Consider the following 111,931-nt stretch of genomic DNA (forward strand, 5'->3'; position numbering starts at 1 on the left):
CGGACCAGGGACATGTTCATCTCGATCAGCGTGTTGCGCGCGTACTGGAACTCGGGCGTGCCCTCTTCCAGCACCGTCAGCTGCTCGAAGAACAGCTTCGACAACTCCCGCGCGTCCTTGGGCGCCACCTTGGACGGGTCCGCGACCTCCGGCATGCCCGTGGTGGTGTGCGCGGTGGTCTGTGCGGTCGTCGTCGCCATGATGTGCCCTCCCAGTCGATCGGCCCCCGTCACCGTCGGCTCACCGGCCGACGACTGACCGCCTACCCCGGGCCATGGCTCTCATGCCTTCCCGGGTGCGGACCGGACCGAGGCGGCATCAGAAACTCCCCGAAAGCAGACATCTCGCGGAAGCGGGTGAGGGACGGCAGAGACCGACAGGGAAAGTTCAGAGACGGACATAGAAGCGGATCGCGGTGCCCTCGTCCCCCGTGTGCGTCCGGACCAGGTCGGCCACGTGGTGCACGAGCAGCAGCCCACGCCCGCCGATCTGCCCCGGTCGCGGGGGGCGGCGCCCGGCGAGCGGATCGGTCAGCCGGCCGGTGTCGCGGACCTCGCACACCACGTGCCCCGCCTCGGCCCACACCGCCAGCGTTCCCCGGCCGCCGCCGTGGACCACACTGTTGGTGGTCAGCTCCGCCACCGCCAGTTCCACGTCCGGCAGCCGCCGCTCGGACAGGCCGAGCGACCTGGCCCGGTCCACGGCGAAGCGGCGCGCCTCGGGCAGTTCCCCGGTACCGAAACCCAGAGCGGCGGCGCCCGGCCCGGGTCCGAGCGGCTCGTTGTACCGGGCGACCACCGCGCGCCAGTCGTAGGCCCCGCTGGCCCGCTCGCCTCCCCGGTCGATGACCGTCGGGTGGGTGACCAGGGCGTCGGCCAGGACGTCCGCGTCCAGCCGGGTCGCGTCGTACGGACACAGGATGGTCGCCGCACGGCCCGAGAACGCCTCGTTGATCAACGCCTCGTGCTCTGCGCACGCCGGGTACTCCGCGGCGCTCCGCCCGGCCCAGACCGGCTCGCCGATGATCCGTACCCGTCCCCGGTCGTGGCCGTCGGCGAACGCCCGCAGCACACCGGGGATGATCCGCCCCGGATTGCGCCCGGCCACGCGCATGTCGAGGAAGGTGACGTCCCGCGCGTCCGCGCCCAGGCCGTTCTTGATCAGCTCGAGATTGGGGGCCGGAACCGCCACCGCCACCGGCTCACCGGCGGCCAGCCCCTCCCGTACGAACGACACCGTCCGGTCGGTGTACTCGCCCTCGGAGCGGTAGAACAGGGCCGGGTGCGAGAAGGTCTCCTCGGTGTCCACGGTGCTCATCGCGGTGCCACCTCGATACGCCGCAGCGACGGCCAGAACAGCTCCAGCACCCGGGGCAGCTGCGGCGGCGGCTGCTCCACGACGACCCGCCCGCCGGGCAGGTTCATGGCCGTGACGGCGAGCGCCGCCACGCCGGCCACGTCGACGAAGCACACGCCGGACAGTTCCACGTAGGAGACGTCCGCGTGCCGCCGGGACAGTTCGGTGAGAGCGTTCTCCCAGGACCGGCGGGTGGTCACGCCGATCTCTCCGCTGGCACGGATGCCGGGACGGCCGGGCAACGGACCCACCTCCAGCACGGCCCCGTCCCGGTACCGGGACGGTCCGCCCGTGGGGCCTGTGGCATCCACACTCGGTCTCCTTCGGAAATCCGCCGGGTGTCCCGTCCCAACCCGGGCGCCCTCTCCGGCCAGGCAGCCTATCGCGGGCTGGGCGCCGTACGCCGGAGAGGCGACAAAACATGCGACGGGCGAGCGAAGCGGGGAACAAGACAGTGAGCGCGTCCTCGGAAGGGAAGACAGACCATGTTCGAAGCCGACAACATCCGTGACTGGCGGGGCCAGGACGTCGTGGACAGCGGCGGCCGCAAGATCGGCACCCTCGAGTCCATCTACTTCGACACCGCCACCGACCGGCCCGCGTTCGCGGCGGTCACCATCGGACTGCCGACCCGTCGGCGGCTGGTGTTCGTCCCGGTCGACAAGGCCACGGTCGGCCCGAGCTACCTGAAGGTCACCTACGACAAGGGCTTGGTCAAGGAAGCGCCCGGCATCGACCCGGACGGCGAGCTCGCGGCCGAGGAGGAGGGCGCGGTCTTCGCCCACTACGACCTGCCGTACGAGCAGGGCAGCCGGGGCGAGCGGCGGCTCGGCCGGCGCTGAACCGTCCGGCGCATTTTCCCGAGGGGAGACGGCCATGAGCCTGTTCCTGCTGCTGTTGCTGGTGGCGCTGGTCCTCGGGGTGATCGGACTGGCCGCCGAAGGGCTGTTCTACCTGTTCGTCGTCGGCGTCGGGGTGCTGGTCGCCGACCTGATCCTCGTCGGGGTGCTCATCGGGCGCCGGGGACGCCCCGGACGCTGAGCACCTGCCCGGCGAACACGGCGCGCACACGGGGGCCGACCGCGCGTACCGCCCGGCGGCCGGCCCCGGTGCCGTTGCGTCGTGAGGCTAGCCGAGTTCCGCCCCACGCTCCGCCGCCTCCGTCTCGGAGGTCGCGGTGCCCGTGGCCAGGGTGCCGCCGGCGTTCTCCAGATGGGCCCGCACGAACCACTGGAACTGCTCCAGGTCCCTGAGCTGGCCGATCAGGAGGTCCTCCGTGGCGGGGTCGATCTTCCCGGCCTCCTCGACCGCCGCGCGCATCCCCTCGACCACGCCGGTGTAGACGACGTCGAGTGCGCCGAGGTGGGCGATGGCGTCGGCCCGCCCGATGGAGTAGTCGTCCCACTTCCGTTCGGAGACCAGGGCTCCGGGCGTGCCCTGCGCCACCCCGCCGAGCGCGGCGATGCGCTCCGCGACGTCGTCGGCCATCTCCCGCACCTGGTCGACCTGGGGATCGATCATCTCGTGCACCGCGATGAAGTGCGGTCCCACGACGTTCCAGTGCACGTGCTTGAGGGTCAGGTGCAGATCGTTGAGGGCGTGCAGACGCATGCGCAGCACGCCGATCAGCTGCCCGGCGGCCTCGCGCTCGATGCCGGGGACCGTGTACTTCGGGGTCAGGTCGTGCGTCATGGCGGACTTCAGCTCCTCATGCGGTTCGTATGTCGTTCCACGTGCACGGATGCCCCGCATCGGCGGCGGCAGACATGCACGGCCGGTGTGTCCGAGGAGCACGGGTCTCCCGCCGGGGGCGAGCCAATCGTCAGGGCTCCTCCCCGCACGGTCAGGACGGCGGGGCGGGCAGCGGCATCGCGCCGAGCGCTCGGGCCGCGTGGACGAGGTTCGACGCCATGGCCCGGCCCGTGGAGGCCGACCAGTCGTGGCCGCGGTCGTCGTCCAGGTAGTCGGGGCCGGGGCCGGGGCCGAGGTGCCAGTAGGTCCACGCCTGGCCGGGGATGGTGTAGCCGATGTCCGTGAGCGCCCCGCTGATCTCGCTGATCACGTGGTGGGCACCGTCCTCGTTCCCGGTGACCAGGACGCCGGCGACGCGGTTGTAGGCGACGGGGCGCTCCTCGGCGTCGGTCTCGGAGAGCATGGCGTCCATGCGTTCGAGGACCCGCTGGGCGACCGAGGACGGGCGGCCGAGCCAGGTCGGTGACGCGATGACCAGGATCTGCGACGAGAGCAGCTTCTCGTGCACACCGGGCCAGTCGTCGCCCTCACCCATGTCGGTCTGTACGCCGGGTTTGAGGTCGAGGTCGACGGCTCGTACGACGTCCACCTCGACGCCGTGGCCCTTGAGAGCCGCGATGACCGTGCCGGCGAGGGCCTCGGTGTTCGAGGGCTGGGGGGAGGGCTTGAGGGTGCAGTTGATGACGAGTGCGCGCATGCCTGTCCCTGTTCCCCGCGAGGCGGCTCGTGACCGTCCCGGCGGGAAGGCGTTCACCCGCCCGGCCGCACGGCGGTCGCGGGCGGGTGTCCGGCGGACCGGTCAGGGCGCCGCGATGCCGTCCAGCCTGCCCCGCTTCGCGTCCTCGACCAGTGACGAGAACTGGTCGGCGCTCATCTGCACGCGCTGGCCGAAGTCGTCGGTCAGGACGATCCGTTGCTCCGCGGGGGCGGCCGGATCGACGAACAGCTGCGGGCAGCCGCAGTCGCAGTTGCCGCAGAACGTCGCGACGGGCTCCAGCCCGTGAGGTTCGGTCATACTCCTGCGCCTTCCGTGGGGAACGAGCGACCGCACCGGCGGCCGCGGGGCTGCCGGGGAGATACCCGGCGCGGCGGCAGCGGACGCGCGGCCCGCGTCCGGTGCGGAGGCACGGCGGACGGCCACCGTGCGCCGGTGCACCCCGCTCCGCCTCCGCCGCTTCGACGACACGGGGACGGCCGGGAACCGGACGGGGCCGCCGTCCGACCGTACGTGCGTGAGGTGCGGCGTGTGAGAGGCCGGGTGCCCAGGGGTATGGCGTGCCTCACACGCGTCGGATTGAGTGGGGAGCCGGACCGGAACCCGTACTCACCGGTGATCACGGAAGCCCGGATGCGAGGATGGGGCCGCGATGAGAGCAGGGTGGTGCTGTCGCACGGTACGGGCCGCGGTGTTCGCGGCCGTCTGTGTGCTGCTCGCCGCCCTGGGCCACCTCCTGATGTCCGGCGCGGCCGTGCCCTGGTGGACCGTGGCGGCGGGCGCGTCGGTGACGGGGGCGGCCGCCTGGTGGCTCGCCGGCCGGGAGCGCGGCTCCGTCGCAGTCGTCCTGCTCGCGGTGGCCGCGCAGACCGTCCTGCACGCCGCCTTCTCGCTCGCCCAGGCGACGGCGCACCCCGGTTCCGCCGGTGACGCGTCCCTCGTACGCCGGTGGCTGGACATCCTGCTGTGCCGGATGCCGTCGCATCCGGGCGCGGAACCGGGCGCCATGCCGATGCCGATGGGCGCCGCGGACCACGGCGTGCACGCCGTGCACGCCACGCACGGCGTGCACGCCGTCGGGCACGGCATGGGCGGCATGTCCCCCTCGGGGATGCTCGCCGCCCACCTGGTGGCCGCGCTGCTGTGCGGGCTGTGGCTCGCCCACGGCGAGCGCGCCGCCTTCCGCATCGTGCGGTCCCTCGCCGCCCGGCTCGTCGCCCCGCTGCGCCTGCCGCTGCGGCCGGCCGCGCCGCCGCACCGGCCCCGGGTCCGTCCCGGCCGGGCGACCTCCGACCGGGCGCCGCGCCGCCTCACCCTCGCCCATGCGATCACCTCCCGGGGTCCGCCCGCCCGGAGCGCTGTCGCCTGACGGCAGCAGGCTCCCCGAGGCCGCCGGCGAACCCGCCGAGCCGTCGAACCGACGGCGTCGCGCCCCGGGCACCGGCCGCGCTTCCGCGCCCGGCCGCAACCCCGTCACCGGTTTCTCCGTGCCGCCTGCACGTCCCGCGCGGGCGAGCCCGCCCGGAGACCGGATTCCTGATCCCGACAAGGACGGACACAGGTGATCACTCCTGCCCTGCCCCCTGCCCGCCGGCAGCCGGACACGGACGCCGAGGAGGCGTCCATCACGGCGTGGGCGCTCGCCGCGGGCACCGGCGACCCCGACGCGGTCGACCACTTCGTACGCGCTCTGCACCGGGACGTCCGCCGCTACGTGACGTTCCTCGGTGCCGACCCCCAGAGCGCCGACGACCTCACCCAGGACACGTTCCTGCGGGCCCTCGGCAGCCTGCACCGCTTCGAGGGGCGGTCCTCGGCCCGTACCTGGCTGCTCTCCATCGCCCGCCGCGCGGTGGTCGACAACATCCGCTACAACGCCGCCCGGCCACGGCCGGCGGCGACGGACGACTGGGAGTCGGCCGCCGAACGCACCCAGCCGCGCGGTCTGCCGGGCTTCGAGGACGGCATCGCCCTCGCCGACCTGCTGGCCACCCTCCCCGACGAGCGGCGCGAGGCCTTCGTCCTCACCCAGATGCTCGGGCTGCCCTACGCGGAGGCGGCCGACGTCAGCGCCTGTCCGATAGGGACGGTGCGGTCACGGGTAGCCCGAGCCCGCAGCTCCCTGATCGAGTGGCTGAACGACGCGGAGCGTCCCTTGCCGGTGACCACCGCCGCGTGACGCGCGAGCCGCGTGACGCACGACGGTGAAGGGCGGTCCGGAGACCGGCAGCCAACAGGGGGCCGACCCTGCCGGACCGCCCCCATGACCCGACGCTCCCGGGCAGCCATGGTGGCCCCATGGCCCGCTTCCAGCACACCGTCACGCTCGTCCCCGTGCCCCGCCACCTGCTGGAGTCGTGCCTCGGCATGCTCCACGACCTCGCCGAAGGCACGGAGGCCGACGGCGCGACGCTGCGGCTGCCCGACGGACGCCCGCTGCCCGACCTGGTCCTGACCGAGGGACGCCACCTGCGGCCCGGCGCCCGCTACCGGGCCACCGGCGGGGCGGACGGACGCCCGGAGACCGAACCGGCCGTCACCGTGCTCGCCTGGGACCGCCGCCGTGAGACGGCACTCGAGATCGTCACGCAGGACGACGATCCGGCCCACCCCGCCCGGCTGGCCTGCGTACTGGGCGTCCGGAGCGCCGACCGGCCGCGCGAGGCGTGGCTGGAGGCGACGGTGCGGACCGGCGGGGGGAAGGGGGCGAAGCACCTCGGCGGCACCGGACGCCTGCGCCTGGATCTCGGCAGATGGTGGTCGTCGGCGGCCGGACGCGGCCGACGGTCCTCCGCCGCGCCGGTGAGCGGGACCGTGACGCACGCGGTCGCCCGCGCCACCGTGACGGCCGTGCCGCGACCGGCTCCGGACGGACGCTGGCGGGTGACCGTGAAGGCGCGGGTCAGGGGCCGTTCCCTCGTGCGTCCCCTGCTCCCCGTCGCCATGGCCGTGGCCGGACGCCGCGCGCACCGGGCCTTCGCCGAGGCGCTGGACGGTGCCGCGGCACAGTGGAACGCACAGGTGCCCGGCCTGGTCCGGAAGGAAGTGGGGCAGCTGCGCGCGGAGTTGACCGGGCACCTGTGCGTCCCCTCGCGTGGATAGAGTGCCCGGATGAACTCCGTATCCGTACGTGGCGCCACGATCGAGTACGACGACTTCGGCCCTTCGTCGGGGCTCCCGCTCCTGCTGATCCACGGCCATCCGTTCGACCGCACCCTGTGGGCGCCCCAGGTGGCACCCCTGACGGCGGCCGGGTACCGGGTGGTCACCCCGGACCTGCGCGGCTACGGCCGCAGCAGTGTGACCGCCGGCAAGGTGCTGCTCGCCGACTTCGCCGACGACCTCGCCGCCCTCCTGGACCACTTGGGCATCGAACGCGCGGTGGTCGGCGGCGTCTCCATGGGCGGACAGATCACCATGGAGTTCCAGTCGCGCCACCCGGAGAGGGTACGGGCACTGGTCCTGTCCGACACCTCGGCACCCGCGGAGACCGCTGAGGGCAAGGCGTTCCGGAACCGGCTGGCCGACCGGCTCCTCGCGGAGGGCATGGACGGCTACGCGCACGAGGTCATCGACAAGATGCTCGCCGCCTACAACGTCACCGCCATGCCGGACGCGGCCGCCCGCGTCCTGAAGATGATGTGCGCCACCGACCCGCGGGGCGCCGCCGCCGCGCTGCGCGGCCGGGCCGAACGCCCCGACTACCGGGACGTCCTGGCCTCGGTCCGGGCACCGGTCCTGATCCTGGTCGGCGCGGACGACGTCTACACCCCCGTGGCGGAGGCCGAGGCCGTCCGGCGGCTCGTCCCGCACGCCGCCCTGGCCGTGATCGAGGGGGCCGGCCACCTCCCCGGCGTCGAGCAACCCGAGCGCTTCAACGCCGCGCTGCTGCGCTTCCTCGCCGAGAGCCTGTGACCGCCGGCCCGCGTTCCGGCGTAGTGCTCCGGCGCGTGAACAGCGCACATCGTGGGTGAGTGAGCCCTGTACGCGCCCCCGTGGCCGAACGGACAATGCGCAGTGGCCGTGATCACGCGGCGGGAGGCGAGACGTCGTCGTACCGCCGCCCGCCGGGAAAGCAGGTCGATCGCCATGCTGTTGCGTCTGCCCACGTCCGTGTCCGAAGCGCAGGAGTGCATGGCGGAGGGAGCGGTGCCCATCGGCGGGGCCACCCTCGTGTGGGCCGCCTGGCAACGGGACGGCTTCCCGGCACTGGCCATGTCGCTGCGCGACCTGCCGGAGGCGAACGTGCTCGAACCCGAGGCACTCGGGAGCGCCGTGGTCCTGCACCGCATCGACGACCGCGTGCCCGAGGTGCTGCGCCGGGCGGCGGGCACGGTGGGCACCGGAGCCGTACGCCGCACGGCCACGGTCGGCGGGAACATAGTCGGCAGCAGCCTGCGCTGCCTGCTGCCCGCCGCCCTCGTCCTGGACGCCCGTCCGACCGTCCTGGGACCGGACCGCGCCTACGAGACCGACCTGGCCGAGGTCCTGGCCAAGCGTCACCTGCTGCTCGGTCTGCGCTGGCGCGCACCGGTGGCCAGCGGCTACCGCAAGCAGCCCGCCGAGGCCGGCGGCCCGCCGCCCCTGGTCGTCGCCACCGCCGTGCACACCGACGACGAGGGACGCCGTCACCTTCGGGTGGCCGTCCGCGACGGCTACGAGGTGCTCAGCGAGAGCGCGCCGTGCGACGACGGGAGCGCCGAGCAGGTGCTCGGCGCCCTGGAACGCACGGACGTCGGCGCCCTGCCCTCCGGCGCCCGGGAGGTCGTGCGTGAACAGGTCGCCGGCATCCTGGAGTCCCTCTCCGGCCACTGACGGGCCGTCCGCCGGCCTCGGTGGGCCGGCGGACGTACTGCGGCGTCAGCCGTTGGCCAGCGCCTTGACGCGGTCGAGCGCTCCGTTGAACCTGTCGTGGTCCCCGACGGTCGGCCCGGTCGAGGTGTACTGCCACATCGTGTGGAAGTCCCAGCCGGCCGGGAGCTCGCCCACGCTCGACGCGTACCGGGCGACCCACAGCGGGTTGGTGTCGCCGAAGCCGCTGTAGTTGCCGGTGCACTGCTTCCACCAGTTGGTGGAGGTGTAGATGGCCGCGTGGCGGCCGGTGCGTTCCTTGTAGCGGTCCAGGAAGTCGCCGATCCAGTCGACCATCTGGCTCGCCGTCCTGCCGTAGCAGGTGGCGCCGTACGGGTTGTACTCGATGTCGAGCACACCCGGCAGGGTCCGGCCGTCCTTGGTCCAGCCGCCGCCGTGGTCGACGAAGTAGTCGGCCTGCGCGGCACCGCCCGCGCCGTCCGGGATCGCGAAGTGGTACGCGCCGCGGATCATGCCGGTGTCGTACGAACCGCCGTACTGCTGCGAGTAGTAGGGGTTCCGGTAGGACGTGCCCTCGGTGGCCTTCACGTAGGCCCACTTCACCCCGCTGTTCCAGAGGGTGGACCAGGCCACGTTGCCCTGATGGCTGGAGACGTCGACGCCCTCGGTCTGGACGGCCCGCGTACCCGCGGGCACACCCTGGACGCCCTCGTGGGCCAGGACGCCCATGCCCATGTGGGCGGTGCCGCGGGCGGGCGTCACACCCGCCCCGTCGGCCGACGCGGGGACCGCGGACAGGGTCAGCAGGAGTGACTGGGAGGCGAGGAGGACGCCCGACGCGAGCAGGCGGCGTGAGTGGCGGGACGCCACGGCTATGGGTTTGCGCATGGCACCCATCCGATCCGCTGTCCCGCCCGGCCGCATCCCACAGTCACCCAGACGGTGTTGGAAGGCCCTAATCCTCCGGCCCGCCGCGCCGCGGCCCCCGCACCCCGCGCACCAGGACGACCAGCGCCCCCACCGCCACGACCAGGGCGAGCACACCCAGCAGCGCACGGTCGGAGACGGTCTCGCCGATCCCGCTCATCCGCTGCTCCCAGGCGAACTCGGTGTCCACACCCAGCAGCGACGGCAGCGCTGAAGTGCCGTCGAACAGCAGGAAGACCGCGCCGAGGACGATGAACATCACCCCGCCCGCCAATGACGTGGAGTGCGTCCGCAGCGGTCCCAGCCGCACCGGCCGTCCGCGCAGCCAGTTCCGCCGCCCGAGGTCGAGCCGGTCCCACAGCGCCGCCAGCACGAACATCGGCACGGCCATGCCCAGGGCGTACACCGCGAGCAGCGCCCCACCGCGCCACGGGTCACCCCCCATGGCGGCAACCGTCAGGACGCTGCCGAGGATGGGCCCGGCGCAGAAGCCGGCCAGCCCGTACACCGCGCCCAGCGCCGCCACGGACAGTGCCGAACCCGACCGGGGTGCCCCGGCCGCCTGCTGCATCCGGCGTGAACCGAAGCCGAGGCCCAGCACCTGTGCCACCCCGAGGGCGACGACCAGCCAGCCGCCCACCGTGACCAGCAGGTCCCGGTGCCCGTAGAAGAGGCGCCCGGCCAGCGACCCCGCCACGCCGAGCGGCACCATGGTCAGACACAGTCCCGCGTAGAACAGCGCGGTCCGCCCCAGCAGCCGGGTGCGGCTGGTGAACGAGTAGGCGAAGAACGCCGGCAGCAGCAGGGCCGAGCAGGGGCTGAGCAGCGCCAGCAGCCCGCCGAGGAAGGCCACCGCGAAGCCCGGGTCACTCATCGGTCCCTCCCTGTGCGCGCGCTTTTCCGGCGGCGGCCTCGGCCGTCTTGATCGCCTCGGCGAACACGTCCGTGGGCTGGGCGCCCAGGATCGGCCGTCCGTTGACGAGGAAGGCGGGGGTGCTGCTGACGCCGAGCGCGTAGCCCTCCTCGATGTCCCGGTTCACGGCCTCGTCCGCCGCGGCGGAGGCCATGTCCGCGCGGAAGCGGCCGAGGTCCTCAACGCCCGCCTCCTCGGCCATGGTGATCAGTTCCTTCTCCGCGAAGTCGCCCTTGTTGCGCTCGCGCGGCTGCCCGTAGGCGGTGTCGTGGAACTCCCAGAAACGGCCCTGCCGCCCCGCCGCCCACGAGGCCCGGGCCGCCTGCTCCGACTCCGCGCCGAAGATCGGGAAGTGGCGCCATTCGATCCGCAGGACGCCCTCGTCGACGTAGTCGCGCAGCAGTTCGGGCTTGGTCTCGCGGGCGAACCGGCCGCAGTAGGGGCACTGGAAGTCCGAGTACTCGATCAGTACGACCGGTGCGTCCGGCTTCCCCAGGGCGTACGGGTCGTCGGCGTCCCGGCGGGCCAGCGCGAGCAGCGCGGGATCGGCGGGCGGGGCGGTTGAGGCGGGGCCGGAGGACGACGCGGTGGCCGGACGGCCGGCGGACGTGCCGCCACCGCCCAGGGAGAGGGCGGCGACGGTGACGGCGGCCACGAGGACCAGGGCGGCCAGGACCACCCGCAGCCGGCGGCGCGGCGCCGGACGGGACTTGCCGGGCAGGCGTGATGCAGCGTTCATGGGTCGACTCCACGGAAGGAGGAAGGAGGGAAGAAGCGGGAAGGGCCGTGGCCGGCGCTCAGACGCGGGTCCGCACCGGGCAGGCCTCGGCCGTCGACAGCCTGCGCAGCGCCGCCTCGGCGAGCAGCGCCAGGGAGGCGACGGCGACGACCGGCTGGAGCGGGGCCCAGTAGGCCAGCGCGCCGGAGCTGCCGAGGAGCAGCAGGACCACCTTGTTGCAGACGGGACAGCCCACGGCGAGGACGGAGAGCACACCGCCGAGGGGGCCCAGCCTGCTGCCGGGACCGTCGGGCCGCGGCGCGGCCAAGGCTCCGGGCGGGCGCACGAAGGTGGCCAGCACCAGGCCCGCGAGCACGGCGGTGGCCGCGAGCACCGGATGGTTCCACCACTGGACGGGGACCGTCCGGGAGAAGAAGGGCGAGGGGACGACCGCGGTGGGGACACCCACGACGACAGCGGTCAGGACGGCACCGGTCCCGGCGGCGGCCCACTGAGCGGGCCGCCAGGACACGAGGGCCGCTCCCGCCCGGCGCGGCGACCGGGAGGAGGGCATGGGATTGCTCCGTTCGAGAGGATGCGGCGGACGCGGCACGGACGGGCCGGTCTAGATCCTCAGAACGGTGGTCGAGGCAGCACTGGCACAACTCGCGGGCGGCGCGGGCCCGGCGGTCGCACGGACGGCCGGCGACGGGGCCGTCCCGCGCTGGGCGGCCGAGTCCGCGGTGCCGGGGGCCGGCGTCTCCGGAACGCGGAGGTCCCCGCGCGTCGACGACTGCTCGGCCAGGCCCTTCTTCTCGCAGGGACGCGGCGCCGCGGGCGACACCTCGTCCCCCGGGGCACGGTCGACGGCGAGTGCGGCGACGGCGGCCGAAGAGCCGGCCACGGCGAACTCCTCGGCGGCGGCCGGTGAACGGCCCGCGCCCGCCGCGCACAGCACGGCGACGACCACGGTGACCATCGCCAGCGCGCAACGAAGCAGCGACACCGCTCGGGTGTGCCTGCCGCGCTGGGACATGGGGACGGCTCCTACCGCAGGACTGCTCGGGGACGACTCGGGGAGATGTGCGGAAGCCACCCTACATACCCGCCACCGGGTGGAGGGCGGCGCCCCGGAACGCCTGTATCACATCGCTGCGTTCGATCGGCGAGATGCCGGGGAAGTTCGCTCCTCGGTGGGGTCCGCGGTCGGTCCGGCTTACGCGTACCGGGCGCTGACTAGCATGAGCCGCAGGCCCGCCGACGCCTGTCGACCCGGCCTTTTTCCCCGCTCTCAAGGACCCGAGGGACCGCGGAATGCCAGTGTCTGCACCCCCCACCCCGCCCCGGGCGCAGAAAGCCCGCCGCACCACTCCCGCCGTTCCCCTGGTGGTGCTGCCGGCGGCCGCCGCGGCCGCCGGCGCCGCCTGGGCGGCGGCCCCCGACACCGCCCGGAGCTGGACCGCGACCCTCGCCGTCTCGTCCTGGCTGTGCGTCGCCGTGGCCGTCGTACTCGGCTCCCACCTGGTCGGGCGGGCGCGCCGGACCGCGGCCGACCGGAGGGCGGAGATCACCGCCCTCAAGGCCCGCCTCGCCCACGAGAGCGCGGGTTTCGCACACCTGGTCAACGTGGCCCTGCCGGGCATCGCCCAGCAGGTCCGCGACGGTGCGAGCGCCGAGGAGGCAGTGGCGAACACCGCTCCCGTCTCCGGCGCGCACCTGCGCCAGGTCGCGCAGAGTTTCGCCGCGCTGACCGAGGACGCGGCCCGGCAGTCCGCGGACGCCGACTCCCGCCACCGGCAGGCACTCCAGGAGACGCGCCGGCTCACCGAGGAGCTGGAGCACCTCACGAGCAGCACCCTGCCCGCCGCGGTGGAGAAGCTGCGCGACGGAACCTCGGCGGACGTCGTCCTCGCCGAACTGGAGTGGCCGCGCGGCCGGCAGGCACGCGCCTGCGCCGAACTCTTCGTCCGGGAACTGGCCCACAGTGAACGGCGCACCGCCGCGGCGCAGGCGGCCGCCGCCAAGTCCCTGAGCCGCGTCCAGGCCAAGGCCGTCGGCATGCTCGCCGACCTGCGGGACATGCAGGACCGCCACGGCGAGGAAGTCCTCGGCGACCTGCTCCGCCTGGACCACAGCACCTCGCAGCTCGGCCTCGTCACCGACCGTCTGGCCCTCCTGATGGGCGGACGCTCCAGCCGGGCCTGGAACAAGCCCATCGTGATGGAGAGCATCCTGCGCGGCGCCGTCGGGCGGATCGCCGCCTACCGCAGGGTCCGCATGCACTGCTCCACCAGCGCCGCGATCTCCGGGTACGCGGCGGAGGGCGTGATGCACCTCCTCGCCGAACTGATGGACAACGCCGCCAACTTCTCGCCGCCCATCGACGAGGTCCACGTCTACGTGGAGGAACGTACCGCCGGAATCGTCATCACCATCGAGGACAGCGGACTGAAGATGGCCGACGCGGCCATGCGCCACGCCGAACAGGCGGTGTCGGGACGCATGAACGACCTGGCCCAGCTCCAGGGCACGCGGCTCGGCCTCGCCGTGGTCGGACGGCTGGCCGCCAAGTACCGGATCGGCGTCAGCTACCGGCCCTCCTCACGCGGCGGCACGGGGGTCGTCGTCCTGGTCCCGCCGCAACTGCTCGCCCAGCAGCGGGACCCCGGCCCCTCCGCGACCTTCGGGCGCACGGCCACCGGCGCCCTGGCCGTCCCCGGCCCCGCTCCGGCCGCCGAGGCCCCGGTGGACAGGCGGCGCGTCCCCGACGTCCGCCCCGACCTCACCGAACAGCCGACGACGCCGCCCCGCTCCGCGCCCGCCACCGCAGGAGGGCTGCCGGTGCGCTCCCCGGGCCGCACGATGGCCGCGGCCGAACGCGAACGCCGGGAGCAGCACCGCCGGACGCCGGACCGGCCGGTGTCGGCGCCCCGGGACGCCGGCTCCAGCTTCGGCGCCTTCCACCGCGGCCGCCGCGGCGGGGCGGCCGGGACCGAGCCGCCCGCTCCCGGGTAGCCACGCCGCACTCGCCCCCGCCGCACCCCACGGCGCGCATCGGCGCCCCTCGCCCTTCGAGCTCGTGAGATTGGAGGAACGGGCCGGTGACCGCAGAACCAGGAACCACCGTCCCCCCACCCACCATGCAGACCACCGACAACAGCCTCACCTGGCTCCTGCAGAACCTCCTCGACCGCACCCCCGGCACCCGGCACGCCCTCGTCCTGTCCCGCGACGGCCTCAAACTGTGCTGGACCGAACACCTCACCCTCGACCGGGCCGACCAGCTCGCCGCGATCTGCTCCGGCATCCAGGCCCTCGCCCAGGGCGCCTCCGTCGAGTTCGGCGACGGAACCGGCGGCGTGAGGCACTCCATGACCGAGTTCCACGGTGGACTGCTCTTCATCGTGGAGGCCGGCGAGGGCGCGCACCTGGCCGTCGTCGCGGTGGAGGACGCCGATCCGGGCGTGGTCGGCCACCAGATGACCGAGATGGTCGAGCAGATCGGTGAGCACCTGCGGGCCGAGCCGCGCCACGCCGTCCCCGGGAGCAGTACGCCGTGACGCGCAGGCCCGTGGACACCGGCGAACCCGACCGGCTCTACACGGTCACCGGTGGACGCAGCCGTGCCGACGACTCGTTCGACCTCGTCACACTGGTGGTCAGCGAATGCGAACCGGCGGCCGGCATGCAGTCGGAACACGCGCGCATCCTCGACCTGTGCCGGTACCCGACGGCAGTGGTCGAGCTCGCCGCCGAGCTGAACCTGCCCGTCACGGTGGTCCGCATCCTGCTCGGCGACCTGCTCGCCACCGGCCGGATCACCGCACGCCACCCACGCCTGGGGCAGTCCGCCGCGTCGCACCCCGATACCGCCCTTCTCCAGGAGGTGCTCCATGGGCTCCGCAACCTCTGACCCACCCTCACCGACCGCCACGGCCTCGGGCCGCACGCCCCTGACCCACGCCGCGGAGACCGGCCTGAAGATCGTCGTCGTGGGCGGCTTCGGCGTCGGCAAGACCACACTCGTCCGCTCGGTCAGCGAGATCCGCCCCCTCAACACCGAGGAGGTGATGACCCAGGCCGGCGTAGGCGTCGACGAGACCGGCCAGGTCACGGGCAAGACCACCACGACCGTGGCCTTCGACTTCGGCCGGATCAGCCTCAACGACCGTATGGTCCTGTACCTGTTCGGAGCTCCCGGCCAGGAGCGCTTCTGGTTCCTCTGGGACCGGCTGTTCTCCGGCACCCTCGGCGCGGTCGTCCTCGTCGACACCCGCCGGATGGACGACTCCTGGTACGCGATAGACCGGCTGGAACACCACCGCACCCCGTTCGTGGTCGCCGTCAACCGCTTCGACGACGACCGCGCCCGGCACTCCCTGGACGAGATCCGACAGGCACTCGCCCTGCCCGAGGACGTACCGCTGATCGACTGCGACGCACGGGTGCGGACCTCGGGCAAGCACGTACTGGTCACCCTCGTGGACCACCTCTACCGACTGGCCCTGGCCCAGGAGAGCGCACCGTGACCGACATCGACCCCGCTCCCGACCGCACCGCACCGCCCGCGTGCCCCGCGCACGACAAGGCCGTGGCGCTCGCCGGACTGGAGTACCAGCAGACACCGTCGGAGCTCTACCGCGGCCTCCGGGCCGAGCACGGCGCCGTCGCCCCGGTACTCCTGGACGGCGGCGTCCCCGCCTGGCTGGTCCTCGGCTACACCGAGGTCAGCTATGTCACCAGCCACGACGAGCTGTTCGCCCGGGACTCGCGCCGCTGGAACCAGTGGGGCGCCATCCCGCCCGACTGGCCGCTGCTGCCCTACGTCGGCCACCAGCCGTCCGTGCTGTTCACCGAGGGCGAGGAGCACCGGCGGCGGGCCGGCGTGATCTCGCAGGCCCTCGCGGGCATCGACCAGTTCGAACTGGCCCGTGACTGCCGCCAGCTCGCCGACGGGCTCATCGCCGCGTTCGCGGGCAGCGGCCGGGCCGAGCTGATGCGGGACTACGCCCACGCCCTGCCGATGCGCGCCGCCGTGCGGATGTGCGGGATGCCGCACAGCGGCGACGACACCCGGCAGCTCGTCGAGGACCTGCGCGTCTCCCTGGACGCGGCGGAGGGCGACGACCCGGTCGCGGCCTACGCGCGGGTGGGCGAGCGCATCCACCGGCTGGTGCGCCAGAAGCGGGAGCGGCCCGGCCCCGACGTCACCTCCCGCATGCTGACCCATCCGGCGGGGCTGACCGACGAGGAGATCGTCCAGGACCTGATCTCCGTCATCGCCGCCGCCCAGCAGCCCACCGCCAACTGGATCGGCAACACCCTCCGGCTGCTGCTCACCGACGAACGCTTCGCCCTGAACGTCTCGGGCGGCCGGCTCAGCGTCGGCGAGGCGCTGAACGAGGTGCTGTGGCTGGACACGCCGACGCAGAACTTCATCGGCCGCTGGGCCGTGAACGACACCCAGCTCGGCGGCCGGCAGATCCGGGCCGGCGACTGCCTGGTACTGGGCCTGGCCGCGGCCAACACCGACCCGCAGCTGTGGCCCGAGGCGCACGTCGGCGCCGAGAACTCCGCGCACCTGTCCTTCAGCAACGGCGAACACCGGTGCCCGTACCCGGCACCGCTGCTCGCCGACGTCATGGCCCGCACGGCGGTCGAGACGCTGCTGGAACGCCTCCCCGACCTGGTGCTCGCGGTGGACCCCGACGAGCTGACCTGGCGGCCCTCCATCTGGATGCGCGGACTGACGGCCCTGCCGGTCCTCTTCACGCCCGTGGTGCCGTGACGGGCGAGGGCGGCGCCCCGGTCAGGCCGTGCCGGGCGTGAACCGGACCGGCAGCGACTGCGGCCCCCGGGTGAAGACGCCCTGCTCCACCACGTCGAAGCCGTCGGCAGGCCGCAGGCCGGGCATGGCGTCCAGCAACTGGCCGACGCCGGTCTCGACCTCGGCCTTCGCCAGCAGCGCCCCGACGCAGAAGTGCCGCCCGAGCGCGAAGGCGAGATGGTCGGCGGCGGCCGAGAACGCGGTGGTCGTGGTGAGGTCGTCGCGGAGGATGTCGAAACGGTCCGGGTCGCGGTAGCGGTTCCCGTCCCGGTTGGCCGCGCCGATCAGACAGGTGACGGTGGCGCCCGCCGGTATGGTGCCGCCGCTCAGCTCCACCTCGGCCGCCGTCTGCCGCATGATCATGTGGACGGGCGGCGTGTAGCGCAGCGTCTCGGCGAAGGCGCGGGGTATCAGGCTCCGGTCCTCGCGCACGGCCGCCAACTGCTCCGGGTGCGCCAGCAGGTTGGCGAAGATGCTCGCTATGGCCTTGTCGGTGGTCTCGCCGCCCGCGGCGAGCAGCAGACTGCAGAACGCCTTGATGTCCTCGTCGCTCATCCGCACCCCGTCCACCTCGGCGGCGCACAGGGCGGACAGCAGGTCGTCGCCCGGGTTCTCCCGGCGCTCCCGGATGATCGGGAACATGTACTCGGCGAACTCCACCCGGGTGCGGGCGCCCGCCGCCGCCACCTCGGGGTCGCCGGAGAGGTTGCCGAGGAAGGCGATGACCGACGTGTACCAGCCGTGGAAGCGGTCGTGGTCGGCCTTGTCCAGGCCCAGCATGTCCGCGATGACGTTGACGGGGAACCGGGTCGCGTAGTCGGCGACCAGGTCGGCGCGCCCGGTGTGCCGGAAGGCGTCGATGAGTTCACGGGAGTTGCGCTCGATGACCGGCAGGAACTTCTCCCGCAGCTCCGCCCCGCGGAAGGCCGGGGCGACCAGCGCACGCCGTACCGCGTGCTCGCGGCCGCTCAGCTGGAGGATCGTCCTGCCGTGGACGGGCTCGATCTGCCAGTCGTAGTTCTCGGTGGTGAACTGTCCGGCGCGGTCCTTGAAGACGCGTTCCACGTCCTCGTAGCGCGAGACGATCCAGCTGTTGGTGGCCTCGTGCCGGATGAGCGGCGCGCTCTCGCGCATCACCCGGTAGGCGGGGTAGGGGTTCGCCGCGAACTCGGGGGAGAGGATGTCGGGGACCTGCTGCGCGGTGGACATGGGGCTCCTCGGTCGACAACGGCCTGACCGCACCAGGCTATTGACGACCGGGTGGGCCCGACAGACCGCGCGGGCGGCTCGTACGCCCGGCGGTCGTGCCGTGTCCCGTCCCCGGCGGCCGCGTCAGTCGGACGGAGTGAGGAAGTCCCGCGTCCGCAGGGGCCGGTCGACGATCCGGGTGTCGCCGAGCCAGCCGTAGAAGCCCTGCCCGAACGCGCCGTCGAACTGGGTGGCACCGAGGACGAAGGGCCTGCCCAGGGTCGCGATGCCGGTCGAGGGGGCCGTCGGGTTCCGGGCGATCTTCGAGCCGTCCACGTACACGACGGTGCGGCGGCCGTCGTTCACGACGGCGACGTGCATCCAGCGTCCCACCGGTACGGCGTGGCTCCACGAGGTGGGGTCCGCGTCCTGGCGGTGCGGGTAGACGACGAACTGCAGGAACCGCTCCGGGGACAGGTTGAGACTGCACGTGGGCTCCAGCGGGGACCAGCCGGTGGTCTTGCCCGCCTCCCCGTTGCGCCCCTCCCAGCTGAGGATGCCCATCCAGCTGTGATCGCCCTGGAAGGGCTCGGGGAGCCGCACGAAGGTCTCGATGGTGTACCCGCGCAGGAACTTCTCGCTGTTGAGCGGGGCCCGCGCGCCGGTGCGCAGGACGGCGCCGCGGTCCGGGTCCTTGCCGCCGTCGAAGCGCAGGCAGGCGTGGGCGGGCTGCCCGGGATGGTGATCCGCGGACCAGGTGAGCGCCTCGGGACCGCTGGAGTGCAGACGGCCGACGGTGAGGTCGTTGCCGTTGCCGGACAGGTCGCGGACGACGGAGCCGTCGGTGACCGGGCCGCCGTCCGGGACGGCTTTCATGCCGGAGGCGTCGAACCTCCAGTAGGCGATCGTGCCGCGCGGCATCACCGCGGAGGCGGGCCGCGGCTCGGGCTGCACGACGGGGGAGAAGCCCCGGAAGCGCTCGTCGAAGTCGATGCTCAGGCTGAACCGGTCGGCGAGGCCCGTCAGTTCGACCGTCTCGGCCTCGAGCGGCGACCGCCGGGCGGGATCGCGGGCCAGGAACCACGGCGCGAACGTCTCCACGTCGATCACTTTGCGCACGACGTCGAACCCGTAGGTGCGGATCATGCCGGCGCCGCCGTAGTAGCGGTCCTGGTAGTTGGTGATGTGGACGTGGACATCGTTGTCGGAGTCGTTGCGCAGGACGGTCCGGCCGGGCGGCCAGTAGTGTCCGCCGAGCGCCAGGAAGATCTGGTCGTTGCTGCGGATCAGACCGTCCCACAACCGCTGCCCGTTGCCGGAGAGCCGGGCGCCGCCCTCCTCGTCCGCGAAGGCGAGGTCGTGCGTGGTGAGTACGGCGGGCAGTGCCGGATGGGCGTCGAGCACGCCCTGCGCCCAGCCCATGCCCTTGTCGGAGATCCGCCAGTCCAGGGCGAGGACCAGCCAGTCGCGGCCCGCGGCACGCACCACGTGGCAGCTGTTGTAGCCGTCGGGCGAGGCGCCCTTGAAGGTGGGCATCGAGGCGTAGCGCCGGGGCCCGAACTCCCGCAGGTAGGCGGAGTCGCCGCGCTGGTCGTCCGTCGACGAGGCGATGTCGTGGTTGCCCGCCAGCACGCTGTAGGGCACCTTGCCGTGCAGCGCGCGGAAGGTCCCGGCGGCGCGGCGGATCTCGTCCTCGGTGCCGTGCTCGGTGACGTCGCCCAGGTGGGTCATGAAGGCGATGTTGGCCCCGGACCGGTCGGCCGCCAGGTAGCGGAACGTCTCCCGCAGGGGAGCGGGGTCGGTGCTGTCCGCGTCGAACAGGTACTGCGTGTCCGGCAGGACGGCCAGCGTGAAGCGCGGGCTGTCGGTGTCGAAGTGCCGCCGCCCCGCCGACTCGCCGGCCTGCGCGGGTACCGCGGCCGCGGCACCGGTCGCCGCCGCGGCGACGCCGCCGGCCACGGCCGCTCTCAGTACCGTTCGTCTGCCCGGGCGCTCATGCTGTTCCGCCGTGCTCATCTGCCCTCCAGGAGCGGGAAGTCCACCGTGCGCGGCTCACGGTGCTCACGGGCGTTGACCGCCCGTCGACGGTGAGCTGAACGCAGCGTGGTGGGCGGCGGGCGACTGGTGGGGCTCACGGGGACGGACAGGCCGGGCGTGCTGTCCACGAGAGCGGATCGCCTGGGTCCTCGCGCCTACGCCCGCGCGTCGAACGCTGCCGTCACCCGCAGCAGCTCGGACACGTCCGAGCCCGCGGCCAGCTCCCGGGGCTCGGTATCCCGCCGGAACAACCGTGCGTCCCGCTCGCCCCCGAGCACCGCCCTCTCGCCGTCGACCCGCAGCCAGGAACCCTCCCGCAGCCCGAGCACGGGCACGTCGTTCTCCTCCAGGAACTCCGTCAGCCGCTCCTCGCGGGTCTCACCCTTGTGCGTCGAGGAGGGGTCCGGGTCGAGGTAGTGCGGGTTGATCTGGAAGGGCACCAACCCCAGCGCCTCGAAGGACGGGGGCTCGACGATGGGCATGTCGTTGGTGGTGCGCAGCGAGGGCGCCGCCATGTTCGTACCGGCGCTGGCTCCCATGTAGGGCAGCCCGTCACCCACCGCCTTGATCAGCGCCTCCCGCAGCCCCGTGCGGTACAGGGCGCTCAGCAGCCGGAAGGAGTTGCCGCCGCCGACGAAGACCGCGTCCGCCTCACCGAGTCGCGCCGGCGGGTCGCCGCCCTCGTGCACGCCCCGCACGTCGATGCCCGCGCCGGCGAGCGCGCCGCGCACCTTGGCGGTGTACGCGTCGTGGTCCGCGAGGGCGTACGGCACGAACGCCAGCCGCGCGCCGCCGGGCAGGAAGCCGGTCACGGTGCCGAGGGCGTGTTCCAGGTAGCCGCGGCCGTACTGGGTGGAGTTGGACAGGAGCAGCAGATTCACGGGGTGTCCTCGTCGACGGGGGATCAGTGATGCGTTGACGGTTCAGGCGGTACGGGTGGAGCGCGGGCGGCGCTGGTGCTGCGGAGGGTGCGTCAGGCGCCGCTCCAGCAGCCGGGCGGCGCGGCGCAGCACCTCCAGGCGGTCCTCCGGGCCCTCGGGGAAGCGTTCCTTGGCGGCACCGAGGCTGAGGCTGCCGTAGGGCTCGGAGCCGAGGAACACCGGCACGGCGACCGTGCCGATGCCGGCGTCGTACTCGCCGACGGTCCAGGCGTAGCCCTGGGCGCGGACCCGGCGGAACTCCTGCTCCAGCTGGTCCGGGTCGGTGACCGTGCGCTCGGTGAAGCGTGCCATGGGGCGGCCGCGGAACAGCCGGTGGCGCTGGTCGTCGGGCAGGAAGGCGTAGTACGACTTGCTGGTGGCGCCCGCGTGCGCCGGGTACAGCTCGCCGACCAGCGGGTAGTAGCGCAGCGGGCCCTCCTCACCCTCGACGGCCGCCACGCAGCGCATGTGGAAGCTGTCGGGCAGGCAGAACAGGACGGTGTCGCCGGTCGCCGCGCGCAGGTCCTGGAGGACCGGTTCGGCGAGCAGTTCCAGGGAGCCCGAGCGCTCCCAGAGACGGCCCAGGCGCAGGGCGGCCGGGCCGATGCGGTAGCGGCGCGTCGCCGGGTCGGAGACCAGGAAGCCGCGGCCCGCGAGCGTGGACAGCAGCCGCTGGGCGACCGAGGTGTCCCAGCCGAACTCACCGGCGATCTCCGTCACGCCCCAGTCGGGACGGCTGCGCTCGAAGGCCAGCAGCACCAGGAGGGCGCGGTCGACGGTCTGCAGCGCTCCGGCCGGCGTCTTGCGGTCCGAGGGCTGGGCGGGCCGGTCGGCCATGGCGGCTCTCCTCGCTGGGCTGGTCACTGTGCGGTCGTCGTCCCGCCCATCTCACCATGCAGACCTGAATTGCAGATAGCGGGAAACAGTTGCGGAGAACGTTAATCGATCCGGAACCTGCTGTCAGCACCGCCCCAGGTGCGGATCAGGAGAACTGCCCATGTTGAAGTACGTCCTGGACCTCGTGGACCTGCTGGACGATCCCGACGTCGACGGCAAGCGCGTCGCCGCCCACCTCGACTCCGTGGCCGGACCCGAGGGCTCCGGCGCCGAAGTCACCACCGTCACCGGCGAGCGCGGCTCGACGGACTTCGTGCTCGTCCGCATCCCGGGCCGGAGCGGCCGTACCGTCGGCGGCCCGGCGCGCACCCTCGGCGTGGTCGGGCGCCTCGGCGGCATCGGGGCCCGCCCGGAGGCGACCGGCCTGGTCTCCGACGCCGACGGCGCGGTCGCCGCGCTCGCCACCGCCGCCAAACTGCTGGACATGCGCCGGCGCGGGGACGTGCTCGACGGCGACGTGATCGTCGCCACCCACATCTGCCCCGACGCCCCGACCGCACCGCACGACCCGGTGCCGTTCATGGACTCGCCCGTCGACATCGCGACCATGAACCGGCACGAGGTCACCGGCGAGATGGAGGCCGTGCTCTCCGTCGACACCACCAAGGGCAACCGGATCATCAACCACAAGGGCCTCGCCCTGTCGCCCACCGTAAAGGAGGGCTGGGTGCTCAAGGTGAGCGAGCAGCTGGGGGAGCTGCTGGCCGTGGTGACCGGTGAGCCGTTGGTCACGTACCCGGTGACCACCCAGGACATCACCCCGTACGGTAACGGTGTACACCACATCAATTCGATCCTGCAGCCGGCCACGGCGACGGCCGCCCCGGTCGTCGGCCTCGCCGTCACCTCCGCGGCGGCGGTGCCCGGCTGCCAGACGGGTGCCAGCCACGAGACGGACATCGCGGCGGCCGCCCGGTTCGCCGTCGAGACCGCCAAGGCCTATGGCGGCGGACGCCTCGACTTCCACGACGACCAGGAGTTCGACGCGCTCGTGTCCCGCTACGGCTCCCTGACCCACCTGCAGACCTTCGGCCGCGAACCCGGGGAGTCGTGATCATGGCCGCGAACGACGGCACCGCCTCCGAGGCGGGCGGCACCAAGGCCGTGGGCAGCGACGACTACGCCCTGTCCCGGGTCCCGCGCGACAAGCGGCTCGGCTTCTGGACGATGCTGCTCCAGTGGCTCGCGCAGTCGGGCTCCATCTCGCAGTTCACCCTCGGCGCCACCATCGGCGTCGGCATGTCCTTCGGTGACGCGTTCCTCGCGTTCACGCTGGGCGCGGTGATCCTCGAGGTCGTCATCTTCGCGATCGGCCTGGCCGGCATGCGCGAGGGTCTGGCGACCCCGCTGCTCACCCGCTGGGCCGGCTTCGGCCGCAACGGCTCGGCGCTGGTCAGCCTGGTCATCTCGGTCAGCCTCGTGGGCTGGTTCGGCGTCCAGAACACGATCTTCGGCGACAGCGTGTCCGCGCTCGTCGGCGGTCCCTCCTGGCTGTGGTGCATCGCCGCCGGCCTCGGCATCACCGTCCTGGTGATCTTCGGCTTCCGGTACATGGCCGTCTTCGCGAAGATCGTCACGCCGCTGTTCTTCGCGATGGTCGCCTGGTCGGTCACCGACGCGCTGAGCGACCACTCGCTGACCGAGCTGATCGACTCCCCGGCCCCTGGCGAGACCATCCCCCTCGCGGTCGCCGCGACCGCCATCGCGGGCGGCTTCATGACCGGCGCGATCGTCTCCCCGGAGATGACCCGTTACAACCGCAAGGGCAGTCACGTCTTCCTGCAGAGCGCATCCTCGATGATCCTGTCCGAGTACATCGTCGGCATGACCGGCGTGCTCCTCGGCCACATGGTCGGCAGCGGCCAGGTCTCCCAGATCGTGCTGTCCACCTCCGGCGTCTTCGGCGTGCTCGTCGTCCTGATGTCCACCGCGAAGATCAACGACTGGAACCTGTACGGCTCCTCGCTCGGCGTCGTCAACTTCTTCCAGGTCGTCTTCGGCAAGCGCGTGCACCGGGGGGCGGTCACCGTCGTCCTCGGCATCGCGGGCACCCTGCTGTCCGCCGTCGGCATCATGACCCACTTCACCGACTTCCTGTCCGTGCTGGGCGTCGCCATTCCGCCGGTGGGCGGCATCATCGTGGCCGAGTACTGGGTGGTCCGCCGCATGCGCGCACCCCTGGACGCCACCCGCGAGTCCGAGACCCTGCCGGCCAGCTCGCCGACCTGGGTGCCGATGTCCCTGGTCATCTGGGCCGTCGCCTTCTGCGTCGGCAAGTTCTACGACGGCGGCATTCCCGCCCTGAACTCCCTGCTCACCGCCTTCGTCCTCTACAGCGTCCTCGGCCTCGCCGGCTGGATCAGGACGTACGGCACCACCACCGTCGACGACGGAACCGCCGACCGCACCCCGGCCGCGCCCGGCACGGCCCCCGTAGGAGCACCATGAGCACCACCCCCGCCCCGGCCTCCGCCTCCGAGGAGGCGCAGCGCGAGGCCGTCGAGCTGTGCGCGGAGCTGATCCGCTTCGACACCTCCAACCCCACCAGCGACGAGCGCGCCTGCGCCGACTGGGTCGTGGCCCGGCTCGCTGAGGCGGGCATCGGCTCCGAGCTGGTGGAGAGCGCCCCGGGCCGCGCCAACGTCGTCGCCCGCATCCCCGGGGCCGACCGCGCCCGGGGCGCCCTGCTGGTCCACGGCCACCTGGACGTCGTACCGGCGGACGCGGCCGAGTGGCAGGTGCCGCCGTTCTCGGGAGAGATCCGCGACGGCTACCTGTGGGGCCGCGGCGCCATCGACATGAAGGACACGGTGGCCGTCATGCTGGCCACCGCCCGTCACTTCGCCCGCACCGGTACCCGGCCCGCCCGCGACATCGTCCTCGCCTTCCTCGCCGACGAGGAGGCCGGCGGCAGGTTCGGCGCCCACTGGCTGGTCGAGCACCGGCCCGAGCTGTTCGCCGGCGTCACCGAGGCGATCGGCGAGGGCGGCGGCTTCAGCTACGCCCTGGACGACACCCGGCGCCTCTACCCCATCGAGAACGCCCAGCGCGGCATGGCCTGGATGGAACTGACGGCATCGGGCCGCGCCGGTCACGGCTCGTCCCCGAACGACGAGAACGCCGTCACCGACCTCGCCGAGTCCCTCACCCGCATCGGCCGTCACACCTTCCCCGTCCGCCTGATCGCGCCGGTGCGCGCCCTGCTCACCGAGGCCGCCCGCCTCCAGGGCGTCGACCTCGACCTGGACGCGGAGGACCTGGACGCCGAACTGGCCAAGCTGGGCCACGTGGCCGACTTCATGCAGGTCGTGCTGCGCAACTCGGCCAACCCCACCATGTTCACGGCCGGCTACCAGACCAACGTCATCCCGGGCCGGGCCACCGCCCGCGTCGACGGCCGCTTCCTGCCCGGCCACGAACAGGAGCTGGTCGACACCATCGACGCCCTGCTCCTGCCCTCGGTCTCCCGGGAGTGGGTCAACCACGACATCGCCATGGAGACCACCTTCGACGGCCCGCTCGTCGACGCCATGTGCGCGGCGGTGCGCGCCGAGGACCCCGACGGTCACCCCGTGCCGTACTGCAACCCGGGCGGCACCGACGCGAAGGCCTTCACCAAGCTGGACATCCGCTGCTTCGGCTTCAAGGGCCTCAAGCTGCCGCACGACCTGGACTACGGCCGCCTCTTCCACGGCGTCGACGAACGCGTGCCGCTGGAGGGGCTGCGCTTCGGCGTGCGGGTGATGACCCGGCTGTGGCAGAGCTGCTGACCGGGGCGGTCCGGGGGAATGCGCGGCCGGGCGCCGGTGTTGAGAGCCCTGACTGACATGCGCGGGACAGCACAGCAGCCCGCGCGGCGGTCGGAAGGAGCACCATGGCACGCAGCACCGCACGCCCGGTCGTCAAGCTGAAGTCGACCGCCGGGACCGGCGTCACCTACGTCACCCGCAAGAACCGCCTCAACGACCCCGACCGCCTCGTCCTGCGCAAGTACGACCCGGTGGCGGGGGAGCACGTCACGTTCCGCGAGGAACGCTGACCAGGGTCCGCGCCGCGGATCCGCGCACCACGGCCCGGCCCCGCGTGTCCCGGGGGCCGGGCCGTGGTGCGTCGGCGTGCGGTCAGTCGGCGACGTCGACGCCGTAGCCCCGCGCCAGGGCCTCCAGGTCATGGTCGTAGCCCTGGCCGACCGCCCGCAGCCGCCAGCTCTGCCCGCGCCGGTAGATCTCGGCGAGCAGCATGGTGCGTTCCGTGGTCGCGGCGTCCAGCGTGGCCTGCACCAGGGCCGCCGCTCCGGTGCCCGGCCCGGAGACGATGTGCAGGGCGCCGACGTCGCCGAAGACCGGGGAACCGTCGACGGCGGCGGCCACGACCACCTTGCGGGCCGACGGCGGCAGCGTCGCGAGGTCCACGCTGATCGTCTGCTCGGTGGGGCCGTCACTCAGCAGCCGCACCGTCCCGCCCGGGTTCTCCGGGGCGCCGTAGAAGACGAAGTCCTCGTCGAACGAGACCTGCTCGTCCTCGTCCAGCACGAACGCGACCACGTCGATGTCGCAGGCGGTCTGCTGCGCCCAGGACGCGGTGACCGTCCAGCGGTGGGCGGGCCCCCGCCCGCCCTGCAGGGGCAGGTCGACGACACCGCCGCGCGGCAGCACGTGCGCCGCCGCGCGCCGGCCGTCGGCTCGTGGCGCGTCCGTGACGACCGGCGCCACCAGCCACGCGGCGTCGTGGGTGGGCAGGAGCAGCGCCCTGATCCGGGGCAGCCGGCGGTCGGTCTCCGCGCCGTCGAGTACCACGACGTCGGTGACGCCGGCGGACAGGTTGACGGCCGCGGCGCCGCCCAGTTCGACGACGCGGGTACGGGCGGCCACCGCCTCGGGGTGAGTGCCGCCGAGCACCAGGACGCGCCGGCCGGTCAGCGGGCCACGGGGCCGGGCGCGCCGAGCGGGTCTCGGCGCCTCGGCCGACGGAGCCGGACCCGTCCGCGCGGTGGGGGCGGTGGGCCCGGTTTCCGGTGCGGTGCTCTCCACGGCGTCGGGAGTCTCCGGCGTGCGCGGGGCCGGGACGGCGGGCAGCGCCGGGGAGGCGGCGTCGGCCCGTGGCTCCCCTCCCTCGTGCGGGACGCCGCCCCGGACGTCGCCGAGCAGCCGCAGGAAGGTCTCCTCGCCGATGAGCGGGACACCCTCGGCGAGCGCGCGCCGGGCCTTGGCGGACCCGGCCGAGGAGTCGCTGGTGACCAGGGCGCTGGTGTGCCGGCTGACCGAGGTCATCATGTTCAGCCCCGCCGCCGCGCCCCGCACCAGCAGGTCCGCCCGCGGGGTCCCGGTCTCACCGGTCACGGCGATCTTCATCCCCTGCACCAGCGGCCCGCCCTCGGCGAGCCGCCCCGGGTTGCGGAAGGCACACGGCGTCTTCGGCGGCTTCGGTGCGAACCGGGCATCCTGCCGGGGCGGGCAGGCCACCAGGGGCAGCGGCAGGTCCAGGCGCGCCGCCTCACGAAGCGAGGACCGCAGCACGCCCGCCAGCACCCGCGTGTCGTCGAGTGCGTCGTGCGCCCGCACCTGGCGGACGCCGTAGTGGGCCGCGAGCGTGCCCAGCGTCAGGTCGTCGGTCGGCGGGTCCACGCGGCGGTTCAGGGCCAAGGTGCACAGTCGCCGGGTGACGGGCAGCCGCAGCCCTGCCCGTGCGAACTCGTGGGCGAGGAAGTCGTAGTCGAACTGGGCGTTGTGGGCGACCATGACCCGGCCCTCCAGCAAGGCGGCGATCCGCTCGGCCACCTGCTCGAAGACCGGCGCCCCGCGCAGCCGCTCCGCCGTCAGTCCGTGCACGTGCACCGGTCCCGGGTCGCAACCGGGGTCGAGCAGGGTCGAGTACTCACCGGTCTGCTCGCCGTCCGGGCCGAGCGTCACGACGGCCAGGGACAGCACCCGGTCTCGACGGGGGACCAGACCGGAGGTCTCCACGTCGACCAGGGCCCATTCGTGGGGATGGTCGAGCACGGAGGAGGAGTCGGGAGCGGCAGACGTGACAGACATGGAGAAAGGATGGAGCTCTGTCCACGGTTCCTTCAACTCGAACGCCTTTTGATCCTGCTTTGCCCGGTTCCTGTCGAGCGTCGGCCGACGGCGGATCCCCCTGGGAGACTGTCAGGGTGTCACCCGCCAGGCTTTCAGGAGGACTTCGCCATGACCGAGCAACCGCGCGACCGCGTCGCCCGGTACGGGCGCCGCTTCGACCGGGTCTTCGCGGAGTACTTCGACACCCTCGACGCGACGCTGGACGCCCCGGCGTTCAGCCGCTTCACCCCGGACTGCCTCGCGCTGCTGCGCGACCTCTCCCTGCGGGGAGGCAAACGGATGCGGGTCGTCCTGCTGCACGAGGCCGCGCGCCTGGTGCGTGACGACGCGCCGGCACAGGCGCTGGACGCCGCCGCGCTGAGCATCGAGCTGCTGCAGACGCACGGTCTCGTGCACGACGACCTCATCGACGACAGCGCCACCCGCAGGGGCGGGCCCACCACGTACCACGCCTACCTCGACAGGTTCCCCGGCCACCCGCGGGCCGCACTCGGACTCACCGTCCTCGCCGGCGACCTGGCGCTCGCCCTCTCCCTGCGGGTGCTCCTCGACGCCGAGCTCCCGGTCGAGCTGCGGCAGGCGATGGCCGAGGTCCAGACCCGGGCCGCGGCCGACACCTTCGTCGGCCAGATCACCGACCTGGAACGCGACTTCGCCCCCGGCACACCCGACGACGCGGTCCTCCACGACGTCGCCGACCACAAGTCGGCCCGCTACTCGGTCCTCGCGCCCCTGCGCCTGGGGCTCCTGGCGGCCGGCGAGCGACCGGGCGCCCACGAGACCGAACTGCGCCGCTACGCACGGCTGGTCGGCATCTGCGGCCAGATGCGCGACGACTACCTCGACCTGTTCGGCGACGCCGCCGCCATGGGCAAGCCGACGGGCACCGACATCCGCGAAGGAAGACGCAGCTACACGGTCGCCCGCCTGCTGTCCACAGCGAGCGGCTCCGAGCGCGCACTCGTGGAGCGTGCCCTCGGAGACCGGGACTGCACAGAGGAGACCGTCGCCGCGGTCCGCGAGATCGGCGAGCGCCGAGGCGTGGCCGCCCACTTGCGGGCGGACATGCGGCGCCACGCCGAGCAGGCCGCGGAGGTGGCGGCCGGCTGGCGCCCGCGGTGGCGCGAGGAAGCGGTCGCGTTCTTCGAGCAACTGCCCCGGTGGAGTGTCGACCGGGACGGATGACTCTGCCCCGTCCCCTGCCCGTCGGAGCGAGGAGCGTCCGCGTCGGCCGCCCGGTACGGGCGGCCCGTCCGACGCCTGTTCCCCATGTCGCTCAAAGGGGAAAACCGGATCTTCCGCACGGACTGTCGGGTCATGCTCTGACCGGATGCACCGCTGACCAGGCGCATCCGCCACGACGCGATCCCTGGGGAGAGACATGACGCACTCGGCGCAACGGGGCGCGGGAGGGGACGACCGGGCCGTGCTGCTGGCGGCCGGACTCGCCGACCTGGCCGTGAGCACACTCGGCTCGGCGGTCGGCGCGGTGCGCGGACTCCTGCGCCGCTCGGACACCGCCGACCTGGTCCGGGAAGCGGAGCACGACCTCCAGTCCCGGGGCAGGCTGGCCCTGGACCGGTACACGCACGTGCCACCCGCCCACCTGGAAGTGCTCGCGCGGCACGTGGAGGCGCGCCGGGCAGCCGACGCCGGCGATGACTGACCGCTGGGACCCGGCCGCTTTCAAAGCGCGCGTCGACGGCGTCCTGCACGGCTTCCTGGACGAGGAGTCCCGCCACCTCCTGGCCATCGACGACACCCTCGCACCCGTGGCCGAGCAGCTCCGCAACGCGGCGGGGCACGGCAAGCGGCTGCGCGCCGCCTTCTGCTACTGGGGCTGGCGGGCGGCCGGACAGCCCGACAGCGACGCCCTGCTGAGGGCGGCGGCCTCGATGGAGCTGGTGCACGCCGCGGCGGTCGTCCACGACGACCTCATCGACGACAGCGCCCTGCGCCACGGCCTGCCCACCGCCCACGTCGCCCTGGAGGCCGTACTGACCCGGTCGGGCCGCCCACGGGTCCGCCCGGCCGCCCGGTCCCTGGCCATGCTGGTGGGCGATCACCTGATGGCCCTGGCGGGGGAGTTGTTCGCCGCCAGCGGCCTGCCCGCCGCCTACCTCTCCCGGGCAAGGCCCCTGTGGGGCGCGCTCGCCCGCGAACTCGTCGCCGGGGAATGCCTGGAGATCCTGCACACCGGCGGACCACCGGACACCGGCACCTCCATGAAGGTGGTCCGGTACAAGACCGCCAAGTACACCGTCGAGCACCCCCTGCTCATCGGCGGCCTGCTCGCCGGCGCCGGCCCCGCGCTGCGGGACGCCTACTCCGCCTACGGCCTGCCCCTCGGCGAGGCGTTCCAGCTGCGCGACGACCTGCTCGGCCTCTTCGGCGACCCGCGGCACACCGGCAAGGAGGGCCTGGACGACGTCCGCGCCCACCGCCCCACCGCGCTGCTGGCCGAGACCTGGCGGGCGGCCGACGCCCGGCAGCGGGAGCGGTTGCGCGGCGTACTGGGCCGCGGCGACCTCGACGAAACGCACCTCGGCGACATACGCGGCCTCATGCGGGAACTGGGCGCTCCGCAGCGGGTCGAGCAGATGATCCGCACCCGCGTGGAGCAGGCCACCCGCGCCCTGGACACCGCCGGCGCACCGCCGCACGCCCGCAGGGCGCTGCGCGACCTCGCCCGGCACGCCACCGACCGCGTCCACTGACGAGGAGACCGTGATGACCTACACCGAGACGTCGATGGACGCCCTGCGCCGCGGCGGCGACGAACTGGCCGACGCCGTCGTGGCCACCCTGTTCGAGCGCGGCGAGGTCGGCAAGTTCAACTCGCTGATGCGCTACGTGTCCACCGCAGGCCAGGAACTCCCCGACGGACTCCCCGGCGTGGCCCGCGAGTACCTGCGCACCACCGGAACCCCGCCGGACTGGGTGGACTGGGCCGAGATGGAGAAGGCCCGCCTGTTCTTCATCGACAACAACGTGCACATCTCCACGGCACTGTCGTTCGCCTCCATGCCCGCCTGCTACGTCGTCCCGCACGTGGCCAGGCTGCTGTCGGCCACCCACGGGCTGAGCTATCCCTCCAAACGCATGGCGGAGACCGGGCAGTTCACCGTCTACCTCATGCAGCCCGACGCCTTCGAGGCCGGCGGCCGGTTCATTCCGGCGGCTCAGAAGGTACGTCTGCTGCACGCCGCCATCCGCCACCACCTGAAACGGGAGGACCGCTGGGACACCGGGGCCCTCGGCACCCCCATCTGCCAGGAGGACATGATCGGCGGGCAGATGTTCTTCTCCCTGCTCGTCCTGGACAGTCTGCACCGCCTCGGCATCCACATGTCCGCCGAAGGCGCGGACGCGTACTTCTACGCCTGGCGCGTGGTCGGCGCCATCCTCGGCGTCGACCAGGCAGCCGCCCCCACGACACTCGACGAGGGACGCCAGTTCCTCGACCTGTACATGCTGCGCCACATGGGCCCCTCGGAGGAGGGCGCCCACCTCACGCGACAGCTGATCGACCTGTACGAGGAGGTCGTCCCGGGCACCCTCCTCGACCCGGTGGTGTCCGCGCTGATCCGCTACCTCGTCGGCGACACGTGCGCCGACTGGCTGGAGGTTCCCCGCACCGCCTGGGACACCGTCGTGAAGGCCGCGCCGCACCTCCTCGGCGTGCTGGAGACGATCGAGGACCGTTCCCCCTTCGGCGCGTGGGCACTGGACCGGCTCGGCCACCTCACCACGGTCCTGGAACTGTCCACCCTCACCCGCGGACGCGTCATGCACTACGCGATCCCGGAACAGCTGAGGAAGGAGTACGGCGTCGCGGGCGCGGCCTCCCGCACCCGCCGCTGGACCCCGCCGCCCGCCACCGTCTCCTGAACACCGGGCGCGGCGGCGGGCGTCAGGCGATGGACGCCGATATGACGGCCGAGACGGCGAGGTTGCAGGAGGCCGTCACCCACACCGCGGGGTGGGGCTCCGGCTCGACCAGCGTCGCGCCCAGCCGGCCCGGCGTGATCAGGTCGACCACCAGGAAGGCCACGGCCATCATCACGAGGCCCAGCAGCCCGAACGCCGCCGTCGACACCAGACCCTTGCCGAAGTCCTCGTACGTCGTCCAGATGGAGGTGAAGACGACGCCGCCGATGCCGATCAGCGCGGAGCTGAGCACCGTGGCCGCGTTGCGGTTGCGCTGCTCCCAGATCAGCCGGCCGAGCTTTCCGGGCGTCAGCACGTCGACCAGGATGATGCCGAGGACCAGGAGGACCATGCCGAGGCCGCCGTAGGCGGCGGCGCGGCCGAGTCCGTCGAGGATGTCGCTCATGGGGGTGCCGGCTCCGTAGCGTCAGGGATCGCGAGAGATCGTGGTCACAGCGTGGTCAAGGTGGTGCGAGATGCAGCGCGCAAAATGTAGCGCACGCGTTCGGTCCCCCGACCTGCGGTACGGCGATCCCGGCGGCCCGGCCGGACGCGGGGTCAGGACGCCGCGGCCAGTGCCCGGTTGCGGCGGACGGAGGACAGGAACGACGACCCGATCAGCACGACGCCGATGAGGCCCGTGACGATCTCGCTGATCTCGTACTGGATGGTCACCAGGAGGATGACGGCGAGTGCGCCGATGGCGTAGTGGGCGCCGTGCTCCAGGTAGACGTAGTCGTCGAGGGTGCCCTGGCGGACCAGGTAGACGGTCAGGGACCGGACGTACATGGCGCCGATGCCGAGGCCGAGGGCCATCAGGACGATGTCGTTGGTGATGGCGAAGGCGCCGATGACGCCGTCGAACGAGAACGAGGCGTCCAGGACCTCCAGGTAGAGGAACATGAAGAACGCCGCCTTGCCCGTGAGGGCCACGGCCGAGCGGGGCCCGCCGCCGCGCGCCGCCCGCTCCTCGGCGGCCCGCTCGCGCCCCTCCTCCCGTTCGAGACGTTCCTCGAAGAAGCCGGACAGGCCGCCGACGACCATGTAGGTGATCAGCCCGCCGACACCGGCGAGCAGCACCGTCTCCGCCTTGTCGACGTGGGTGCCGCCGTGCTGGTGGGCGTGGGCGCCGAAGGTGAGCGCGGAGACCAGCAGCACGATCAGCGCGACGCACACCGACAGCATGTCGACCCTGCCGAGCCTGGCCAGCGGGCGCTCCAGCCACCCCAGCCACTTGATCTCCCGGTCCTCCAGGACGAAGTCGAGGAAGATCATCAGGAGGAACATGCCACCGAAGGCGGCGATCGACGGGTGCGCGTCCGTCACCAGCTCCTGGTAGCGCTGCTTGTCCGTGAGCGCCAGATGGACCGCGGACCAGGGGCTCAGCCGGGCACTGATCGCGACGATCAGCACCGGGAAGACCAGGCGCATGCCGAAGACGGCGATCAGGATGCCGACGGTGAGGAAGATCCTCTGCCAGAAGGCGCTCATCTTCTTCAGGATCCCCGCGTTGATCACCGCGTTGTCGAACGACAGGGAGACCTCCAGCACGGCGAGGATCGCCACGAGCCCGAAGGCGGTCCACCCGTCGTACAGCACTCCCAGGACCAGACCGAGCGCGGTGACGGCGAAGGCCCAGCGGAACGTCTTCAACAGCACGGGCTGATCACTCACTCCTGATGTCGGGTTGCGCCGGGGCACGGCATCCCCTGCCAGTGCCCACCACCCACGTTGTCTACACGATCGTCCGGGGCCGGCCCGGCAGGCCGGACACGGCGGCGGCACACCGGCACCGGACGGTCACCGAAATGGATCGGTTCGTTTCCTTGAGACGTTCGTGTTTGCGGGAGTAGGTTCACCGCCATGACCGCATCCCGGGATCCGGCCGTCGCCTCCCAACTGCGCGGAGCCGGTCTGCGAGTGACCGCCGCCCGTGCCGCGCTGCTCGAGACCGTCCGGCGGGGCGATCACCTCGACGCCGAGGCGATCGCGGCCGGGGTGCGCCGCCGTGTGGGCCACGTCTCCCTCCAGGCCGTGTACGAGGCGCTGCACGCGCTCACCGCGGCCGGGCTCGTGCGCCGCATCCAGCCGCCCGGCGGCCCGGCGCGGTTCGAGGGGCGGGTGGGCGACAACCACCACCACGTCCTGTGCCGGTCCTGCGGTGCCCTCGCCGACGTCGACTGCGCCGTCGGCGAGGCGCCCTGCCTGACCGCCTCCGACGACCACGGCTTCTCGATAGACGAGGCCGAGGTCATCTACCGGGGCCTGTGCCCCGACTGCTCCACCACCCGCAGTTCCCCAGCACCTTGATCCGCCCCGTTCGGAAGGATTCCCATGTCCGAGAACCACGACGCCATCGTCACCGACGCGAAGACGGAGGAGACGGGCGGCTGCCCGGTCGCCCATGGACGTGCCCCGCACCCCACCCAGGGTGGCGGCAACCGTCAGTGGTGGCCGGAGCGGCTCAATCTGAAGATCCTCGCCAAGAACCCCGCCGTGGCCAACCCGCTGGGTGAGGAGTTCGACTACGCGGCGGCCTTCCAGGCGCTCGACCTCCAGGCCGTCAAACGCGACATCGCCGAGGTGCTGACCACCTCGCAGGACTGGTGGCCCGCCGACTTCGGCAACTACGGCCCCCTGATGATCCGTATGGCCTGGCACAGCGCGGGCACCTACCGCATCAGCGACGGCCGCGGCGGCGCGGGCGCCGGCCAGCAGCGCTTCGCCCCGCTCAACAGCTGGCCCGACAACGGCAACCTCGACAAGGCGCGCCGCCTGCTGTGGCCCGTCAAGAAGAAGTACGGCCAGAGCATCTCCTGGGCCGACCTGCTGATCCTCACCGGCAACGTCGCCCTGGAGACCATGGGCTTCGAGACCTTCGGCTTCGCCGGTGGCCGCGCCGACGTGTGGGAGGCCGAGGAGGACGTCTACTGGGGCCCCGAGACCACCTGGCTCGACGACCGGCGCTACACCGGCGACCGGGAGCTGGAGAACCCGCTCGGCGCGGTCCAGATGGGTCTGATCTACGTCAACCCCGAGGGACCCAACGGCAACCCGGACCCGATCGCCGCCGCCCGCGACATCCGGGAGACGTTCCGCCGCATGGCGATGAACGACGAGGAGACCGTCGCGCTGATCGCCGGCGGCCACACCTTCGGCAAGACCCACGGCGCCGGCCCGGCCGACCACGTCGGCGACGACCCCGAGGCCGCCTCCATGGACCAGATGGGCCTGGGCTGGAAGAACAGCTACGGCACGGGCAAGGGCGCGGACGCCATCACCTCCGGCCTGGAGGTCACCTGGACCTCGACCCCGACCCGTTGGGGCAACGGGTTCTTCAAGAACCTCTTCGAGTACGAGTACGAGCTGGAGCAGAGCCCCGCCGGCGCCCACCAGTGGGTCGCCAAGGACGCCCCGGAGATCATCCCCGACGCCCACGACCCGTCGAAGAAGCACCGCCCGAAGATGCTCACCACCGACCTGTCGCTGCGCTACGACCCGGTCTACGAGCCGATCTCCCGCCGGTTCTACGAGAACCCGGAGGAGTTCGCGGACGCCTTCGCCCGCGCCTGGTACAAGCTGACCCACCGCGACATGGGCCCCAAGTCCCTGTACCTCGGCCCGGAGGTCCCCGAGGAGACGCTCGTCTGGCAGGACCCGCTGCCCGAGCCCGAGGGCGAGGCCGTCGACGCGGAGGACATCAAGACCCTCAAGACCAAGCTCCTCGAATCCGGTCTGTCCGTCCCGCAGCTGGTTTCGACCGCGTGGGCCTCGGCGTCCACCTTCCGCGGCAGCGACAAGCGCGGCGGCGCCAACGGCGCCCGCATCCGTCTGGAGCCGCAGCGCGGCTGGGAGGTCAACGAGCCCGACGAGCTGGCCCAGGTCCTGCGCGTCCTGGAGGGCGTCCAGCAGGAGTTCAACTCCGGCGCCGGCGGCAAGAAGGTCTCCCTGGCCGACCTGATCGTCCTCGGCGGCTGCGCCGCCGTCGAGAAGGCCGCCAAGGAAGCCGGCTACCAGGTGGAGGTCCCGTTCGCCGCGGGCCGTGTGGACGCGACCGAGGAGCACACCGACGTCGAGTCGTTCGAGGCGCTGGAGCCGACCGCCGACGGGTTCCGCAACTACCTCGGCAAGGGCAACCGCCTGCCGGCCGAGTTCCTGCTGCTCGACCGGGCGAACCTGCTCACCCTGAGCGCTCCGGAGATGACCGTCCTGGTCGGCGGCCTGCGCGTGCTGGGTGCCAACCACCAGCAGTCCCAGCTCGGCGCCCTCACCCGGACGCCCGGCTCGCTGACCAACGACTTCTTCGTGAACCTGCTCGACCTGGGCATCACATGGAAGGCGACGTCCGAGGACCAGACCACGTTCGAGGGCCGCGACGCCGCCACCGGCGAGGTCAAGTGGGCCGGCTCCCGCGCCGACCTGGTCTTCGGCTCCAACTCCGAGCTGCGGGCCCTCGCCGAGGTCTACGCGAGCGACGACGCGAAGGAGAAGTTCGTCCACGACTTCGTCGCCGCCTGGGTCAAGGTCATGAACCTCGACCGGTTCGACCTGGCCTGATCCGCGGGTGTCCGGGCCGGCCGGAACCGGTCGGCCCGGACACCGCCGCCCCCTACGCGCCGCCGCGGAACGTGTTGCGGTACGCGCGCGGCGACACCCCGAGCACCTCGCGGAAGTGCTGGCGCATCGCCGTACCGGTGCCGAAGCCGGCGAGGGCGGCGACGCGGTCCACCGGTTCGTCGCCGCGCTCCAGCAGCCGCCGGGCGTAGTCCAGACGCTGCCGGCCGAGCCACTGCATCGGCGTCTCCCCGGTCTCCTGCCGGAACCTCCGGCTGAGGGTCCGCACACTCATCGCCGACTGCCGGGCCAGGTCCTCCAGGGTGAGGGGCTCGCCCAGCCGCTGGAGCGCGTAGGTGCGGGCGGCGGCCGTCGTCGAGTCGTCCGCCTGCCTGATGGGGCGGTCGATGTACTGGGCCTGGCCGCCCTCGCGGTGCGGTGGCACCACGGTGCCGCGTGCGACGGTGTTCGCCACCTCGGCGCCGTGGTCGTCGCGGATCATGTGCAGGCACAGGTCGATCCCGGCGGCGACACCGGCCGAGGTGAGCACACCACGGTCGTCCGTGTAGAGCACGTCCGGATCGACGTCCACCTCCGGGTAGAGCGCGGCCAGTTCGGCGCACGACTTCCAGTGCGTCGTGGCCCGCCGCCCCGCCAGCACCCCGGCCGCCGCCAGCACGAACGAACCGGTGCAGATGGACGCCATCCGGGCCGTCGCGGGAATCCGCTCCAGGGCCGCGCGCACCGGTGCGGCGAGCCGCCCGCGCTCCTGGGGCGCGTAGTCCTCCACGGCCGCCGGCACGACCACCGTGTCGGCGGCTTCCAGGACGTCCGGCCCGTGCGCGACGTTCACACTGAAGTCGGTGTCCGTGGCGACCTCGCCGGGCTCGGACGCGCACGTGAGCACCGAGTACAGCCGCCGGCCGGCGTCGTCGACGGCGGTCCCGAACAGACGGTGCACGATCCCCAGCTCCATCGGCAGCAGCCCGGGACGCACGTAGACCACCACACGGTGCACTGCCACACCCCTCATCCCTCGCCCCATGCCTGGCTCACGGCCGGATTCTGCCACCCGCTCGTTCCCGGGCGGCCCGAAAAGCGCTGGCCGTCCGGGACGCACGGTGCTGGGATGACCGGATGCGCAGCGAGATCTCGGCGACCGTGGACCGCGGGCGGTCCCAGGACGCGGTGACGCCCTGGGACGACGACGTCTGGCGGGCCGACGTCCTCGACTGGGTGACGGCCGCGCTCGCCGCCCTGGGCGTGCGCCCGACAGGGGAGTGGCGGGTGCGGTCACGGCCGTGGTCCGTCCTGGCGCGGCTGACCGTCGAGGGGCGCGACGCGGTCTGGTTCAAGGCGAACCCGCCGGCCAGTGCCTTCGAGGGCGCGCTGACCGCCGCCCTGGCCCGCTGGGCGCCGGGGCACGTCCTGGAGCCGCTCGCGGTGGACGCCGGCCGCGGCTGGTCGCTGCTGCCCGACGGGGGGCCGCTGTTCAGGGACGTGCTCGACCGCCGGGCCGCCGGCCCCGAAGCGTGGGAGGGCCTCCTGCGCCGGTACGCGGCCCTGCAGCACGCGCTGACGCCACGCGCGGGGGAGATCGAACGGCTCGGTGTCCCCGCGGTGCCCGTCACCGCCCTGCCCGGCGTCTTCGACCGGCTCGACGACACGCCGCTGGAGCCGGAGGAACGGCACCGGCTCCGCCGCCTTCGCCCCCGCCTCCTGGACTGGTGCGCCGAACTGGGAGCCCTGAGAGTCCCGGACTCCCTCGACCACGCGGACCTGCACGACGGCCAGCTCTTCCACCCCGGGCCGGGTGCGTTCACCGTCTTCGACTGGGGGGACGCCGTCGTCTCCCATCCCTTCTGCAGCCTGGCGGTCCCCGCCCGCCACGCCCGCGAGCGGCACGGCCCGCAGGTACTGCCGCGCCTGCGCGACGCCTACCTGGAGCCGTGGACGGAATCCGGCCGGACCACCCGCGAGCTGCGGCGCGCGCTCGGCCTCGCCTGGCGGCTGAGCGCCCTGCACCGGGCAGGCGCGTACGGCAGCGTCTTCCCCGCGTCCGGTGCCGCGAGTGCCGAGGCCGCGGCACAAGGCGCCCGCTGCCTGCTGGAGCTGTGCGACGAGCCACCGTTCTGAGCCACCGTTCCGGAGGGCGCCTCGAGGCCCGGGCCGGTGCCGTTGTCAGTGGCGGATGCGAGGCTGCGGAGCATGGATGAGGTGGAGTTCATGCGAGGCCGGGTCTACGGAGCGGAGCACGACGACCCCGGACCGCGCGCCGGACGCGCCTACGCGCAACTGGTCGGCGGTCCCCTGGACGGTCTGCTCCTGGACATCACGGACCTGACGGAGCAGGAGTACGCCCGGGGCGTCTCACTGGCGACGGAGATAGGCCGCTACGGCCCGGGCGGCCGTTCCCTGTACGCGCCGAGGCCGGACGACCCCCGCCGCCTCGACTGGCGGGGCGACGCGCCCTGACGTCACACCGCCGACGGCGGCGGGGCCCCGGTCTGCGCGACCAGGGCCGCGTACAGCCAGTCGTGGGCGGTTCCGGGCGTCGGTTCCGGCCGTCGGCCCGGCTCGGTGACGACCTCGGCCACCAGGTCCCAGTAGCGGTCGATCCGCGGATCGGCCGCGAGCTGCCCGGCCAGCCGGCGGCGGAACTCCGGGCTGTCCCGCATCCCGTACGCGTTGGTGTACGCCCCGACGAAGCCGTCCAGCGCCTCTCCGGGCCGCGGGTCCCGGCCCCGCCGCATCTGGACACCCGCCAGTTCGTACGCCTCCGCCAGCCCCGCGTACAGCACGGCGGCCCCCCGGGCACCGGCGGCCCGGTGTGCCTCGGGCTGGGGCTGCGCGGTGCCCGGGCAGGGGGCGAGGGTGAGGGCGTTGAGGTGGGCGAAGGCGAGGACCTGGGCCGGAGCCGGGTCCTCGGGCGGCTGAGGCACGGCGACCTCCAGGAACGCCCGGACCGACCGGGCCGGCATCCGCGGCGGCAGCCAGCCGCGCCAGAACCGGACCAGCGGCTCCGTGCTGGGCGGCATGGACACGGCCCCTATCAGGCCCAGCCGTTCCGCCCGTTCCCCGGGCGGACACTCCTGCACCAGGCGCAGCGCCGCCTCCCGCCAGCGCAAGGCCCTCATCTCGGAGCCGAGTTCGCGCAGCCGCCCGGCGACCGCGTCCTCCAGCGCGCCACCCTCCTGCCCGCCCCAGCCGCCCGCCGCGTCCTCCTCTTCGAGGACCCGGCGCACCTCGGGGACCGACAGGCCGAGCGCGCGCAGGGAGCGGATCAGGCGCAGCCGGCCGAGCGCGTCGGAGTCGTACCGCCGGTGCCCGCCGGTGCTGCGGGAGGCCTCGGGCAGCAGGCCCCGGTCGGAGTAGAAGCGGACGGTCTTCACGGTGACGCCCGCCCGGGCGGCCAGGTCCCCGATGCCGCACAGACCGTCGAACGACGTGATCACTTGAACCTCCCTCAGGGGGAGTTCCTACGGTACCGGCGTGCGCGGGCCGGTGATCGGGCCGGTCCGCCGAGGTACGGAGGAGAGGCCATGACCGCTTTCATCCTGGTGTCGGGCATGTTCACCGGCACACACGTCTGGGAGGACACGACCGCCCGTCTGACCGCCGCGGGCGCCGAGGCGCACGCGGTCGCACTGACCGGGCTCGACGGCCCGCCCGGCCCGGCGGCGGCCCGCACCGACCTGGACACCCACATCGCGGACGTCCTCGCCGTGATCGACTCGATCGACGCCACTGACCAGAGGATCGTGCTGGTCGGCCACGACTACGGCATCCACCCGGCGCTGGGCGCCGCCGACCGGAGGGCCGCGCGCGTCGACCGGATCGTCTACCTGGACTCGGGCATGCCCAGCGACGGTGCCCCGGCCCTGGCCGCGGTGCCCGACCAGTCCCTGCGCGAGCGGCTGGCCGCGGCGGCCGGGGACGAGGACGCCGACGACGTGCTGCCGCCCCCGGCCACCCACGACGAGTGGCGCCTGTGGGGCAGCACCGAGGGCGTGCCCGGCCCGGCGCTGGACCGGCTCACGGCCCTCGCCGCGCCGCAACCGACGGGCACCCTGCTCCAGCCGCTCCGGCTGACCGGGGCGGTGGCCTCGGTGCCCACCACCGGCGTGCTGTGCACCGGCAACGGTACGAGCATCGAGATGGTCCAGATGCTGGTGGGCTTCGGCGATCCCGCGCTGCGGGCCCTGGTCGACCCCCGGGTGACCTTCTTCGAACTGGCCACCGGGCACTGGCCGATGCTCTCCCGCCCCGCCGAACTGACCGACGTGCTGCTGCGGGCCGCGGCCGGTGAGGGACACCGGCTGGAGCCCGTCGAAGGGACGGAACCGCCCCCGCACCTGCGGCCGTTCCCGCTGGATGTCCCCGAAGCCCCGCGGGAGCGGCACGGGAACGTCGACCTGCACCTGCCCGACGCCGACGCACCACGGCCCGCGGTGCTGTTCGTGCACGGCGGACCGGTGCCCGCCGACGCGCGGCCCACACCGAGGGACTGGCCGATTCTGACGGGGTACGCGCGCTGTGCGGCGGCGGGCGGTGTGGTGGGCGCCGTCGTCGACCACCGACTGCACGACCTGTCGGACTACGAGCGGGCCGCCGCCGACGTGGCCGCCGCCGTGGACCAGGTCCGGGCCGACCCGCGCGTGGACGCGGATCGTGTCGCGCTGTGGTTCTTCTCCGGCGGCGGCCCGATCGCGGCCGACTGGCTGGACGCGCCGCCGCCCTGGCTGCGCTGCCTGGCGGCCACCTACCCGGTCCTCGCGCCACTGCCCAACTGGGGAATGTCCGGCGGCCGGTTCCACCCGGCGCGTGCGGTGGCGAACGCCGGCGCCCTGCCCGTCGTCCTCACCCGCGTCGGACTGGAGATGCCCGAGATCGCCGCCACCGTCGAGGAGTTCCTCGCCGCGGCCAAGGAGTGCGGGGCGGATGTGGAGGTGGTGGACGTGCCGCACGGCCACCACACCTTCGAGGCCGTCGACCCGACGGACGAGTCCCGCGAAGCCGTGCGCCGCGCGATGCGCGCGGTCCTGGACCGCCTCGGCCGGCCCGGCCCGCGGTAGGCGGTCGGCGCCGCGGCGCCTGGACGGGCGCGGAACGGGTCCGGGGCTACCGCGTGGGAGGTTCCGGTCCGTGGCTTCCGGATCGGCGCGGCGGTTTCCGGACGGGTGGGCGGCCGAGGCGTGGAGGGGACCGATGCGCGGCTTCCGGCGCGTACGGATTCCCGTCCGCGGTACCCGAGTCGGTACCGAGGTGCCCGGGACGGCGTGCGCGGTAGCCGCGCCCCGGCACCGGCCCCCACCCGGGACGGGTACCACCGCACCAGTCCGCCCGGTTGCCGGCCCCGGATTACCGGCGTGAGCGACGAAGAGAACGAAGCGCGGAAGAAGCCCGGGACGACCGCACGGCTCTCGCTGGGGCGCTGAGCGGACTCCCGGCGGGAGGCACCGCGCCCGCCGCCGCCGAACTGGTGGCGGCGGCGGTGCGTCCGCAGGCCGGCCCGGTCGTCGCGGTCGGCGGTGCCGCCATCGACCGCACCCCGGCCGCCGTGAAGGACTGGGCGATCCGCGACTTCGGCACCGACGACGAGCTGGTCCTCCGGCTCGGCATCCTCGCCGTCCTGGCCCTGTTCGCCCTGACCCTCGGCGTCCTCGCCGTCCGCCACCGGCGCACGGGGGCCGCGGGCGTCCTGGTCGTCGGTGCCGTCGGGGCGGAGGCCGCCACCAGCCGTCCCGACTCCACGAGCCTCACCGACGCCCTCCCGTCCGTGCTCGGGTCGCTCGCCGGTGCCGCACTCCTGTACTGCCTCGTCGGCCGCCTCTCGGCGGCGCACCCGGGGGGGCGGGGCAGGAGCCGGCGAGGGCTGGGACCGGTGCCGCTTCGTCCTGGCGGCGACCGCCGCTGCCGCCGCCTCGGCCGGGGAGGGCGCGCTGGGCCGGGCCCTGAACGGCGCCGGCGGTCAGGAGGCCGTGGCCTCCCGCAAGAACACCGATCTGCCGCCGCCCGCCTCACGCGCCCCCGCGGTGCCCCGGGGCGCACAGGTCGGGGTCGCCGGTGTCAGCCCGTTCATCACGCCCAACGCGGACTTCTACCGGGTGGACACCGCCCTGGTGGTCCCCAGGGTGGACGCCACCGCCTGGCGACTGCGCATCCACGGGGACGGAGTCACCCGGGAGAAGACCCTCACCTTCGACGACTCGCTGCGCCGCGGACTGACCGAGCGCGACATCACCCGCACCTGCGTCTCCAACGAGGTCGGCGGCCCGTACGTGGGCAACGCCCGCTGGACCGGCGTCCGGCTCGCCGACCTGCTCGAGGAGTGCGGGGTCCGGCCGCCGTCCAGGGGCGGCCCCGCAGACCAGCTGGTCGCCCGCTCGGTGGACGGCATGACCATCGGCAGCCCGGTCGAGGACGTCATGGACGGCCGCGACGCGATGCTCGCCGTCGGCATGAACGGCGAACCCCTGCCGTTCGACCACGGGTTCCCGGTCCGCATGCTCGTCCCGGGCCTGTACGGCTACGTGTCCGCCTGCAAGCGGATCGAGGACATCGAGCTGACCACCTTCGACGCGTACGACGCCTACTGGGTCGAGCGCGACTGGGCCCGTGAGGCCGCGATCAGGACTCAGTCCCGGATCGACACCCCGAAGCCGTTCGCACGGCCGAAGACGGGCGCCGTGATGGTGGCCGGCGTCGCCCGGGCCCAGCACCGCGGCGTCGACAAGGTCGAGGTCCGCGTCGACGACGGGCCCCGGCAGGAGGCCACCCTCGCGGCCGAGGACACCCGCGGCACCTGGCGCCAGTGGTCCTACGCCTGGCAGGCCACGAGGGGCGGCCACACCCTCACCGGCGAGCTCCAGACCGAGAAGCGCACCCGCACCGTCCCCGACGGCGCCGGCGGATGGCACTCCGTCGTGGTGACGGTGGAGTGACCCACCGGCTTGGTGCGCCCCACTCGGTGCACCAGCCACTTTGTCTCCTGACGGGAAAAAGAATCGAGATCTTGTGCGGAATGGGTTACAGGTTCGGACCAAGCCCGCTAACTTCCTTGAAATGAACCGGTCATAAGCGTCTCCCGACCGGCGTTCGACGGCGCGACGGCGCGCGCCCGTACTCCCTCACGGCAGGCCACGCACGCCTGCCGCCACCCCTCACTTCCCGGGAGAACCCTGTGCGCACGAGACCGTTCGGACACAGACGTGTCCGCTCCCTGCTGCCGGCCCTGGTGTGTGCCCTCGGCCTGGTGCTGCCCATGAGCCCGGCCGCCGCGGCCCCGGCCGACCCGGGCGGCGGCGGGACCGCCGCCGCCGTGGCCGCCGAGGAGTTCCAACAGGTCACCCTCGCCAAGGGCGTGGCCGAGACCGGCGAACCCATGACTCTGGCGGTCCTGCCGGACCGTTCGGTACTGCACACCTCGCGCGACGGCACGCTCCGGCTGACCGACCCGGCGGGGAACACCGCCGTGGCCGGCGAACTCGACGTCTACAGCCACGACGAGGAGGGCCTGCAGGGCGTCGCAGTGGACCCGGGCTTCGCCACCAACCGGTTCGTCTACCTCTACTACGCGCCCGAGCTCGGCACACCGGCCGGTGACGCGCCGGCGGACGGCTCGGCATCCGACTTCGCCCCCTTCGACGGCGTCAACCGGCTCTCCCGCTTCGTGCTGCGCACCGACGGCACCCTGGACGCGGGCAGCGAGAAGAAGATCCTCGACGTGCCCGCCTCCCGCGGCCTGTGCTGCCACGTCGGCGGCGACATCGACTTCGACGCGGCGGGCAACCTCTACCTGTCGACGGGCGACGACACCAACCCCTTCGCCTCGGACGGCTACACCCCCATCGACGAGCGCGCCTCGCGCAACCCCGCCTACGACGCCCAGCGTTCGTCCGGCAACACCAACGACCTGCGCGGCAAGATCCTGCGCATCAAGGTGAACGCCGACGGCTCGTACGGCATCCCGTCCGGCAACCTCTTCCCGCCCGGCACCGCCAGGACCCGGCCCGAGATCTACGCCATGGGCTTCCGCAACCCGTTCCGGATGAGCGTCGACAAGGCCACGGGCACCGTCTACGTGGGCGACTACGGACCGGACGCCGGCACCGCCAACGCCTCCCGGGGCCCGGCCGGACAAGTCGAGTTCAACCGCATCACCGAGGCCGGCAACTTCGGCTGGCCCTACTGCACCGGCGACAACGACGCCTACGTCGACCACGACTTCGCCTCCGGCGGCGCCGGCGCCACCTTCGACTGCGCCGCCCCGAAGAACACCTCGCCGCGCAACACCGGCCTCGCCGACCTGCCGCCCGCCCAGCCCGCCTGGATCCCCTACGACGGCGGCTCCGTACCGGAGTTCGGGGGCGGCTCCGAGTCACCCATGGGCGGACCCGTCTACCGCTACGACGCCAACTCCGCCTCGGACGTGAAGTTCCCCGAGGAGTACGACGGCGACTTCTTCGCCGGAGAGTTCGGCCGTCGCTGGATCAAGCGCGTCGAGACCGGCGGTGACGGCACCGTGCACTCCATCAACGCCTTCCCCTGGAGCGGCACCCAGGTGATGGACATGGCCTTCGGCCCGGACGGCGCCCTCTACGTCCTCGACTACGGCACCGGCTACTTCAACGGCGACGCCAACTCCGCCCTCTACCGCATCGAGCACATCACCGGCGGCCACGCGCCCGTCGCCCAGGCCGGGGCCGACACCACCTCCGGCACCGCACCGCTGACGGTGGCCTTCTCCTCCGCCGGCAGCTCCGACGCCGACGGCGACGCCCTCACCCACGCCTGGGACTTCGGCGACGGCGCCACCTCCGCCGCGGCCAGTCCCACCCACACGTACACCACGAACGGCCAGTACACGGCCACGCTGAAGGTCACCGACACCACGGGCAAGTCCGCCACGGCCTCCGTCCACATCACCGTGGGCAACACCGCGCCCAGTGTGCGCATCGACCTGCCCACCGACGGACGCGTCTACGACTTCGGCGCCGCCATCCCCTTCAAGGTGACGGTGACCGACCCCGAGGACGGCACCGTCGACTGCGCCAAGGTGAAGGTCACCTTCATCATCGGCCACGACAGCCACGGCCACCCGCAGACCTCGGCCACCGGCTGCACCGGCACCCTCCAGACCCTGGCGGACGGCGAACACGACCCGAACGCCAACATCTTCGGCGTCATCGACGCCGAGTACACCGACAACGGCGCGAACGGCCAGCCCGCCCTCACCACCCACGACCAGCACATCACCCAGCCCAGCCACCGCCAGGCCGAGCACTACGGGAACTCGTCGGGCGTCCAGGTCGTCAACCACACGCCCGCGCACGGCGGCAGGACCGTCGGCCACATCGAGGACGGCGACTGGATCTCCTTCCGGCCGTACGCCCTCGACAACGCCACCGCCTTCACCGCCCGGGTCTCCTCGGCCGGAACCGGCGGAACCATCGAGGTGCGCGCCGGCTCCCCGACCGGCACCCTGCTCGGCACCGCGACGGTCCCGGTGACCGGCGGCTGGGAGACCTTCCAGGACGTGACGGCCGCCCTGAGCAATCAGCCGGCCGGCTCCACGACACTCCACCTCGTCTTCAAGGGCGGCCCCGGCTCCCTCTTCGACGTGGACGAGTTCTCCTTCACCACCGGCGAAGGCGGTGCCCGGACCGGCCCGGTGCGGGGGGTGAACGGCAAGTGCCTGGACGTGGACAACGCGGGGACGGCGGACGGTACCGAGGTGCAGATCTGGTCGTGCAACCAGTCGTCCGCGCAGGTGTGGACGGTGGCCGGTGACGGCACGCTGAAGGCGCTGGGCAAGTGCCTGGACGTGTCCGGTGGCGGCAGCGCCGACGGTACGCGGGTGCAGCTGTGGACGTGCAACGGGACGGGTGCGCAGCAGTGGGCGGCGCAGCCGGACGGCACGGTGCGCAATCCGCAGTCGGGCAAGTGCCTGGACGCGTCGGGCGGCACGTGGAACGACGGGACGCCGGTCCACCTGTGGACCTGCCACACCGGCCCCAACCAGAAGTGGACCCTGCCGTAGAGAGGAGGCGAACTCCATGCGCAACCATCTGAAAGCAGCCCTCGGCCTGTTCGCCGCAGCCGTACTGTGCGCGGCGCCCCAGGCCACCGCCCTGCCCGGCGTCACCCCCGACGCCGCCGCCGCCCGCACCGCCGTCCGGGCGGCCCCGGACGCCGCGGCGCAGGCCGCGGCCGACCCCGCGTACGAAGTGCTCGTCTTCTCCCGGACCGCCGGCTTCCGCCACTCCTCCATCGACGACGGCATCGCGGCCCTGCGGGACCTCGGCGCGGCGAACAACTTCACCGTGGACGCCACCGAGGACCCGGGGGCCTTCACCACCGGGAACCTCGCCCAGTACGAGGCGGTCGTCTTCCTGTCGACGACGGGCGACGTGCTCGGCGACGCCCAGCAGACGGCGTTCGAGAGCTACATCAACGCCGGCGGCGGATACGTCGGCGTCCACGCGGCGGCCGACACCGAGTACGACTGGCCCTTCTACGAGGGGCTGGCGGGCGCCCTCTTCCACTCCCACCCCGCGATCCAGCCCGCCACCGTCGAGGTCGAGGACCGCGCGCACGACGCCACCGCGCACCTCGGCGGCACCTGGCAGCGGACCGACGAGTGGTACAACTACCGCAGCAACCCGCGCACCACGGCCCACGTCCTGGCCTCGCTGGACGAGTCCAGCTACTCGGGCGGCAACATGAACGGCGACCACCCGATCGCCTGGTGCAAGGAGTACGAGGGCGGCCGGGCCTTCTACACCGGCGGCGGCCACACCGACGAGTCCTACGCCGACCCCGCCTTCCGCAGGCACCTCCTCGGCGGCGTCCGCTGGGCGGCGGGGACGACCAACGCCGACTGCCGCCCCGAGAGCGGCTACACCTCCCTCTTCGACGGCTCCGGCACCGCCGGCTGGCAGCAGGCCGGACCCGGCGGGTTCACCCTCGCCGACTCCACCCTCACCTCGCACGGCGGGCTGGGCATGCTCTGGTACTCCGCCGAGGAGTTCACCGGGGACTACTCCCTCAAGCTGGACTGGAAGGCGGCCGGGGACGACAACTCCGGCGTCTTCGTGGGCTTCCCGGCCTCCTCCGACCCCTGGTCGGCGGTGAGCAACGGCTACGAGATCCAGATCGACGCCACGGACGCGGCCGACCGGACCACAGGTGCCGTCTACGGGTTCCAGTCGGCGGACCTCCCGGCACGCGACGCCGCGCTGAACCCGCCGGGGGAGTGGAACACGTACGAGATCCGTGTCACCGGGGAGCGACTGGAGGTCTTCCTCAACGGCGTGAAGATCAATGACTTCACCAACACCGATCCGGCGCGGAGTCTGCGGCAGGGACACATCGGCCTCCAGAACCACGGCGACGGCGACGAGGTGGCCTTCCGCGACATCCGCGTCAAGCACGCCGGTGCGCCGGGGCCCGAACCCCGGACCGGCCCGGTGCGGGGGGTGAACGGCAAGTGCCTGGACGTGGACAACGCGGGGACGGCGGACGGTACCGAGGTGCAGATCTGGTCGTGCAACCAGTCGTCCGCGCAGGTGTGGACGGTGGCCGGTGACGGCACGCTGAAGGCGCTGGGCAAGTGCCTGGACGTGTCCGGTGGCGGCAGCGCCGACGGTACGCGGGTGCAGTTGTGGACGTGCAACGGGACAGGTGCGCAGCAGTGGGCGGCGCAGCCGGACGGCACGGTGCGCAATCCGCAGTCGGGCAAGTGCCTGGACGCGTCGGGCGGCACGTGGAACGACGGGACGCCGGTCCACCTGTGGACCTGCCACACCGGCCCCAACCAGAAGTGGACCCTGCCCTGACCCGATCCCGAGGGGCCAGACCCGGTACGTCCCGCTCATCCGGGTGAGCGGGACGTAACCGTTCCACTCGGCCTTCTTCTCACGGCGCCCGTCGTCTTGACGTGTACGCGCTGCCGTGGGTTCATGGGAGCGCTCCCACAGTAAGCGCTTCCCCATCCACCCACTGGAGTCACCGTGCGCACAACACCACGCGAGTCCCGGCAGGGCTTCTTGGCCCGCCTGCTCACGGCGCTGGCGGCCATGACCGGCCTGGTCGTCCTCGGCGCCCTCTGTCCGGCCGCCGCCCTGGCCCAGTCGCAGTCCGGCGCCCAGGCGGACACCGGCCTGCACGTCAGCGGGGGCCGGCTCCTGGAGGCCAACGGCAGCGATTTCGTCATGCGCGGCGTCAACCACGCCCACACCTGGTACCCCGGCGAGACCCAGTCGCTCGCCGACATCAAGGCACTGGGCGCCAACAGCGTCCGGGTCGTCCTCTCCGACGGCCACCGCTGGAGCGAGAACAGCCCCGCCGACGTCGCGAACGTCGTCGAGCAGTGCAAGGCGAACCGGCTGATCTGCGTCCTGGAGGTGCACGACACCACCGGCTACGGCGAGGACGCCGCGGCCGGCACGCTCGACCACGCCGCCGACTACTGGATCGGCCTCAAGGACGTGCTGGCCGGCGAAGAGGACTACGTCATCGTCAACATCGGCAACGAGCCCTGGGGCAACACCGACCCCGCGGGCTGGACCGAGCCCACCGTCGCGGCGGTGCAGAAGCTCCGCGACGCCGGATTCCGGCACACGATCATGGTGGACGCGCCCAACTGGGGCCAGGACTGGCAGGGCGTCATGCGGGCCAACGCGCGGACCGTCCACGACGCCGACCCCACCGGCAACCTGATCTTCTCGATCCACATGTACAGCGTCTACGACACCGCCCAGGAGATCACGGACTACCTCCAGGCCTACGTCGACGCCGGACTGCCCATCCTCATCGGTGAGTTCGGCGGCCCCGCCGACCAGTGGGGCGACCCCGACGAGGACACCATGATGGCCACCGCCGAACAGCTGGACCTCGGTTACCTGGCCTGGTCGTGGAGCGGCAACACCGACCCGGTCCTGGACCTCGCCCTCGACTTCGACCCGAGCCGGCTCAGCTCCTGGGGCGAACGCATCTTCCACGGGGCCGACGGCATCGCGCGGACCTCGAAGGAGGCGACGGTCTTCGGCGGCGGAACCCCGGGCGACACCGAGGCGCCCACCGTTCCGGGGACCCCGGCCGCCTCCGCCGTGACGGACACCTCCGTCACCCTCGGCTGGACCGCGGCGACCGACGACACCGGAGTCACCGGGTACGACGTCGTCCGCGTCGACGACAGCACCGAGACCCCGGTCGCCACCTCCACCGCCACCTCGGTCACCGTGACGGGCCTCACCGCCGGCACCGCCTACACCTTCGCCGTCTACGCCCGGGACGCGGCCGGCAATCGCTCGGCCCGCTCCGCCACCGTGGACGTCACCACCCGCGAGGGCGGCGGCATCCCCGGCGCCACGTGCGCGGTGACGTACCGCGTCGTCGGCGAGTGGCCGGGCGGCTTCCAGGGGGAGATCGCCGTCCGCAACACCGGCGCCGCGCCCCTCGGTCCGTGGACGCTCGCCTTCACCTTCCCCGACGGTCAGACCGTCACCAACATGTGGGGCGGGACACCGACGCAGACCGGCGGCGCGGTGACCGTCGCCCCGGCCCCTTACACCGCCACCATTCCGGCCGGCGGGACCGTCACCCTCGGGTTCACCGCCGGGAAAGGGGCCGCCAACACCGCACCGGCTGTCTTCAGCGTGAACGGGAACGCCTGCGCGTGACGGGTGTCACCACGACACCTCGCGGACGTCGGCCCGGCTCCGCGGCCGGGTCGTGGCCGTGATCTCCGACCGGTGGCGGCTCGCCGAGAACGTCACCGTCAGCGTCTGCGGGCCGCTCTGCTCCGTGCTCACCGTGAACCCCCGGTTCGGCACCGCCGAGACCAGGCACACTCCGTCGTCGCCGAACCGCACGGTGGCCTTGCCTCCCTCGGAGGGCACCGTGTAGACGCCGGCACCGCCCTCGCATCCCGAGCCGCCCGTACCGGCCGGCGTGCCAGGGGGAGTGGTGCGGGCGGTGGGTGTCGGCGTCGGTGTCGGGCTGGGCGCGGGCGGCTGAGCGCTGCTCCGGGACGGTGTGGGGCTGGGCCTGCGGCTGGTCGCCGACGGGCTGGGTGAGGGCTCCGCGGTCCTCGACGGGCTGGGCCTCGGGGACTGCGGCGGCTCACTCGGCGCCGACTGCGCGACCGGCGCGGTCGGCCGGGTCGAGCCCACCACGAAGTGGATCGTGATGATGACAGCCGTGACACTGGCTGCCGTGCACGACAGCCAGATGACCAGGTAGCGCAGGAGGCGGGACACGACACCATAGTGACGGACCGGCTAACGTGCCTGCCCATGGCCTCCGTACTGGTCGTCGAGGACGACCCCGTGATCCGGGCCGCGCTGATCGAGGTCCTGACCGGACACGGCTACGCGGTCAAGACCGCCCACCAGGGTTTCGAGGCGCTGCGCGACATCACCCAGAGCCCGCCGGACATCGTGGTGCTGGACCTCGGGCTGCCCGACCTCGACGGTCTCGACGTGCTGCGCATGATCCGGGGCATCTCCCGCGTCCCGGTCCTCGTCGCCACCGCCCGTGACGACGAGAGCGAGATCATCCGGCTGCTCAACGCCGGGGCCGACGACTACATGGTCAAGCCGTTCTCCGGCGGCCAGCTCGCGGCCAGGCTCGCCGCCGTACTGCGCAGGTCCGTGCCCGCCGACGTCCGGGCGGCGCGGAGGCCCGTCCTCCAGGTCGCCGACCTGCGCATCGACCCCACCGCGCGCACCGCGCACCTCGCCGGCCGGGAGCTCGCGCTCACTCGCCGCGAGTTCGACCTGCTCGCCTACCTCGCGGCCAACGCCGACCAGGTCATCTCCCGGCAGCGGATACTCGCCGAGGTGTGGCAGCAGCCGTACGTCGAGGATCAGACGGTCGACGTCCACCTCTCCGCACTCCGCCGCAAAATGGGTGAGAAGGCGCGAAAGCCCCGCTACCTCCACACCGTGCGCGGCATAGGCATCAAGTTGGTCAGCTCGCCATGAGACGTGCCCTCGCCGGAATCGCCCTGGCCGTCACCTCGATGGTGGCGCTGTCCTTCCTCATCCCGCTCGCCCTCCTCGTCCGCGAACAGGCCCGGGACCGGGTCACCACCGCCGCCGAGCAGCGGGCCTCCGCCCTGTCCCCGGTGCTCGCCCTCACCACCCGGCGCGCCGACGTGCAGCAGGCGGTCGCCGAACTCGGCTCCGCCGACCAACTCGTCGTACGGCTGCCCGACGGCGGCTTCGTGGGCACCCCACACGCGCCCCGGGACGCGCTCGACCGGGCCGTGCGCGGCCGCGAGACGCTCGCCGTCGACACCGAGGACGGCTGGGTCTACCTCCAGCCCGTCGTCCTGCGGGGGGACCGGGTCGCGGTGGTGGAAGCCTTCGTGCCCGCCGCCGACCTCACCCGGGGCGTGGCCGCGTCCTGGGGTGTGATGGCGCTCCTCGCGCTGGGCCTGGTCGGCGGCTCGGTGCTGGTCGCCGACCGGCTCGGCGCCCGCGTCGTCCGCTCCTCCCGCAGCCTCAAGCGCGCCTCGCTGGCCCTCGGCTCCGGCGACCTGGACGTGCGGGTGGAACCGGACGGCCCGCCCGAGCTCCAGGAGGCCGGCGCGGCGTTCAACACGATGGCCGACCGGGTCGTCGACCTGCTCGCCGTCGAACGCGAACTGGTCGCCGACCTCTCGCACCGACTGCGCACCCCGCTGACCGCCCTCTACCTGGAGGCCGACCGGATGGGCGCGACGCCCAGCGCCCGGCGGGTCACGGAAGCGGCAGGCCAGCTGGAGAGCGAGCTGGACTCGATCATCGCCGCGGCCCGCACACCGCTGGCCTCGGCGCACTTGGCCGGTGCGGGGGCGGGGGCCTCGAAGCCGTGCGACGTCGCCGAGGTGGTCGCGATGCGTCTGGACTTCTGGTCGGTCCTCGCCACCCAGCAGGGCCGGCCCTGCGAGCGTTCCCTCACCCCCCGCCCGTCGCCCGTCGCCTTCCCCGAGGACGATCTCGCGGCAGTCGTCGACGCCCTCATCGGCAACGTCTTCCGGCACACCCCCGAGGGCACCGCCTTCGCCGTGCGCGTGGAGCGGGCGGACCGGCACGTGCTCCTCACGGTCGACGACGCGGGCCCGGGCGTGGCGGACCCCGAGGCGGCGCTCACCCGGGGCGTCAGCGTCGGCGGCTCCACCGGACTCGGCCTGGACATCGTGGCGCGGGCGGCTCGCGCGGCGGACGGCGAACTGACGATCACCCGCGCGCCGCTGGGCGGCGCGCGGGTGCGGGTGTCGTTCGTACTGGCCGGCGCGGGCGGCACCGGTACACGGTGACGGGCGTCAGCGAGGGGCGCCGAAGTTCTGCGTCCACCAGGGGCCGCCGTCGCCGAAGTGGACACCGACGCCCAGCTCCTTGAAGGAGCAGTTGAGTATGTTCGCGCGGTGGCCGGGGCTGTTCATCCAGGACTCCATCACCGAGGCGGCGTCCGCCTGCCCCCGGGCTATGTTCTCGCCCAGCGTCGACCACTGGTATCCGGCGGCCTCGACCCGGGTCGTCATCGTGGACCCGTCGGGACCCGTGTGGGACATCACACCGCTGCTCGCCATGACGTCGCTGTAGTCGTCGGCGGCCCGGGTGAGCCGGTCGTTCGCGGTGACCGGAGAGCAGCCCGCCGCGGTCCGCTCCTCGTTGACCAGCGAGAGCACCTGAGCCTCGGGCCCGCCGGACCCGGCGGAACCGGAGCCCGACCCCGTGTCCGACCCGCTGCTGTCCGACCCCGAGCCGCCGCTTTTGCTCGCCGCCCGGTCGCCGCCGCTCTGCGCCGTCTTCCTCACGGGCGCCTTCGACACGGGCTCGGCCGGCTTCCGCTCGGTACCGGGGGTGGGGCTCGCCGACCGCTTCGGCTTCTCCTTCGGCTTCGCGCTCTCGCTCGGCGAGCCGCTCGCCGAGGCACTCGGGCTCGCCGAGCCCGACGCCAGTGGCACCGCGCCGCCCGCCGCGTCCTCGGCGCCCGGCGCCTCACCGGCGGTGCTCGCCGCGACCCGGTCCGAGGCGCCGCCGTCCTCGCCGCCGGTGACGGCCAGGGTGATCCCGACGCCCGCCGTCACGGTGACGGCGCCCAGGGCCAGCGCGGTGCCGCGGGTCCTGAGCCCGCCGCGGGGACGGGCGTGGGAGCGGGACGGGCGAGCGGCTCGGCGGGAACCCATGCAGGACACCTCGGTCTGTCGGTCGGCTGGCTCGGCCCCGTACCCGGTGGACGCGATCGCGCCCACCGGGACTGTGGGGGGTGTTCGAGAGCCTAGGACCCGGCCGGGGCGGAAACGCCCGTTCGAAGGTCATCTTCAAGAAGCCTTAAAAGAGCCGCCAAAGTCCGCTGAGGAACGGACGGCGTGTCTCCGGCCGGTTACGCGCCCGCCGCCCGGCACCCTCGGTCCGCCGCGGGGCGCTTCAACGTGAAGAGCGGACACGGCGGTCCGCTGAAGCCCCTGGCGTGCTCCCGGTGCCCCGCCGTCACCCGGTTCACCGCGCTTGCCGTGCCGGACCGCCGGACAGCCTGTCGGCGTGCGCCCGGCAGATCGCCGCCGCACCGTCGGCGCACCCCGGGGAGGCAGGGACCTCCCGCCCACCGCGCCCCCCGGGGTCGCCGCGCACCGAGAAGAAGGAGGAACGCACATGCCGTCCACCGCCGAGGAACGAGAGCTGCTCGACGAACTGCGCGAACTGCTGGCCGCGACGGTCGAGGACCTGTCCGTGGAGGAAGTCGGAGACGACTCCTCGCTCAAGGACGACCTGGGCGTCGACTCGCTGGCCATGCTGGAAGTGATCGCCGCGATCGAGGACCGCTGGCAGATCGAGGTGCCGCAGGAGCAGGCGGAGCAGCTCACCACGGTCCGGCAGATCGCCGCCCACCTCGCCGAAGCCGTCTCCGCTCCCGTGGGCGGCACCGCGTGAGCCCACGGCACGCGGCCGGCCCGGCCCCCGAGGAGCGGGCCGCCGTCGTCACCGGACTCGGCCTCACGACGGCGCTGGGCGGCGACGTGCCCTCCACCTGGCGGGCGCTGCTGGCCGGCGTGTGCGGCGTCGGGCGCCTCGACTTCGAGGTGCCGGGCGGCTCCGCGACGGCCTGTCTCGCGGCCCCGGCTGCGGTCGAGCCCGCCACCGTGCTGCCGCCCGCCAAGGCGGCGCACTGCGACCGCTCGGCGCAGTTCGCCCTCGTCGCCGCCCGGGAGGCCGTGCGCGACGCCGGGTTCGAGGAGGTCTCGTCCCTCGGCGCGGGCGGTGCGCGGGTGGCCGTGGTCGTCGGGGTGGGGCTGGGCGGAGTCACCAGCATCCTGGAGCAGAACCACCGCCTCCAGACCCGCGGCGCCCGCCGGGTGAGCCCGCGCACGATCCCGGTCATGCTGCCCAACCACCCGGCGGCCGAGGTGGGGCTCATGGTGGGCGCCAAGGCCGGGGTGCACGCCCCCGTCAGTGCCTGTGCCTCCGGCGCGGAAGCACTCTCCCAGGCCCTCGGGATGGTCCGGGACGGCCGTGCCGACATCGTGGTCGCGGGCGGCACCGAGGCCGCGCTGCACCCGCTCGTCCTGGCCGGGTTCGCACGGCTGGGCGCCCTCTCCCGGCGCCTGGACGATCCCAAGGGCGCGTCCAGGCCCTTCGACGCCGAACGGGACGGATTCGTGATGGGGGAGGGAGCCGGCATGCTCGTCGTCGAGAGCGTCGCGCACGCCGCCGCCCGCGGTGCCCGCGTCCATGGCCGGCTGACCGGTGCGGGCATCACCAACGACAGCCATCACGTCGCCCAGCCCGCGCCCGGCGGGACGGGCTGCGCCGCCGCCGTCGACGAGGCCCTGCGCGACGCCCGGCTCCACCCGGAGCAGGTCCGGCACGTCAACGCCCACGCCACCTCGACACCGCTCGGCGACCTCGGCGAGGCCCAGGCCTTGGAGCAGGTCTTCGCCAAGAGCCTGGACGACGTGGCGGTCAGTGCCACCAAGGCCGCCTTCGGGCACACCCTGGGAGCGGCCGGCGCCATCGAGGCCGTGCTCACCGTTCTCGCCCTGCGCGAGCGCACCGCACCGCCCGCGTGCAGCCTCGAACGCGTCGACCCGGAGATCGGCCTGAACGTCGTGGGCCGCAGCCCCGTGCCCCTGCCCCCGGGGCCCCTCGCGGCCGTCACCACGAGCATGGGCTTCGGCGGGCACAACGTCGCCCTCGCCTTCGCCGCCTCATGAACCACGGCCCCCCGGCCCCGGCCGGAGGCACACCGCGCACCGTGCTGATGTGCCCCGGTCAGGGCGCCTACCTCCCGGGCGCCCTGCGCCACCTGCGCGACGTACCGTCCGTCGCGCAGGTGCTGCGGAGGGTGGACGCCCACAGCGCGAAGCTCGGCGGCAGCGGACCGCCCGCCGGCCTCCTCCTCACGGACCCCGGCGCGCCCGGCCCCGAGCAGCTCGTGCTCGCCGCCCCCCTCGCCTTCGACCTGGCCACCTACGCCGCGGTGATCGCCTCCGCGACCCTCCTGCTCGACCTCGGGGACCCGCCCGTCCACGCGGTCCTCGGCCACAGCGTGGGCGACCTCGCGGCGCTCACCGTGGCCGGGGCGATCACCCCGGAGCAGGGCGTCCGGCTGCTGCACCTGCGCGACCGGCTGCTGCGGGACGCCGCGCTCCCGGCGGCCGGCCTGCTTGCCACCGACATGACCGCGGACCGGGCGGCGGACCTGCTGCGGACCGAGGGCCTGGCCCAGCTGCGCGTCGCCGCCCGCAACGCGCCCGCCCAGACGGTCCTGGCCGGTCCCGACGAGCAGTTGGCCGCCGTACGGCGCAGGGTCCGGGAACTCGGCCACCGCGCCACTTTGCTGACCGGCCGGACCGCCTACCACCACCCGCTGCTCACCGAGGTCCACCGGACCTTCCGCCGCCACCTGCGGGCGGAGCCCGTCGCCCCGCCCGCGCTCGCCGTGTACACGGCCACCACGGACCGGCCCGTACGCACCCCGGCCGGGCTGCGCACCGCGGCGGCCGCGCACCTCACCGAACCCATGGCCTTCCACCGCACCCTGGACGCCCTGCGCCGGGCGGGTTTCACCACCTACCTCGACAGCGGCCCCCGGGCCCTGCTGAGCACCCTGGCCAAGGCGGGGCTGCCGGGCTGCACGACCGCCGCCCCCTCCCGCACACCGGCCGGAGTCGACCGCCTGCGCCTGCGCCTCGCCGCCGCCCTGCGGTGACGACGCCTTCGCGGCCGGGTCGCGCGGCGGCATCGGGGTAGGCGGAGGGGAGCCGAAGGAGGACTGCCATGACGACGTACGTCATCTCGGTGCCGGGCACGTTCACCGGCGCGCTCCAGGACACCACGAAGGACGAGCTGGCCCGCGCACTGCGCCCCGCCGACCCGCACCGCACCCATCTGGGAGACGAGGAGGACCTCGACGCCCTCTCGGTCAACGACGACGGCACCTTCACCATCCGCCTCACCGTCGAGGCCGACACCGCCGCCCACGCGGAGGGCCGCGCCCGCGAGGTCGCCGACTCCGCCCTGCGCGCGGCCGGCCTGGACGGCGGCAGCGCGCCGCTCGGCCCCACGGTCGTCACCGGAATCGACTCCGACGTCTGACCCGGCCGCGACCTCACACGGCCGGGCACCGGCCGGTGAGTGGCCCGGCTCACATGGCGTACCGGAGGCGGCGCCGACACCATGGTCTCGTCACCCGGCAGGCTGAAGGGATCAAGAATGTTCCGCAAGGTGCTGGTCGCCAACCGCGGTGAGATCGCGATCCGCGCGTTCCGTGCGGGCTACGAGCTCGGCGCGCGCACGGTCGCCGTCTTCCCGCACGAGGACCGCAACTCGCTGCACCGGCTGAAGGCCGACGAGGCCTACGAGATCGGGGAGCCGGGCCACCCGGTGCGCGCGTACCTCTCCGTGGAGGAGATCGTCCGCGCGGCCCGCCGCGCCGGAGCCGACGCCGTCTACCCGGGCTACGGATTCCTCTCCGAGAACCCCGAACTCGCCCGCGCCTGCGAGGAAGCCGGCATCACCTTCGTCGGACCGAGCGCGCAGATCCTCGAACTGACGGGCAACAAGGCCCGCGCCGTCGCCGCCGCCCGCGAGGCCGGCGTACCCGTCCTCGGGTCCTCCGCTCCCTCCACCGACGTGGACGAACTCGTCCGCGCCGCCGACGGCATCGGCTTCCCCGTGTTCGTCAAGGCCGTCGCGGGCGGCGGCGGGCGCGGCATGCGCCGCGTCGAGGAACCCGCCCAACTCCGCGAGGCCATCGAGGCCGCGTCCCGGGAGGCCGCCTCCGCCTTCGGTGACTCCACCGTCTTCCTGGAGAAGGCAGTCGTCGAACCCCGCCACATCGAGGTGCAGATCCTCGCCGACGCCGAGGGCGGCGTGATCCACCTCTTCGAGCGGGACTGCTCGGTGCAGCGCCGCCACCAGAAGGTCATCGAGCTGGCGCCCGCCCCCAACCTGGACCCGGCGCTGCGCGAGCGGATCTGCGCCGACGCCGTCAGCTTCGCCCGGCAGATCGGCTACCGCAACGCCGGCACCGTGGAGTTCCTCGTCGACCGCGACGGCAACCACGTCTTCATCGAGATGAACCCGCGCATCCAGGTCGAGCACACGGTCACCGAGGAGGTCACCGACGTCGACCTCGTCCAGTCCCAACTGCGCATCGCCGCCGGCGAGACGCTCGCCGACCTCGGCCTCGCCCAGGAGAACATCACCCTGCGCGGCGCCGCCCTCCAGTGCCGTATCACCACCGAGGACCCCGCCAACGGCTTCCGCCCGGACACCGGGCAGATCAGCGCCTACCGCTCACCGGGCGGCTCCGGCATCCGCCTCGACGGCGGCACCACCCACGCCGGCACCGAGATCAGCGCCCACTTCGACTCGATGCTGGTGAAACTCTCCTGCCGCGGCCGGGACTTCACCACCGCCGTCAACCGCGCCCGGCGCGCCGTGGCCGAGTTCCGCATCCGCGGCGTCGCCACCAACATCCCCTTCCTCCAGGCGGTGCTGGACGACCCCGACTTCCAGGCCGGCCAGGTCACCACGTCCTTCATCGAGCAGCGCCCGCACCTGCTCACCTCCCGCCACTCCGCCGACCGCGGCACCAAGCTGCTCACCTACCTCGCCGACGTCACCGTCAACAAGCCGCACGGCGAACGCCCCCGACTCGCCGACCCGCTCACCAAGCTGCCGGCCGTGCCCGCGGGCGACCCCCCGGCCGGCTCCCGGCAGCGGCTGGCCGAACTCGGCCCGGAGGGCTTCGCCCGGTGGCTGCGCGAGTCGCCCACCATCGGCGTCACCGACACCACGTTCCGCGACGCCCACCAGTCGCTGCTCGCCACCCGGGTCCGCACCAAGGACATGCTCGCCGTCGCCCCGGTCGTCGCCCGGACCCTGCCCCAGCTGCTGTCCCTGGAGTGCTGGGGCGGCGCCACCTACGACGTCGCCCTGCGCTTCCTCGCCGAGGACCCCTGGGAGCGGCTGGCCGCCCTGCGCGAGGCGGTCCCCAACATCTGCCTGCAGATGCTGCTGCGCGGCCGCAACACCGTCGGCTACACGCCGTACCCGACCGAGGTGACCGACGCCTTCGTGCAGGAGGCCGCGGCCACCGGCATCGACGTCTTCCGCATCTTCGACGCCCTCAACGACGTCGACCAGATGCGCCCCGCCATCGACGCCGTGCGCCAGACCGGCACCTCCGTCGCCGAGGTCGCCCTGTGCTACACCGCCGACCTGTCCGACCCCGACGAGCGGCTCTACACCCTCGACTACTACCTGCGGCTCGCCGAGCAGATCGTAGACGCCGGCGCCCACGTCCTGGCGATCAAGGACATGGCGGGGCTGCTGCGCGCCCCGGCCGCCGCGACCCTGGTGTCCGCGCTGCGCCGGGAGTTCGACCTGCCGGTGCACCTGCACACCCACGACACCACCGGCGGGCAGCTCGCCACCTACCTGGCCGCGATCCAGGCGGGCGCCGACGCGGTCGACGGGGCCGTGGCGTCCATGGCGGGCACCACCTCGCAGCCCTCCCTGTCGGCGATCGTCGCCGCCACCGACCACACCGAGCGGCCCACCGGACTCGACCTCCAGGCCGTCGGCGACCTGGAGCCGTACTGGGAGAGCGTCCGCAAGGTCTACGCACCCTTCGAGGCGGGCCTCGCCGCACCCACCGGCCGCGTCTACCACCACGAGATCCCCGGCGGCCAGCTCTCCAACCTGCGCACCCAGGCCATCGCGCTCGGCCTCGGCGACCGCTTCGAGGACATCGAGGCCATGTACGCCGCCGCCGACCGGATGCTGGGCCGCCTGGTGAAGGTGACGCCCTCCTCCAAGGTGGTCGGCGACCTGGCCCTGCACCTGGTGGGCGCGGGCGTCTCCCCGGCGGACTTCGAGGCGGAACCGGACCGGTTCGACATCCCCGACTCCGTCATCGGCTTCCTCCGCGGCGAGCTGGGCACCCCGCCCGGAGGCTGGCCCGAGCCGCTGCGCACCAAGGCGCTGCGCGGCCGTGCCGAGGCCAAGCCGGTGCCGGAGCTGTCCGCCGACGACCGCGCGGGGCTGGCCAAGGAGCGCCGGGCGACCCTGAACCGGCTGCTGTTCCCCGGGCCCGCCCGCGAGTTCGACAACCACCGCGCCTCGTTCGGCGACACCAGCGTCCTGGACAGCAAGGACTTCTTCTACGGGCTGCGCCCCGGCACGGAGTACACGGTCGACCTCGACCCGGGCGTCCGGCTGCTGATCGAACTCCAGGCGGTCGGCGACGCCGACGAGCGCGGCATGCGCACCGTGATGTCCTCGCTCAACGGGCAGCTCCGTCCGATCCAGGTCCGCGACCGGTCGGCGGCCTCCGACGTACCGGTCACCGAGAAGGCCGACCGGTCGAACCCCGGTCACGTCGCGGCGCCGTTCGCGGGCGTGGTCACCCTCGCCGTCGCCGAGGGGGACGAGGTGGAGACCGGCGCCACGGTGGCCACCATCGAGGCGATGAAGATGGAGGCCACCATCACCGCCCCGAAGTCCGGCACGGTGAGCAGGCTCGCCATCAACCGCATCCAGCAGGTCGAGGGCGGCGACCTCCTCGTACAGCTCGGCTGAGCACGGTGGCGGCCCCGGACCGGGGCCGCCACCGACGCCTCACGCCTCCTTCGGCGCCGCCTGCTGCACCACCTCGAACGACCACACCGTGGACCCGCTCGCCGCGGGCTTCGGCCGCTCCCCGCCCCCCGCACCGCCGCCCTGGTGGGCCGCCTTCATCGGGCCCTCCATCCAGGCCTGGAACGACGCCTCGTCGCGCCACCGCGTGTAGACCAGGTAGTTGTCGGTGCCCTCGACCGGCCGCAGCAGCTCGAACCACTCGAAGCCGTCGGAGCTCTCGACGGCGTGCGCCCGCGAGGCGAAGCGCTTCTCCAGCGTCTCGCGCTGCTCGGCGGGGACGGTCAGTACGTTGATCTTGACTACGCTCATGGCCCCATCCTGCCCCATGCCCACGGCGCGGCCGTCAGCACGGCTCGCGCCAGACCCCGAGCTCCGGCCGCTTCCGCATCGACGACAGCCCGAGCCTGCGCGACTCGGCGCAGAAGCGCCGGGTCGGCTCGCCGTACTCCACGTGGAAGACCGCCTTGCCCGCCGCCACGAACGGAGCGAGCCGCGCACACTCGCCGTACTCGGCACACTGCTCGTTGACGGCGAAGTCGAAGTCGTCCACGAGCTGCGGAATCTGCGGCAGGTCGTTCTTGAGGCCCACCGCGAGACCGCGCTCGTGGGCGATGGCGGCGATCATGCGGTTGTACGCCAGCTGGTCCCGGGCGGTCAGCGGGAAGCCGGTCTCCTCGCCGTAGCCCTCCACCAGGTCCGGTTCCACCGCGTCGAAGCCCTTGTCCCGGCACATGTCGAAGCGACGCTCCATGATCGGCCGCAGTACGGACAGCCGGCGGATGTCCAGCCAGCGCTCGCCCCGCCAGCCGTTGGGCTCGCCCAGCACGGACCGGGGAAAGGCGTCCCGGTCGGGGCGGAAGTCCTCCCAGGCACCCACGTTGACATAGCAGATCACCTTGCGCCCGGCCCGGTGCAGCCGGGCCACGTCGTCGGCGCCGTTCTCGAAGCCGTCGATGTCGTAGACCGGGACGTCGGCCGAAGGATCGACCCGCCCGTCGAGCTGCCACTGCCAGGCCAGTCCCGGCCGGGGCTGCCACACCTTTGTGGCGGACGGGTCCGGTGGCGGCGGACCGTCCGCACCGGAACACCCGGCCACCACCAGGGCCGCCAGCGCGGTCAGCGCCGAGACGAACGCCCGTCCGCCCCGCCTCATGACTTGGCCCCGGTCAGCACGGGAGTCAGCCGCGCCCAAGGATTGGGCAGCCCTCCCGGAACCGGCCCGGACACCGCCGCGCCACGCTCCCGCGCGGTGCGCACGGCGAGCGGGGCCAGTGCCTCGGGAACCCCGTACACCAGGTGGCAGAACCGCTCCGGCCGGTGCCGCAGCGTCCAGTCCGGCCGGCTGAACGCGGACACGTACACCGACCAGGGCCCCTCGAACGTGACGAGGAGATCCGCGATCCGCGCGTAACCCGGTGCGGGGTGGACCCCCGGATTGAGCACGACGGGCGACGAGCCCCGTCGGCGCAGCGCGCGCACCGTCGCCCGGTACGCGCCGAGTTCGGTCGCCGCCGAACTCACCCGGTCCAGGAAGCACCCGTCGGCCCCGTACCACTCCCGGTGCCGCCGGGCGTCCTCGGCGACCTCGGCCGCCGCACGCGTGCCGTAGTCCGTGTCGACGTAGCCGAGCAGCCGGGCGCCCGCCGCACGCAGCGCGCCGGCCACCGAGGCGAAGGCGGGGTCGGGCACGTCACCCGGACCGTTCGCGGGGTTGAGGACGACCCCGTACGTGCGGTCGGCCGCCGTGATGAGCCGGTGCCAGGAGCCCGGGTCCTCGGCCGGATGGACGTACAGCGGGATCAGCAGGCTCACGACGGACGGTCGCCTTCCAGGGTCCGGGACGGGGCGCCGGCCGACCACAAAGCGGCCAGCGACTCGTCCAGCGAGTACGAAGGACGCCAGTCGAGTGCGGTGCGTGCGGCGGTGATGTCGGAGCACTGCCAGGACACCTGGTCCGAGCGCGCCGAGCCCGCGCCCTGTTCCTCGATCCGGCCGCGGAAACCGGCGATGCCCGCGAGCGTCCGCACCAGCCGGCGCACCGGCACGGCCTCGCCGCCGCCGACGTTCAGCACGGACGGCAGCGGGCCGGTGGCGGTGACCGCTCGCTCGGCGGCCCGCGCGACGTCGCGTACGTCGACGAAGTCGCGGTACGCCGACAGGTCGCCCAGCCGCAGCACCGCGTCCGCGTCCCCGCCCGCCGCGCGCAGCAGGCCGGTGACCCGGCCGGGCAGACCGGTGGCCGGCGCGCCGGGCCCCACCGGGTTGCCGACCCGCAGGACCACGGAGTCCAGCTCCGAGGTGGCGACGGTCACGCTGCCCGCCAGCTTGGTGGCGCCGTAGGCGGTGAGGGGCCGGGTCGGCGCCGACTCCGGCACCGGGACACGCTCGGTGCCCGGACCGTACTCGGCGGCCGACCCCAGGTGGACCAGGCGGGCCGCGGGACGTGCCCGGCGCAGCGCCGCGCACAGCACGGCCGGGCCGCGGGCGTTGAGCTCCGCGAGCGTCACGGGATCACCGCCGGTCGCGCCCGCGCAGTTGACCACGGTGTCGACGTCCGCCGCCGCCAGCACCTCCGTGAGCCGGTCGACGGTGTCGGTGGCCAGGTCGACGGGCACGTCGGCGGCGGACCGGCCGCCGCCGAGGACCCGCGCGCCGGGCAGGGCGCGCAGCCGCTCGGCGACATGGCCGCCCAGATAGCCGGTGGAACCCAGGACGAGGATGCGCATGCGGTGCTCAGGCTCCCTTGAGCAGCAGGGACTTGCGGCTGGTGAACTCCGCGTTGGCCCGGTCGTAGTCGTCGGGGCGGCCGATGTCGAGCCAGTAGCCGTCGAAGTCGTAGGCGTGCGGCGCGTTGCCCGACTTCAGCAGGTCGAGCACCAACTCGTCGAAGCCCAGGGGCAGTCCGGCCTGGTAACCGTCCAGCGTCGACCGGGACAATCCGTACACGCCCATGGAGACGCGGTAGTCCATGCTCGGCTTCTCGGTGAAGGCGACGACCCGGCTCGCGTCCGTGGTCAGGACGCCGAAGTCGATGTGCACCTTCCTGGCGTACGTGGCGATGGTCAGCGACGCGTCCGAGGCGCGGTGCCGCTCCAGTACGTCCGCGTAGTCGAGGTCGGTGAGGATGTCGCCGTTCATCACCAGGAAGTGCTCCGGCAGCCGCTCGCGCATGGTGAGCAGCGGCCCCATGGTCCCCAACGGGCTCTCCTCGGTCGAGTAGTCCACGGTCAGGCCCCACTGCGAGCCGTCGCCGACATAGGCGCGGATGATCTCGCCGAGGTGGCCTATCGCGATCGTGCAGCCGGTGAAGCCGGCCGAGGCGAGCTGGCGCAGGACGATCTCCAGGATGGCGTGCTGGTCGCCGATGGGCACGAGCGGCTTGGGCAGCGCGGTGGTGTAGGGACGCAGCCGGACGCCCTTGCCGCCGGCCAGGATCACTGCGTGCATGAGGTTCCCCCTCGGTTCACGTGCCGGTCGTGGGCAGGAGTGGTGGTCGGATGTCGCGTGCGGGTGGCGGGGTCAGATGTTGTAGATGCCGGTCTTGTAGCGGGCGAGGTTGGCCGGGTCGCGGAAGAACTCCACGGTGTGCGCGAGGCCCTGCACCAGGTCGTGCGCCGGTGCCCAGCCGGTCGCCCCGCGCAGCCGGGTCGCGTCCGCGACCAGCCGCATCACCTCGGAGTTCGCGGGCCGCAGCCGCCGCTCGTCCTCCCGTACGTCGAGCGCGGTGTCCATCACCTTGCCGATGAGGGCGACCAGGTCGCCGACGGAGATCTCGCCGCCGGTACCGGCGTTGAAGGTACGGCCCACGACCCGCTCGGCGGGCGCGGTGCCGACCGCGAGGAACGCCTGCGCGGTGTCCTTGACGAAGGTGAAGTCCCGGGTGGGGCGCAGGTCGCCGAGGGTGATGGTCCGCTCCCCGGCCGCCACCTGGCCGATCACCGTGGGGATCACCGCCCGCATGGACTGGCGGGGCCCGTACGTGTTGAACGGCCGCAGCGTCACCACCGGCGTGTCGAAACTGGCGTGGTAGCTGTCCGCCAGCCGGTCGCCGCCCGCCTTCGACGCGGCGTACGGCGACTGGGTGTGGATCGGGTGGTCCTCGGTGATCGGCACGGTCCGCGCGGTGCCGTAGGTCTCGCTGGTGGAGGTGTGCACCAGCCGGGGCGTGCCCTGGGCGCGCACCGCTTCCAGCACGTTCAGGGTGCCGGTGACGTTGGTGTCCACGTAGCTGTGCGGTGCCTGGTAGGAGTACGGGATCGCGATGAGCGCGGCCAGGTGGTAGACGCAGTCGGCGCCCTCGACGAGGTGGCGGACCGAGCCGGGGTCGCGGACGTCGCCGAGGACGATGTCGACCTGGTCGAGCACGTCGTCGGAGAGCGTCTCCAGCCATCCGTAGGAGGAGAAGGAGTTGTACTGCGCCATGGCCCTCACCCGGTGCCCGGAGGCGACCAGCGCCTCGGTGAGGTGGGAGCCGATGAAGCCCTCGGCTCCGGTGACGGCGGCGAGCGGTGTGGCGGTCACGCGGGGTCCTTCCGGTCGGTGGATCGGTGGGTGGAGCGGTCGGTGGATCGCCGGGTGACGGGGCGCGGGGAGCGTCCCGCGCGGATCCGGCGGCGGCACGCCGGTCGCGCCGCGGCCTCACGCATGGGCCGCCGGCCGGCCCAGCAGCCGCAGCACGCCCGCCGTCAGGCAGAGCGCCGCGCCGCCGCAGCACAACGTCAGGGCCGTCGCCGGACCCGGTGGGAGTCCGGCCAGGAGGACCGTGCCGGCGCCGGCGGCCGCCGCCAGGCACAGGGCGGCCGGCAGCCAGGCCACGCCGAAGGCCTGAAGCAGCAGGGAGGTCCACAGCGCCGCCGCGAGCGGCAGCAGCGTGACGGGATCGGCGTCCACCAGCAGCGCGGCGGGCAGCAGCGGGCCGAGGTAGGCCAGCAGGCAGCCGGCGAGGACGGCGGCGGACCGCACCCGGAAACCGGCGGGGGTGGCGGTGCTCCGCAGCGCGGCCACCGACAGACCCCGGTACCGGTACAGCAGCCACTCCGCCGGTCCCATGCTCAGCGTCAGCACGATCACCGCCCACGGATGGTGGCGGCCCGCCAGGAAGACCAGCGACCCGGCGGCCAGCCCGAACAGGCCGTACGGCAGCGAGCTCAGCGGGTGCGGGCGGGCGGCGTTCGGGGCCGGCGCGGCGACGAGCGCGCCGCGCAGCGCCCACCCCGCCGCGGCCACCGCGCCGAGGAGCGACAGCAGGGGCAGCCCCGCCCGCAGGACGTCGCCGGGGTCCCACCACGGCAGCGTCGCCGCACCGGCGGTCACCGGCGCGAGCGCGGCCAGCAGGAGCCGCTCCCGGCCCAGCACCAGCAGCACCCCGGCCGCCGCGAGATACCCCGACTGGACCGTCACCGCCAGGGCCGCCGCACCGGACCCGGCTAGCCACACCCCGGCCGCGGTCGCCGCGAGGGCGCCCACGGGCGCTCCCCTGGCGAGGGTGCGGCCCGCCTCCCGCCTCCCGGTCGTCAGACGCAGGTACGCCCGGTGGCCCAGCGCCTGGTTCCACGCCCAGGACAGGAGGCCGGCCACCACCAGGGCCCGCACCGTTCCCGCCGCGGGCAGCAGGTGCCCCGCGAGCGCGTAGGCCAGACCCGGCAGCGCGAACAACGCGCCGCGCAGCGCGCACCGCACGTGGTCGGGCCGCCAGGGGTCGGCGGGCCGCGGGGGGTCCGGGAAGCTGCGCGGCACCCGCTCGTACAGCGCCGTGGCGAGCGAGAACAGGTCGCGGTGCCCGTACCGCTCCGCGATCACCTCGCCGGTCAGCCCCTCGGACTCCAGCAGCGCGGCCACTTCGTAGGGGTGGACGGCGGGCGCGACACGGTCGGCCAGTTCGGCGGCCAGCCGGTCGACTGCCTCGCGCCGGACGGCGTGGCCGGGACGGACCAGGGCGAGCGTGTGCTGGTCGTACTCGCGCACGGCGGGGGCGCGTTCGGCCGCGAGCCGGAGCGCCAGCGTGTCCCGCTCCGGGCCGCCCGGTTCGAGGGCCATGGGTCCGCTCATCCGGTCGCACTCCCCACCGGGGCACCCGCCGCCGCGAACGCGTCGTCGGCCGCGGACGCGGGCGTGGCCGCGCCGCCGAACGCCGACAGTTCCAGGTAGATGGACCGGAAGGTGTCGATGGTCTGGCGGAGGGTGAACTGCTCGATGACCCTCAGCCGGGCCGCCTCGCCCATCGCCCGGCGCCGCCCGGCGTCGCGCAGCAGCTCCAGTGCCGCGGCGGCCATGGCGGCCGGGTCGCGCGGCGGTACCACGAGCCCGGCGCCGCCGACCGCCTCCCGGACGCCGCCGACGTCCGTGGACACCGTCGCCCGCCCGCACGACATGGCCTCGATCAGCGTGAACGGGAAGCCCTCGCTGATGCTGGACAGCATCACCACGTTGCCGGCTGCGTAGGCGTCCTTGATGTCCTCCACCCGGCCCTCGAAGGCGACCGCGTCACCGTGCCCGAGCTCCGCCGCCAGCGCCTCGCAGCGTTCCCGGTAGGCCTCGCCGCCCCGTGGCGTGCCGCCGAACAACCGCAGCCTGGCGTCGGGCAGTTCGGCCCGCACCAGGGCGAAGGCGCGGATCAGGGTCTCCAGGTCCTTGATCGGGTCGACCCGCCCGGCCCAGCTGAGCACGGGCCGCGCGGGCTCGGGTCCGGCGGGCGGGAACGCCGCCGGGTCGACGCCGTTGTAGACCGTGCGTATGGACTCCGGTGCGGCGCCGCCCTGTTCCTCCCACAGCCGGTTGTAGCGGTTGCCCGGGGTGATCAGGGCGGCCCGGCGGTAGGTCTCCTCGGCCAGCAGCCGGAAGAAGCCCAGCAGGAGCGCCTTCACCGGCCAGCGGTAGGGGGCGGTGCGGTAGCCGAGGTAGCGCTCGCGCAGGTAGACGCCGTGCTCCGTCAGCAGCAGGGGCACCCCGTGGCGCTCCAGCCCGGCCAGGCCCGGCAGCACGGCGACACCGCCGCTGACCGCGTGCGCCACGCCCTGTTCCGGGTACGGCGCGGCCAGCGGGCGCAGGGCGTGCTCCAGCAGCGCGGTCGCGGTCACCGCGTCGTGCAGGCTGGGCCGGGCCTCGCGCACGGGCAGCCCCGGCCGGTTCCAGACCGCCGTGAGGACGGCGATCGCCCGGTCGCCCCGCAGGAACGGACTGAGCACGCCGTCCGCGGCCGCCCGCGCCAGCCGGTACAGGGCGGGAGCGAACCCGTCCTCGGCACGTGGATCGAGCAGCGCCGTCACGAACCGTTCGTAGTCGGCGGCGAGCCGGTCGGCCCGGCGCCGCCGGGGAGCGCGCCCTTCGGGAGCGGCCCCCCACATGGGGACGGAGACGACCCGGCCGACGTGCGCGGGAACGTCCCAGACCACCGGTTCACGGCCGGTGCCGGTGACGGCGATGACGTCGAAGTCGAGGTCGGGCATGCCGGTGACGAGCTGGTCGCACCAGACGCTCACGCCGCCGTGACTGTGCGGGTAGGTGCCTTCGGTGAGCAGGGTGACGCGCGACGCGCCGGAGCGTCGCGCGCCGTGGGGAACGTGCATGGCTGTGCTCCACGGCCGAGGTGGGTGTGCGGTCCTTCGGTGACGTGCCGTGCTCAGCGCTGTGCGCCGTACGGCACCGGGTCGCTCACGCCGGCCGGCACCCGGGTGCGGGGCGCGGTGGAAGCGACGGGCCCGGGGCCGGCCGGAGGGGTGGTTCCGGTGACGGGCACGGCGGCCGAGGACGGCAGGGTGAGGGCGAGCGTCCCGCCGGACGCGGGCGTCCAGCCCGAGAGCGCGCCGGCGTAGGCGGCGCCGAAGCCCGTGCCGCCCTGCCGGGTGCCCTCGGGCATCGTCGCCGTCACGGCCACCCCGTCGGGTGCCTGCACGGTGACGGCGCCGCCGACGCGGTAGGCGGTGACCTGCCCGGTGTCGACCGCGTTCCGCCAGGCGGCGCGGCGCTGCATCTCGACGCCGATGTCCGCCATGCGGAGGTTCACCACGGGGGCGCTGTCGGCGAACAGGCCTGCGTAGCCCTCCAGTACGCCGTCCAGGACGGGGTAGGCGATGCGGTCCTCGGCGAGGTTCGACTGGTGGATGAAGTGCGGCCTGGGATCGTTGGACAGGACGTGCCCGAGCGCGATCCGGGTCTCCAGCGGCACGATGTGCTCGGCGTAGCCGGTAGCCGGGTCCAGCGGGGCGGACAGGCAGGTGGACGTCGCGGGGTTGTCCTCGCAGATGCCGCTGCCGCCCTGGGCGCGGCTGGTGTAGATCCAGTTGTACTCGTCGACCTGCTCGGCCGCCCGGCCCGCGTTGTAGAAGACGTTCATCGGGTAGCGGGAGACCGTCGTGGCGCTTCCGACCCGCCGCTGGACGGGGTCGCGGGAGTTGTCCGAGGCGAGCCAGGCGATGCCGGTGTCCGTGAGGGCGGGGCCCAGGTTGGGGTTGTCCTCGGGCTGCTGCGGGGTGACCTTCAGGCCGGAGTGCTCGCCGGTCACCAACTCGTCGTTCTCCATCGGGAGTCCGGCCGCCTCGCCCCAGACGCGGTTGGTGGCGATCTCGTCGGCGATCTCGTTCCGGCTCACCCACTGGGTGCCGCCGTCGGGGTCGGTCGCGCACTTCCACGGGACGACGGTGACGTCCTGCCGGCAGCCCAGGAAGGCGTGCGTGTAGGTGTGGTTGATCCAGCGGAACCGGTCGCGGTCGGCGATCAGCTTGTCGGCGAGCGGGTCCGCGCCGCCGTTGTCCTGGCGGTGGTCGACGCTCCCGGAGCCGTTGTAGGCGAGGTCGAGGGTGAAGTCCCGGCTCTCCTGCCAGGCGGTGGCGTGGTCGACGTCGGCCGGGACCATGCGGATCGGGTCCGGCGTGCCCTCGCCCGGCGGGCAGTCCACGTCGCCCGGCGTGCAGTTGAGCTCGGTGTCCCAGCGGTCGTCGGCCGCGAAGACGTCGTCCACGTGCACGGCGAAGTAGTTGCGGTCGGCGCCGAGGTGGACGCCCCCGGTCATCCACTCCACGATGCCCCGGGCGAGCAGCCGGAACTGCTGCTGGTGCTGGTTGTAGACGAAGGTGACGACCAGTTCGCGCCGCCCGTCGTGCCGGTACTCGCCCACCAGGGAGCCCTTCGTGGGCCGCCCCGGGATCGTGGCCTGGACGTAGGGCACGAAGTCGGCGCCGGGCGCGGGTGTCGAGAGGTAGGCGTAGGACTCGCCCACGGTGGGGGAGTTGTCCTCGAACGGCACCGATCCGTCCAGGTACCCGAAGGGCCCGGACAGCCCCGCCTCGGTCACCTCCGCACGGACGCCGTCCACGCTGCCGGCGTACCCGGTGCCGACGGCGGGCTGGAGTCCGACCTCGGGGCGTGCGTAGGTGTAGGCGTCGACCTGCGGGATCGCGTACGCGCGCTCGTAGTCGGCGAGCGCCGTCATCTCGGCGGAGCCCGCCGGGAACGGGTTGTCGTTGGGCAGGACGACGGCCTGGAACCGGGCGCGCGGTCGTCCGTCCACGGTGTCCGCGAGGAACCCGGCGTCGATCAAGGGCCGGCCGGCGTCCCGCAGGTCGACCTCCGTGTACGGCGTGCCCGCGGTCTCCAGTTCGGCGGCTATGGCGCCGGTGGCCGGCCCGCCGTCGCTCACGACCAGCACCCGCAGGTCGATGCGCGGGGCCGGTGCGTCGGCGTGGACCGGCCCGGCCGGTAGAGCGAGCGACGCGATCAGCGCGCCCACTGCGAGCGCCGTGGTGCGTATGGTCCGCTTCATGCGGTGTGATTCCCTCCCCAGGGCAGGGGAGGACAGGCTCCTGTCGGAGCACGCCCCGCCCCGTGACCACGCCGTCGCCCCCCTGAGACGCCGGTCGTCGACGTTTCCGTCGCGTCACATAGTGATGCGTGTGTGGAGCTTTTGTGTGCCTGCTGCGGAACTTGACGGAAAAGCGCACGTGTCCATGCACCCGGAACGGGCGCGGCCGTGGGCGGCCGTTCGGCGCCGGGCCGTGCGCGGCGGGCGGGGGCGCCAGGCCCCTGTGCTGCTGCGAGTCGTAGGGCGGCGACCCCGGAAGCGCTGCCTCCGGGGTCGCGTGGTGTCAGTGGTCTCGACCAGTGCGCCGACCGGGGCCGGAGCGAGATCAGGTCAGTGGTGCCGTCGCGGTCAGGCGCACAGGACGCGGGTCTCGGGCGTGTGGACCGGGCCGCCGTTGACGCTCGTGCTGTCGCTGAACTCGACGTAGAAGTACGAGTAGAAGCCGATGTTGCCGTTGCAGCCGGAGTCGGCGGCGACCTGCAGGGTCAGGGTGACGGTGCGGCTCTGGCCGGGCGGAATGGTCGCGCCGTAGTTGGTGCCGAGGTTGGCGGGTCCGGTGCCGGTGCACGGGACGGCGCCGGCCTCCGAGGCCAGGCTGCATCCGGTGAAGGCGTACTTGAGGTCGGGCCGCTGGGTGGTCAGCCAGGTCGGGTCGATCGTCTGGTAGACGAACCAGATGTCGTACGTCTTGTTGTTCTTGATCGTCATCGACAGGTTCACCGTGCCGCCCGGCTGAGTGGTCGCCGCGTCGGTGGTGAACGTCAGCTCGGCCGGGGCGGGTTCGGCCGCGCTCGCGGAGGGCGCCAGGCCGAACAGGGCGAGGGCGAGGGCGATGATCGTGGCGAGGCCGAGGCGTCTCGTTCGTGTGGATCGCATGGCCCGGGAGATTAAGCACGGCCCGGCCGCACCGTCTGCACCGTCCGGAGCGTGCGGAACGGGGCCCGGCTGGAAGTGTGCATACGGTGAAGGAGTTGTGACGGCATCGTCGTGGGGCATGGCCGCCGGTGTTCGCGCACGACAGGGCGGGGACGGGGGCTGTGCGGCCCCGTGGCGTGCCGACCGTCCGGCGTCCTGGCGGCAATGGCGCATTCCGGGTGCCCGCCGGACGGTCGGGCGGCCCGTCAGCCCGCGGGTGTGACGAAGGCTCCCGCTCGCGCCGCCGCCGCGGCGGCGGCTGCCGCGCGGTCCGCCGCCGCCTCGTCGAGCGGCTCGCCGGTGGTCAGCAGGCGGTAGTACAGGGGTGCGGAGACGGCGCGGATCACCTCGCGCGCGTCGGTGCCCCCGGGCAGTTCGCCGCGCTCGACGGCCTGCCGGGCGCAGGGCGCCCACTCCGAGACCCTGGTCTCGTAGAACCGGTGCAGGGCGGCCGCCGCGCCGGTGTCACACGTCGCGGCGGCGATCACCGCCTTGAAGAGCGCGCCCTGGCGCGGGTCGGCCAGGGTGCGCTGCACGAGCCGGGCGTTCGCGCGCAGGTCGCCGAGGAGGGTGCCGGTCTCCGTGCGGGGGAGCGACTGTTCCGCCATGTCGGCGAGCAGGTCGGCGACGAGGGTGACCGGTGTTCCCCAGCGCCGGTAGACCGTCGTCCTGCCGACCTGAGCGCGACGGGCCACGTCGGCGAGGTCGAGCCCGGCCAGGCCGTGCTCGGCCAGCGCGTCACCCGCGGCCCGGAGCACGGCGGAGCGTACGCGCGCGGTGCGCCCGCCGGGGCGGACGCTGCCCGGGTTCACGGCTTCGGACGTCATAACGGTACTCCGGTTCCATTAGTGGCTTGCTCCTGTTAGTCTCTCAGCATCTTAACGGGATATGTATCCCGTTAAGGATCGATCCATGCGACGAAGGGGAGACGGTCATGGAATTCAGAAGACTGGGAGCGTCCGGGCTCATGGTGCCGGAGCTGAGCTTCGGTGCCGGTACCTTCGGCGGCCGGGGTGAGCTGTTCGGCGCCTGGGGGACGACGGACGCCGCGGAGGCCCGCCGGCTGGTGGACATCTGCCTGGAGGCGGGGCTGAACATGTTCGACACCGCCGACGTCTACTCCGGCGGAGCGTCGGAGGAGGTGCTCGGCGCCGCGATCCGCGGGCGGCGCGACCAGGTGATCCTCTCCACCAAGGCCGGACTGCCCACGGGCGACGGTCCGGCCGACGCGGGCACCTCGCGCGCACGTCTGATCACCGCCGTCGACCGGGCCCTGCACCGTCTGGGCACGGACTACATCGACCTCTTCCAACTGCACGCCTTCGACGCCGGAACGCCGGTCCAGGAGGTGCTCGCCACCCTCGACGACCTCGTCCGGGCGGGCAAGATCCGGTACACCGGGGTCTCCAACTTCAGTGGCTGGCAGCTGATGAAGTCCCTGGCCGACGCCGACACCCACGGACGCCGCCGCTACGCGGCACACCAGGTCTACTACTCCCTCGTCGGCCGGGACTACGAGTGGGAGCTGATGCCGCTCGGTCTCGACCAGGGCGTCGGTGCCGTGGTGTGGAGCCCGCTCGGCTGGGGCCGGCTCACCGGCCGGATCCGCCGCGGCACCCCGCTTCCGGCCGGCAGCCGGCTGCACGCCACCGCCGACTACGGCCCGCCCGTGCCGGACGAACTCCTGTTCCGAGTGGTCGACGCCCTGGACGCCGTCGCCGAAGAGACGGGCCGGACCGTGCCGCAGATCGCGATCAACTGGCTGCTGCGCCGTCCGACCGTCTCCTCGGTCATCATCGGCGCCCGCAACGAGGAGCAGCTGCGGCAGAACCTCGGCGCCGTCGGCTGGAGTCTGACCGGGGAGCAGGTGGCCAGACTCGACGCGGCGAGCGCGAGGACGGCCCCCTACCCGTACTTCCCCTACGAACGCCAGGAGGGCTTCGCCCGGCTCAACCCCCACCCGCTGCGCCACGTGGCCCCATCGAAGGCCTGACCCGTGGCTCCCCGGCGGTGCGGACCCGCATTGTCAGTGCCGTGCACAACAATGCGGGCAAGCGAGATCAACACCGGCCGGAGCGGGTAGGCGGTCTCGAGTCCCCTGTCCCGGAAAGGCCGCAGCCGATGCCGCTTACCGCCGTTCACGCGCAGACCGCCGACCCACGCGCTACCCGTCGCCGCGGGCCCCGCCAGTGCGGCCCGCTCAGCGCCGCCGAGGCCGACGTCCTGCGCATCGTCGCCGACGCGCGCACCCCCGTGTTCGTGACCGTGCGCGCGGGCGGACGGCGCAGATACAGCTACTGGCGGCCACTGGACTCGGCCACCGGCCGAGGCGGCTGCTACGCGGCGCTGCCCACCGCCGAGTGCGACAGGCTGTACGCCGCCGGCCGGATCGCCCTGGGCGAGCCGCTGACCGACCCGGCCCGGACCACCCACCGTGTCACCGCCGTCCGGGCGGGGGCGGCGGCGCCCGCGCGCGCGGAGCGGGTCCGGACGCCGGCGCGGGCCGCCTGACCGGACGGAGGGGGCGGGAGCGGTCGCCCTCCCCGGCGCCGCCCGGACCCTGCCGTCAGGGCGTCAGGGCGGCCCGGAGCGCGGGATCCGACACCGTACGCCACACCGAAGGCAGCCCCTCTTCCCGCGCGCGGGCCCCCGCACGCTCCTGGCCGAGCAGCACTCCCCAGGTGAACGCGCTCTCTCCGGCCGCGTGCGCCGCCACCGCCAGTTCCCGCAGCGTCTCCTGGGCGACGACGGAGTCCTGGTGGTCGCCGAGCAGTTGCTGGAGCCCCTTGGCGCGCTTGCCCAGGCGCTTGACGGGCTTGCCGAGCACCGGACGCGCGACCTCCGCCGCGTAGCGCAGCTTCTTCGCCTGCTTGCGCGCCTGGTGCAGCGCCGCGTCCCGAGCGGCCCCCGGCGGCAGTTCCAGCGCGTGATCCACGCTCCCGGCCAGGCGGTCGTACTCCTTCAGCACCGCCCGGGTCATCGTCCGGGCGGGCTTCGCCGCGGCCCCGGCGCGCAGGGGCGGCCGCCGGAGCAGACCTTCCAGCGCGTCCAGGAGACGCAGATAGCGGTCCGAGGCCAGGGCCTCGCGGGTGTGCGTCCTGCTCTCCTCGCCCCCCGTCACGTCCCACACCCGCAGCCGGGCGGCGGCGGGACCGAGCACCAGGTCGCCGGGCAGCCCGGCCAGCCCGGCGGTCAGGCGCTCGCGCAGCACCTCCTGGTCCCGCTCCATCCCCAGTTCACCCGCGAGCCACTTGAGTTCCGCGCGCACCGGGTCGGTGGCCCGCCGGTCCAGCACCGAGCGGTAGGAGCGCAGGCAGCTGCGCAGGCGGCGACACGTGACGCGCATCCGGTGCACCCCGTCGGGCAGATCGCGCCGGGCGGCCGGATCCAGGGCCACCAGGGTGGCGACCTGCTGCTCCAGGTACGCGAGCACATACCGGCCGGGAGAGCCCGGAGCCGTCGCGGTGGCATGCCCGGGTCGCAGCGCACCCTCCGCCGCGGCCCCGGTGTCCCGCAGCGCCCGGACGAACTTCGAAGGGCTGTCCGCCCGGTTGATCCCCTTCTTGCGGAACTTCTTCTCCACGGTGTCGAGCAGCCCGGCCCCCACCCCGTCGGCGAGTTCCACCTCCACCTCCTGCCACTCGGCACGGCCGCCCCCGGGCAGCAGCGAGTCCGCGCGCACCTCGTCGATGCTCAGCTCCGCCAGCACCTCGCCCTCGGCGTCCCGCAGGTGCCGCACGGAACGGGTCGACCGGATCCGCATCACCGGACGCAGGGGCGCCCCCCGGGTGCGGGACGTGAGCAACTCGCGCAGCGCGTCCGGCACCTCGTCCGAGAGCGGTGCCCGCATCTCCTCCCGCGTGTCCCCGGTGAGCGGCAGCTTCAGGTGCCAGCCGGCGTCCGGCCCGCCCGTGCGCCGGCGCAACGTCGCCGAGGAGCCGGCCAGCCGCAGGTCGGCGGTGTCGTGGTACACCGCGTCCAGCTCCTCGGGCCCCGACGCGGTGACCGAGGCCACGGGCCCGGCACCGGTGAGGTCCGGCAGCCCGTCGACGCCGGAGGAGGACGGCTCGTACTTTCGCTCTGTCTCGCGCTTCGACTCGGTCATGCTCTGACCCTGGACGGTATCCGGCGGATCAAACGCGCCCGGCGGTGCCCGGTGCCGCGACACGTCACCGGACAGGCCCTAACCTGCGGGGACCAGCCAGGGGCGGGGATCGGTGTAGTAGCCGTCGAGGACCACCTCGAAGTGCAGGTGGGGACCGGTGGACAAGCCGGTCGAGCCCACCCGGCCGATCGTCGTCCCGGCCTCCACGGACTGGCCCACGGCGGCGTCCAGGGACGACAGATGACTGTAGGTCGTCTCCAGCCGCTTGCCCTCGATGGTCCCGTGGTCGATCACCACGCGGTTGCCGTACGCGGTGGTCGGCGCGGCGAACACGACGCGGCCCGGCCTCGCGGCGGCGACCGCCGTCCCCTGGGGTGCGGCGAAGTCCACACCGGTGTGCAGCTTGGTCACGCCGGTCAGCGGGTGCTCCCGCGAGCCGTACGGCGAGGTGATGGTGAGCGGGCTCACCGGGGCGGCGAGGAGTGCTCCGGCCGCCCGGCCCGCGCCGCCGGCGGAGTCGGTCCGGTCCAGCGCCCGGTAGCGCGGGACCAGCGCCTTCACCTCGGCGAGGTAGGCCGCGGCCGTCGGCGGGACGCGTCCCGCCTCCGTCACCGCGTCCGTTCCCTCCGCGTACGCGGCGAGGGTCAGGTCGACGAGGTCCCCGTTGATCCTGCCCGCGGTGCGCAGTTCGGTCACCTTCCCGGCCAGGGCGCAGTCCTGCCGGCCGAGTGCCATGATCGCGTCCGCCGGATCACGGGGGGACGAGTCTCCGTTGCCGTCGCCGTCCCCGCCCCAGGTCCGCCACTCGCTGTCGGTGAAGGCGGCGATGCCCTTCTGGCCCGAGAACTCGTCCGTGTCGTCGCTCCAGCCGGAGAGCTGGTCGATCTGCGCGGCGAGTACCGAAGGTTCCAGGACCGTGCAGGCCGAGGCCGCCTCGCGCAACCAGGGAATGTAGGACGGGTCGATGTCGACCGCCGCCTCCTGCGCCCTCGCGTCCTCGGGCCACGGTGTCGGCAGGCCGCCCGTCAGCGCCAGGAACGCGGCGACACCGGTGACGGTCACCAGGCCCGGGAACACCAGCAGGGTGAAGGGTCCCGGACCGCGGCGCCTGCGTTTCGGCGCCGGCTCCTGCTGTCCGTGCTGCCCGGGGTCTTCTTCCGGCCGTTCGTCGTTCACCCGGCCGCCCGCCGGGACGTGATGCTCACGGACGCACGGTAACGCCCGGTTCCCGCGGACCACATGGGACGCCGAGGCACACAACGATGCCCGTACGGGCAGAGCGGCGGAACCTCGCGGGCCGCTCCGCTCGTACGAAGGTCCCGTCCGGACCGTTGACCCCGCGGAAAACGCGAACTATCTTGCCGGACTGTACGAAGGTTAATGGACAGTAAGTCCATTAACTCGTGGTACGTCAACTGGTCTGTTGACCTGTCCGGTAGTCACCTGGAGCCGCTGTGGTCGTTCGCCCCCTCCCCTCCCGACGTCCCCCGGTCCCGCGGACCCCGGACCCGACCCCGTACGACCGGCGCCGCGCCTGGCTGATCCTCGTGATGGTCGTCGCCTTCATGATGATCAACTACGCGGACAAGTCCGTGCTGGGCCTCGCCGCGGTGCCGCTCATGGACGAGCTCGGCATCGACAAGAGCACCTACGGATTGATCTCCAGCTCGTTCTACGTGCTGTTCAGCGTCTCGGGCCTGGTCGTCGGGCTGCTGTCGGCCCGCTGGTCGACGCGCACCATGCTCCTGGTGATGGCGGCCCTGTGGGCGGTGGCCCAACTGCCCGCCCTGATGGCGACCGTCCCCGCGCTCGTCGCGGGGCGGCTGATGCTGGGCGCCGCCGAGGGGCCCGCCGCGTCGATGTCGATGCACACCCTCTACGGCTGGTTTCCGCCGGGGCGGCGCGGGATGCCCTCGGCCCTGCAGATCGGCGGCGCGGCCCTGGGCACCGCCGTCGCGGCTCCGGTGCTGACCTGGTTCATCGTGAACCTGGGCTGGCGTTCGGCCTTCGTCGCGCTGGCGATCACCAGTGCCGCCTGGTGCCTGGTCTGGTACGCCGTCGGCAAGGACGGCCCCTACGGCGGTGCCGCGGGCGCGGCGGCCTCCGGGCCGGCCGGGGCCGAAGAGCGGGACGCCTCCCGGCCCGCGGCCCGGACGCCGGCGCTTCCGCTGTCCCGGCTGCTGCTCAGCGGGACCGTCGTGGGCAGCGTCCTCAGCGCCTTCGGGTCCCACTGGGCGCTGGCGGTCTCCAGTGCCTGGCTGCCGGTCTACCTGCAGTCCCAGCTGGACCTGACGGCGTCGACCGCGTCGGTCGCCCTCAGCGCGGTCTCGGTACTCAGCCTGCTCCTGCTGCTGACCGTCCCGGCGCTGGTCGACCGGCGCAAGCGGCGCGGCCGGGCCGGCCGCGCCACCGACGGGCTCGCCCAGGGGGCGGCGGTCCTGGTGTCCGGCGCGGCGCTCGCCCTGCTGCCCTTCGCCGGGCAGCGCGCGGCGCAACTGGGGCTGGTGGCCGTGGCGTTCGCCGCCCACGCGGTGGCGATCCCCCTGCACTACGTGACCGCGGCGGCCGTCGTGCCCGCGGCCCGGCGCGGCGCCGTCTTCGGCGTGGTCGCGGCGACCGGCACGCTGCCGGGCATGTTCGTGCCCTACCTCACCGGCCGCCTGGTGGACGGCGCGACCTCCGAGGCGGCCGGTTACTCGACCGCCTTTCTGCTGTCCGCGGCCGTAATGGCCGTGTGCGGCGCGGTGGCGATGCTCGCCATCCGTCCGGACCGCGACGCCCGAGCCCTCGGCGGCGAGGGCTGAGCGGGCGGGGACGGCCGGTCCGCAGTCACTCGGGCCGGTCGAAACCGGTGGCCCAGTACCGGCCGTGCAGCGCGAAGTCGAGCAGCATGCGCACGACCTCCTCGGCCGGCAGCGGCGGGGTCTCGTGCTCGACCCACCACTGGAGCACCGACACCTGCTCACCGACCCAGACCCGGGCCAGGAGTTCCGCGTCGATCCGCGGTTTGACGTCATTGCGCTCCGAGCGGCCGCGGAACTCCTCGGCGGCGACGCGGGCGCACGCCTCGGTGAACATCCCCAGCGGCTTGCCGTCCCCCTCGCCCCGCAGCACGATCCGGTACAGGTCGCGCTCCTGCCGGGCGTGCCGCAGCATCTCCAGCACCGGCCTGCCGGTGAAGCCGACCGCGGTCTCCGCCATCGCCGGGCGCAGCCGTTCGTCGAGTTCGTCGAGCAGGTCCCGGGTGACCCGGGCGAACAGTTCGTCCTTGTCCCGGAAGTGGCTGTAGAACGTCGCCCGCGCCACGTCCGCGCGCTGGGTGATGTCCTCGACGCTCAGCGCCGTGAAGCCCCGTTCCAGGACGAGTCCGACCAGGGCGTCGCGCAGTGCCCTGCGCGTCTTGCGAATGCGTCGGTCCTCGGCCATCCCCGTCGTCCGTCTCCCTGTCCGGTGTCCGGTCCCTCTCGGCCCGGCGGTCCGCGCCCGCCCGAGCGGCAGTCAGTCTACGTACTCTTGACAGCCGATGTGTTACCGAACAAGCTGTCTGAAAACAATCAGAAAGTTCATGTTCTCGCATTGGGAGCCCGTCGTTGAACCTCGGCATCTACCTCACCCGCAGCGCCCGCCACTGGCCGGAACACCCCGCGCTGGTCTGCGACGACCGCACCTGGACGTACGCCCGTCTCGAGGAGCGCGCGAACCGGCTGGCCTCCGCGCTCGTCCGGCGCGGACTCGGCCCCGACGACGCCGTGGCCTCCCTGGCCTGGAACCGCGGAGAACTGGTGGAGGTGGAGTTCGCGCTGTACAAGGCCGGGCTGATCCGGGTGCCGGTCAACGCCCGGCTCGGGCGCGCGGAGATCGAGCACGTCCTGCGCGACGCCCCCGTACGCGTCCTCGTCTTCGACGAGGCTCACCGCGAGGACGCCCTGGCGGCCGTGGCGGCGTCGGGCACCGGCTGCCTCCCCGTGGCGCTCGACACCTCAGGGACCGCCGACGGGGCGCGTGGCACCTTCCTGTCGTACGACGACCTGATCGCCGAGGGCGGCACCGAGACCGTGGCCGTGGAGACCGCCGAGGACGCCCCCGCCGTCCTCAACTTCACCTCGGGCTCCACCGGTTCGCTCAAGGCGGCGGTGCAGACCTTCGGCAACCGGCTCGCCAACATGCGCAAGACCCTCATGAACGACGAGTCGCGCCCCCGCCCCGGCACCCGCTACCTCGCCTGCGGTCCCATCACCCACGCCACCGGCATGGTGCTGCTGGCCGGGGTCTTCGGCGGCTCCACCACCCACGTCCTGCCCGGCTGGAGCGCCGAGGCGTTCCTGGACGCCGTCGAGCGCGAGCGCATCACCGCCACGTTCCTGGTGCCCGCGATGCTCAACGCCGTGCTGGCCCATCCCGGCGCCGCCGGCCGCGACCTGTCCAGCCTCACCAGCGTCCGCGTCGGCGGGGCGCCCGTCTCCCCGCAGCGACTGCGCGACGCGGTCGCCCTGTTCGGCCCCGTCGTCGCCCAGGGGTACGGCCTGGCCGAGACCACCAGCGTGGTGGCCGGCATGTCCGGCGCCGACATCGCCCGCGCCGTCACCGACGACCCCGAACTCCTCCAGTCCTGCGGCCGAGCCGCCTACGACACCGAGGTACGGGTGGTCGACGAGCACGGAGACACGCTCCCGCCCCGCGAAGTCGGCGAGATCATCGTGCGCGGACCCGACTGTGTCGGCCGCTACTGGCAGGCCCCCGAACTCTCCGCCCAGACCTTCCGCGACGGCTGGGTGCACACCGGGGACCTCGCCTGGATGCGCGAGGACGGCTACCTGTTCCTCGTCGACCGCAAGAAGGACATGATCATCTCCGGCGGCTTCAACATCTACAGCAACGAGGTCGAGACCGTCCTGTACGAGCACCCCGCCGTGCAGGAGGCCTGCGTGATCGGAGTCCCGGACGAGAAGTGGGGAGAGGCGGTCAAGGCCGTCGTCGTCACCCGCCCCGGCACCCCGGTCACCGCCGAGGAACTGGCCGACTTCTGCGCCCTGCGCCTGGACCGCTTCAAGAAGCCGCGCTCCGTCGACTTCGTCGGCGAACTCCCGCACAACCGCAACGGCAAGCTCGACCGCAAGGCAGTACGCGAACCGTACTGGGCGCACGCCACCCGCCGCGTGCACTGAACCGGGCCGAGCCCCGGACACAGGCGCCCCGCACCGAGACCCCGGCGCCCCGCACCACTACCCCCCGGAGACCCGCCCCATGACCTTCTCCTTCCACCCCGTCCCCGACGACCCGCGCCTGGCCGGTCTGGTCGAGCGACTGCGCGGATACCTGGACGGCGAACTCGCCCAGTACGAACACGACAACGGCCTCACCCACACCTCCCGCCTCACCCGCGCCGACCTGGAACCGGTCTGGAAACGCTGCCGCGAGCTCGGCTTCTACGGCATCCACCTCCCCGAGGAGTACGGCGGCCAGGGCCTGACGTACACCGAACTCGCCGTGCTCAAGGAGGAGATCGCGGCCTCCGGACGGGTCCTCGGACACAGCGTCCTCGGCGACATGGGCGGCCCGCTGCGCGCCGGCGACATCCTGCGCCACGCCACCGCGCACCAGCTCGACACCTACCTGCTGCCGCTGGTGCGCGGCGAACGCGCCTGCTGCTTCTCCCTCACCGAGGCCGACGCCGGCTCCGACGTGCGGGCCATGCGCACCACCGCCGTGAGGGACGGCGACGGCTACCGGCTCACCGGCCACAAGGTCTTCAGTTCCGCCGGCCCCTTCGCCGACTTCGCCATCGTCGTGGCGCGCACGGCCGACACGGAGGAGGAGTCCTACTCCGCCTTCCTCGTCGACCTCGACAGCCCCGGCTGCCGGGTCACCGACGGCGCCACCCCCATGTCCGGGGAACACATCGAGAGCGACATCGTCCTCGACGACTGCCGTGTCCCGGCCGCCAACCTCCTGGGCGAGGAGGGCAAGGGGCTGCGCATCGCGCTGGGCCGCGTCACCGTCAACCGCCTCCTGCACTGCCCGTCCGCCATCGGCGCCGCCCGCCGCGCGCTCCACCTCACCCGCGACCGTGCCCTCAGCCGCACGGTGAACGGCAGGCCCCTGCTCGCCCTCCAGGCCATCCAGCACAAGCTCGCCGACATGGCCGCCGGCCTCTACGCGGCCCGCTCCATGACCTACGCCGCGCTGGCCGCCCTCGACCGGGGCGAGGACGTGCGCACCGAGGCGTTCATGTGCAAGCTGTTCGTCGCCGAGTCGGCCTTCCGCCTGCTCGACGAGGCGGTGCAGATCCACGGCAAGGACGGACTGACCCAGGGCCACGAGATCGAGTACCTGTTCCGCAAGATGCGCATGTTCCGGGTCCTGACCGGTACTTCGGAGATCCAGCGCAACGGCATCGCCAAGGGCCTCGCCACCCTGACCTGACCGCCCCGCACCCGAGGAACCACCATGCCCGCCACCACTTCCGCCCATCTCCCCGACGACGACCGGGACTTCGCCGACGCCGACCGGGGCTTCATCGCCCGGCTCCGGCCCGGGGTGGTGCGCGACGCCGAGGGCCGCACCGTCTGGGACACCGACGCCTACGCGTTCCTCGACGGCGACTGCCCGCCCACCGCGCATCCCTCCCTGTGGCGGCAGAGCCGCCTGACCGCCAAGCAGGGCCTGTACGAGGTGGTGCCGGGCGTCTACCAGGTCCGAGGCATGGACCTGTCCAACGTCACCTTCGTCGAGGGCGACCGCGGCGTCCTCGTCGTCGACCCCCTGATCAGCGCCGAAGTGGCCGCCGCCGCACTCGCCCTCTACCGGGAACACCGCGGCGACCGCCCCGTCACCGGCGTCCTCTACACCCACTCGCACGTCGACCACTTCGGCGGCGTCCACGGTGTCGCCGACCCCGAGGACGCCGCCGCCGGACGGCTCCCGGTCCTCGCGCCCGCCGGCTTCCTCGAACACGCCGCCGGCGAGAACGTCATCACCGGCCCCGCCATGGCACGCCGTTCCGTCTACATGTACGGAGCCGCCCTGCCCAAGGGACCGGGAGGGCAGATCGGCTGCGGCCTCGGCCAGGCCACGTCCCTGGGCAGCGTCGGTCTCATCGCGCCCAACCTCGACGTCCGCACCACCGGCCAACGCGAGACCGTCGACGGCATCCGCATGGTCTTCCAGCTCACCCCGGGCACCGAGGCCCCGGCGGAGATGAACATCCACTTCCCCGAGCTGCGGCTGCTGTGCGTGGCGGAGAACGCCTGCCACACCCTGCACAACGTCCTCACCCTGCGCGGAGCCCTGGTGCGCGACCCCAGCGCCTGGGCCCGCTACCTCACCGAGACCCTGCGCCTGTTCGCCGACACCACCGACACGGTCTTCGCCTCCCACCACTGGCCCACCTGGGGCCAGGACCACGCCGTGCGCTTCCTGGAGGAGCAGCGCGACGCCTACGCCTACCTCCACGACCAGTGCGTACGCCTCATCAACGCCGGACACACCGGCGCCGAGATCGCCGAGGAACTGCGCTTCCCTCCCGCGCTGGAGCAACGCACCCACATCGGCGGTCACTACGGCTCCCTCAGCCACAACGCCAAGGCCGTCTACCAGCGCTACATGGGCTGGTTCGACGGCAACCCCGCGCACCTGTGGCAGCACCCGCCCCGCGAAGCCGCCGTCCGCTACACCGAGTTCATGGGAGGCGCCGACGCCGTGGTCGCCAAGGCACGCGTCTCCTACGACCGCGGGGACCTGCGCTGGGTCGCCGAGGTGCTGAACCACGTGCTGTTCGCCGAACCCGAACACGCCGAGGCCCGCGCCCTCCAGGCCGACACCTTCGAACGGCTCGGCCACGGCGCCGAGTGCGGTCCCTGGCGCAACTTCTACCTCACCGGCGCCGCCGAACTGCGCGGCGGAGTGCTCGGCGCCCCGGGCCGCGGCGGGTCCGGCATGGCCGCCGCGCTGACCGTGGAGCAGATCTTCCAGTCCATGGCCGTACGGATCGACGGTCCGCGCGCCGCCGCGGCCGGACGCCTCCTGCTGCGCTGGGAGATCACCGACGGCACCCCGGACACCCCCGCCGACGTCTGGACGCTGCTGCTGTCCAACGGCGCGCTCACCCCGATGCCCGGCGACGCCCCGCGCGGCGAGCAGCCGCACCTCACCCTGCGCCTGACCCGCACCACCCTCGACGCCGTCGTCGCCCGCGCGACCACCTTCCCCGACGCCGTCGCGTCCGGTGAGATCGCACCGGACGGCGACCTCACGGCGCTCACCACCCTGGGCGGCCTGATGCAACGCCCCGATCCCCGGTTCCCGATCGTCACCCCGTGATCCACGGGCATCGCGTAGACTCGCCGCCATGGGCGTCTCCTGAACCGACCGCACGGTCCGCAGCCATCCGCCCCGCACACGCCGGGCGTCGGTCCATCGCGCCCGCGCGCTCACTCAGGAGACAGTCACCCATGTCCGTTCGCTCCGCCTCCCCCGCCCTGGACGACCGCATCGCCCGCCTGCGCCGGCTCGCAGAGTCGGAACCCCGGCTCGAAGGCGTCCTCCTCTACGGCTCCTGGACGGTCGGCGAGGCCGACGCCCACTCCGACATCGAGGCGTACCTGTACGTCGAGGACGAGCACCTCGACGACTTCGACGCCCGGGCGTTCCTCGGGAAGCTCGCCCCGCTCGAGCTGGCGTACACCAACATGTACGGCATCCTCGCCGTCGTCTTCGACGACCTGATGCGCGGCGAGTTCCACATCACGCCCGCCGGCGAGGGCATCGAGGAGGTCCCGAGCTGGGAGGGCATGGTCCACCTGCCCCGCCCCGAGGCCGCCGTCCTCCTGGACCGCACCGGCCGCCTCACCCGGGCCGCCCGCCGCCTGGCCGAGTTCCGCCCGCCGGAGCCCGCCGCCACCGCCCAGCAGCTCTGCGACGAACTGGCCAACTGGACGCTGATGCTGGCCCACGTCCTGGCCCGGGGCGAAGTGGCCCGCGCCCACAACCTGTTGCACGCCGTCGTCGCACCGCTGCAGCTCAAGCTGTGCCGGCTCCTGCGTGACTCCACCGCCCACTGGCTGACCCCCAGCCGGGCGCTGGAGAAGGACCTGCCCGCCGCCGACGCCGACCGCTACACCGCCACCACCGCCGCCGCCCGGGAGGGCGAGGTGCGCACGGCGGCCCGCAGCAGCTGGCAGTGGAGCCGGGAGCTGAGCGCCGAAGCCGCCGGCCGCTGGGGCGTCCGGGTGCCGGAGGAGCTGCACGAGCGGATCGCGGGCCTGCTCGAGGGAGACCGTACCGGCTGACGCCCGGCGGTCGCGGTCACGAGGGGCGGACGGCGAGCAGGGCGATGTCGTCGGTGTTGTCGGCCCCCAGGCCGATCATCAGCTCGTCGCAGAACGTGTCGAGTGGCTCGCACGCCAGGTCGGCGGCGTGCCGCCCCAGCCGTCCCAGGGCCTCGTCGAGCGGCTCGTCCCGGCGCTCGACCAGACCGTCGGTGTAGAGCAGGAGAGTCGAGCGGGCCGGCAACGGGAGACCGGCCGTGCGGCGGGGCACCTCGGGGTCCATGCCGAGGAGCAGGCCCGCTCCCTCGTCCAGGTAGCGGGTCTCGCCCTCGGCCGTGGTCAGCAGTGGCGGCAGGTGACCGGCGGAGGAGAACTGGAACTCCCAGGGACCGCCCGGCACGCGGTCCTTGAGCAGACCGTAGACGCACGTGCCGGTGGCCTCCTGTTGGAGACTCTGGTTCGCCAGGTCCAGGCGGCGCAGCACCTCCGCGGGAGGCTCCTCATGGTCCACCGCGATGCCCCTGAGCATGCTGCGCAACTGGCTCATGGCGATGGCCGCGGTCAGGTCATGGCCGGTGACGTCGCCGATGACCAGGGCGGTGTCCCCGCTGGGCAGGACGAAACTGTCGTACCAGTCCCCGCCGACCTGCGCGGTGGTCGACGACGCGGCGTAGCGGGCGGCCAGCTCGAGCCCCTTCACCCGCGGCAGCACCGGCAGCAGAGAGCGCTGCAGCCGCTCGGCGATGGAGCGGGTTTCCTGGTACAGACGGGCGTTGTCCACGCCCAGCGCGAGGCTGTGCACCAGGTCGTCGACGAGGTCCAGGTCCTCCTCGGCGAATGGTCGCCTGCCGGGCGCACGGGCGAGGGTCAGCGCGCCCAGGACCTTGCGCCGGGCTCGCAGCGGGGCGACGACGGCGCTGCCGGCACGCAGCCCGCGAAACAGCTCACGGTAGTTCTCGTCCAGCCCGCTGTCGGACTGGCCCGGCGGCGGTGCGTCGGTGAGCAGCAGCGGTCCCGCACCGCGCAGCACTCGGGCGAGCGGACCGCGCGACTGTTCGGAGACGGCCGGAAGCCGGCCCTCGTAGGCGGCGGGGCGCAGGCCGTGGGGGTTCCGGTGGACGACGCGGACCCGGTCCACCTGGGCGTCCTCGGCGAACAGGTCCAGAACGCACCAGTCGGCCAGCCGCCGGGTGAGCAGCCGTCCGGCCCGCAGCAGCCCCTCGCCCAGGTCGAGGGCGTCGTTGAGCTGGGACCCCAGGTCGGCCAGCAGGGAGAGCCGGTCCAGCGCCGACATGGCGCCTTCGTCACCGTCCGCCCCCGGGCCGCCCGGCAGTGCGGACGCGGCGGAGTCCGCCTCGGGTGGCCGGGAAGCCTCCTGGGTGATGTCGGGTTCCCTCGGGCCGTCGAGCGATGTGGTCGCCCGCGGGGCGAGCTGAGCGACGAAGACGACACGGCCGTCGGCCGTCTCCTGCGTCTGGATGAACAGCCGCACCGGAATCAGCCCGCCGTCACGGTGCAGCGCCGGAAGCGGTACGGAGCGGCCCACGATGCGGGTGCGGCCGGTCAGCAGCATCGAGCTGAACGCCGTCATGTGCCGTCGGCGCAGGTGCTCGGGAATGAGCGTGGTGAGACGGCGCCCCACCAGATCGTCCGGAAGCCAGCCCAGCAGATCGGCCGCCGGCCCGTTCGCCGCGACGATCCGGTTGGCGTCATCGGCCGCGATGGTCGGGATGCGGCTGGTACGCACCTGGTCCGGGTCCCACGGGACCAGCTCGGCGGAGCTGATCTCGGAATCGTGGTGCACCAGGGTCCACGCGGTGGGCCGGCCCCCGTCCAATTGGTCGGCGATCTGGTCGAAGAACCAGTTCTGGAACGCCCGGAAGCGTGGCAGCAAGGGCAGCGTGAGCAGCCCTTCCTCCCTCGCCGCCTCCTCGGCCAGGCCGAGTGTCCGGCGCAGCGTCTGGACGGCGGGCGCGGCGTCGGCCGGGAGTGGCAGGAGCAGGGAGCGCAGGCCGGATTCGGAGAGCGGTTCCTCCGGCGTGGCCGTCACACACGCACTGATCACGTTGTTCATGTCGTTGGCGGTGACGAGCTCCCCGGACGCCACGTGCGCGGGACCGCCGGCGGACGCCGCGAGGAACAGTTCCCGCAGGACCGCGTGCCGGTGCAGCCGGCACGCGGACTCCAGCGCGCCGGGTACGTCGACGAGCATCACCGTTCGTTCGGCGGCGCACGGCGCCACTTGAGCCCGCCACCCGGACGGGGGCGGAGGCCCACCGTCGGACCACAGCTCGAACCAGACGGTCTTGCCCCCGTCGCTGACGTCGACCCCGTACCGGGAGGCCAAGCGTTCCACCAGAGCCAGCCCCTGTCCCGTGCCCGTGTGCGGCGGGCTGTGCTGCGACACGAGTGCGCGGTCCGGCCGCCGGTCGCGGACGCCGACCGCCACCAGGCCCTCGCGCCGGGACAGCGTCACCTCGGCCTCGGTGCGCGCGTGCAGCACCGTGTTGGTGACCAGCTCGCTGACCAGGAGCTGCGCTGTGTCCACCAGGTCGGAGGGGACACCGTCCAGCGCGCCCCGCACGAACCGGCGGGCCGCTGCCACGCCCACTGGTCCGTCCGGAAATCGTTGTGACATGGTCGCCGGATCGAGGGAACCCATGTCCTCAGTGTGTGCCCGGGACGGCCCGCCGCGCAGCACGCCGTCCCGGCGGGCCGGGACTTCGGGACGCCGCCGTCCGCCAGTCGGGTGAGCGCCCGACGGGACGGTCCTGCGGCGGTCGCGTGGGGCGGGCCGAGTGGGAGCCGTGATCACGGTGCCGGCGCGGTGCTGGTAGCGTCGCGTGGTCGCGGCGGGCGGAGCGAGGGAGGTGTCGGCGCGTGACAGAGCGGCAGGACCGTGAGTGGGTGGCGATGACACCCGGCGACTTCGACCGGGACGCGCCGCTGGTCCTCAACGTGGCCACCGGGCCCGCCACCGTCCCGGCCGAGCCGGACGAGTACGGCACCGCACCCCTGTTCGGAGAGAAGTCGCCCGCACCGACCGCCACACGCCGCAGCGGCAGGCGGGGACGGCCCTCGGCCGCCCAGGAGCGGCTGTTCTGACCGTCCCCGCAGACCGTCAGTCGGCCGGTACCTCGTCGACGAACGACGTCCCGGCGTCGCGGTACCCGGCGACCTCCGCCGCGACCTGGTCCGGGGTGAGCACCTGGTCCTTGACGTGAAGGACGTAGTCCACCTGCTGGTCGTAGGCGCGCGGGGTGGTCGACGTCTGGCCGTTCAGGTCGATCAGCCACTGGTTGAAGTTGATCGACATCGGCCGCTCGGGCAGGTACCGCGCGTCGTGCGTGCCGAAGTGCCGCCCGTCCACGTAGTACGTGATGGCGCTGTCGTCGATGGTGACGACGAGGTCGTGCCAGCCCGCGTAGCTCACGCGCTGCTCCGAGTGCTGGTTGACGGCCTGCCAGGGATCGGGGTTGTACGTCTCCCAGGAGGTCGCGTAGAGGATGTTCGACGGTTCGCCCCACCCGCCGTTCGGCAGGTACTCGAAGTCGTACTCGGCGTAGTCGTCGGCCATGGGCGCCTTGAGGTCGTTGATGGTGAAGAACGTCTGCACCAGGTGGTCCCCGTCGGGCCCGCTCCTCGGGGCGTCGGAGAACTTCACGCGGGCCGCGTAGGTGCCGTTGCGGAACTTCATGGCCTTGGTGAGGACCTCGGTGTGGGTGGTGGACGCGGCGGTGCCCGCCGTGGAGGTCTCCAGGTTCATCACCGTGTTGCCGCCGGCGGAGACGAAGGTGACCTTGGAGGGGTCCCAGACGGCCCCGGGCACCCCGGGCCCGCCGGAGTTGGCGCGGACGCTCCAGCCGTGCGCGGCGATGTCCGGGTCGGTGTGCGAGGTGTAGTCGAAGTCGTCGAACAGGGCCGGTCCGTCACCGGGCGGGTCCGTCGGGTCCGGTGGGTCGGTCGGGTCGTTGCCCTCCGGTGCCGTCCCCCACACGGTGGCGCCCGCCAACTGGGCGGTGACCTTGTCCCAGTCCGCGTACGAGGTCCGCGTGCCGTCGAACGAGTAGTCGTCGCTCTGCCGGACCGGCTGCCAGCTGGTCCGGTGGAAGCGCAGCTGCATGTCACCCGTGTCCGCGCCGGGCGCCAGCGTGCCGGCCGCCGGGGTGAAGCCGATCTCCAGGTAGCGGTCGGCGGTCGCGGTGGGGTTGCTCAGGGTGCCGAACGTGCCGGTGATGTGGGAACAGCCCTTCACCGCCCAGGAGCAGGCGAAGCGGTACGAGGCGTCCGGGGAGTCCGCCTTGAAGTAGTAGCGGATCTTCACCTGGCTGAGCGGCACGGCGGAGGAGCCGGTGTTGCGGACCTTGAGCCAGGGCTCCGTCTGGTCGGCGGTGGCTCCGCCCGCGCTCGTGCGGTACTGGACGGCGAGGCCGTCGGCCGTGGGGGCGGCCTGGGCGGCGGGCAGGGCGGTCAGGGCGCCGCCGCCCAGGAGGGCCGCGAGGGCGAGCGCCAGGCGGGCGCGGCTGACGCGGGGTCGGGTTCTCATCCGTGGGTCCTTCCGGTCGGGCTCCCGCCCGTGCGGGAGCGTCGGTGGGTGGTGTGCGGTGCGGGGGAGCGCCTCGGGGGGTGCCCGGCGACCGGCGGGCGGGCGTGCGGGACGTCCAGCGCGTCCAGCCGGGCCCGGTGGCCGTCGAGCCGGGCGTTGAAGTCGTGCCAGCCGGACGTGCCGTCCCAGACCCGCTCGGCGAGCGCGCACAGCCGGGGATAGGTCAGGTACTCGATGTGCTCGGCGGTCGCCACGAACTCCGTCCACAACTGGCCCTGCGCGCCCAGCACCCGCGCCGCGACCTCCGGGTCCGGGGTCGGCGGGGCGAGGTCCACGTCGTACACGGCGCGCAGGTCGACGATCCCGCCGGGCTGTGCGGGCGGTTCCCCGGGCCCGTCGCCGCGCGCGTAGTCGAAGTAGGTGGCGCGGTGGTCCGCGTGGACGACCCGGTGCCCGCGCTGTGCCGCCGCGCGGGCGTGCCCCGGTTCGCGCCAGCTCATCACCGTGCACTCCAGGGGGAGGGTGACGCCGTTCTCGGCCCACACGACCGGTCGCCGGCCCGCGCGCACCACGTGCTCGGCCATGCGCGCGATGAACCAGGGGTGCAGCGCGCGCGGACCCGGGAGTCCTTCGCGTGCGGCGCGGGCGCGCGCCGCCGGGCTGCGCTCCCACTCGGTGGTGGGGCACTCGTCGCCGCCGAGGTGGACGTGCGGCGAGGGGAAGACGTCCATCACCTCGTCCAGGACGGTGCGGAAGAAGTCCAGGACGTGGTCGTCGGTGCCGAGGACGTTCTCGCACACGCCCCAGTGCGTCCACACGTCCAGCCGGCGGCCGGGGTCCGTGCCCAGTTCGGGGTGGGCGGCGAGGGCTGCGCGCACGTGTCCGGGCACGCCGGTCTCCGGGACGACCGTGACGCCGCGCCCGGCCGCGTACGCGACCAGGGCGCGCAGTTCGGCCCGGGTGTAGGCCCCACCGTGCGGTACGCCGTCGAAGCGGTCGCTGCCCGCCGGGCCGGTCATCGACTGCGCCCGCCATCCGCCGACCTCGGTGAGCCGGGGGTGGGCGGCCACCGGCATCCGCCAGCCCTGGTCGTCGGTGAGGTGGAGGTGGAGGACGTTCAGCTTGTGCAGCGCCAGCAGGTCGACGTAGCGCCGCAGGTAGGACACCGGCTGGAAGTGCCGGGCCACGTCGAGCATGGAGCCCCGCCAGGGGTGGCGGGGCACATCGGTGATCTCCACGGCGGGCAGCTCCCACGGCACGCCGCGCACCGGACGCCCGGACAGGGCCTCGTAGGGCAGCAGTTGCCGCACCGTCTGCACGCCGCGCAGCAGGCCGGCGGGGCGGGCGGCGCGCAGCAGGGCGCCCCGCGGGCTGACGGTCAGGCCGTAGCCCTCGTCGCCCAGGCCGGTCAGGGCGGGATCGAGGGCGAGCACGAAGGCGCCGTCCGGGGACGCCTCGAGCCGCAGCCCCGTGGCCGGGGCGAGAAGCGTGCGCAGCAGGGCGGCGGCCGGTTCGGCTCCCGGCGTCACCCGCAGGCGGGTCGTGTGGTCCAGCCGGAGGTGTCCGGCGCGGGTGGAGAGGCGGCTGGGGCGGGGGAGGAGGGCCTGTTCGGGGCGTGGCAGGTCCACGGGACGGCTCCGTTGGTCGGGGCGGGTGCACGACGGGTGGGGAACGGCGTACGCGGTCAGCCCTTGACGCCTCCCGAGGCGAGCCCGGCGGTCACGTGGCGCTGCAGCGCGAGGAAGACGACCAGTGCGGGCAGGGCGAAGAGGGTGGAGGCGGCCATGGTGGCTCCCCAGTCGGTGCCGAACGTCGACTGGAAGGAGGAGAGCCAGACCGGGAGGGTGCGGCTGTCCTGCTGCTTGATGATGAGGAAGTTGGCGTAGGCGAACTCGTTCCAGGCGGTGATGAAGCCGAACAGCGAGGTGGCCATGAGACCGGGCGCCAGCAGCGGGAACGCGACCCTGCGGAAGGCCCCGGCCCGGGTGCAGCCGTCGACCTGGGCCGCCTCCTCCAGTTCGGGAGGGATGCCCGCGATGAAGCCGCGCAGCACCACCACCGTGAACGGAAGCGTGATCATGAAGTAGACCAGGGTGAGCGTCGGCAGCCGGTCGAGCATGCCGGTGTCGCGGGAGATGATGTAGACCGGGATGATCAGTGACTCCCAGGGCGCCATCTGCGCGATGAACACCGCCAGCACGAACTGACGGCGCCCGCGCCACCGCAACCGGGCCACGGCGTAGGCGGCACCGAGGGCGACCAGCAGGGCGAGCAGCACCGCGCTGAGGGTGACCAGGATGCTGTTGCGCCAGAACAGGGCGAAGCCGTCGGCCTGGACCGCCGTCCGGAAGTGGTCGAGCGTCCAGGCGCGGGGGAGCAGCCGGGGGTCGTACGACTGGATGTCCGGGGACGGTTTGAACGCCGTCGTCACCATCCAGTACACGGGGAACAGGCAGACCACCACGGTGAGCGCCGCGGCGGCGTGGAGCGGGAGGCGTCGGACGGACCGGCGCCGCGCGGAGCGCGTCATGCTCACAGCTGCTCACCCTCCTGGCGGAAGAGCCGGCGGAAGTAGAGGACGAGGACGCCGCTCATCAGCAGCACCGTCAGCATCGAGGCGGCGGAGCCGAGGTCGTAGCGCTGGCCCGCCAGCGCGGTCTGCACGGCGTACACCGGCAGGATCGTGGTGGCGTCGTCCGGGCCGCCGCGCGTCATCACCCAGATCTGCACGAACGCCTTGAACGTCCAGATCACCTCCAGCGACAGCACCAGCATGAAGATCGGCCGGATCAGCGGGAACGTCACCGAGCGGAAGACGCGCACGCCGCCCGCGCCGTCGATCCGCGCCGACTCGTAGAGTTCCGCCGGCACCGTGACCAGGGCCGAGTAGAGCGTGATCGCGGCGAAGGGCACGGACTGCCAGACGATCAGGATCACGATGACGGCGAACGCGGAACCGCCGTGCGCCAGCCACGGGTAGCTCTCGTAGGAGTCGAGACCGAGGCCGGTAAGGGTCTCGTTGACGATGCCGAACTCGCTGTGGAACAGCCACTGGAAGACGGTCGTGGCCGCCACCACCGGTACCGCCCAGACCAGCACCAGCGAGCTGAGGACCACGGTCCTGGCCACCCTGCCCAGCCGCTCGGTCATCAGCGCGACCAGCGTCGACAGCACCATGATCGCGACCACGTTGACGGCCATGAACACGAGGGTGCGGCGCACCACCTCCCAGAACTGGGGATCGTCCAGCAGGGTGCGGTAGTTGCGCAGACCGACGAACTCCGCGTCGCCCAGGATCAGTTGGCGCAGCCGGAAGTCCTGGAAGGAGATGAGCACGGCGCGGGCCAGCGGATAGACCAGCAGGTAGAGCATGCCCAGCACGGCGGGCGCGATCAGCAGGTAGGGCCAGGGCGCTCCGCGGCCGGTCCTGCCGCGCCGGTCCGCGCCGCGCGGGGCCGCGTGCGGTGGGCGGCGGCCGGGGTCGCGCGGCAGGCTCCTCTCACGGACGGTCGTCACGGTGCCACCTCCTGCGAGTGTCGGGACCGACCGGGTCAGGAGCCGCTGTTGAGGGTGTCCGTGATCGTCCGGGACGCCTCGGCCGCCTCGGACTCGGCGTCCGAGCCGGTGAGCACGGCCGTCATGTACTCCTTGATCGGGTTCTTCGCCTCGACCGCCGCCCACTGCGGGGTGTTGGGCGTGGCACGTCCGTTCGCGGCGCCGGCCGCCATGGCCGCGGTGCCGGGGTCGCCGGAGACGGCGTCCGCGAGGGTGGTCTTGTTCGGTACGTAGCTCATGGCGACCGCGAGCTTCTTCTGCCATGCGTCGCCGGTGAGTTCCCGGATGAAGGTGAACGCCTCCTCCTGGTGCGCGGCGACGGCCGGGACGACCAGGTCGGAGCCACCCGTGAAGACGGCCCCCGGTTCCTCGGCGGTCTTGCCGGGGATCGGGAAGAAGCCCAGCTTCCCCTTGAGTTCCGGGTTCTTCTCCTCGATGACCCTGGCTCCGCCGGGGACGGCGATGAGCTGGGCGACCTGCCCCTTCGCCATGACCTCCGCCTGCGGCGGCTGGGCCTCGTCGGAGTCCTTGGGGCCCTTGCCGAGGGCCTGGAGGCGCCGGTAGAAGTCCATCGCCCGCAGCGCCCCGGGACTGTCGAGGCCGCCCTTCCACTCGCCCCCGGACTCCACGGCGAGGTCACCGCCCTCGTCCCAGACGAAGCCGGCCAGGACGTACCAGTTCTGCCCGGGGAGATAGATGCCCTGCGTGCCGCCCTGGTCGAGCTTGCGGGTGGCGGCGATCCACTGCTCACGGGTCCTGATCGCCGCCGGGTCCACGCCGGCCTTCTCGAACAGGTCGGTGCGGTGGATGACCACCCGGTTCGCGGCGTAGTACGGGATGCCGTACTGCTTGCCGTCGTACGAGCCGGGCTCCGCGAGTCCCTCGAGCCAGTTGTCCCCGCCCAGCTCGTCCACCCGGTCCGAGAAGTCGGTGAGGCCGCCGCTCTGCGCGTACTGGGCGACCTGGGTGTTGCCGACCTCGATGACGTCGGGCGCGTCGTTGCTGGCGAGGGCGGCGGTGACCTTCTCGCCGATGCCCTCCCACTCCTGGATCTGGATCTTCAGGTCGATCTCCGGGTGGGACGCCTCGAAGCCCGTCTCGAACTCCTTCTGGAATTCGGCCGAGACGCTGTCGCGCATGAGCCACACGTCGAGGACGGTCCTTCCGTCGCCGGTGCCGTCGGACGTGCCGCCCGACGACGAGCAGGCGGCGAGCGAGGCACTGAGGAGCAGCGCGGGGAGCAGGGCGAGCGAGCGGTACTTCACGGTTCACCTCTGGGGGAGCTGGAGGGACGAGCTGGACGGAACGACGTACCCGAACTTGACCAGTAGAGGCGCCAGTGGTTTACCAGTCGGCGTTGGTTGAAGGTGGCATGGACCAATGAGGGCGTCAACCCCTCGCGTACTACCGGGAATCCGGCCGAACTGCGGGTAGTATGGCTGGTTCGCGACTGATCCGGGCAGGTAAACTCGGTTGACCAGCAGACCAGTTACAGGAGCCCTGCATGGAGATCGACGCCGCCGCCTCCGGTGCGGTGCTCAAGCGTGAACGCGTCCGCGACGCGATCCGGGAACTCGTCGAGGAACGCGAGCCCGGGGACGCGATCCCCTCCGAGCGCACCCTGTGCGCCCGCCTCGGGGTGTCGCGCCCCACCCTGCGCGCCGCGGTGGACGAACTGGTTCTCGCCGGCCTGCTCGTGCGCGAGCACGGCCGGGGCATGTTCGTCGCCGCCGAGAAGATCACCCAGGAACTCGCCCCGGACCGGCGCGCCTTCAGCCTCCCGCAGGCCGCTGGCGTCTGGACCAGCCGGCTCCTGGAGGTCCGGACCCTGCCCGCGGGCGCCCGGGTGGGCCGCAAGCTGCGCATGTCGCCGGCCGCGCGGATCCACTACGTCGCGCGCCTGCGGTTGGTCGACGGCTCGCCCATGGCCATCGAGTACCTGCACGTCCCTGCCGACTTCGTGGCCGACCTGACCAGTGAGGAACTGGAGGAGGGCGACCTCTACGAGCACCTGGCCGAGCGGCACGGCGTCCGGGTCAGCGAGGCCGTGCAGTCGATCGAGCCCACGGTGGTCACCCGTGCCGAGGCCGACCTGCTCGACGTGCCCGAGCTGTCACCGGCGCTGCTCTTCGAACGCCTGACCACCGACACCCGCGGGTGTCCGGTCGAGTACGTCCACTCCCTCTACCGGGGCGACCGCTACCGCATCGTCTCCCGGCTCACCCTGGGTGGCCCGCGCGATCAGGCCCCGCCCCCGAGCGACGGTCACCACCCGGGCATCCCGCCAGGTGACTTCACGACCAAAGACCCCGTCACGCTTTCGACGCGCGGCGTCGTCCAGGACGGCATGTAACACCGCCAGGACCGGGAGCCGCACCGTCCGGTGCGTGGAAGTGCTCGGAACGGCTTTGGATCGAGCACGTATTGACATGTAACGGCCGAGGCCGCAGAGTCATGCCCCGAAAGCGTGCCCCACCGTGATGCCGACCGCCCACGAGGAGTGTTGCCGTCATGTCCGAAACGCCCGCTGTCTCACGCCGACTCCTCCTGGGCGGTGCCGTCGCCACCGGCGCGCTCGCGGCCGGGATGACCGCGTCGGCGCCGTCCGCGGCGGCGGCCGAGCCCGCCCCCCGCCGCAGGCACGGCCAGAAGTCGATGATCGGCGTGCCGTTCGACGCCCACAGAACCGTCCGGGTCGGTGTCATCGGGCTCGGCAACCGGGGCGGGGGCATGATCATGGGCTGGGCGGCCGTGCCCGGCTGCACCGTGACCGCCGTCTGCGACATCCGTGCGGACCGCGCCAAGCGCGCCGCCGACCGGCTGGAGAGCAAGGGCCACCCCCGGCCCGCCGAGTACGGCGGCGCCGCCGACTCCTACGCCCGGATGCTCAGGCGCGACGACATCGACCTCGTCTACATCGCCACGCCGTGGGAGTTCCACTACGAGCAGGGCAGGGCCGCACTGCTCAGCGGCCGGCACGCCGTGGTGGAACTGCCCGTCGCGACGGAACTGCGCGAGCTGTGGGACCTGGTCGACACCTCGGAGCGCACCCGAAGGCACCTGCTGCTCTCCGAGAACTGCAGCTACGGCCGCAACGAACTGGCCATGCTCAAGGCCGCGCACGACGGCCTGTTCGGCGACCTCACCAACGGCCACGGCGGCTACCTGCACGACCTGCGGGAACTCCTGTTCTCCGACACGTACTACACCGACTCCTGGCGACGCCTGTGGCACACCCGCAGCACCGCTTCCTTCTACCCCATGCACGGGCTGGCGCCCATCGCGGCCGCCATGGACGTCAACCGCGGCGACCGCATGGCCACCCTGAGCGCCACCTCGACCGCCCCGAAGGGCCTGGCCGACTACCGCGCACGCTTCGTCCCGCGGGACCACCCGTCCTGGAAGGAGGAGTACATCAACGGGGACCTGGTCACCTGCATGGTCGAGACGGCGAAGGGCAGGACGATCCGCGCCGAGCACGACGTCAGCTCGCCCCGGCCCTACAGCCGGATCAACACTCTCGCGGGAAGCCGGGGCATCGTCGAGGACTACGCCGGGCCCGCCCCGACCGGCGCCCGGATCTACGTCGAACCGGACCACAGCGGCCACACCTGGCGCGACTTCGAGGGCTACCGCAAGGAGTACGACCACTGGCTCTGGCAGAAGGTCGGCGACGACGCGGCCAACAACGGCGGCCACGGCGGCATGGACTACGTGCTCCAGTGGCGCATCGTCCAGTCGATGCGGGCGGGCCTGGTACCGGACATCGACGTCTACGACTCCGCCGCCTGGTGCTCGCCGGTCCCCCTGAGCGTGAAATCGCTGGCCAGGGGCGGCCGCCCGGTGGACATCCCCGACTTCACCCGGGGCGCCTGGCGTGAGCGCAGGCCCGGCCTCGACTCGACACCCACCGACATGCCGCCGGTCGGCTGAACCGGATCGGTGGTACTGGCTGCCGGCCACGGCTCCCGTCGGGCAGCCGTGACCGGGAGCCGCGCCCCTGGGACAGGACGCCGCTTCAGCGCCCGCGCAACCGGCCCAGCCCCTCCGGCGTCCGCGCGGCGGCGCGGGCCGGACGAGGCCGCCGTGACGCGCCGGCCCGCTGCCCGGGTCGAACAGCCCGATCCCCTCGGCGACCGGCGAGGCCGGCTCCGCCGCCGCGTGGGGCGGGAACAGGCCCTGACCCGGCCTCGAACACGCGAAGTAGGCCGGGGGCAGGCACACCGCCCCGTCAAGCCCGGGTGACACGAACCGGTACCGGACTTCCAAGGCGGGTGGACACCCGCCGTGGCGCGCCCTACCGCGCCAGGAGCGACTCCGGTCCCATCACCACGACCGGGTCCTTCTCCGGGTCCAGGGCGGTGAGCAGCGCGCGCATGTGCTCCTCGCTCAGCGACACGCAGGCGTTGGTCGGCCCGTCGTGGTCCACGTGGATCCAGACACCGCCGCCCTTGTCCTCACCCAGCGGGCGGGTCTTGTCCAGCGGGGTGGTGCCGGGCACCCGGTTGTAGTCGATGGCGATCACGTAGTCGAACGAACCCTCCAGCGGCTCGCCGAGGTGCCCCGTGCCCGACACCGCGAACTCCGGGTCCTGGTCGTAGGGGAGCCGGGTGCCCGGGTCGGGCAGCCTGCCCCCGGCGTCGCTCAGCCGGAACACGCCGACGGGCGTGTGCAGGTCGCCCGCCTCGTGGTCGTCGGTCCAGCCGCGCAGTCCGTTGTGCGCGGGCCAGGGACCGGCGACGGCACGCCAGCCCTGTGCGGGGTACCGCTCGTACAGGACCGCCCGGGCCCGGTTCGAATTCTCCGTCGCCCCGGTGACGACCAGCGCCTGCCGGGAGGCGTCGGGGAGCCGGGCGCGCATGGCCGGCCCGATGCCGGGCAGGGGCCGGGGGAACGAGCGCGGGGGGCCTGCCTGCGGGGACGCGGACGCGCTGGGCGGCTGCGAGTTCCGGGACGAGGCCTGCGACGACTGCTGCGCGCACCCGGTCCCCAGCACGCCGGTGCACATGACGGCGCCGATCACCAGGGCCAGCGCTCTTGTGACGGTCATATCGGTCTCCGACTCCGTTGGTGGACTACTCATTGCTTCTCCACTAACGGAACCGGGTTGTGCCGCCGCCTCGCCGTCTCCCCCGTATGGCGCAGAGACGGCCGCGCGACCACCCGCCGAAACGCCCCGGTGGTACCGGTCCGTCGTGCCGCCACCGCCGGTCCGAACGCAACATCGTTCCCGCTCGGACCCCTTACTCACTGGTGGGGCTCGGACATGCCGTGTAGCGTCAGCAGCAGATGTCGTGGTTCGCCCAGACCGCCCGCGCCGGAGTGCGGGCGGTTTGCTGTGCAATGCCGGAGGACCAGGACGACCACCTCCGGGTTCGCACGGTGCGGATCCGATATCGGCTGAAAGGCAAAGGCATGGCCAGCGGAACCGTCAAGTGGTTCAACTCCGAAAAGGGCTTCGGCTTCATCGCGCAGGACGGCGGGGGTCCCGACGTCTTCGCGCACTACTCCAACATCAACGCCCAGGGCTACCGCGAGCTGCAGGAAGGCCAGGCCGTCACCTTCGACATCACCCAGGGCCAGAAGGGCCCGCAGGCGGAGAACATCACCCCCGCCTGACCGGGAGACCGCCGAAACGAACACGGTGCCCGGGAGCCGAGCGGCTCCCGGGCACCGTGCCGTCGTCGCGCGGCCGCCACACCACCGTCAGGCTTGCCGCCGCAGGAAGGCGAGCAGCGCGGCGGTGAGTTCGGCGGGCGCGTCCTCCTGCACGAGGTGGCCCGCGCCGGCGATCGGCTCCAGGCGGGCGCCGGGGACGGCCGCCGCGAGCTCGCGTCCCTTCGCCACCGGGATCCAGGCGTCGTCCTCGCCCCAGCAGACCAGCGTCGGTACCCCGATGGTGGCGTACCGGTCCTGGATCTCGTCGGTGTGCCGCTGGTCGGCCTGGGCGATCTGCCGGTAGAAGGCCGGCTGGCCCGATTCGCCGAGCCACGGCCCCACCAGCCGCTCCCGTACCGCCGGGTGCAGACCCGGACTGCTGGCGGAACCCACGTACTCGGCGACCAGAGCCCTGTGGAGCGACGGCGGCAGCTGCTCGAAGACCTCGGCGTGGTCGCGGACCAGCCGGAAGAACGGCGAGCCCCAGGGAGCCAGCGCGACCGGATCGACCAGGGCCAGAGCCCGGTAGCGGGCCCCGTGCAGCAGATGGGCGCGCAGCGCCACCGCGCCCCCGAAATCGTGGGCGACCACGACGGGCTCCGCCAGACCCCAGTGGTCCAGCAGTTCGGTGAAGACCCGGCCCTGGGCGGCCAGGGACACGTCCTGGCCCGGGAACTTGTCCGACATCCCGTAGCCGGGCATGTCCCAGACGAACACCTGGTGGTCCCGCGCCAGCGAACGGGCCACCGCGCGCCAGACGTACGAGGAGAACGGCGTGCCGTGCAGCAGGACCAGCGGCTGCCGGCCCGCCTCACCCAGCCGGTTCCAGCGGACGGCCCCCGTACTGCCGGCGAACGTCTCGGGCAGCGGCCACGTGGACATGTGCTTGCCTTCCTCTCCGGGCGGGACGTGCTCGCCGGGGCGGGCTCAGGGCTTGCGGGCCAGACCGCCGTGCTCGCCGATGGGCTCCGGCGCGGGGGAGGTCATGTCCGGACGCCACAGGGGGACGGAGACGACCCCGGGTTCCACCAGCTCCAGTCCGTCGAAGTACGCCGTGATCTCGTCCACGGTGCGCAGGTTGTACGGAACCGCGCCGCTCTCGTTGTACGCGTCCTGGGCCTGTTCGAACCCCGGATCGATTCCCCGGGAGCCGTCGTTGACGGAGAGGTAGCTGCCCGAGGGCAGTGCGTCCATCAGCCGGGTGACGATGGAACGCGCCTGGTCGTAGTCGGCGACGTGCCCCAGGATGTTGCTGAGGATGAGGGCGACCGGCCGTTCGAAGTCCAGCGTCCTGGCGGCGTCCCGCAGGACGCTGTCCGGGTCGAGCACGTCGGAGTCGATGTACGCCGTCGCCCCCTCGGGAGTGGAGTAGAGCAGCGCGCGGGCGTGCGCGAGGACCATCGGATCGTTGTCCACGTAGACGATCCGGGACTCGGGGGCGATGCGCTGGGCGACCTCGTGGGTGTTGTCGGCGGTCGGCAGGCCGGTGCCGATGTCGAGGAACTGACGGACACCGGCCTCGGCGACCAGGTAGGTGATGTTGCGGCGCAGGAAGGCGCGGCTGCTGCGGGCGATGGTGACGATGCCGGGGAAGACGGCGGTGTACGCGTCGCCGGCCTCCTCGTCGACCGGGTAGTTGTCCTTCCCGCCCAGCCAGTAGTTCCAGATCCGGGCCGAGTGCGGCACCGAGGTGTCGATCTTCTGGTGCGCTGCGGGGCCGGGGGTCGTCACGGGATCGCTCATGGGTACGGTCCGTCTTTCAGCCGAGGCATGGGTGCTTCGTCACAACCTACGCCGCAACTGCCCTCCCTCGCACACCGGTTCGCCTGCTCAGACGCGCGGGGCGCCCGTCACGGACATCACCAGCGAGTACAGGGAGGTGGTCGCCGTGATGAACAGGCGGTTGTTCCTGGGACCACCGAAGGCGATGTTGGACACCGGCTCGGGCACCCGCAGCCGTCCGATGAGGGTGCCGTCGGGGTCGTAGCAGTGGACGCCGTCGGCGAGGGCGGCGGCCCACAGTCGGCCCTCGTCGTCGAAGCGGATGTTGTCGAAGTGCACGTCGCCGCGGGCCTCGGCGAAGACCTTGCCGCCCGACAGAGTGCCGTCCTCGTGGACGTCGAACACGTGGATCCGGGCGGCCCGGGAGTCCGAGACGTACAGCCGCTTCTCGTCGGGGGAGAGGATCACGCCGTTGGGGCCGTCGAAGCCGTCGGCGGCGAGCCGCACCTGACCCGACACCGGGTCGATGCGGTAGACGTTGCACGCGCCGATCTCCGACTCGGCGCGGTGCCCCTCGTAGTCGCTGGTTATGCCGAAGTCCGGGTCGGAGAACCAGACCGTGCCGTCCGAGCGCACGACGGAGTCGTTCGGGCTGTTGAGCCGCTTGCCGTCGTAGCGGTCGGCGAGGACGGTCACGGTCCCGTCGGCCTCGGTGCGGGTGACCCTGCGGTTGCCCTGCTCACAGGTGACCAGGCGGCCCCGCCGGTCCAGGGTGTTGCCGTTGCTGTGGCCGGCCGGTGAGCGGAAGACGCCGACCGTGCCGGTGGCCTCGTCCCAGCGCAGGATGCGGTCGTTGGGGATGTCGCTCCACACGAGCTGACGCCAGGCCGGCACGTACAGCGGGCCCTCGGCCCAGCGGCAGTCGTCGTGCAGGACCTCCAGCCTGCTGTCGCCGCTCGCGCAGCGCCCGGTGCGGAAGCGGTCGTCCAGGATCTCGTACAGGCCGTCGGCGGACATGGTGTCCTCTCAGCGAGATGATCAGGGTGGGCTCAACGTATCCCCGGGAGCACGGCGATGCCCAGGGGCCGTTCGCCGGCCGGCAGCCGTGTCACCCGGCCCGTGGCGGTGTCGACCACGCTCAGACCGTTCCAGTAGCCGTCACGGGTGAAGCCGCCGGACACGTAGGCGGTGCGGCCGTCCGCCGAGGGGAGGACGGTCTCGTGCGCGCCGTCCAGCGGGATCACCCGTTCGTCGCCGCCGGGTGCCCGCACGGTCAGGGACGGGCCGTCGTCCTCGGACGGATCGATCGGGCCGGTCCCCACGACGTACAGCGTTCCGTCGGCACCGACCGCCACGCCGTGCTGGTGCGTGTTGGCCGTCATCTCCTCGACGGTCACCCGCCCGGTGCGCGGATCGACCACGGCGAGCCGCTCGCCCTCGAAGGGCAGCAGCAGAGCCCCGTCCGAGGGGCGTACGGCGGTGTAGTGCGGCTTGAGCCACGAACCGAGGCCGCCCTCGGTGCCGTACGGGGCGACCTCGACGCGGCGGGTCGTCCAGGAGCCGGTGTCGACGACGGTGACGTCGAAGGAGTCGTGGTTGGTGGCGTAGACGTGGCGCCCGTCGCGGGAGACGTCGACGTCGAAGGGCCGGCGCCCTACCGGCACGGTCCGCGTCACCTCCCGCCGCTCGGCGTCGATGACCTCCAGGGTGCCGCTGCCGCCGGGCACGTTGACGCCGACGTAGACCCGGCTGCCGTCCGGTGACAGGGCGACGCCCATGCCACCGCCCCGGTACTCGCCGGTCGTCACGGGACCGACGTCGGTCCTGTAGGGGATCAGGGCGGTGCGCTCGCGGGTACGGGTGTCCACGGCGGCCACGCCCTGTGCCGTCGCGACCCATGCCGTGCCGGCGTCGTCGACGGCGAGACCGTAGGGAGCCGTCCCCACCCGCACCGACCCCAGGTCGGCCGCCGCGCCCCGCCGGCCGGGGGCGACGAAGGTGACGGTGTCGGCGCCGAAGTCCGTCACCAGCAGCATGCCCTCGTGCGTGGTGGCCGTGTCCGTGCCGGGGGCCGGAGTGCGGGAGGGTGCCGTGGCGGCGGGCGGGACGGGCCCCGGCCCGCCGGCCTCCGTGCCGCCGCCGGACGTGCATCCGGCCAGCGTCGCGGTCACGGCGGCCAGCACGGCGAGGTGCGGAGCGAGAAGGCGTCGGTTCACCGCTGTCCGCCCTTCCGGAGGCCGCCGGTGCCGTCCGACTCGGCGCGCCGCAGCAGGTCCGCGATCGCGCGGAATCCCCTGCGCTCGGCGTGGGCCCGGGCCGTGACGCCGTCGCCGTCCGGCAGCGACGGGTCGGCGCCCGCCGCGAGCAGTGCCTCCACCACCTCCTGGTGCGGACGGCCGCCGTCACCGAGGACGACCGCCTCCAGGAGCGCGGTCCAGCCGAGCCGGTTGACGTGGTCCACGTCGGTCGCCGTCTCGGCGAGCAGGGCCCGCACGTAGGCCACGTGGCCGCGTTCGCTCGCCGGGATCACCGACACTCCGCCGAAGCGGTTGGTCAGCGTCAGGTCCGGGCCACCGGGCAGCAGCGCCCGCATCATCGCGACGCTGCCCGTGACCCCGGTGACCAGCCACGCGCTGTCCTCGCGGGCGTCCTGCGCGTTGACGTCGGCGCCCCGGGCGACCAGCAGTTCCGCGACCGGCACCCGGTCGGCCAGGGCGGCCCGCAGCAGTGCCGTACGGCCCTCCTCGTCGCGTGCTTCCACGTCGGCGCCCGCCAGGAGCGCCGCCCGGACGGCATCGGTGTCCCCGCGGTGCGCGGCGGCCAGCAGGGCGAGGTCGGCGGGAGTGGCTGATGAGGTCGTCATGGGGCGGGAACTCCGGAGTGTCGGGTGCTGGTCGCTCCAGCCTCCATCCCGGGAGCGGCGGAGGCGGTCGGTACACCGGCTCCTTCCGGTTCGCGGGACGGATGACGGGCATGTCGTCCGATCGGCTGACCCCGCCGGGGCGTGGTGCCGGTCAGCCGACCGGGACGGGGAGCCGCGCGGCCGTCCGGCCCAGTGCGGTCCGCTCCGCACCGGTCGGTGCCCGCCGTCCGGTGCCGGCCAGAAGTGCGTCCCGGTCGCCGAACGACGGCGGGAACGCCGCCCCGGCGATCCGCTCCAGCATCTCCCGCGACCGGGCGAGCCCCTCGGCGGACGGTCCCGGCACGCCCGGCAGGGCGCGACCAGGGCCGAGGTGGTGCAGTGTCCACTGCGGGACGTACGCGCCGAGGCGGTCGCCCGCGGTGAGCACCTGGTCGCGCGTACCGGCCCGGGCCGCGGGGTCCGCGAGGGCGGCGGCCCGGCCGGCGGCGGAACCGACGTCCTCCGGAGGGAACTTGAGGAGCCGGGGATCCCGGTACGCGGCGGTCAGGCGGACGATCAGTGCGTCGAGCGGGGCGTCGCCGGTCGGAGCGGCGACGGCGTCCCCGTACGTCACCGCGTCCCGGGTCGGTTCCGCGGTGGCGGGTGGCCGGCGTGATCAGGACGTCCTGGGCGTCGATGACCAAGGTGGCACACCGGGTCCCGGACGGCCGCGCGAAGTCCTCGTCACGCAGTCCGGCTACCGCGGCGCGCAACGCCGGCCAGGAGCCGGAGAAGAGATCCACGACCGCAGGCCGGCGGCAGGCGGCCGTGGAACGGGACGGTTCACGGACTCGAGACCGGTTGCTCCGGCGGGTCGACGAGCTGCTCGCGGACGTAGTTCCACACCACCGCGATCAGCGCGGCGACCGGCACGGCGAGCAGGCTGCCCACGATGCCGGCCAGGCTGCCGCCCAGCGTCACCGCCAGCAGAATCACCGCCGCGTGCAGCCCGAGACCGCGGCTCTGGATGATGGGCTGGAACACGTTGCCCTCCAGCTGCTGCACCACGACGATGATCGCCAGCACGATCAGCGCGTCGGTCAGGCCGTTCGACACGAGGGCGATGAGGACGGCCACGAAGCCGGCGAACAGCGCGCCCACGATGGGCACGAACGCGGACACGAACGTCAGCACCGCCAGCGGCAGTACCAGGGGCACGTCCAGGATCCACAGCCCGAGGCCGATGAAGACCGCGTCGAGCAGGCCCACGAGCGCCTGCGAGCGGACGAACGAGCCCAGGGTCTCCCAGCTGCGCAGGGCGACGGCCGGTACGTCCGTGGCGAGGCGGCCGGGCAGCTGGCGGCCGAGCCACGGCAGGAAACGCGGCCCGTCCTTGAGGAAGAAGAACATCAGGAAGACGCCCAGGACGGCGGTGATGAGGCCGTTGACCACCGTGCCCACTCCGGTGGCCACCGCGGTGACCACGCTGTCGACGCTGTCCTGGACGCGGGCCATCGCCGTGTCGAGCGCCCCGGTGATCTGTGCGTCGCCGATGTTCAGCGGCGGACCCGCGGCCCACTCGCGCAGCCGCTCGATGCCCTCCACCACGCCCATGGTCAACTCGTCGGTCTGGGAGGACATCGGCACCGCGATCAGCGCCACGACACCCGACACGACCAGCAGGAACGCCACGGTCACCACGGAGGCGGCGAGCGCCGGAGGCCAGCCGTGCCGCCGCAGGAAGCGGGCCGCGGGCCAGGTCAGCGTGGTCAGGAGCAGACCGACTATCAGCGGCCACACGACCGGCCACATGCGGCCGAGGAGCCACAGGGCCACCGCGAGCATGGCGAGTATCAGCAGCAACTCGGCAGAGACACGCGCGGTGGTGCGCATCGCGGCGCGCGTCCTCGCGGAACTCAATCTGGGAGACATGGGGATCACCTTATGGTGACGCCCGTAGCCCGCCGGACGTGGTCCTCAGGCCGGGGTCACTCGACCTTGACCCAGTCGAGCGTACGCTGGACCGCCATCTTCCAGCCGGCGTACCCCTGCGCGCGCCGGTCCTCGGACCACTGGGGCTCCCAGCGCCTCGACTCGTGCCAGTGGGTGCGCAGTTCGTCGGTGTCCCGCCAGAACCCCGTGGCCAGTCCCGCCGCGTAGGCCGCGCCGAGCGCGGTGGTCTCCGCGACCACGGGGCGGCTGACGGGAACGCCGAGGACGTCGGCCTGGATCTGCATGCACAGGTCGTTGGCCGTCACGCCGCCGTCCACCTTGAGCACGTCGAGGTGGACGCCGGAGTCCTGCTCCATGGCCTCGACGACGTCGCGGCTCTGGTAGCAGATGGCCTCCAGCGTCGCCCGGGCCAGATGCGCGTTGTCGTTGTAGCGGGCGAGGCCGACGATCGCGCCCCGGGCGTCGGAACGCCAGTACGGCGCGAACAGGCCGGAGAACGCGGGCACGAAGTACATGCCGCCGTTGTCCTCGACACCGCGCGCGAGTTCCTCGCTCTCGGCGGCCGTCTTGATGATCTTCATCTGGTCGCGCAGCCACTGCACGGCGGACCCGGTCACCGCGATGGAGCCCTCCAGGGCGTAGACCACGGGGCTGTCGCCGAACTGGTAGGCCACGGTGGTGAGCAGCCCGCTGCGCGAACGGACCAGCTCCGTACCGGTGTTGAGGACCAGGAAGTTCCCGGTGCCGTACGTGTTCTTGGCCTCGCCGGGCGCGAAGCAGACCTGCCCGACGGTGGCCGCCTGCTGGTCGCCCAGCACCCCGCCGATGGGGACGGCGGCGCGCAGCGGCCGGGAGGTGCGGGTCGTGCCGTACGCCTCCGGATGGGAGGACGGGTTGATGGTGGGCAGCATCGCGCGGGGAATGCCGAAGAAGCCGAGCAGTTCGTCGTCCCAGTCGAGCGTCTCCAGGTCCATCAGCATGGTGCGGCTCGCGTTGGTCACGTCGGTGGCGTGGATGCCGCCGTCGGGACCGCCGGTCAGGTTCCACAGCACCCAGGTGTCCGTGTTGCCGAACACGGCGTGGCCCGCCTGAGCCGCCTCCCGGACGCCGTCCACGTTCTCGAGGATCCACTGGATCTTGCCGGCCGAGAAGTAGGTCGCCGGCGGCAGTCCCGCCTTGCGCCGGATGACGTCGCCCCGGCCCGACCGCTCCAGGTTCGCCGCGATGGTGTCGGTGCGGGTGTCCTGCCAGACGATGGCGTTGTAGTACGGACGGCCGTTGCGCGGGTCCCAGACCACCGTCGTCTCGCGCTGGTTGGTGATGCCGATGGCCGCGAGGTCGGACCCCGACAGACCACCGTGGCGCAGGGCGTTCTGCATCACCGAGTTGGTCCGCTCCCAGATCTCCACGGGGTCGTGCTCCACCCAGCCCGAGCGGGGGAGGATCTGCTCGTGTTCCAACTGGTGCTTCGCCACCTCGTTGCCGCCGTGGTCGAAGATCATGAATCGGGTGCTGGTGGTGCCCTGGTCCACCGCGCCGATGAAGTCCGCCATGGTGTGCCGCCTCTCCGGCCGGTGTGTCAGTCCTCTGGCGCCGGTACGCGCCCTGTCGGTTCGGGCTCAGCGGCGGGCAGGAACCGGCCGATGAACACCTTGTACAGCCCGGCACCGAGCACGCCGCCGATCAGCGGCGCGATGATCGGCACCCAGAAGTAGAGATTCCCGTACTGGTCCCGCCACGCACCGCCGTAACCGGTCAGGAAGCTGGCCAGCCGGGGACCGAAATCACGGGCCGGGTTGATGGCGTAGCCCGCGTTGGTGCCGAAGGCCATGCCGATGGCGACCACCACCAGGCCGATGACGAACGGGGCCAGGTTGGCGCCCGGCGGTGTGTTGAGCAGGTCCGTGATGGCCATGATCAGCAGCAGCAGGATGGCGGTGCCGATGATCTGGTCGCGGAAGGCGCCCCACTCGTGGACCGGCAGCGCGGTGTTCCCGTTGGCGGGCAGTGTGGAGAACACGGTCTGCGTCTTGATGGTGTGTCCGGGGTCGGCCTTGGCCAGTGCCTCGGTGTAGTTCCAGCGGACGAGGAGCGCGGCCACGAAGGCGCCGGCCGTCTGGGCCAGCGCGTAGGGAGCCACCTTCCGCCACGGGAAGTCCTTGAACACCGCGAGGGCGAGCGTCACCGCGGGATTGATGTGGGCGCCGCTCAGCCGCGCGGCCACGTAGACGCCCAGTGTGACGCCGAGGCCCCACGCCCACGAGATGCTGTCGTGGTCCCCGAGGCCGCCCTCCGGATCGGTGAGGGCGCCGCCCGCGGCCACCTGTGCCACGACACCGCAGCCGAAGAGGATGAGGATCATCGTGCCGGCGAACTCGGCCGACAGTTCACCGAGCAGACCTGACTTCTTGAGCCGTGCAGCCATGGAAGCTCACCTTCCGCCGGCTGGACCGGCGTCGACCGACCGCGTCTCTCAGCCGACACATTAAGGTGATAAGCGACAAGCCGCACATAGAGTGCGGCTTGATGGGCGCGGGCGGAGCCTCAGGGGCCGATGGGCATCCGGCGCTTGTGGTCCGTCGCCCGGTAGCGGGTGACGATCTTCTCGAAGGCGTCCTCCTTCACCTGCTTGCCCTCCAGGAAGTCGTCGATGTCGTCGTAGGTGACACCGAGGGCGTCCTCGTCGGCCTTGCCGGGGGCGAGGGACTCCAGGTCGGCCGTCGGGACCTTGCCCACCAGCTCGGCGGGCGCGCCCAGAGCCTCGGCGACGGCACGCACCCGGCGCTTGGTGAGGCCGGTCAGCGGGACCAGGTCGGCGGCGCCGTCGCCGAACTTGGTGAAGAAGCCGGAGACCGCCTCGGCGGCGTGGTCGGTGCCCACGACCAGCCCGTTGTGCGCGCCGGCCACGGCGTACTGGGCGATCATGCGCTGCCTGGCCTTGATGTTGCCGTGCACGAAGTCCTGGTGGTGGGCGTCGCGGAAGGCCACGTCGGCGGCGAGCAGGGCGTCGAGCATGGCGTCGCTCGCGGGCTTGATGTCGACGGTCAGTACGTGGTCGGCCCTGATGAAGGAGAGCGCGCGCTGGGCGTCGTGCTCGTCGGCCTGGACGCCGTGCGGCAGCCGCATCGCGTAGAAGACCGCCTCGTGCCCCTCGGCCCGGGCCCGCTCCACCGCGAGCTGGCACAGCCGCCCCGCGGTGGTCGAGTCGACACCGCCGCTGATGCCGAGGACCAGGCAGCGCAGGCCGGTGGAGGTCAGCCGCTCGGTGAGGAAGGCCACGCGGCGCTCGATCTCCCGCTCGGCGTCGAAGGTCTCGGCGACCTCCAGCTCCCGGGCGATCTCCAGTTGCAGGGCGATGGACGCCGGCTCGCTCAATTCCGCTCCTTGTTCGATGTGCGGGGACTCCTCACTCAGCGTACCCAGTGGTCCCCGGCCGATACGGGCCGAGTGGCGTGGCGCACGACGAGCGGGGCGGCCGCCGACGGCCACCCCGCACACCTTTCCGCTCCGGCCGGGATCAGCTCAGCGGCTGAATCCGGATGTCACGGAAGCGGACCTTGTTCCCGTGGTCCTGCAGCCGGATCGCCCCGGCCGCCGGTGTCTCGGCCCGGCCGCCCGCGGTCGGACCGTCGAGGACCACGTCGTCGTGGACCTTCTTCCCGTTCCACACCACGGTCACCCGCGCGTCGGCGGTCTTGCGGCCGCCGTCGTCGTAGCGGGCCGCGCGGAAGACGATGTCGTACGTCTGCCACGTCTCGGGCGCGGTCGCCGCGTTGGTGTCGGGTGCCTTCTTCAGGTAGAGCGCCCCGGCCTCGTTGTTCGCGAGGGTGGTGTCCTGGTAGGAGTCGAGGATCTGGAGCTCGTAGCGGTCCTGGAGGTAGATGCCGCTGTTGCCGCGGTCCTGGCCGGTCACGTCCGGAGGCAGCTGCGGGACGCGGAACTCCACGTGCAGCTTGAAGTCCTGGTACGCGTCCTTGGTCCGGATGTCGCCGCAGCACACCTCCATCGACCGCTCCTCGGCCAGCGGCCAGGCCACGTCCCTGCCGTCCGTGTGCTGCCACTGGGTCTGCGAGGCGGCCGTGCCGTCGAACAGGTCGACGCGCGCGCCCCGCGGGTGCACGGTGATCAGGTCGAGGTTGACGTGGCCGGTGTCACCGGGGTCGTACCGGTAGGAGACGGTGTTGTGTCCGGCCCGCAGACGCAGGCGTTCGGTCCGCGTGGACCAGGTGTCCCAGTCCCCGGTGGAGGCCAGTTCCGTCTGCCGCACCTTCTTCCCGTTGGCGTACAGGGACAGGGACTTGGTGCCTTCGAAGGGGTGGGGGCCGTTGGAGTAGCGCAGCCCCACGTCGTAGGTGCCCGTCCTCGGGACCGTCACGTCGAAGGTCGTGGCGGCCTCGCCCTCGGTGGCATAGCGGTCGACGAATCCGCTGCCGGAGTAGCCGACGTGGTCGGTGTCGATGCCGGCCTCGCCGGTGAGCCGCGCCTCCTCGGCCTCGTAGAGGGTGGCGGGCGGCGGCTGCTTGCCGGGCATCTCGTTGAGCGTGTACCAGGCCTCCGTGCTCCACAGCGTCTCACCGGACGCGGAGGTGAAGGGGCGCGGTGAGCGCACGTGGACCACGCGGTCCGGCTTGAGCCCGTCCAGGCGCAGCCGGACGGTCCGGCCGTCCTTCGAGAGCGCCGCCGAGCGTACGGACAGCTCCTCCTCTGCGATCTTCGGGCCGCCGTAGTCGGCGGTCGGGGTGTAGTGCCACTGGCGGACGTCGTAACGGTCGGCCAGCTCCGCGGCGGTCTCGTCGGACACCGGGTGGGTGTACGTCAGGTCGAAGCCGCCGGGCACGGCCCGCATCTTCTGGATGTCGAAGGTGTCGCCGCCGTTGGGCGTGAGTTTCTGCAGGCCGAACTTCAGCTTCCCCGCCTGGCCCCAGTTGCCGTCGGCGCCCAGGCCGCCCGCGTAGATGGCTCCGTCCGGGCCCATGGTGACGCGGTTGACGCCGGCCTCCAGGCCCTGGGTGTAGCGGAAGACGGCGCCCTGGTACTGGCCCTTCACCTTCTCCAGGTAGGCGCGCTGCAGACCGCCGTAGGTGACGTCGCCGATCAGCATCTGGCCGGCGAACACCCCCTTCTTCACATACAGCGGGGTGGAGGGCGAGTTGCCGATCTCATTCTGCGGCAGCCACAGCACCGGCTCGGTGACGGGGGAGTCCTCGAAGGGGCCCGCGGGTTCGGTGTAGTGGTTGAAGAAGCGGTCCTGCTTGATCTGGACGAGCTTCGAGGCGGGCAGCCATCCGCCCTGGTTGTCGGTGACGAAGAGACCGCCGCCGGGACCCCAGCCCATGCCGTTGGGCGTGCGCAGTCCGCCCGCGATCGGGCTGATCTTCCCCGTCTTCTTGCTGATCCTGTACGTGGTCCCGCGGTCCGGCGCGGGCTGCGGGTCGGTGGTCGCGCCGCCCAGGTCGATGGCGACGGAGAGGTTCACGTAGAAGTAGCCGTCGCGGTAGAGCAGGCCGAACGCGAACTCGTGGAAGTTGCCGCCGTACGGCCAGGTGGCGACCGTGCGGTACTCGTCGGTCACGTCGTCGTCGTTCTCGTCGACCAGCCGGGTCAGTTCGTGCTTCTGGGAGACGTAGAGCGAACCGTCGACGTACTTGATGCCCATGGGCTCGCGCAGCCCGTCGGCCACCTTCTTGACGGTGACCTTGTCCCGGCTGGTCGCGTCGGTGACGTTGTCGAGCAGGTACACCTCACCGGCAACGTTGTCGGTGCCGCCCCAGGTGCTGATCGCGAGGCGTCCGTCGGGGAGCCAGTCCATGCCGGTGACCTGCGGTTCGAATCCTTCGGGGCGCAGGTCGGTGAGGGTGAGGTCGGGGCGCACCGAGGTCAGTGGCAGTCCGTCACCGGGGGTGTCGGCGCCGGTCTCGCACTCCTTGCGCCCGGGCGCCGTCACGCGGACGACCCCGGCGTCGGTGGTGAGCGCCTCGTTGGGTACGACGGTGAACTCGGTCTCGCCCGGGGGGCGCCAGGACAGGGTGAGCTGCTGCCCGCCTCCGCGGTCGAAGTGCTCGATGCGCAGCGGGTGCGATCCCGCGGTGAGGTCGAGTGCTCCGTCCTTCGGCTCGGCCCCGTGCAGTCCGTCGTGGTCGATCACCGTGGTGCCGTCGAGGGTCAGCCGTGAGCCGTCGTCGCTGGTGAGCCGGAAGGCGTAGGTGCCCTCGCGCGGCGCGACCAGGTAACCGGTGGCCTCCGAGACGAAGTTGTCGGCGATGCCCCCGAAGTCGGCCGTGGCCGACCAGTCGACCGTCGGCATCAGCGCGTCGTGGTTGGGGGTCTGGCCGGGCTTGAGGGTGCAGATCCTGCTCAGGGGCGTCTGCACGTCGAAGACGCGCAGGGTGACTCCGGGTTCCTGCGGCGGGATGTCCGCGCGGTCCGCGGCGGACGCGGGGGCGGCGAGGAAGCCGCCGGCCGAGACGGCCGACGCCAGCAGGAGGATGAGGTGTCTTCGGGCACGCGGGAACAGGCGTGGGCGCATTGGTCCTCCGGGAGGTGGGGACCGGACCGTGCCGGATATCGCTCCGGTCTTCGTGCGGTACGACTGTGGTTCCGCCGCCAAGGTAGGAGACTTCCGCTTGACATGTCCATACTTTGTCATCGATGTGTTCAAAGTCGTCGTCTCCGGGCAGGCGCCACCGGGGGCGACGGCCCCGCTCAGTCGCGCCGGCCCGTGCGGACGCGCCGGTGGCTCCAGGCGAGCAGGGTGAACAGGACGATGCCGGAGACGATGAGGCTCGCCCCGGTGGCCCATCCGGAGTA

Annotated in this window: 100 protein-coding genes and 3 pseudogenes (1 of these 103 cut by a window edge); 48 read left to right on the top strand and 55 right to left on the bottom strand. The window is 73.0% G+C overall.

Annotated features, from left to right (window positions below):
* The 3 genes and pseudogenes from ACFW47_RS24400 to ACFW47_RS24410 form a co-directional block, all read right to left on the bottom strand.
* Positions 1 to 200 (bottom strand): annotated as a pseudogene (locus ACFW47_RS24400) (RNA polymerase sigma factor SigF); the annotation flags it as partial.
* A 187-nt stretch (positions 201 to 387) separates the two neighbouring features.
* Positions 388 to 1,317, bottom strand: coding sequence for an anti-sigma factor RsbA family regulatory protein (locus tag ACFW47_RS24405; protein ID WP_386307093.1), 930 nt, complete (start codon positions 1,315 to 1,317; stop codon positions 388 to 390).
* Positions 1,314 to 1,667, bottom strand: coding sequence for an STAS domain-containing protein (locus tag ACFW47_RS24410; RefSeq protein ID WP_386284440.1), 354 nt, complete (start codon positions 1,665 to 1,667; stop codon positions 1,314 to 1,316). The genes ACFW47_RS24405 and ACFW47_RS24410 overlap by 4 nt, the downstream gene beginning before the upstream one ends.
* Positions 1,668 to 1,841: 174 nt before the next feature.
* Here ACFW47_RS24410 and ACFW47_RS24415 point away from each other — a divergent pair, with 174 nt between their 5' ends.
* Both ACFW47_RS24415 and ACFW47_RS24420 read left to right on the top strand, forming a co-directional pair.
* Entirely contained in the window at positions 1,842 to 2,198 is a 357-nt protein-coding gene (locus ACFW47_RS24415; RefSeq protein WP_386307095.1) for a PRC-barrel domain-containing protein, read from the top strand.
* Positions 2,199 to 2,232: 34 nt separating this feature from the next.
* Positions 2,233 to 2,397, top strand: a complete 165-nt coding sequence (locus ACFW47_RS24420) for a hypothetical protein (RefSeq protein WP_386284435.1) — start codon at positions 2,233 to 2,235, stop codon at positions 2,395 to 2,397.
* Between the two features lie 87 nt (positions 2,398 to 2,484).
* Here the strand turns inward: ACFW47_RS24420 and ACFW47_RS24425 are convergent, their stop codons facing one another.
* The 3 genes from ACFW47_RS24425 to ACFW47_RS24435 all read right to left on the bottom strand — a co-directional run bounded on the left by ACFW47_RS24425 (position 2,485) and on the right by ACFW47_RS24435 (position 4,123).
* On the bottom strand, positions 2,485 to 3,048 hold the full coding sequence (locus ACFW47_RS24425) for a Dps family protein (RefSeq protein ID WP_386284433.1): 564 nt from the start codon (positions 3,046 to 3,048) through the stop codon (positions 2,485 to 2,487).
* A 151-nt stretch (positions 3,049 to 3,199) separates the two neighbouring features.
* Positions 3,200 to 3,805, bottom strand: a complete 606-nt coding sequence (locus ACFW47_RS24430) for a flavodoxin family protein (protein ID WP_386284431.1) — start codon at positions 3,803 to 3,805, stop codon at positions 3,200 to 3,202.
* Positions 3,806 to 3,907: 102 nt separating this feature from the next.
* Positions 3,908 to 4,123 carry a hypothetical protein gene (locus ACFW47_RS24435; protein WP_383286832.1) on the bottom strand — a complete coding sequence of 72 codons (216 nt, stop codon included), beginning with the start codon at positions 4,121 to 4,123 and terminating at the stop codon, positions 3,908 to 3,910.
* Between the two features lie 352 nt (positions 4,124 to 4,475).
* Here ACFW47_RS24435 and ACFW47_RS24440 point away from each other — a divergent pair, with 352 nt between their 5' ends.
* From ACFW47_RS24440 to ACFW47_RS24460, 5 genes are all read left to right on the top strand, one after another.
* A complete protein-coding gene (locus tag ACFW47_RS24440) occupies positions 4,476 to 5,192 on the top strand; it encodes a hypothetical protein (RefSeq protein WP_386307097.1) in 717 nt (238 codons plus the stop codon).
* Positions 5,193 to 5,384: 192 nt separating this feature from the next.
* Positions 5,385 to 6,002 carry a sigma-70 family RNA polymerase sigma factor gene (locus ACFW47_RS24445; RefSeq protein WP_386307099.1) on the top strand — a complete coding sequence of 206 codons (618 nt, stop codon included), beginning with the start codon at positions 5,385 to 5,387 and terminating at the stop codon, positions 6,000 to 6,002.
* A gap of 119 nt (positions 6,003 to 6,121) precedes the next feature.
* Complete coding sequence (locus ACFW47_RS24450; RefSeq protein WP_386284424.1) at positions 6,122 to 6,925, top strand: hypothetical protein; 804 nt, start codon at positions 6,122 to 6,124, stop codon at positions 6,923 to 6,925.
* 9 nt (positions 6,926 to 6,934) lie between these two features.
* Positions 6,935 to 7,738, top strand: a complete 804-nt coding sequence (locus ACFW47_RS24455; RefSeq protein WP_386284422.1) for an alpha/beta fold hydrolase — start codon at positions 6,935 to 6,937, stop codon at positions 7,736 to 7,738.
* A 174-nt stretch (positions 7,739 to 7,912) separates the two neighbouring features.
* The gene (locus ACFW47_RS24460; protein WP_386284420.1) at positions 7,913 to 8,638 is read left to right on the top strand and encodes an FAD binding domain-containing protein; all 726 of its coding nucleotides are present in this window, start codon (positions 7,913 to 7,915) and stop codon (positions 8,636 to 8,638) included.
* A gap of 45 nt (positions 8,639 to 8,683) precedes the next feature.
* Here the strand turns inward: ACFW47_RS24460 and ACFW47_RS24465 are convergent, their stop codons facing one another.
* From ACFW47_RS24465 to ACFW47_RS24485, 5 genes are all read right to left on the bottom strand, one after another.
* Positions 8,684 to 9,523 carry a lysozyme gene (locus tag ACFW47_RS24465; protein ID WP_386284418.1) on the bottom strand — a complete coding sequence of 280 codons (840 nt, stop codon included), beginning with the start codon at positions 9,521 to 9,523 and terminating at the stop codon, positions 8,684 to 8,686.
* 67 nt (positions 9,524 to 9,590) lie between these two features.
* Entirely contained in the window at positions 9,591 to 10,436 is an 846-nt protein-coding gene (locus ACFW47_RS24470; protein WP_386284415.1) for a cytochrome c biogenesis CcdA family protein, read from the bottom strand.
* Entirely contained in the window at positions 10,429 to 11,214 is a 786-nt protein-coding gene (locus tag ACFW47_RS24475; RefSeq protein ID WP_386307100.1) for a DsbA family protein, read from the bottom strand. The genes ACFW47_RS24470 and ACFW47_RS24475 overlap by 8 nt, the downstream gene beginning before the upstream one ends.
* Positions 11,215 to 11,272: 58 nt before the next feature.
* On the bottom strand, positions 11,273 to 11,767 hold the full coding sequence (locus ACFW47_RS24480; protein WP_386307101.1) for a hypothetical protein: 495 nt from the start codon (positions 11,765 to 11,767) through the stop codon (positions 11,273 to 11,275).
* Between the two features lie 51 nt (positions 11,768 to 11,818).
* The gene (locus ACFW47_RS24485; protein ID WP_386284409.1) at positions 11,819 to 12,229 is read right to left on the bottom strand and encodes a hypothetical protein; all 411 of its coding nucleotides are present in this window, start codon (positions 12,227 to 12,229) and stop codon (positions 11,819 to 11,821) included.
* A gap of 278 nt (positions 12,230 to 12,507) precedes the next feature.
* On the opposite strand from ACFW47_RS24485, the gene ACFW47_RS24490 reads away from it, so the two are divergent.
* The 5 genes from ACFW47_RS24490 (at position 12,508) to ACFW47_RS24510 (ending at position 16,981) form a co-directional block, all read left to right on the top strand.
* On the top strand, positions 12,508 to 14,208 hold the full coding sequence (locus tag ACFW47_RS24490; RefSeq protein WP_386284407.1) for an ATP-binding protein: 1,701 nt from the start codon (positions 12,508 to 12,510) through the stop codon (positions 14,206 to 14,208).
* Positions 14,209 to 14,333: 125 nt separating this feature from the next.
* Positions 14,334 to 14,753 carry a roadblock/LC7 domain-containing protein gene (locus tag ACFW47_RS24495; RefSeq protein ID WP_217251431.1) on the top strand — a complete coding sequence of 140 codons (420 nt, stop codon included), beginning with the start codon at positions 14,334 to 14,336 and terminating at the stop codon, positions 14,751 to 14,753.
* Positions 14,750 to 15,106 carry a DUF742 domain-containing protein gene (locus ACFW47_RS24500; RefSeq protein ID WP_386284405.1) on the top strand — a complete coding sequence of 119 codons (357 nt, stop codon included), beginning with the start codon at positions 14,750 to 14,752 and terminating at the stop codon, positions 15,104 to 15,106. The genes ACFW47_RS24495 and ACFW47_RS24500 overlap by 4 nt, the downstream gene beginning before the upstream one ends.
* Complete coding sequence (locus ACFW47_RS24505; RefSeq protein ID WP_386284403.1) at positions 15,087 to 15,722, top strand: ATP/GTP-binding protein; 636 nt, start codon at positions 15,087 to 15,089, stop codon at positions 15,720 to 15,722. The genes ACFW47_RS24500 and ACFW47_RS24505 overlap by 20 nt, the downstream gene beginning before the upstream one ends.
* On the top strand, positions 15,719 to 16,981 hold the full coding sequence (locus ACFW47_RS24510) for a cytochrome P450 (RefSeq protein WP_386284401.1): 1,263 nt from the start codon (positions 15,719 to 15,721) through the stop codon (positions 16,979 to 16,981). The genes ACFW47_RS24505 and ACFW47_RS24510 overlap by 4 nt, the downstream gene beginning before the upstream one ends.
* 21 nt (positions 16,982 to 17,002) lie before the next feature.
* On the opposite strand, the gene ACFW47_RS24515 is transcribed toward ACFW47_RS24510, so the two are convergent.
* The 4 genes from ACFW47_RS24515 to ACFW47_RS24530 form a co-directional block, all read right to left on the bottom strand.
* On the bottom strand, positions 17,003 to 18,229 hold the full coding sequence (locus ACFW47_RS24515) for a cytochrome P450 (RefSeq protein WP_386284399.1): 1,227 nt from the start codon (positions 18,227 to 18,229) through the stop codon (positions 17,003 to 17,005).
* A 123-nt stretch (positions 18,230 to 18,352) separates the two neighbouring features.
* The gene (locus ACFW47_RS24520) at positions 18,353 to 20,224 is read right to left on the bottom strand and encodes a LamG-like jellyroll fold domain-containing protein (protein WP_386307102.1); all 1,872 of its coding nucleotides are present in this window, start codon (positions 20,222 to 20,224) and stop codon (positions 18,353 to 18,355) included.
* Positions 20,225 to 20,400: 176 nt separating this feature from the next.
* Entirely contained in the window at positions 20,401 to 21,126 is a 726-nt protein-coding gene (gene pepE / locus ACFW47_RS24525; RefSeq protein WP_386284393.1) for a dipeptidase PepE, read from the bottom strand.
* A gap of 42 nt (positions 21,127 to 21,168) precedes the next feature.
* Positions 21,169 to 22,002: an IclR family transcriptional regulator gene (locus tag ACFW47_RS24530; protein ID WP_386284391.1), complete on the bottom strand. Its 834-nt coding sequence runs from the start codon at positions 22,000 to 22,002 to the stop codon at positions 21,169 to 21,171.
* Positions 22,003 to 22,162: 160 nt separating this feature from the next.
* On the opposite strand from ACFW47_RS24530, the gene ACFW47_RS24535 reads away from it, so the two are divergent.
* The 4 genes from ACFW47_RS24535 to rpmG all read left to right on the top strand — a co-directional run bounded on the left by ACFW47_RS24535 (position 22,163) and on the right by rpmG (position 26,101).
* On the top strand, positions 22,163 to 23,116 hold the full coding sequence (locus tag ACFW47_RS24535) for a DUF1177 domain-containing protein (RefSeq protein ID WP_386284388.1): 954 nt from the start codon (positions 22,163 to 22,165) through the stop codon (positions 23,114 to 23,116).
* 2 nt (positions 23,117 to 23,118) lie between these two features.
* Positions 23,119 to 24,510 (top strand): cytosine permease, encoded by a 1,392-nt coding sequence (locus ACFW47_RS24540; RefSeq protein WP_386307103.1) that lies wholly within the window; start codon positions 23,119 to 23,121, stop codon positions 24,508 to 24,510.
* Positions 24,507 to 25,832: a M20/M25/M40 family metallo-hydrolase gene (locus ACFW47_RS24545; RefSeq protein WP_386307104.1), complete on the top strand. Its 1,326-nt coding sequence runs from the start codon at positions 24,507 to 24,509 to the stop codon at positions 25,830 to 25,832. The genes ACFW47_RS24540 and ACFW47_RS24545 overlap by 4 nt, the downstream gene beginning before the upstream one ends.
* Positions 25,833 to 25,936: 104 nt before the next feature.
* On the top strand, positions 25,937 to 26,101 hold the full coding sequence (gene rpmG / locus ACFW47_RS24550; RefSeq protein ID WP_073726911.1) for a 50S ribosomal protein L33: 165 nt from the start codon (positions 25,937 to 25,939) through the stop codon (positions 26,099 to 26,101).
* A gap of 82 nt (positions 26,102 to 26,183) precedes the next feature.
* On the opposite strand, the gene ACFW47_RS24555 is transcribed toward rpmG, so the two are convergent.
* Positions 26,184 to 28,097, bottom strand: coding sequence for a TerD family protein (locus ACFW47_RS24555; RefSeq protein ID WP_386307105.1), 1,914 nt, complete (start codon positions 28,095 to 28,097; stop codon positions 26,184 to 26,186).
* A gap of 150 nt (positions 28,098 to 28,247) precedes the next feature.
* On the opposite strand from ACFW47_RS24555, the gene ACFW47_RS24560 reads away from it, so the two are divergent.
* The 4 genes from ACFW47_RS24560 to ACFW47_RS24575 all read left to right on the top strand — a co-directional run bounded on the left by ACFW47_RS24560 (position 28,248) and on the right by ACFW47_RS24575 (position 32,030).
* Entirely contained in the window at positions 28,248 to 29,324 is a 1,077-nt protein-coding gene (locus ACFW47_RS24560; protein WP_386284378.1) for a polyprenyl synthetase family protein, read from the top strand.
* Positions 29,325 to 29,520: 196 nt separating this feature from the next.
* The gene (locus ACFW47_RS24565) at positions 29,521 to 29,805 is read left to right on the top strand and encodes a polyprenyl synthetase (protein ID WP_386284376.1); all 285 of its coding nucleotides are present in this window, start codon (positions 29,521 to 29,523) and stop codon (positions 29,803 to 29,805) included.
* A complete protein-coding gene (locus ACFW47_RS24570; protein WP_386307106.1) occupies positions 29,798 to 30,856 on the top strand; it encodes a polyprenyl synthetase family protein in 1,059 nt (352 codons plus the stop codon). Before ACFW47_RS24565 ends, ACFW47_RS24570 begins: the two co-directional genes overlap by 8 nt.
* 13 nt (positions 30,857 to 30,869) lie before the next feature.
* Complete coding sequence (locus ACFW47_RS24575) at positions 30,870 to 32,030, top strand: oxygenase MpaB family protein (RefSeq protein WP_386284371.1); 1,161 nt, start codon at positions 30,870 to 30,872, stop codon at positions 32,028 to 32,030.
* A gap of 22 nt (positions 32,031 to 32,052) precedes the next feature.
* Here the strand turns inward: ACFW47_RS24575 and ACFW47_RS24580 are convergent, their stop codons facing one another.
* A complete protein-coding gene (locus ACFW47_RS24580; protein ID WP_386307107.1) occupies positions 32,053 to 32,475 on the bottom strand; it encodes a DUF350 domain-containing protein in 423 nt (140 codons plus the stop codon).
* 152 nt (positions 32,476 to 32,627) lie between these two features.
* Complete coding sequence (locus tag ACFW47_RS24585) at positions 32,628 to 33,728, bottom strand: DUF475 domain-containing protein (protein WP_386284365.1); 1,101 nt, start codon at positions 33,726 to 33,728, stop codon at positions 32,628 to 32,630.
* A gap of 204 nt (positions 33,729 to 33,932) precedes the next feature.
* Between ACFW47_RS24585 and ACFW47_RS24590 the strand changes: the two genes are divergently transcribed.
* On the top strand, positions 33,933 to 34,379 hold the full coding sequence (locus ACFW47_RS24590) for a Fur family transcriptional regulator (RefSeq protein WP_386307108.1): 447 nt from the start codon (positions 33,933 to 33,935) through the stop codon (positions 34,377 to 34,379).
* A gap of 24 nt (positions 34,380 to 34,403) precedes the next feature.
* Positions 34,404 to 36,626 (top strand): catalase/peroxidase HPI, encoded by a 2,223-nt coding sequence (katG, locus tag ACFW47_RS24595; RefSeq protein ID WP_386307109.1) that lies wholly within the window; start codon positions 34,404 to 34,406, stop codon positions 36,624 to 36,626.
* 52 nt (positions 36,627 to 36,678) lie between these two features.
* Here the strand turns inward: katG and ACFW47_RS24600 are convergent, their stop codons facing one another.
* Positions 36,679 to 37,656: a GlxA family transcriptional regulator gene (locus ACFW47_RS24600; protein WP_386307110.1), complete on the bottom strand. Its 978-nt coding sequence runs from the start codon at positions 37,654 to 37,656 to the stop codon at positions 36,679 to 36,681.
* 104 nt (positions 37,657 to 37,760) lie between these two features.
* On the opposite strand from ACFW47_RS24600, the gene ACFW47_RS24605 reads away from it, so the two are divergent.
* Together ACFW47_RS24605 and ACFW47_RS24610 are read left to right on the top strand one after the other, a co-directional pair.
* Complete coding sequence (locus tag ACFW47_RS24605; protein WP_386307111.1) at positions 37,761 to 38,759, top strand: phosphotransferase; 999 nt, start codon at positions 37,761 to 37,763, stop codon at positions 38,757 to 38,759.
* A 72-nt stretch (positions 38,760 to 38,831) separates the two neighbouring features.
* Positions 38,832 to 39,098: a hypothetical protein gene (locus ACFW47_RS24610; protein WP_386284351.1), complete on the top strand. Its 267-nt coding sequence runs from the start codon at positions 38,832 to 38,834 to the stop codon at positions 39,096 to 39,098.
* Positions 39,099 to 39,100: 2 nt separating this feature from the next.
* On the opposite strand, the gene ACFW47_RS24615 is transcribed toward ACFW47_RS24610, so the two are convergent.
* On the bottom strand, positions 39,101 to 40,078 hold the full coding sequence (locus ACFW47_RS24615) for a MerR family transcriptional regulator (protein ID WP_386284349.1): 978 nt from the start codon (positions 40,076 to 40,078) through the stop codon (positions 39,101 to 39,103).
* An 87-nt stretch (positions 40,079 to 40,165) separates the two neighbouring features.
* Between ACFW47_RS24615 and ACFW47_RS24620 the strand changes: the two genes are divergently transcribed.
* The 5 genes and pseudogenes from ACFW47_RS24620 to ACFW47_RS24640 all read left to right on the top strand — a co-directional run bounded on the left by ACFW47_RS24620 (position 40,166) and on the right by ACFW47_RS24640 (position 50,308).
* Complete coding sequence (locus tag ACFW47_RS24620; RefSeq protein ID WP_386307112.1) at positions 40,166 to 41,698, top strand: alpha/beta fold hydrolase; 1,533 nt, start codon at positions 40,166 to 40,168, stop codon at positions 41,696 to 41,698.
* A gap of 359 nt (positions 41,699 to 42,057) precedes the next feature.
* Positions 42,058 to 43,567: pseudogene (locus ACFW47_RS24625) on the top strand (molybdopterin-dependent oxidoreductase).
* A 320-nt stretch (positions 43,568 to 43,887) separates the two neighbouring features.
* On the top strand, positions 43,888 to 46,665 hold the full coding sequence (locus ACFW47_RS24630; protein WP_386307298.1) for a PQQ-dependent sugar dehydrogenase: 2,778 nt from the start codon (positions 43,888 to 43,890) through the stop codon (positions 46,663 to 46,665).
* Positions 46,666 to 46,681: 16 nt separating this feature from the next.
* Positions 46,682 to 48,463, top strand: coding sequence for a ThuA domain-containing protein (locus ACFW47_RS24635; RefSeq protein WP_386307113.1), 1,782 nt, complete (start codon positions 46,682 to 46,684; stop codon positions 48,461 to 48,463).
* Between the two features lie 240 nt (positions 48,464 to 48,703).
* A complete protein-coding gene (locus tag ACFW47_RS24640) occupies positions 48,704 to 50,308 on the top strand; it encodes a cellulase family glycosylhydrolase (RefSeq protein ID WP_386307300.1) in 1,605 nt (534 codons plus the stop codon).
* A 6-nt stretch (positions 50,309 to 50,314) separates the two neighbouring features.
* Here ACFW47_RS24640 and ACFW47_RS24645 read toward each other — a convergent pair whose 3' ends face one another.
* Entirely contained in the window at positions 50,315 to 50,527 is a 213-nt protein-coding gene (locus ACFW47_RS24645; protein WP_386284342.1) for a hypothetical protein, read from the bottom strand.
* Between the two features lie 136 nt (positions 50,528 to 50,663).
* On the opposite strand from ACFW47_RS24645, the gene ACFW47_RS24650 reads away from it, so the two are divergent.
* From ACFW47_RS24650 to ACFW47_RS24660, 3 genes are read left to right on the top strand one after another with little or no spacing between them, the layout of a single operon-like run.
* The gene (locus tag ACFW47_RS24650) at positions 50,664 to 50,870 is read left to right on the top strand and encodes a hypothetical protein (RefSeq protein WP_386284340.1); all 207 of its coding nucleotides are present in this window, start codon (positions 50,664 to 50,666) and stop codon (positions 50,868 to 50,870) included.
* Positions 50,871 to 50,923: 53 nt separating this feature from the next.
* Complete coding sequence (locus ACFW47_RS24655; protein WP_386284338.1) at positions 50,924 to 51,613, top strand: response regulator transcription factor; 690 nt, start codon at positions 50,924 to 50,926, stop codon at positions 51,611 to 51,613.
* Positions 51,610 to 52,932, top strand: a complete 1,323-nt coding sequence (locus tag ACFW47_RS24660; RefSeq protein WP_386284335.1) for an ATP-binding protein — start codon at positions 51,610 to 51,612, stop codon at positions 52,930 to 52,932. The genes ACFW47_RS24655 and ACFW47_RS24660 overlap by 4 nt, the downstream gene beginning before the upstream one ends.
* Positions 52,933 to 52,938: 6 nt before the next feature.
* Here the strand turns inward: ACFW47_RS24660 and ACFW47_RS24665 are convergent, their stop codons facing one another.
* A complete protein-coding gene (locus tag ACFW47_RS24665) occupies positions 52,939 to 53,805 on the bottom strand; it encodes a CAP domain-containing protein (protein WP_386307114.1) in 867 nt (288 codons plus the stop codon).
* 466 nt (positions 53,806 to 54,271) lie between these two features.
* On the opposite strand from ACFW47_RS24665, the gene ACFW47_RS24670 reads away from it, so the two are divergent.
* The 5 genes from ACFW47_RS24670 to ACFW47_RS24690 all read left to right on the top strand — a co-directional run bounded on the left by ACFW47_RS24670 (position 54,272) and on the right by ACFW47_RS24690 (position 60,706).
* Entirely contained in the window at positions 54,272 to 54,550 is a 279-nt protein-coding gene (locus ACFW47_RS24670) for an acyl carrier protein (RefSeq protein WP_386284330.1), read from the top strand.
* A complete protein-coding gene (locus ACFW47_RS24675; RefSeq protein ID WP_386284328.1) occupies positions 54,547 to 55,830 on the top strand; it encodes a beta-ketoacyl-[acyl-carrier-protein] synthase family protein in 1,284 nt (427 codons plus the stop codon). Before ACFW47_RS24670 ends, ACFW47_RS24675 begins: the two co-directional genes overlap by 4 nt.
* The gene (locus ACFW47_RS24680) at positions 55,827 to 56,828 is read left to right on the top strand and encodes an ACP S-malonyltransferase (RefSeq protein WP_386307115.1); all 1,002 of its coding nucleotides are present in this window, start codon (positions 55,827 to 55,829) and stop codon (positions 56,826 to 56,828) included. The genes ACFW47_RS24675 and ACFW47_RS24680 overlap by 4 nt, the downstream gene beginning before the upstream one ends.
* Positions 56,829 to 56,896: 68 nt before the next feature.
* On the top strand, positions 56,897 to 57,214 hold the full coding sequence (locus ACFW47_RS24685; protein ID WP_386307117.1) for a hypothetical protein: 318 nt from the start codon (positions 56,897 to 56,899) through the stop codon (positions 57,212 to 57,214).
* A gap of 117 nt (positions 57,215 to 57,331) precedes the next feature.
* A complete protein-coding gene (locus tag ACFW47_RS24690; protein ID WP_386307118.1) occupies positions 57,332 to 60,706 on the top strand; it encodes a pyruvate carboxylase in 3,375 nt (1,124 codons plus the stop codon).
* Positions 60,707 to 60,745: 39 nt separating this feature from the next.
* Here the strand turns inward: ACFW47_RS24690 and ACFW47_RS24695 are convergent, their stop codons facing one another.
* From ACFW47_RS24695 to ACFW47_RS24745, 11 genes are all read right to left on the bottom strand, one after another.
* Positions 60,746 to 61,075: an antibiotic biosynthesis monooxygenase family protein gene (locus tag ACFW47_RS24695; protein ID WP_386307120.1), complete on the bottom strand. Its 330-nt coding sequence runs from the start codon at positions 61,073 to 61,075 to the stop codon at positions 60,746 to 60,748.
* A 34-nt stretch (positions 61,076 to 61,109) separates the two neighbouring features.
* Complete coding sequence (locus ACFW47_RS24700) at positions 61,110 to 61,919, bottom strand: endo alpha-1,4 polygalactosaminidase (RefSeq protein ID WP_386284318.1); 810 nt, start codon at positions 61,917 to 61,919, stop codon at positions 61,110 to 61,112.
* The gene (locus ACFW47_RS24705) at positions 61,916 to 62,578 is read right to left on the bottom strand and encodes a spherulation-specific family 4 protein (RefSeq protein ID WP_386307122.1); all 663 of its coding nucleotides are present in this window, start codon (positions 62,576 to 62,578) and stop codon (positions 61,916 to 61,918) included. Before ACFW47_RS24705 ends, ACFW47_RS24700 begins: the two co-directional genes overlap by 4 nt.
* Positions 62,575 to 63,492, bottom strand: a complete 918-nt coding sequence (locus tag ACFW47_RS24710; protein WP_386307124.1) for an NAD-dependent epimerase/dehydratase family protein — start codon at positions 63,490 to 63,492, stop codon at positions 62,575 to 62,577. Before ACFW47_RS24710 ends, ACFW47_RS24705 begins: the two co-directional genes overlap by 4 nt.
* Before the next feature lie 7 nt (positions 63,493 to 63,499).
* On the bottom strand, positions 63,500 to 64,213 hold the full coding sequence (locus ACFW47_RS24715) for an NDP-sugar synthase (protein WP_386284311.1): 714 nt from the start codon (positions 64,211 to 64,213) through the stop codon (positions 63,500 to 63,502).
* Between the two features lie 72 nt (positions 64,214 to 64,285).
* Complete coding sequence (locus ACFW47_RS24720; protein ID WP_386307125.1) at positions 64,286 to 65,287, bottom strand: SDR family NAD(P)-dependent oxidoreductase; 1,002 nt, start codon at positions 65,285 to 65,287, stop codon at positions 64,286 to 64,288.
* Positions 65,288 to 65,404: 117 nt separating this feature from the next.
* Entirely contained in the window at positions 65,405 to 66,814 is a 1,410-nt protein-coding gene (locus ACFW47_RS24725; protein WP_386307126.1) for a hypothetical protein, read from the bottom strand.
* On the bottom strand, positions 66,811 to 68,331 hold the full coding sequence (pelF, locus tag ACFW47_RS24730) for a GT4 family glycosyltransferase PelF (protein ID WP_386307127.1): 1,521 nt from the start codon (positions 68,329 to 68,331) through the stop codon (positions 66,811 to 66,813). The genes ACFW47_RS24725 and pelF overlap by 4 nt, the downstream gene beginning before the upstream one ends.
* 53 nt (positions 68,332 to 68,384) lie before the next feature.
* Entirely contained in the window at positions 68,385 to 70,523 is a 2,139-nt protein-coding gene (locus ACFW47_RS24735; protein ID WP_386307128.1) for a hypothetical protein, read from the bottom strand.
* 387 nt (positions 70,524 to 70,910) lie between these two features.
* Positions 70,911 to 71,438 (bottom strand): hypothetical protein, encoded by a 528-nt coding sequence (locus ACFW47_RS24740; protein ID WP_272589169.1) that lies wholly within the window; start codon positions 71,436 to 71,438, stop codon positions 70,911 to 70,913.
* Between the two features lie 245 nt (positions 71,439 to 71,683).
* Complete coding sequence (locus tag ACFW47_RS24745) at positions 71,684 to 72,304, bottom strand: TetR/AcrR family transcriptional regulator C-terminal ligand-binding domain-containing protein (protein ID WP_386284299.1); 621 nt, start codon at positions 72,302 to 72,304, stop codon at positions 71,684 to 71,686.
* 107 nt (positions 72,305 to 72,411) lie between these two features.
* On the opposite strand from ACFW47_RS24745, the gene ACFW47_RS24750 reads away from it, so the two are divergent.
* Together ACFW47_RS24750 and ACFW47_RS24755 are read left to right on the top strand one after the other, a co-directional pair.
* On the top strand, positions 72,412 to 73,470 hold the full coding sequence (locus ACFW47_RS24750; RefSeq protein WP_386284297.1) for an aldo/keto reductase: 1,059 nt from the start codon (positions 72,412 to 72,414) through the stop codon (positions 73,468 to 73,470).
* A gap of 128 nt (positions 73,471 to 73,598) precedes the next feature.
* Positions 73,599 to 73,988 (top strand): hypothetical protein, encoded by a 390-nt coding sequence (locus ACFW47_RS24755; RefSeq protein ID WP_386307130.1) that lies wholly within the window; start codon positions 73,599 to 73,601, stop codon positions 73,986 to 73,988.
* Positions 73,989 to 74,043: 55 nt separating this feature from the next.
* Here ACFW47_RS24755 and ACFW47_RS24760 read toward each other — a convergent pair whose 3' ends face one another.
* Both ACFW47_RS24760 and ACFW47_RS24765 read right to left on the bottom strand, forming a co-directional pair.
* Positions 74,044 to 75,582, bottom strand: coding sequence for a CHAD domain-containing protein (locus ACFW47_RS24760; RefSeq protein WP_386307132.1), 1,539 nt, complete (start codon positions 75,580 to 75,582; stop codon positions 74,044 to 74,046).
* A 78-nt stretch (positions 75,583 to 75,660) separates the two neighbouring features.
* Entirely contained in the window at positions 75,661 to 76,758 is a 1,098-nt protein-coding gene (locus ACFW47_RS24765; protein WP_386307134.1) for a M23 family metallopeptidase, read from the bottom strand.
* Positions 76,759 to 77,036: 278 nt separating this feature from the next.
* On the opposite strand from ACFW47_RS24765, the gene ACFW47_RS24770 reads away from it, so the two are divergent.
* Complete coding sequence (locus ACFW47_RS24770; RefSeq protein ID WP_386307136.1) at positions 77,037 to 78,386, top strand: MFS transporter; 1,350 nt, start codon at positions 77,037 to 77,039, stop codon at positions 78,384 to 78,386.
* Between the two features lie 25 nt (positions 78,387 to 78,411).
* On the opposite strand, the gene ACFW47_RS24775 is transcribed toward ACFW47_RS24770, so the two are convergent.
* Entirely contained in the window at positions 78,412 to 79,008 is a 597-nt protein-coding gene (locus ACFW47_RS24775; RefSeq protein WP_386284285.1) for a TetR/AcrR family transcriptional regulator, read from the bottom strand.
* 164 nt (positions 79,009 to 79,172) lie between these two features.
* Here ACFW47_RS24775 and ACFW47_RS24780 point away from each other — a divergent pair, with 164 nt between their 5' ends.
* The 4 genes from ACFW47_RS24780 (at position 79,173) to ACFW47_RS24795 (ending at position 84,869) form a co-directional block, all read left to right on the top strand.
* Positions 79,173 to 80,747, top strand: coding sequence for a class I adenylate-forming enzyme family protein (locus tag ACFW47_RS24780; RefSeq protein ID WP_386307138.1), 1,575 nt, complete (start codon positions 79,173 to 79,175; stop codon positions 80,745 to 80,747).
* A 79-nt stretch (positions 80,748 to 80,826) separates the two neighbouring features.
* A complete protein-coding gene (locus ACFW47_RS24785; protein WP_386307140.1) occupies positions 80,827 to 82,005 on the top strand; it encodes an acyl-CoA dehydrogenase family protein in 1,179 nt (392 codons plus the stop codon).
* 24 nt (positions 82,006 to 82,029) lie between these two features.
* Positions 82,030 to 83,901: an alkyl/aryl-sulfatase gene (locus ACFW47_RS24790; protein WP_386307142.1), complete on the top strand. Its 1,872-nt coding sequence runs from the start codon at positions 82,030 to 82,032 to the stop codon at positions 83,899 to 83,901.
* Between the two features lie 131 nt (positions 83,902 to 84,032).
* Positions 84,033 to 84,869, top strand: a complete 837-nt coding sequence (locus tag ACFW47_RS24795; RefSeq protein ID WP_386307144.1) for a nucleotidyltransferase domain-containing protein — start codon at positions 84,033 to 84,035, stop codon at positions 84,867 to 84,869.
* 16 nt (positions 84,870 to 84,885) lie between these two features.
* Here ACFW47_RS24795 and ACFW47_RS24800 read toward each other — a convergent pair whose 3' ends face one another.
* Positions 84,886 to 87,510 carry a SpoIIE family protein phosphatase gene (locus tag ACFW47_RS24800; RefSeq protein WP_386307145.1) on the bottom strand — a complete coding sequence of 875 codons (2,625 nt, stop codon included), beginning with the start codon at positions 87,508 to 87,510 and terminating at the stop codon, positions 84,886 to 84,888.
* A gap of 218 nt (positions 87,511 to 87,728) precedes the next feature.
* Between ACFW47_RS24800 and ACFW47_RS24805 the strand changes: the two genes are divergently transcribed.
* On the top strand, positions 87,729 to 87,953 hold the full coding sequence (locus ACFW47_RS24805) for a hypothetical protein (protein ID WP_386284273.1): 225 nt from the start codon (positions 87,729 to 87,731) through the stop codon (positions 87,951 to 87,953).
* 16 nt (positions 87,954 to 87,969) lie between these two features.
* Here the strand turns inward: ACFW47_RS24805 and ACFW47_RS24810 are convergent, their stop codons facing one another.
* The 5 genes from ACFW47_RS24810 to ACFW47_RS24830 are packed head-to-tail and all read right to left on the bottom strand — an operon-like array spanning position 87,970 to position 94,214.
* On the bottom strand, positions 87,970 to 89,394 hold the full coding sequence (locus tag ACFW47_RS24810) for a cellulose binding domain-containing protein (protein ID WP_386307147.1): 1,425 nt from the start codon (positions 89,392 to 89,394) through the stop codon (positions 87,970 to 87,972).
* Entirely contained in the window at positions 89,391 to 91,022 is a 1,632-nt protein-coding gene (locus ACFW47_RS24815; RefSeq protein ID WP_386307149.1) for a beta-N-acetylhexosaminidase, read from the bottom strand. Before ACFW47_RS24815 ends, ACFW47_RS24810 begins: the two co-directional genes overlap by 4 nt.
* 56 nt (positions 91,023 to 91,078) lie before the next feature.
* Positions 91,079 to 91,924, bottom strand: a complete 846-nt coding sequence (locus ACFW47_RS24820; protein WP_386284455.1) for a carbohydrate ABC transporter permease — start codon at positions 91,922 to 91,924, stop codon at positions 91,079 to 91,081.
* A 2-nt stretch (positions 91,925 to 91,926) separates the two neighbouring features.
* A complete protein-coding gene (locus tag ACFW47_RS24825; protein WP_386307151.1) occupies positions 91,927 to 92,910 on the bottom strand; it encodes a carbohydrate ABC transporter permease in 984 nt (327 codons plus the stop codon).
* Between the two features lie 35 nt (positions 92,911 to 92,945).
* The gene (locus ACFW47_RS24830; protein ID WP_386284264.1) at positions 92,946 to 94,214 is read right to left on the bottom strand and encodes an extracellular solute-binding protein; all 1,269 of its coding nucleotides are present in this window, start codon (positions 94,212 to 94,214) and stop codon (positions 92,946 to 92,948) included.
* 239 nt (positions 94,215 to 94,453) lie between these two features.
* Between ACFW47_RS24830 and ACFW47_RS24835 the strand changes: the two genes are divergently transcribed.
* Positions 94,454 to 95,302, top strand: coding sequence for a GntR family transcriptional regulator (locus ACFW47_RS24835; protein WP_386284261.1), 849 nt, complete (start codon positions 94,454 to 94,456; stop codon positions 95,300 to 95,302).
* 158 nt (positions 95,303 to 95,460) lie between these two features.
* The gene (locus tag ACFW47_RS24840) at positions 95,461 to 96,882 is read left to right on the top strand and encodes a Gfo/Idh/MocA family protein (RefSeq protein WP_386307153.1); all 1,422 of its coding nucleotides are present in this window, start codon (positions 95,461 to 95,463) and stop codon (positions 96,880 to 96,882) included.
* Between the two features lie 364 nt (positions 96,883 to 97,246).
* On the opposite strand, the gene ACFW47_RS24845 is transcribed toward ACFW47_RS24840, so the two are convergent.
* Complete coding sequence (locus ACFW47_RS24845) at positions 97,247 to 97,999, bottom strand: L,D-transpeptidase family protein (RefSeq protein ID WP_386307154.1); 753 nt, start codon at positions 97,997 to 97,999, stop codon at positions 97,247 to 97,249.
* 365 nt (positions 98,000 to 98,364) lie between these two features.
* Here ACFW47_RS24845 and ACFW47_RS24850 point away from each other — a divergent pair, with 365 nt between their 5' ends.
* Positions 98,365 to 98,568 (top strand): cold-shock protein, encoded by a 204-nt coding sequence (locus tag ACFW47_RS24850; RefSeq protein WP_003978336.1) that lies wholly within the window; start codon positions 98,365 to 98,367, stop codon positions 98,566 to 98,568.
* An 87-nt stretch (positions 98,569 to 98,655) separates the two neighbouring features.
* Here the strand turns inward: ACFW47_RS24850 and ACFW47_RS24855 are convergent, their stop codons facing one another.
* The 12 genes and pseudogenes from ACFW47_RS24855 to ACFW47_RS24910 all read right to left on the bottom strand — a co-directional run.
* Positions 98,656 to 99,489, bottom strand: coding sequence for an alpha/beta fold hydrolase (locus ACFW47_RS24855; RefSeq protein ID WP_386307155.1), 834 nt, complete (start codon positions 99,487 to 99,489; stop codon positions 98,656 to 98,658).
* A 45-nt stretch (positions 99,490 to 99,534) separates the two neighbouring features.
* Positions 99,535 to 100,350 (bottom strand): SAM-dependent methyltransferase, encoded by an 816-nt coding sequence (locus tag ACFW47_RS24860; protein WP_386307156.1) that lies wholly within the window; start codon positions 100,348 to 100,350, stop codon positions 99,535 to 99,537.
* 87 nt (positions 100,351 to 100,437) lie between these two features.
* On the bottom strand, positions 100,438 to 101,346 hold the full coding sequence (locus ACFW47_RS24865; protein WP_386307158.1) for an SMP-30/gluconolactonase/LRE family protein: 909 nt from the start codon (positions 101,344 to 101,346) through the stop codon (positions 100,438 to 100,440).
* A gap of 32 nt (positions 101,347 to 101,378) precedes the next feature.
* Positions 101,379 to 102,545 carry a YncE family protein gene (locus ACFW47_RS24870; protein WP_386307159.1) on the bottom strand — a complete coding sequence of 389 codons (1,167 nt, stop codon included), beginning with the start codon at positions 102,543 to 102,545 and terminating at the stop codon, positions 101,379 to 101,381.
* On the bottom strand, positions 102,542 to 103,192 hold the full coding sequence (locus ACFW47_RS24875) for an ankyrin repeat domain-containing protein (RefSeq protein WP_386284243.1): 651 nt from the start codon (positions 103,190 to 103,192) through the stop codon (positions 102,542 to 102,544). Before ACFW47_RS24875 ends, ACFW47_RS24870 begins: the two co-directional genes overlap by 4 nt.
* Positions 103,193 to 103,343: 151 nt before the next feature.
* A pseudogene (locus ACFW47_RS24880) lies at positions 103,344 to 103,974 on the bottom strand (maleylpyruvate isomerase).
* Between the two features lie 40 nt (positions 103,975 to 104,014).
* A complete protein-coding gene (locus tag ACFW47_RS24885; RefSeq protein WP_386307161.1) occupies positions 104,015 to 105,103 on the bottom strand; it encodes an AI-2E family transporter in 1,089 nt (362 codons plus the stop codon).
* A gap of 56 nt (positions 105,104 to 105,159) precedes the next feature.
* Positions 105,160 to 106,677, bottom strand: a complete 1,518-nt coding sequence (glpK, locus tag ACFW47_RS24890; protein ID WP_386284238.1) for a glycerol kinase GlpK — start codon at positions 106,675 to 106,677, stop codon at positions 105,160 to 105,162.
* Positions 106,678 to 106,703: 26 nt separating this feature from the next.
* Positions 106,704 to 107,549, bottom strand: coding sequence for an MIP/aquaporin family protein (locus tag ACFW47_RS24895; RefSeq protein ID WP_386284235.1), 846 nt, complete (start codon positions 107,547 to 107,549; stop codon positions 106,704 to 106,706).
* A gap of 119 nt (positions 107,550 to 107,668) precedes the next feature.
* Positions 107,669 to 108,499, bottom strand: a complete 831-nt coding sequence (gene nadE, locus ACFW47_RS24900) for an ammonia-dependent NAD(+) synthetase (RefSeq protein ID WP_386284233.1) — start codon at positions 108,497 to 108,499, stop codon at positions 107,669 to 107,671.
* A gap of 142 nt (positions 108,500 to 108,641) precedes the next feature.
* Complete coding sequence (locus ACFW47_RS24905; protein WP_386307162.1) at positions 108,642 to 111,650, bottom strand: family 16 glycoside hydrolase; 3,009 nt, start codon at positions 111,648 to 111,650, stop codon at positions 108,642 to 108,644.
* Positions 111,651 to 111,826: 176 nt separating this feature from the next.
* Positions 111,827 to 111,931: the end of a PGPGW domain-containing protein gene (locus ACFW47_RS24910; protein WP_386307164.1), read on the bottom strand. The gene runs 303 nt beyond the window's last position; only the last 105 of its 408 coding nucleotides appear in the window; the start codon falls outside the window, past its right edge; it ends in the stop codon at positions 111,827 to 111,829.

Origin of the sequence: Streptomyces sp. NPDC058796 (assembly GCF_042745235.1) — a bacterium.
Classification (GTDB): Bacteria; Actinomycetota; Actinomycetes; order Streptomycetales; family Streptomycetaceae; genus Streptomyces.

What these genes read in the sequence shown, in the direction of transcription:
- ACFW47_RS24405 (WP_386307093.1), bottom strand. Translation starts at nt 1,317, where the DNA reads ATGAGCACCGTGGACACCGAGGAGACCTTCTCGCACCCGGCCCTGTTC.
- ACFW47_RS24415 (WP_386307095.1), top strand. Translation starts at nt 1,842, where the DNA reads ATGTTCGAAGCCGACAACATCCGTGACTGGCGGGGCCAGGACGTCGTG.
- ACFW47_RS24420 (WP_386284435.1), top strand. Translation starts at nt 2,233, where the DNA reads ATGAGCCTGTTCCTGCTGCTGTTGCTGGTGGCGCTGGTCCTCGGGGTG.
- ACFW47_RS24425 (WP_386284433.1), bottom strand. Translation starts at nt 3,048, where the DNA reads ATGACGCACGACCTGACCCCGAAGTACACGGTCCCCGGCATCGAGCGC.
- ACFW47_RS24430 (WP_386284431.1), bottom strand. Translation starts at nt 3,805, where the DNA reads ATGCGCGCACTCGTCATCAACTGCACCCTCAAGCCCTCCCCCCAGCCC.
- ACFW47_RS24435 (WP_383286832.1), bottom strand. Translation starts at nt 4,123, where the DNA reads ATGACCGAACCTCACGGGCTGGAGCCCGTCGCGACGTTCTGCGGCAAC.
- ACFW47_RS24440 (WP_386307097.1), top strand. Translation starts at nt 4,476, where the DNA reads ATGAGAGCAGGGTGGTGCTGTCGCACGGTACGGGCCGCGGTGTTCGCG.
- ACFW47_RS24450 (WP_386284424.1), top strand. Translation starts at nt 6,122, where the DNA reads ATGGCCCGCTTCCAGCACACCGTCACGCTCGTCCCCGTGCCCCGCCAC.
- ACFW47_RS24455 (WP_386284422.1), top strand. Translation starts at nt 6,935, where the DNA reads ATGAACTCCGTATCCGTACGTGGCGCCACGATCGAGTACGACGACTTC.
- ACFW47_RS24460 (WP_386284420.1), top strand. Translation starts at nt 7,913, where the DNA reads ATGCTGTTGCGTCTGCCCACGTCCGTGTCCGAAGCGCAGGAGTGCATG.
- ACFW47_RS24465 (WP_386284418.1), bottom strand. Translation starts at nt 9,523, where the DNA reads ATGCGCAAACCCATAGCCGTGGCGTCCCGCCACTCACGCCGCCTGCTC.
- ACFW47_RS24470 (WP_386284415.1), bottom strand. Translation starts at nt 10,436, where the DNA reads ATGAGTGACCCGGGCTTCGCGGTGGCCTTCCTCGGCGGGCTGCTGGCG.
- ACFW47_RS24475 (WP_386307100.1), bottom strand. Translation starts at nt 11,214, where the DNA reads ATGAACGCTGCATCACGCCTGCCCGGCAAGTCCCGTCCGGCGCCGCGC.
- ACFW47_RS24480 (WP_386307101.1), bottom strand. Translation starts at nt 11,767, where the DNA reads ATGCCCTCCTCCCGGTCGCCGCGCCGGGCGGGAGCGGCCCTCGTGTCC.
- ACFW47_RS24485 (WP_386284409.1), bottom strand. Translation starts at nt 12,229, where the DNA reads ATGTCCCAGCGCGGCAGGCACACCCGAGCGGTGTCGCTGCTTCGTTGC.
- ACFW47_RS24490 (WP_386284407.1), top strand. Translation starts at nt 12,508, where the DNA reads ATGCCAGTGTCTGCACCCCCCACCCCGCCCCGGGCGCAGAAAGCCCGC.
- ACFW47_RS24495 (WP_217251431.1), top strand. Translation starts at nt 14,334, where the DNA reads ATGCAGACCACCGACAACAGCCTCACCTGGCTCCTGCAGAACCTCCTC.
- ACFW47_RS24505 (WP_386284403.1), top strand. Translation starts at nt 15,087, where the DNA reads ATGGGCTCCGCAACCTCTGACCCACCCTCACCGACCGCCACGGCCTCG.
- ACFW47_RS24515 (WP_386284399.1), bottom strand. Translation starts at nt 18,229, where the DNA reads ATGTCCACCGCGCAGCAGGTCCCCGACATCCTCTCCCCCGAGTTCGCG.
- ACFW47_RS24520 (WP_386307102.1), bottom strand. Translation starts at nt 20,224, where the DNA reads ATGAGCACGGCGGAACAGCATGAGCGCCCGGGCAGACGAACGGTACTG.
- ACFW47_RS24530 (WP_386284391.1), bottom strand. Translation starts at nt 22,002, where the DNA reads ATGGCCGACCGGCCCGCCCAGCCCTCGGACCGCAAGACGCCGGCCGGA.
- ACFW47_RS24535 (WP_386284388.1), top strand. Translation starts at nt 22,163, where the DNA reads ATGTTGAAGTACGTCCTGGACCTCGTGGACCTGCTGGACGATCCCGAC.
- ACFW47_RS24540 (WP_386307103.1), top strand. Translation starts at nt 23,119, where the DNA reads ATGGCCGCGAACGACGGCACCGCCTCCGAGGCGGGCGGCACCAAGGCC.
- ACFW47_RS24545 (WP_386307104.1), top strand. Translation starts at nt 24,507, where the DNA reads ATGAGCACCACCCCCGCCCCGGCCTCCGCCTCCGAGGAGGCGCAGCGC.
- rpmG (WP_073726911.1), top strand. Translation starts at nt 25,937, where the DNA reads ATGGCACGCAGCACCGCACGCCCGGTCGTCAAGCTGAAGTCGACCGCC.
- ACFW47_RS24555 (WP_386307105.1), bottom strand. Translation starts at nt 28,097, where the DNA reads ATGTCTGTCACGTCTGCCGCTCCCGACTCCTCCTCCGTGCTCGACCAT.
- ACFW47_RS24560 (WP_386284378.1), top strand. Translation starts at nt 28,248, where the DNA reads ATGACCGAGCAACCGCGCGACCGCGTCGCCCGGTACGGGCGCCGCTTC.
- ACFW47_RS24565 (WP_386284376.1), top strand. Translation starts at nt 29,521, where the DNA reads ATGACGCACTCGGCGCAACGGGGCGCGGGAGGGGACGACCGGGCCGTG.
- ACFW47_RS24570 (WP_386307106.1), top strand. Translation starts at nt 29,798, where the DNA reads ATGACTGACCGCTGGGACCCGGCCGCTTTCAAAGCGCGCGTCGACGGC.
- ACFW47_RS24575 (WP_386284371.1), top strand. Translation starts at nt 30,870, where the DNA reads ATGACCTACACCGAGACGTCGATGGACGCCCTGCGCCGCGGCGGCGAC.
- ACFW47_RS24580 (WP_386307107.1), bottom strand. Translation starts at nt 32,475, where the DNA reads ATGAGCGACATCCTCGACGGACTCGGCCGCGCCGCCGCCTACGGCGGC.
- ACFW47_RS24590 (WP_386307108.1), top strand. Translation starts at nt 33,933, where the DNA reads ATGACCGCATCCCGGGATCCGGCCGTCGCCTCCCAACTGCGCGGAGCC.
- katG (WP_386307109.1), top strand. Translation starts at nt 34,404, where the DNA reads ATGTCCGAGAACCACGACGCCATCGTCACCGACGCGAAGACGGAGGAG.
- ACFW47_RS24600 (WP_386307110.1), bottom strand. Translation starts at nt 37,656, where the DNA reads ATGAGGGGTGTGGCAGTGCACCGTGTGGTGGTCTACGTGCGTCCCGGG.
- ACFW47_RS24605 (WP_386307111.1), top strand. Translation starts at nt 37,761, where the DNA reads ATGCGCAGCGAGATCTCGGCGACCGTGGACCGCGGGCGGTCCCAGGAC.
- ACFW47_RS24610 (WP_386284351.1), top strand. Translation starts at nt 38,832, where the DNA reads ATGGATGAGGTGGAGTTCATGCGAGGCCGGGTCTACGGAGCGGAGCAC.
- ACFW47_RS24620 (WP_386307112.1), top strand. Translation starts at nt 40,166, where the DNA reads ATGACCGCTTTCATCCTGGTGTCGGGCATGTTCACCGGCACACACGTC.
- ACFW47_RS24630 (WP_386307298.1), top strand. Translation starts at nt 43,888, where the DNA reads ATGAGCCCGGCCGCCGCGGCCCCGGCCGACCCGGGCGGCGGCGGGACC.
- ACFW47_RS24635 (WP_386307113.1), top strand. Translation starts at nt 46,682, where the DNA reads ATGCGCAACCATCTGAAAGCAGCCCTCGGCCTGTTCGCCGCAGCCGTA.
- ACFW47_RS24640 (WP_386307300.1), top strand. Translation starts at nt 48,704, where the DNA reads ATGACCGGCCTGGTCGTCCTCGGCGCCCTCTGTCCGGCCGCCGCCCTG.
- ACFW47_RS24655 (WP_386284338.1), top strand. Translation starts at nt 50,924, where the DNA reads ATGGCCTCCGTACTGGTCGTCGAGGACGACCCCGTGATCCGGGCCGCG.
- ACFW47_RS24660 (WP_386284335.1), top strand. Translation starts at nt 51,610, where the DNA reads ATGAGACGTGCCCTCGCCGGAATCGCCCTGGCCGTCACCTCGATGGTG.
- ACFW47_RS24665 (WP_386307114.1), bottom strand. Translation starts at nt 53,805, where the DNA reads ATGGGTTCCCGCCGAGCCGCTCGCCCGTCCCGCTCCCACGCCCGTCCC.
- ACFW47_RS24670 (WP_386284330.1), top strand. Translation starts at nt 54,272, where the DNA reads ATGCCGTCCACCGCCGAGGAACGAGAGCTGCTCGACGAACTGCGCGAA.
- ACFW47_RS24680 (WP_386307115.1), top strand. Translation starts at nt 55,827, where the DNA reads ATGAACCACGGCCCCCCGGCCCCGGCCGGAGGCACACCGCGCACCGTG.
- ACFW47_RS24685 (WP_386307117.1), top strand. Translation starts at nt 56,897, where the DNA reads ATGACGACGTACGTCATCTCGGTGCCGGGCACGTTCACCGGCGCGCTC.
- ACFW47_RS24690 (WP_386307118.1), top strand. Translation starts at nt 57,332, where the DNA reads ATGTTCCGCAAGGTGCTGGTCGCCAACCGCGGTGAGATCGCGATCCGC.
- ACFW47_RS24695 (WP_386307120.1), bottom strand. Translation starts at nt 61,075, where the DNA reads ATGAGCGTAGTCAAGATCAACGTACTGACCGTCCCCGCCGAGCAGCGC.
- ACFW47_RS24700 (WP_386284318.1), bottom strand. Translation starts at nt 61,919, where the DNA reads ATGAGGCGGGGCGGACGGGCGTTCGTCTCGGCGCTGACCGCGCTGGCG.
- ACFW47_RS24710 (WP_386307124.1), bottom strand. Translation starts at nt 63,492, where the DNA reads ATGCGCATCCTCGTCCTGGGTTCCACCGGCTATCTGGGCGGCCATGTC.
- ACFW47_RS24715 (WP_386284311.1), bottom strand. Translation starts at nt 64,213, where the DNA reads ATGCACGCAGTGATCCTGGCCGGCGGCAAGGGCGTCCGGCTGCGTCCC.
- ACFW47_RS24725 (WP_386307126.1), bottom strand. Translation starts at nt 66,814, where the DNA reads ATGAGCGGACCCATGGCCCTCGAACCGGGCGGCCCGGAGCGGGACACG.
- pelF (WP_386307127.1), bottom strand. Translation starts at nt 68,331, where the DNA reads ATGCACGTTCCCCACGGCGCGCGACGCTCCGGCGCGTCGCGCGTCACC.
- ACFW47_RS24735 (WP_386307128.1), bottom strand. Translation starts at nt 70,523, where the DNA reads ATGAAGCGGACCATACGCACCACGGCGCTCGCAGTGGGCGCGCTGATC.
- ACFW47_RS24740 (WP_272589169.1), bottom strand. Translation starts at nt 71,438, where the DNA reads ATGCGATCCACACGAACGAGACGCCTCGGCCTCGCCACGATCATCGCC.
- ACFW47_RS24745 (WP_386284299.1), bottom strand. Translation starts at nt 72,304, where the DNA reads ATGACGTCCGAAGCCGTGAACCCGGGCAGCGTCCGCCCCGGCGGGCGC.
- ACFW47_RS24750 (WP_386284297.1), top strand. Translation starts at nt 72,412, where the DNA reads ATGGAATTCAGAAGACTGGGAGCGTCCGGGCTCATGGTGCCGGAGCTG.
- ACFW47_RS24755 (WP_386307130.1), top strand. Translation starts at nt 73,599, where the DNA reads ATGCCGCTTACCGCCGTTCACGCGCAGACCGCCGACCCACGCGCTACC.
- ACFW47_RS24760 (WP_386307132.1), bottom strand. Translation starts at nt 75,582, where the DNA reads ATGACCGAGTCGAAGCGCGAGACAGAGCGAAAGTACGAGCCGTCCTCC.
- ACFW47_RS24775 (WP_386284285.1), bottom strand. Translation starts at nt 79,008, where the DNA reads ATGGCCGAGGACCGACGCATTCGCAAGACGCGCAGGGCACTGCGCGAC.
- ACFW47_RS24785 (WP_386307140.1), top strand. Translation starts at nt 80,827, where the DNA reads ATGACCTTCTCCTTCCACCCCGTCCCCGACGACCCGCGCCTGGCCGGT.
- ACFW47_RS24790 (WP_386307142.1), top strand. Translation starts at nt 82,030, where the DNA reads ATGCCCGCCACCACTTCCGCCCATCTCCCCGACGACGACCGGGACTTC.
- ACFW47_RS24795 (WP_386307144.1), top strand. Translation starts at nt 84,033, where the DNA reads ATGTCCGTTCGCTCCGCCTCCCCCGCCCTGGACGACCGCATCGCCCGC.
- ACFW47_RS24800 (WP_386307145.1), bottom strand. Translation starts at nt 87,510, where the DNA reads ATGGGTTCCCTCGATCCGGCGACCATGTCACAACGATTTCCGGACGGA.
- ACFW47_RS24810 (WP_386307147.1), bottom strand. Translation starts at nt 89,394, where the DNA reads ATGAGAACCCGACCCCGCGTCAGCCGCGCCCGCCTGGCGCTCGCCCTC.
- ACFW47_RS24820 (WP_386284455.1), bottom strand. Translation starts at nt 91,924, where the DNA reads ATGACGCGCTCCGCGCGGCGCCGGTCCGTCCGACGCCTCCCGCTCCAC.
- ACFW47_RS24835 (WP_386284261.1), top strand. Translation starts at nt 94,454, where the DNA reads ATGGAGATCGACGCCGCCGCCTCCGGTGCGGTGCTCAAGCGTGAACGC.
- ACFW47_RS24840 (WP_386307153.1), top strand. Translation starts at nt 95,461, where the DNA reads ATGTCCGAAACGCCCGCTGTCTCACGCCGACTCCTCCTGGGCGGTGCC.
- ACFW47_RS24845 (WP_386307154.1), bottom strand. Translation starts at nt 97,999, where the DNA reads ATGACCGTCACAAGAGCGCTGGCCCTGGTGATCGGCGCCGTCATGTGC.
- ACFW47_RS24850 (WP_003978336.1), top strand. Translation starts at nt 98,365, where the DNA reads ATGGCCAGCGGAACCGTCAAGTGGTTCAACTCCGAAAAGGGCTTCGGC.
- ACFW47_RS24855 (WP_386307155.1), bottom strand. Translation starts at nt 99,489, where the DNA reads ATGTCCACGTGGCCGCTGCCCGAGACGTTCGCCGGCAGTACGGGGGCC.
- ACFW47_RS24860 (WP_386307156.1), bottom strand. Translation starts at nt 100,350, where the DNA reads ATGAGCGATCCCGTGACGACCCCCGGCCCCGCAGCGCACCAGAAGATC.
- ACFW47_RS24865 (WP_386307158.1), bottom strand. Translation starts at nt 101,346, where the DNA reads ATGTCCGCCGACGGCCTGTACGAGATCCTGGACGACCGCTTCCGCACC.
- ACFW47_RS24875 (WP_386284243.1), bottom strand. Translation starts at nt 103,192, where the DNA reads ATGACGACCTCATCAGCCACTCCCGCCGACCTCGCCCTGCTGGCCGCC.
- ACFW47_RS24885 (WP_386307161.1), bottom strand. Translation starts at nt 105,103, where the DNA reads ATGTCTCCCAGATTGAGTTCCGCGAGGACGCGCGCCGCGATGCGCACC.
- glpK (WP_386284238.1), bottom strand. Translation starts at nt 106,677, where the DNA reads ATGGCGGACTTCATCGGCGCGGTGGACCAGGGCACCACCAGCACCCGA.
- ACFW47_RS24895 (WP_386284235.1), bottom strand. Translation starts at nt 107,549, where the DNA reads ATGGCTGCACGGCTCAAGAAGTCAGGTCTGCTCGGTGAACTGTCGGCC.
- ACFW47_RS24905 (WP_386307162.1), bottom strand. Translation starts at nt 111,650, where the DNA reads ATGCGCCCACGCCTGTTCCCGCGTGCCCGAAGACACCTCATCCTCCTG.